Source organism: Nocardia sp. NPDC102475 (genome assembly GCF_055584605.1).
Window position 1 is genome coordinate 230686 of the sequence record NZ_JBVJLS010000007.1, and the last position, 115343, is coordinate 346028.

A 115343-nucleotide genomic window follows, 5' to 3' on the forward strand; every position below is an offset into this window, starting at 1 on the left:
GATCCGGCGACACCGCCTGCGCCTGGAACGGATCGACGACCGCCGCGACCTGCGGCTGTCCCTTCAACCCCGCCATTACCCGTTCGATCTCGGCGGTCACCTGCTGGTCGGTCACCTTGGCCATGCCGGGGGTTTCAAAAACAACCTGCATCTGCGCGCCACTGAACGCGGGCATCCGCTGCTGCAGCAATGACACGGCATCCTGCGACTCGGTGCCGGGAACGGTGAAGTTGTCGTTGGTCTTGCCACCGGCGCCGGCGGCGAAACCGATCGCACCGACCAGCACGACGATCCATAGCGCCAGCACCCACCAGCGGCGACGTACTACGACCTGGCCGAGGGCGAATAGATACCGGGACATACGGGTCCTCTCACGGAGCCACCGATTGACACATCAGCAAAGCGATCACGCACAGCACCGGTACGATAACACGACAACTGATGATTTCCTCATAAACGCAGCAATGGTCAGCAACCCGCGACCGATCTGGGCTCAGCCCATCTCTGGCACAGGTTGAACAGTTCTGTTCAACTCGATCTCGGGGACGTAGTGGGTTTGCCCACGAACACATTGCGTTCGTGGGCCTCGGCCCGCGACAGGTGTCAAAGCGCCGCGTCGTCGAGTTCCATTGCGGTGCTGTCGATATCAGAAACGACCGCCCGGTCGGCGCCGAGGCGGGGCAGGACGGTCTTGGCGAAGAACGAGGCGACGGCAACCTTGCCCTCATAGAAGCTTCGGTCGCCGGTGCCGGAGTCGAGCGTGGCGAGCGCGATTTCGGCGGCAGCCAGCAGTCGCCAGGCAACCAGCAGGTCGCCGACGGCGAGCAGGAACCGCACTGAAACCAGGCCGATCTTGTACAGCTCGCTCGGCTGCTCCTGGGCTGCCGACAAATGCTGGGTCAGCTTGCCGACCATGTCCTGTACGTCGTCCAGCGCAGAGCCGAGCAGAATCTTCTCGGCCTTTAGACGACCCGAGTCGGACGCCGCGGTTTCGCGAATCTTCCCGGCCAGATGGGCCAGCGCCACACCACGGTCGCGAGCGATCTTGCGGAAGAAGAAGTCCTGCGCCTGAATGGCGGTGGTGCCCTCGTACAGCGAGTCGATCTTGGCGTCGCGAATGTACTGCTCGATGGGATAGTCCTGAAGGAAGCCCGAACCGCCGAAGCACTGCAGTGATTCGGTGAGGTATCGGAATGCGCGTTCGGAGCCGACGCCCTTGACGATCGGCAGCAGCAGCTCGTTGACACGTTGGGCCAGATCCGCGTCCGCTCCCGAAACATGCTGGGCCGCAACAGCATCCTGATGAGCTGCGGTGTAGAGGTACACCGCACGCAGGCCCTCGGCGTATGCCTTCTGCAGCAGCAGTGAGCGGCGCACGTCGGGGTGGCGGGTGATGGCGACCTTCGGCGCGGACTTGTCGGCACTGCGCGCCAGGTCGTTGCCCTGGATGCGGGTCTTGGCGTAGTCGCGAGCATTCAGGTAGCCACTCGACAGTGTGGCGATCGCCTTGGTGCCCACCATCATTCGAGCCTCCTCGATGACGTGGAACATCTGCGCGATGCCGTCGTGCACCTCACCGAGAAGGTATCCGACGGCCGGGGTGCCGTGCCCGCCGAACGTCAGTTCGCAGGTGGCCGATGCCTTCAACCCCATCTTGTGCTCGAGGTTGGTCACATAGACCCCATTGCGGTCGCCGGGTGCACCGGTCTGCGGGTCGAAGTGAAACTTCGGCACCAGAAACAGGCTCAAGCCTTTCGTCCCCGGCGCGGCACCGACCGGGCGAGCAAGCACCTGATGCACGATGTTCTCGAACAGATCGTCGGATTCGGCCGATGTGATGAACCGCTTCACGCCCTCGATATGCCAGGTGCCGTCCGGCTGCGGGATCGCCCTGGTGCGCGCGGCCCCGACATCGGAACCGGCATCCGGCTCGGTGAGCACCATGCTGGCACCCCAATTGCGTTGCACGGCAAGCCTTCCCCAATGCCGCTGCAGGTCGGTGCCGGAGCGATGGACGTGCATGGCCATGCTCGGTCCGGTGAGGTACATCCAAACCGCCGGCTGCGCCCCCAGTGCGAATTCCTGGATCGCTCAGGACAGCATCTGCGGAGCGGGCACACCACCGACCGCCTCGGGCTTGCCCACGCGCCACCAGTCGCCGTCATACCAGTCGCGCACCGATTTCTTGAACGACTCGGGTAGCCGAACCGAATGCGAAACCGGATCGAAGACCGGCGGATTGCGATCGGCATCGGCATAGGACTCCGCAAGCGGCCCCTCGGCCATCCGGGCGGCCTCGGCCAGCATCACCCGCGCGGTCTCCCCGTCCAGATCCCCGAACTCTCCAGACCGCAGGACGACATCCAAACCGAGCACTTCGAACAGGTTGAACTCGAGATCACGCACGTTGCTCTTGTAGTGGCCCACCGGCCGTCCACCTTTCCCAACCAACCCACCGAAGCGTCAGCAGGTGACTAATTATTCGCAATTGATGATTCTGTCACAAACATCCGTCGCCAACCCGCCGTAGGCCACGGATGCCGCCGAAGCAGAATCCGCTGTCGCACGAGTTGTGCTGTGCGAGTGACGATTCAGCTGGTTGCCGACGTCTCAGCCGACCGCCACCGGCTCTTTGATCGCATTCGAAGTTTGACCAACGGTGGACCGCCGCCGCCGCCCCGGGAGCAGCACCGCGACACCGAGGGTGCCGACTGCGAGCACGATCGCCGCGATCAGGCTGGTGTGCGAAACCGCGTGGGCGAATGCGGCATCCGCGGCGGACACCAGTTGTGCGGCCTGTTCGTGCATTCCGGCCGCGTCGACGCGTTGGGCCACCATGAGGGCGCCGCCGATGGAATCCTGTGCCACCCCAGCCGCTTCCGCAGGCAGATGGCCGGTGACGGCGGGACCGATCTCGTCGCTGTACGAACTTCCCAGGAGCGAGCCGAGGATGGCGATGCCCAACGTGCCGCCCAATTCGACGGAGGTGTCGTTGACCGCACCACCCACCCCGAGCAGGCGTTCCGGGAAGGCGTCCATGATCGTGTCGGTGGCCGGTGAGACGCTCAGGCCGATCGCGAGGCCCAGCAGCACGAGCGGCCAGGCGAACGCGGCGTAGCCGGATTCGGCGTCGACCCGGGTGAGGACCACCAGGGCGAGAATGCCGAGCAGCATGCCTGTCATGACCATTGTGCGCAGCCCGAGGCGCGGAGTCAGCACACCGGTGATCGCCGAGCCGACGAAGACCGCGCCCGCCAGCGGGAGCAGCCGCACACCCGTCTCGAGTGCGTCGTATCCGAGCACGAACTGCAAATGCTGGGTGACGTAGTAGATCGAACCGAAAGCGGCCAGGAAGAACAGCAGCACAGCGAGATTCGCACCGGCGAAGGCGCGGTTGCCGAACTTGCGGATGTCGAGCATGGGGTTGGGATGACGCAATTCCCAGATGACGAACCCGGCGGCGGCAATGGTGCCCACGATGCCCGCGACCACCGCGGATGTGTGCCAGCCGTTGCGGGGACCCTCGATGATCATGTAGACGAGCGCCGCCACGGCGATCACGGACAATCCGCCGCCGGGCAGGTCCAGCCGCTGTGTCGTCTGCGCACGCGATGGCGGAACCAGCGCAAGGGCGGCGACGGCGGAAACGATCGCAATGGGAACATTGATGAGGAAGGTCGACGCCCAACCGTTGTCTTCGAGCAGCCAGCCCGCCACCAGCGGGCCGATGGCGATCGCGAGACCGGTGGTGGCCGTCCATATCGTAATCGCCGCGGCGCGTTCACGTTTCGGGAACGTCGCGACAAGCAGCGAGAGCGTGGCAGGCATGATCATCGCCGCCGCGAAGCCCATGATCGCGCGGGCGGCGATCACCCACTCGGCACTGTCGACCGCCGAGCCCAGAACCGCGCCGGCGGCGAAGATACCGAGGCCGAGCAGCAGCATGCCACGGCGGCTGTATTTGTCACCGATCGCGCCCATGAGCAGCATCAGCGCGGCATAGGGGATGGTGTAGGCGTCGATGATCCATTGCAGGTCCTGACTGGACAAGCCCAGGTCGATGGTCATATCGGGGGCGGCAACGAGCAGCGAGGTGTTGGTCATGACGCCGATCAGGACGCTGAGGCACAGCACCGCGAGCGCGGCCCATCGCCGGCCATAGACCGTGCCCGGTTCAACGGGCGTGGTGACGAGCAGAGACATTTTCGTTCCTCTCGGTAAGTTGCACACCTATGTGTAATTGCGCAGCAGTGTGCAACTTAAGGGATTTGCACAACGCCGTGCAACCGTGAGAGGCTGCAACGTGAAGGGACTCACAAGACAGCGACCGGAACCATGACTGCACCCACCGCACCGGGCACCCGGGCACAGGCCAATCGGCGGCGAATTCTCGACGCCGCGGCGGGCGAGCTGGCACGCAATCCCGCAGCCAGCATGGAAGAGATCGCCAATGCCGCGGGCGTCGTGCGCAGAACTCTCTACGGCCACTTCCCCACCCGCGACGCGCTGATCGACGGCATCCTCGACCTGACGTCGGAGGACCTCACCCGCACCCTGCGCGCACTGGATACGGACGAACCGATCGCGATCACTTTGGCCCGGTGCGCGATCGCGCTCTGGCGAGTCGGCGACAGGTACCGCCTGCTACTGAAACTCACGGATACGAACATCGGGGCACGGATCGAGCAGCGACTGGCACCCGTATACGAACACGGGACGGCAATGTTGCGCCGGGGCCAACACCTCGGCGTCTTCTCCGATCATCTTCCCCCCGAAGTACTTTCGCGCGTCCTCACCGCCCTCGTACTGACCCTGCTCGAGGCACGCAACGACCAAGCCTGGACAGCCGCCGACCCGGCAGCGGCCGCAGCGCGCACCTGCCTGATCAGCATGGGGGTGCCGGCCACCGAAGTAGATGAAATCGCCAGAGCCGCAGCAGAATTAGAGAGCGTCGACCCGGAAACGGCGCACCACGGCACGGTCCGTGGTGCACGATCGTTTCGGCCGAACTCCCAACCTGCGGCCAGGAAGTTTTTCTGAATCTTCGGGTCAGGCCAGGGCCAGGAACAACTTTTCGAGTTCGTCGACGGTCATGGGTTCCGAACCTTCGGGCGTTTCCCGGGTCAGGCATTCGCGCAGGCCGCTGGCCACTATCTTGAAGCCCGCGCGGTCGAGGGCGCGGGATACCGCGGCGAGTTGGGTGACGACATCTTTGCAGTCGCGACCCTGCTCGATCATCGAGATCACGCCCGCGAGTTGTCCGTGTGCGCGGCGCAGGCGGTTGAGCACCTGGGCGATGCTTTCCTCGTCACCAACCATGAGAAGCGTCTCCTTCGATCGAATTACCCAGCATACCCGCCGGGGTATATGCGGCTCCCGAACCCGCGTCCGAGCAGGTCAGTGGCCTTTCGGGTGACACGGCGGGCGGCGACGGCTTCAATCGAACGATCTTGACGTGTAACCTTGTCACTCGGATCAATGCAATTTGAATAGGGGCTCGCCGCCCCGCAGCCGGGTGTGCGCCGTATGCGATCACCCGACCGGGGGAACATCGGATCCGTCACTACGGAGACCTCATGAGTTCACCGAATCGATTCGACGAAGTTCAAACTCGCGTAGCAGATCTCGCTCCCGTTTTCCGCAAACCGCTGGACTCGCCGTACGAGATCTCGAACGAATTGTTCACCGCACTCCGACACGTCCTGCACGATGTGGGCGGACAGCCGGATGTGCCGGTCGAGTACCGCGAAAAAGATGAAGAACCCTGGGAGATGAATACCTACGTCACCTGCGAATGCCTCGGCTGGCGTGGCGTGTGGAATTCCGAGGAGCGCCGACGAGCCGAGAACGACCTCGGCGCGACGCTGTACTTCGGCCTGCCCTATTACGCGCGCTGGGCGACTGTCGCGGCGAAAGTTTTGATCAATAAGGGTTTGATCACCCCGGACGAACTGTCCGCGAAATTGGACGAGGTACGCGCGCGGCTGGAGGCGCGGCAATGACCAGGAAATACGAAATCGGCGATCGCGTCCGGGTTCGAAACGCGACGTCGATGTTCCACACTCGCACCCAGGCCTACACCCGTGGCCGAACGGGCGTCGTCGTCGAATACCGGCCCGAATGGGTGATTCCGGAAGACGAGGCGTGGGGACGTGAGGACGGTCGCTTCGAACCGTTCTACGTCGTGCGATTCCGCCAGACAGATCTTTGGCCTAAATACACCGGCTTCGATGTCGACACCCTGGAGACGGAGGTCTCCGAGCGCTGGCTCGAGCCCGCAGAGGAGGATGCCAAGTGAGTCGGACCCACGATCACGGGGCGCACGCGCCGATCCAGACGAGCTCGCAGATCAGCGAGTTCGAGATCCTGGAGACCGCGGTTCGCGAGCTCGCCATCGAGAAGGGCCTGTTTTCGCAAGAAGACCACCGACGGTTCTCCGAATGGGCGGAATCGGTCGGACCGCACGGCGGATCGAGACTGGTCGCGAAGGCGTGGACGGATCCCGAGTTCAAGGCGCGCCTGCTCGCCGATGGCACCGAGACGTGCAAGGAGGTCGGCATCGACTGGCGCGACCCGACCGGATCCGGGACGCCGAGCGACTACACCTATTTCTACGTGCTGGAGAACACGCCCGAGGTGCACAACGTGATCGTCTGCACACTGTGTTCGTGCTACCCGCGGCCGGTTCTCGGTATGTCGCCGGACTGGTACCGCACCCCCAATTACCGTCGGCGCCTGGTGCGTTGGCCCCGTCAGGTGCTCGCCGAATTCGGCCTGCATATCTCGCCCGAGGTCGAGGTCCGGGTGCACGATTCGAACCAGAAGTCCCGGTTCATGGTGATGCCGATGCGCCCGGCGGGTACCGAGGGCTGGACGGAGGAACAGCTGGCCGCCATCGTCACCCGGGACACGATGATCGGCGTGGCCGTGCCGCAGGTCGACTGGACCGCGCAGGCGCCGCCGGACCAGGTCGAGGCCGCCTCGGGAAGGAGCGGTCGGTGACAAGCAGCCCTTACGACGTGCTCCTGCGCACCCTGGAGCCGGAGTCGCGGCGGGAGAACGTGCTGCCCGAACTCGACCGCAAGCCCGACCCATGGGAGTCGAGCATGCAGGCGACATGCGAATGCCTGTCCTGGCGAGGCGCATTGGACAATCTGGAACGCCGCAATGCCGAGGATGCACTCGGTGAGACGATTTACCAGGACTTTCCGGTACACACCCGATCGGTCGTCGTGACGGCCCACACCCTGATGGATCGTGGACTGATCGTCCCGGACGAGTTGCGCGCCCGAATGGACGCGGTCCGGAACCGGTTCAACCGCGAGTAACTCGACGACTTCAACCCTCGGGGTAGAAGACGAACAGTGTGCAGCCGGTGCTCGACTGCGGGATGTGTGACGATCCGGCCGGAGCGTGGATGAACGATCCGGCCGGGTAGTCGCGGAATCCGTCGTTGAATGTGCCGGATACTACGAAAACCTCCTCCGGTCCGGGTTCGTGCAGATCGATACCCTCCCATGCGGTGCCCGGATCCATTTCCAGCACGTACGCTTTCGCGCCGTTCGCCCCGCGCCACAGCGCCCGCGAGCGAATGCCCGGAAACAACTCTCGCACAGGCGAATCCGCGACGGTTGTCCACTCGTATCCGGGGAACTCGGTGATCTCCATATCTCTACAACTGCTGGTTTCGGCCGCACTATTCCGCTGAGCAGACCCGGCCCCGGATTTCAGCCCGCCCGACACCGCCACAGTAGCCGCACGTTCCCACACCGGATTCGGTAGCCACGCAACAGTTTCGCCGTCGACAACGGCTCCGGACGGCGTCGCCGATCCTCAGCGATTCCAAAACCGAAGTGTGCCAACAGCTCTACATCTCCGCGGGCACGGTCAACACCCACCTCACACGAATCCGCGACAAGTACCATGCCGCCGGCCGGCCGGCGTCGACCAAGGCCGCATTGCTGGCGCGGGCACCGCAGGACGGCCATATCGGCCTGAACGAGCTCTGAGCAATTCACCAGCGAGACCGATGCAGATAGCAACTGTTGCATACTGCCCTGGTCCGGTAGTGTCTCGGACTCGTGGCATCGAGTGCGGCGGTTGGATCACCGAGGGATGTGTATCGATGGGGGACGGTCACCGGGGTCGGTGTGGTCCTGGGCTATGCGGCGGTGCTGCTGGCGAACGGGCGGCACTTCTATACCGATGACACCGAATCCCAGTACGGGCCGATGTGGGTCATGCTCGGTCGGCAGCTGCGGGAGGGGCGGTTTCCCGCGCTGGTGCCGTGGGAGTGGATGTCGGGCAACTATGCGCTGGAAGAAGCCGGAATATACAACCCGCCGCAGTTGCTGGTCGACCTGATCGCGCCGTCGGTCGACAACCTCGCGCTGTTCGTCACGGTGGTGAAGCTGGTCTTCTCGATCATCGCCGCGCTGGGCGTGTTCCGGATCTGTCTGGCATACGGCGCACGTACGCCTTGGGCGGCGGTCGCCGGGGTCGCGTTCACGCTGAGCGGGTGGTTCCTGTTTTTCGACGAGGCCAGTTGGGCGACCTCACTGACCGGCACCGCGTGGATGGTGCACGCCTGGGCCGCGGCGGTGCGTTATTCGCGTGGCCGGGGCGGCCCGATCCCGGTCTTCCTATTCCTGTATCTGGCGATCTCGGTCCAATATGTCTTTCCCGCAGTCGAATCGGCATTGATGATCGGTGCGGTCGCCGTCGGCGAATTCTTCTACCACCGCGGATGGCGACCCTCGATCCAGCTGCTGCTCGCGGCGGGATGCGCGGGTCTCGCGGGCTTGGCGACCTATCTGCCCGGCGTGCTGTCCTCGGCGGTGACCTGGCGCGGAAACGAGCGGGTGCTCAACGACCCGTTCCTGACGGTGCCGTGGTCGGAATCGCTGAATGCCAGCCTGCCAAGCACCGTGCCCGCATTCACCGGATGGTGGGGCTATATACAGCCGCTGCCCATGGTGTACATCGCGTGGTTCCTGATTCCCGCGCTGGCATTCATCGATTGGCCAGCGGCGCTGAAATCGGCGCGGGACCTCGGTTCCATCGTGATCTTCGCGGCGGGGATGTTGATGTGGACCGCGGGGCCGGGTCGTATCGGCCCGCTGCGCTGGCCCGCCAGGGTGCTGCCGATGCTCGCGCTCGGCCTACTGGTGCTGGTGTGCGTACTACTCAGTCGCCACGGCACTTTCGAGCAGTGGCGACGTCGTGGGACGGCCGCGGGGGTATTGATCGGACTGCTGTTCCTGCGGTCGTTCTCGGCGGCGCCGGCTCTGCTGGTGTGGCATCTCGTCGCGGTCGTCGCGGTGACCGCGCTCGGGGCCGCGGTGCTGTGGGTGATCCGCACCCGAGGGGTGGCGGTGGCCTGCCTGCTGACCATCGTGGCGATGTTCCCGATCGCCTACTCGCAGGTGCGCGGCGCACCGCCGACGCCGATGTCGTACAACTTTCCGGAGCGGCGCTCGCAGATGCAGGCGACCTTCCCTGATTTCCCCGGTGTCACACTGCAACTCGCCGATCGCGCACTCGTGCAGCCGAGCGATAAGAGCCTCGCGGGCGCATACGGGTCCCTCGCCTTCGGCAATTACGCCAAGAACCTGCCCTTGGACTACGTCAACGCGTACACCCCGATCGGATATGCCGCCTTCAGCGCGCTGCTGTGCATGGGTTGGGACGGCAGCACCTGTCCGGACGCGTACCGTCGCGCATTTTCGACCGAATCCTCCACTGGCAAAACGATTGTCGATCTGATGAAGGTCGATCGGGTCGTCCTGCAGCGGGCCCAATTCCCCGATGCCCGCGACCACCCGGCCCCACCGGGCTGGAAGTGGGTCGACTACCCGGGCCACGAACGCTACATCTGGGTACTCGAACGCATCGACGGCCCGCTCTCGACCCGTAACGGACTGATCGCCGATACCCAAGGCGTGGAAGCGAGTTCGGTGTCACGCGACGGCGTCACCAGCCGGATCCGGGTCACCTCACCCGGCGGCGGACGTGTCGTCTTCGCTCGCCTCGGCTGGCCGGGTTATCGAGTTACCCTCAACGGCACCGATATTCCTTTCACGACGGTGGCGGGCACCTTCATCGCTGTCGACATCCAGCCGAACACCGACAACGCGGAATTGCTCCTGTCCTGGCGGCCACCAGGGTGGAAGATCAGCAGTGCGACGGCAGTTGCCGGACTCGCCGGGCTGGCGGCCTTGCAGTGGGCTCATATCCGGCCCAGGCGTCGATTCCCGGACGATGTGCGCGATGAACCCGAGCACGAGCCGGAACTGGCTGCCGCGCGCGGCTAGCTAGAGCGGATAAGCCTGCAACCCCTTCGCGGCTCCGCACTCCTCCCCCGCGGTGGTGAACGCGGTCAGCGCTCGCACCAGCCCCTGCCGCTGAGCGGCGGGCATGGTCTGTACGACGCGGGCGATTTCGGCGCGACGGCGCGCGGTCACCTCGGCGACGACGTGGCGCCCGTGCTCGGTGAGATCGACGATCTGCTCGCGACGGGACTGCGGATTGGGTTGCCGGGTAAGCAATTCCGCGGATACCAGCCGCTCGACCATTCTGGTCGCGGTCGAAGGCTGCACATCCAGTTGCTGCGCCAAGGTGGCCAGATTGCTCGGACCTTGCGTCGCGAGGATCACCAGAGTACGGAACTGCGGCAGCGTGATCGTGTCGTCGACATGCGCGATCGAGCGGGCCGAGATGGCCATGAGCAGGCGGGACGCGGTCAGCAATGCATCGGTGACCTCGTCGACCGAGTCCGATGGTGTCGAGCGGGCTGACGTCGCCATCATCCTCCTCCGTCGGTGCGACGTTAGGACTTTACCCGCTAGCACAATCTTGCTTATGGCAACTATTGCACAGTGCCATTGCTGGAACTGGATTGGACGTACGCCCAAGGCGATTGTCCAACCGACTCGACGAAGGGGTCTTCCGGTGGTCACAGCGGCTGAGCAGGGCCGGGAAACCCGGGCCCGATCGATGGCGGCGGCCACCGAACTGATCGCCGAACACGGTTGGGCCGCGGTGACCGCGATATGTTCGATATCGACCTCGTCATCGGCGCGATACCGCCACTACCGGCGGTCGCCGCGGTAGTCGCCGCCGCGGCGCTGTCGCAACTGCCCGCGGGCCGGCTCGTGCAACGCATCGACGTCGCCCGAGTTGTCCGCGAGCGAGCACGGTAACCTGCGAGGCCGATGTTTCGATCAGCGAAGAAGATGGGCACCTCAGATGGCTGATTTCGCCGAGCGGTTGAACAAGCTATTCGAAACCGTGCATCCACCGGGCCGCCGCTCGCATACCAACGCCGAAGTCGCCGACGCGTTGACGAACTCCGGATACCCGATCTCGAAACCCTATCTGTCCCAATTGCGTTCGGGACAGCGCGCCAACCCGTCCAACGAGACCATGGCCGCCCTCGCCAAGTTCTTCAAGGTCAAACCGGACTACTTCTTCAACGACGTCTACGCCGCCAAAATCGACCACGACCTGGAACTGCTGTCTCAGCTCCAGGGCTACCACCTGCGCCGACTATCGAGCCGGGCTTTCGACCTTTCCGAGGAGTCGCAGAATCTGCTCGCCACCATGGCGGAGAAGCTGCGGGCGAGCGAAGGACTACCGGCCGCGCCGTCGGACACCGGCGACTCAGGACCCGACCAGGCATAACGCCGTGCCCGGTGATTGTCTCGACGGAAAGTCGGCGAAGGTGCAGGCGACCAGACTCGATCTCAGATACCAAGCGTCGGTGGCATTTTCGGGATCGAGTCCGGTCAATTCGGCGATTCTGATGAGGCGGCGGCGGACGGCGCTGGTCGAGACGCCGAGTCGGCGGGCGGTCGGCGCGCGTTTGCCTTGCGCGGCGAAGTAGGTGCGAAGGGTGTCGAGGAGTTCTAGCTCGGTCCGCAGTGGATCCAGGATCGCGCGCAGGTGCTGGTAGCCGGGACCCGGCTGGATCAGTTGGTACTCATGTGCCAGATCTTCGAACCGGTGCAAACCGGGTCCGCGATCCAGGCGCAGGGCGAGGTCGAGCAGTTTGTGCACGCGGTCGGCGGCGTGGGAAATCCGGCTGCGCGGCGCTGCCGTGAATGTCGCGGTTATCGGTGCGGCAGCGGCGCGGGTCAGCCGAGCGACCAGGTCGTCCAGCCGTTCTTCGACATCGGCCGCGAATTCCGTTGGGATCAGGATGGTTCCGCCGTCGACGCTGAGTATCGATAGCACCCGGCATGCACGAAGGGTCGCCAGCTCGGCTTGGACGCGCCGCAGCTTGCGGCGCGCGACCACCCGGGAATCGAGTCGACGATCGTTCTCGTCGGGATGCGCTCCAAGCGCGACCGCGACCACGAAATAGGACGGCGAAAGTTCGGTGCCGCATCGGTGCGCCATCGCCGGATCCGCTTTTCCGGCCAGCAGCGCCGATACCAGCGTCTGCGCGGCGACTCTGCGATCACCGGTCATGGCACGCACTTCGCCGACGTACCCGCGCAGTATCGCGGTCGAAAGCGCCTGTGTCGCTTGGATGAGCCGGGCGCCATCGGTGCAGAAACCCTGCCGAACCGAGCGCGGCCTATCGGATGCGACGAGTTCGAAACCGGCTTTGATACCGGCATGCATGACGTGCTGGATCAGCGAGATCGGCAACTCCCGATCCGCCATTCGGGCCGCGATGGCCTCGAGCCGGGCGACGGTTCGCTCGGATACCGGCCGGCCTGAACGAATCGCGGCGGTGAGCCCCTCCAGACCACAACGCGCGACCGTGATCAGGTCGCTCTGGACGGCGCCATCGAGCCCTTCGCCCGGTACGCTTTCGAGTCGGTTCACGATCTTGCGCGACAATGCCGAGAAATTCGGCTCGATCGGATCATTCGTGACCGTCATGGCATTTCCCCGTTCGACTACACCGTCGGTCGGTCACGCTACGACAGATTTTCGGTGTGTGATACGCACCTGGCGGTCGATGGTGAAGCGACACAAAACCTTCGGCGGATTTCGATGACGCGCACCGAGCCGACGCTCACTCGGTCAGGGCGCCACCTCGTCGGCAAAGCAAGGGAGAACGCGGGAAGCCGGACGGTCATGACAAGACGTCGACCCGCACGGCATAGTCACCGTCCGCGACCACCGCGGTAATGACCGCGGTCAGCGCCTTCGCATACCGGTCGATCGACGCGTGCGCCTGCGGGGTGTCCGGAAACATCAGGCTCAACTTGGTGACATCGTTGAACCGGTTGATCCAGAGATAGACCTCGCTCGCACTGGCCCGATTGCCGTACAGGCCGCCGTTGATCCGATCGAACATTTCCGCGCCCGCCATCCTGCGAACATCGACATACGACAGCATCGGCGCGGCCCAGCCCGGCTGCGTCCGGATACCCAGATCCGGCGTGACCAGCTCGAGCACCCGGTGCGGCGAAATATCGGTCAGCTCCTTGGCGCGCTCGGTTGCGTCCTGGACCGAGGCGACAAGCGAGGTGAAGGTGTCATCCGGCCGGATCGCCGCGGTGACCGGAATGAGGTTGGTGTACCAGCCCACCGAGGTCGCCTCACCGGGTGTGGCGCGGGTATTGGCGGGGGTGACTCCGAAATACCGATCCCGACCGGTCAATTCGAGCTCCGCCATGGCGAGCACGGTGAACAGTCCGCCGATGAATCGGCCTCCGTGGTCCTGGCAGACCTGCTCGAATCGCAATGCTTCGGCCTCGCTCATCAGCGGCAGCGTCACCTGCGCACCCCGAATGTGGCCACCGTCGGTCAGTCCGAGATCCAGTGGAAACGACGGCATATCACCGTCGTTGAGGTGCAGCAGCTCGACCCAGTGCCGGATCTGCGGTGACGCCAGCGTGAGCTGTTCATTGAGCCCGCGTTCGCGCGCACAGTATGCGAGGTGACCGTCGACCGGCGCGGAAGGCACTCGGCCGCCGGACAATTCGTTGCCGTACAGCGTCAGCAGATCCACACACGACAGCGCCTGCGCAACCCCGTCGGTATGCAGATGATCCACGGCGGCATACACCGTAAACGACTCACCGTGATCGACCACGCCGAAACTGAAGCAATCCCATTCGAACGGGCCCGGTGTTTCGGCCTGTACCCGCTCGCGAATCGCGTCGCTGCCAGTGAATTCACCGTGGTCGGTAGCGACGAATTCGATTTCCTCCGGCCGCGCCACATGCCGCACGAGCCGGCCGTCGGCGGTAAACGAAAACCAGCTCCAAAACGTGTCGTGCCTGCGCAGGAATGCGTTGCATGCGCGGGTCAGCGCATCGTGGACCGGAGCGCCGGGAATATCGAAGGCGATCATGCACAATCGCGAAGCTCGAACGCCCGCATCGGCATTGCGATACGCGGTCCGCAGATACGCCTCCTGCTGGTAGGAGGGGCCTGTCGCATGTATCGGAGCGGTCCGCACCGCCGTCCGCGAGCTCGGCGACGCCGTCCATACGGTGAGCCGGCCGCCCTCGGGATGCCATTCATCGAAGAAACCGAAATTGACCAACGGATGCCCTCAATTCGTGAAGCCAGGAGAATCTCAGTCAACGGCAGGTAATGCGCGTCGACCATGGCCGGGCTCGAACTTTGTGATGTTCCCCAGCAGCAATGGATTTCGCCGAAAGATCGTCCAAATAGCCTTATCCGCTCCGGTAATTGCCGACTATCGTGGCGACGGCATCGGTAGCGGGAAGGAAGAGTCGAGTGCGAACTGCGACAGGGCTGATGGCGCTCATCTCCGTGGTGGGTCTGGCCGCCGTGCCGGTGACCGCACGCTCGGACCCCAGCGGCCCGATCACGGTCGCCGCGGCCATCGCCGCCGCTCGCCCGGCCGCCGACAGCTCCTCCCTCGTCGGCATGGTCGAGAACCTGGATGGCATGCTCGACCTGCGCGTGCACTCGGCCGCAATGGACACCGATATCCTCGTCAAAGTGCTTCGGGCACCGGATAGTTCGCTGCCGGCACCGACCCTGTACCTGCTCAACGGCGCCAGCGGTGGCGCGGATGCCAGCAGCTGGCCCGAGCAGACGGATATCGTCGATTTCTTCCGCGGCAAACAGGTCACGGTCGTCACCCCGATGGGTGGCAATGGCAGTTACTTCACCGATTGGCGCGACGACGATCCGATCCTCGGCCGTCAACGCTGGACCACCTTCCTGACCCAGGAACTACCGCCGATCATCGACTCGGCTTTCCACGGCAGCGGCGCCGACGCGATCGCGGGGATCTCCATGGCCGCGACATCGGTATTCCAGCTCGCGCTCGCGGCACCCGGACGCTACCGAGCCATCGGCTCCTACAGCGGTTGCGTCCAGACCAGTGACCCGCTGGGCCAAGCCATGATCGATGCCGTCGTCCTGCGGTGGCGGGGCACTCCGATCAATATGTGGGGGCCGCCCAGCGATCCGGCCTGGGCCGCCAACGATCCCTATGTGCATGCCGAAATGCTGCGCGGCACAGCCGTTTACGTCTCGACCGGAACCGGCGTCCCCGGACCGCTCGACACCCTCGACGGTCACGGCATCCGAGGTAACGGAGGCAAACTCGTCGGCCAGCTCGTCAACGGCGGCGTGCTGGAGGCCATCACCAACCAGTGCGCGCACGCACTGCGCGACCGCCTCCAGCAACTGAACATCCCCGCCACCTTCGACCTGCGCCCGACCGGCACCCACTCGTGGGGCTATTGGCAGGAAGACCTGCACAAGTCGTGGCCGATGATCCGCGACGCGCTGAACGGGTAGCGCACCATCTCAATTCAGCCGACCGCCGACCCCGGCCATCGGCGGGGCCCAGCCGGGCCGCCGCGGACTGCCCTGCCTCGGCGGCGTCGGTGTGTTCGTCGCTGTTCGTTTGGCCCCGCTCAACGCTTGGTCGGTGAGAACCGTTTCGGAGATGTGGCCACGAGCCACGCGGAGCAACTCTTGGTCCGCCGGATTACGCAATACATCGTTGACGCTGCTCAAGATACGGTCCGCCTGCCTGCTTCCGATCTCCCCCAGCATGCGCTGGGCGGCGAGGGCGTCGTTTGCGAATGGAGTACCAAGCAATCGGCCCGACGTGACGGAGCCGCCACCGGCGACTGTTTGGAGATCTCGGGCCACGTTCTCCGTGGGTGTGGCCAGGTATGTAGTGACGAATTGCTCCTCGTCCGCGGTAAGGGTGACACCTGCGGGCGCCGAGCGCCGATACCGGAATGCGGCAGCCTGCAAGGTGGCAAGATCCGCCGCGACTTCGCCGGTGGAACTGCCACCGTCGATAAGTCGAAGCGACGAGTCCTGGACACGTTGGACTGCGGCCACCACGCGGCCGAGATGGTTATTGCCGAGCGTCCAGCCCTTGGCGTTGTCATCGACGATCGCCGACGAGCGAATGGCGTTGAAGATGATGTCCTCGTCGGTGAATCCGGCGGCGAGCAATGCCGCCGGCGCATCGGTGATCTTCCCGCCGATATCCACCAGACCCTGTATCGCCGCGGCCGCGCCGCGAACGGTATTGATGCCGCCATTCGGCGCGGCAAGCGCGGCCTCCCTGGCCGCCCTCCCGAATACCGGCCGGTGCACGTACGCCTGGGCGTAGTAGCCTTCGGGGCCACCCATTCCCGCCGCGCCCCAGAATCCCCATTGCCCCAATTGCGCCGCCCGCTCCGTACGCGCGAACGGCCGCAGCGGTGAACGGGTCCGTCCCCACAGCCATTCGGTCGCAGGCGAATTGCTGACCGTGCTGAACGCGGCAAGAGCAGGCAGCATTCCCATACGCATGGAATGGCCCGCGCCGGCCGCTCCCATGCCGAGGGCGGTCGCGCTGCCACCCGAACCGCGTGCGCCACCACCGCTGCCCTGCACGGCCAATGCGAACCGATTCGCGATCCACTCATTGCCGCGGTCCAGACTTTTGCTGAGGCGTTTGAGCTGAAGGATCGCCACGATTTCGAAGATCGCGCCGATGATGAACACCACCATGACCTGATCACCGGCGAGCTTGAACAGGTCCCCGAGGATCAGCACATAAACGCCGAGAAAGATGGTGTAGGCGGTCATGCGTGCCGCGGCGACGAAGCTGTCGACGACATTGCGGATCAGGAAGGTCTGCGTGGGTCCGTACACGAATCCGCCTGCGGCGAAACCGAAGATCGACATCAATCCGTGGTAGACCGTGTCGAGTGCGGCCCGGATCACCTTGATCGCGAGCACGGCCCCGAAGGCGAGCAGGATCGCCCCGGCCAGCAGCAGCAACAGGCCGGTGCCGATCTGCTCGAAATTCGGATTCTCCATCGATTCCTTGGCCGAGCTGTCCCCGCAGGCGCCGATCCCCTTTTTCACCCGGTCTTCGCTGCGCGCCGTGACAGCTGCCGACCACGCGCTACGGCACGAGGCCTGCTCGTCGACTACATGCCCGAAGTTCCAGACCTGCAGCGGACGACGAGCGAAGTTGTCGGTCAGCGTGCCCTGCATGGTCGCCACCATGTGGTGCGGATCGATATTGTTATCGCCGTTCAGCCCGGCCGCCACCGAAATGCCGAGATCGCGGCCCTTCGCGAGCAGGCCGTCCGACGACAGCACATCGGCAAGGGGCTCGGCAAGGAATATCGGTCCCAGCAATCCGACCATGATCATGGCCACCACTTGCAGGGTGGCTTTGGAGTAGAGGCCGCGTACGACGAACCACGCGACGAAGAATGCGCCGATCGTCGCGGCGGTCACCAGCATGATCGGCGTCGCGATCTGTCCGGTCAGGCTGTGCGCCACACCGAGCAGTGCTTTCGAGAAGAGGTTCAGCCACTCGAAACTCAGGGCATAGCCGATCAGCCAGATCGCCGTGATCACAATGATTTTCCAGCCCGCGAATTCCAGGCCGATCACCAGGGATATCGCGGTATTTCCCGGACTCAGTACGCCGCCGTGGTCGGTGGCGAAGATATAGCCGGCGGCCTCGACGCCCGAGGAATCGGCGACGTGAGTCCAGCCGAGTGCAGTACCTACCGACGATCCGGCGGACCGGGTACCGCTTTCGGCCGTAGCCGAGGCTGTAGCACCGAGTAGACCGGGGAAGACGACCAGAACGAAGACAGTGAGCAGGACTCCGACCGTCCAGCGCCGCCGCCGCGTTGCGCGTATCCACGCACGACACCTTCGCAGCACTGCGGGCAACCGCCATCGGTCCGGATCCCAGTAATTCGATCTCCAGTTGTTCACGACCACAACCTGATTCGTTTCCGCGCACCCCCGGATCGCAGGCACGGCATGGCAAGACGAGCATCGAAGCGGACAAACCCTCGGAGCTGCTCAACAGTCTCCGGAAACGACAACTTCAAACGCTAACCACGCGCCGTGAACGACCACCCTCCGATCAGTGAACGGAATACTGCGAAAATATCGGAGCCCGTTTGCTTTTCGTCCCCACACCGACTGCAGCTGTTCACCGTTTGTTCGCCCTGCACGGTCGCGGAACATTCGCGCTGCCCGACGCAATATCGGGCGCGGACGCCGCCGTAACATTGCCTATGGTCATGCTCGATCGAGCGCTGAGTGACCACGAAAGTGGCTGCAGCCCAGTGTTTTCCAGAGATAGCGAGCAAACCTACCGGTCTGTCTCCATGTGCGCCGCTAGCCCGATCGAGGAAGCGCGACGATTGCCCGCCCATCGCTGCGACCGCGAGTACGTGCCATCGCGAAAATTATCGGATCTCCCGATGTATACAGGTGCTCAGCGCGGATCCGGGTTGGCGTAGCGGGACTTCGGAGCCTCGATGATCACTTCCGGTTCGGCCGAGGGCCCGAGATGCGGACGCTCGGCAACTACCTCGAATTGGCCGGTGTGATGTTGGCGGATGCGAGCTATTCGCAACACTTTTCGGCGCGCGAGGAACCAGCCGCCGATCAATGCCGGCCCCAGGACGACGAGCATGGCGAGTACGGCAATGCGCTGGACCATATCGCCGGTGCAGACCATCAGGACGACCACGGTGGCCAGGAAGACCAGGGTCGCCACATCGGTGTACGGGGCGCCGGGTAGGCGGGAGGCCGGGCGCCAGGCCAATCCGCGGCGCCATTCGCGCCAGAGTCGGAGATGACACAGCACAACCGCAGTCCACGACACAATGGTGCCGAGCGCGGACACATTCAGCACGATCTCGAATGCCTTGTCCGGCACCACCGCATCGAGTCCGACGCCGACCAGGGCGATCGCGCCGGTGGCGAGAATACCGACGTAGGGTACGCCCGTCCGCGACATACGCGCCGCCACACCGGGTGCGCTGCCGTTCATCGACATCGAACGCAGAATCCGGCCGGTCGAGTACAACCCGGCATTGAGGCTGGAGAACGCGGCGGTGAGCACAACCAGGTTCATGATCGAACCGGCCGCCGGCACACCGATTTTCGCGAAGAAGGTGACGAACGGACTTTCGCCCGCCCGAAAGACCGTATAGGGCAACAGCAGTCCGAGCAGCACCAGCGAACCGACGTAGAACAGTCCGATGCGTGCGATGACGGAGTTGATCGACCGCGGCATGATCGTCTCCGGATGCTCCGCCTCACCGGCCGCGATGCCGACCAGCTCGACTGCGGCATAGGCGAATACGACACCGGTCATCACCGTGACCAGTGGCAGCACGCCGGTCGGGAACAATCCACCGTGCTGAGTGATCACCCCCACACCGGTCGGCGCGCCCTGAATCGTGAAGCGACCGGCCAGAAAAATCGTGCCGACGATCAGAAAGCCCGTCAGGGCAACGACTTTGATCAGCGCGACCCAGAACTCCAGTTCGCCGAACCAACGGACCGAGATCAGGTTGGTACTCACCACCACGATCAGGGCGACGAGCGCGATCACCCAGTGCGGGACGCCCTCGAACGCGCCCCAGTAGTGCACATAGGTGGCGATGGCGGTGATATCGACGATCCCGGTCATGCACCAGTGGAAGAAGTAGGTCCATCCGACCGCGAAAGCCAGCTTCTCCCCGTAGAACTCGCGCGCATAGGACACGAACGATCCGGCGGAGGGACGATGCAGCACTAGTTCGCCGAGTGCGCGCAAGATGAAGAAGACGAATACGCCGCACACCGCATACACCAGGAACAATCCCGGGCCAGCGCTGGCGAGCCGCCCACCGGCGCCGAGGAATAGCCCGGTGCCGATCACCCCGCCGATCGCGATCATCTGCACTTGGCGTGCGCGCAGCGATCTGCGATAGCCGACATCCTCGGCATGCAGCGCGTCTGCGAGCGCTGATAACTCAACTGGTCCCCGAACTGCGATCACGACCAGGCCTTCCAGTAAGGGAAGTCATGTCGCGGAAGAATGTACCGTTATTTAGCGGTACATTCAACGCGTTTTGTTTGAAGCTTCAATGGGTACCCTGGTTTCCCCGCAGGGCGATATCCGGTCCGGACTCCCCGCCGAGCGGCTTCGTGCAGATGCACAAGGCTCGAGGTCCAGGCTCTGCATCATGCCAATAGCCCTGCGCCGCCAATTGCGGTGAGCTGAATCCAGCAAGCCGAACCCATGATCGGCTGGTGGATCAACGGAGATTCGGAGGATGCGGTGAAGCGATCTCGGCGGCGGCTCGCGGTGCTGGTGGTGGCGGCAGGTCTGGCAATGGGTAGTGCCGGGGTGGCGATCGCCGATCCGGCCTTCCCGCCGAATTTCCCACCGGATCAGAATCAGCTGCCGCAGTTGCCGACCGAGCCGCAGATCTACGATCTGCTGCCGATCCCGTCGCCGGATCAGGACCCGTGGTACGACGATCCCACGGATCTCGCGTCGTATCAGCCGGGGCAGATCGTGCGCAGCCGCGAAGTGCAGACGCGGGTGCTCGGCATTCCCTTCCCGGTGTATACCGAGCAGCTGCTGTTCCGCTCGAACGATGTGCACGACAATCCGATCGTCACCGCGACAACCGTTGTGGTGCCCGGTATTCCGTGGCAGGGCAGCCCCCGGCCGGTGCTGTCCTTCCAGGAGGCGATCGACTCCACCGATTCGGCGTGCAATCCCTCGCACACCCTGCAGACCGGCACCATGAAGGAGTCGGCGCTGGTGATCTATTGGCTGGCACAGGGTTTCGCGATCAACGTGCCCGACTTCGACGGAAAGTTCAATACCTTCAACACCTATGCCGAGGGCAAGATGGTCCTCGACAGCCTGCGCGCGATAAAGAACGATCCCGCACTCGGCCTCACCGATTCCGGCATCGCGCTGTACGGATATTCCGGCGGCGGTTCGGGTTCCATTCGCGCGGCGGAACTGCGCGCGAGCTATGCACCCGATGTGCGGCTGCTCGGCACCACCATCGGCGGGACGCCCGGTGACCTGGTGGCAGAGGCCAGGTATGCGACCCACGCGGAACCCGGACTCACCGGCACCAGCAACTTCACCATGTGGCTCGGCTTCGCGAGTCTGGCCCGGGAATATCCGGACGTCTTCGATCCCGCCGATCTATTGACCGCCGAGGGGCAGCAGATCATCAGGGACGTCCAGAGTCGTTGCTACGCGACCATCGCGCTCACCGGCGTCTACCGGCCCATCAGCGCCTACTATCAGCCCGGCAAGTCGCTGGAGTCGTCCCCGGAGATCCTTCGGGTCCTGCAGGACAATAGCTTGGGCAAATACCTTCCGGATACGCCGATCCTGTGGTGGCACGGACTGTGGGATGAACTGATTCCGCCGTCGGTGGTGCTGCCTACCGTCCAAAGCTATTGGGAACGTGGGGCGGATCTGCGCTTCTACACCGTTCCCGTCCCCGAGCACATCGTCAATGCCGTCACCGGCTGGCCGCCCGCGGTGGCCTGGACCAGCGCGGTGTTGCGTGGTCTGCCGCCGGGGCCGAAGTTCAAGGCCGATTTCCAGCCGCTGCCCCCCGGCTTCCCCGGGAGCTGAAATCGTCTGTGTCCGAACCGGTGATCGCAAAATGTTGCCGGTAACGATCGGGCGTGGTGGCCAGCTGCCGGGAGAAGACCCGGTGCAGCGTCTCACCGTGCTTGTAACCGACCGCCTTGGCGATCGCGATCACCGTCAGATCTGTCGTTTCGAGCAGTCGCCGGGCCGCCTCAACACGTAGATTCTCGACGAAAGCCGCTGGTGTACTACCGGTTTCGGTACGGAAAGCGCGGGCGAAGGCGCGCTCGCTCAACCCCGCCCGCGCTGCCAATGCGGCCACGCTCAAGTCTTCGCCCAAATGGTCGGGCAGCCATTGCTGCACGGCCCGGATCGCCGGGGTGCGTGCGGGCTGCGCACGTAATTGGGCGCTGAATTGCGCTTGGCCACCAGGCCTTCGGGTGAAGACGACGAACCAGCGGGCGATCAACTGGGCCACCTCGGTGCCGTGATCGGCCTCGACCAAGGCGAGCGCTAGATCGATACTCGCGGTGACCCCCGCCGAGGTCCACCGGTTGCCGTCGTTGACATAGATCCGGTCCGGTTCGACCAGCACCCGCGGAAAGCGCTCGGCCATCACCGCACACGCTCCCCAATGCGTTGTCGCTCGATAACCATCGAGCAATCCGGCTCCGGCCAGCAGTAACGAACCGGCGCATACCGACGCCACCCGCCGCGATCGCCGGGCAATGGCCGGGAGCTCGCGCACCACCTCGGCGGATACCGATGAGACGAAGGCGCCGTTGCCCCCGATCACGATCATGGTGTCGATCTCGTCGTAGCCGGCGGCGATCTCCGGCAGGGAATGTTCGACATTCATCGTCAGGCCGCCGTCCACCGCGACGGTGCCCGCGCGCGGCGATGCCGTCACCAGCCGGTAGGCCGGTGCGCCGACGATGGCGTTCGCCGCACCGAAAATATCCATGGGACCGGCCAATTCGATCAGCTGGATGCCGTCGTAGACCACGAGGACAACCGTGCGAGGCGTCGACACGTTCCTATCATCACCGCACTCCCCCAGGACTGTCACGGCAATGTGCAGTCCGATCACCTCGCGTGCCGGACCGGTGCAACCACACCGGCGGTATGCCGTCCGAGGAAGGGAATGATCAATTCGGCGACACGGTCGGCGAACTGCGCATGCGGATAGTGCCCGCCGTCCTCGATGACGGCCACCTTGCCGATGCCCATCGGCATGGCCGCGACGATCGCCATGGCTTCGGCCTTCGGGTCCGGGAAATCGGGATCCTCGGCGCCCATGATCACCAGTGCCGGCCGGTGCATCTGCGACAACGCCACCTCGGCGTCGGCCGGAGTGGTCTTGCCGGTCTTCCGGAACTCGCGCCACCGGCCGGGTTCACGCAAAGCCGTGAACACGCCGTCGAGGTAGCGCGGAAAGTCCTCGGGCTTGGTCGGATACGCGATATCGAGGTACCTGCGCCACAACCGCGGCGACCCCAGCAACAGCGTGCCCATCAACCGCACCGCCCCGTGCCGGTACCGCGGCACCGTCCACAGAGCACCGAAATCCAGTCGCTGCCTCCTGGTGAACGGGTTGATCTCGACTATGGCGCTGACCAGTTCGGGCGCCTCGGCCGCTGCAATGGTCGCCGCACCGCCGGACAGGGAGTGGCCGACGATCACCGCTGGGCCGCCGAAATGCCTGATCACACTGAGCAGATCGCCTGCGACATCGGTTCGGCTGATGGCCGCCTTCCCGGTCACCGACGGCCAGCCGGGGCTGGATTCGCCGTGCCCGCGCAGGTCGGCATTCACCACCCGGTAGCCCGCGGCGGTCAGTCGCGGTACGAGATGGCGATAGTCGTGCCGGGAAGTTCCGATACCGTGCGAAAGCACAACCAGCGGTCCGTCCCCGACGACATCACAGGCGATCCGCCCCTCCTCGAATGTCACGAACTCGGTCATTTGTCTTACCTTCCAAGCGTTTTCGAAACGTCGCGTGGCGCGCGATGTGCTCGAATTGAACGCCGGGATTGCGCGGTTGTCGGTAGCCCCGACCGGATCGGTCAGATAGACAGCAGGTTTCGTCAGTCCCTGATCCAACCGGCTCCCAGCCGCCTCCGTGCGAGCTACCTTGCAGCTAGAGCGGTCAGTCCCAACTCTGCACTGCGTCGTAGCGTCGGCGCATCTGGCGGCGACGGTAGAACACCTCGTCCACCGATAGCGTCGTGGTGGTCACGGGCGCCAGGCGGATGTTCAGGCCGAGTTCCCTGATGCGGTGCTCCAGATCGATGCGGCGCTCCGGCGGCAGGTTGGACCACATCGTTTCGAAGCGGCCGCGGACCGGGGTGTCGGCGCCGGCGATCAGGTCCAGCAGCAGCGGCCAGTCGTGGGCATCGGTGGCGATGCCGGGCAATGCGGACACCATCGCATCGTTCATCTGCGCGAGCAGGGCTATTATCCGGCGCTGAATCCCGGCGTCGGCGTGTGCCAGCAGGCTGAAAAGTCCACGCCACAGCTCGGATTCGATGCGGCCCTCCAGGCTGCCGACGAGTCCGGCCAACGCCGCGTCGTTCGCGATGATCGGATTCGCGGCCAGGGCCCCCAGCGCCCACTTGCTCAGCCGTCCGATGAAGGTCAACAGCTCCGGCGCCGCACCGGCCCGGAGATAACCGGCGATGAGATTGCCGATCATTTCGGTGGAGCCGATGCTGAACAGGACATCGCCGATCGACGCGGTCAGCTCGGCCTCACAGCGCGCGAACGTCGACAGCGCGGCCAACTGCAGCCCCGTAGACCCGATGAGCACGGTATGCAGCATGCGCGGCATCCGCTGCCGCGGCCCGGCCAGCAGTTGACGAAAAATGGCGCTCACGCCCGCGACGGAATAGGCATAGGCGGCGGAGAAGATCAGACCCTCGTCATCGAGCACGCCCTGTTCGAAGGCTGCGACCAGGGTCGGTGTGGCGAAGGCGTCGAGGAACGGCCCGGCGGTGATGTAGTCCTTGCGGGCCAACATTTCGTTGAGGATGCGCACGATGGGTTCCGGCGGCGCCACCTCGGCGAGTTGGCCGACGGTGCGCGGATCCATATACGGCGCACAGTCGGCCACATACGCGGGCGCGAGCATGGCAACCGTCTCGGCCGCCTTCTTCGGGTGATCGACACCGACCGCACCCGCGGCCCGGCCCGTCATCATCGGCGGCACCAGGCGCTGCACCAGCGGCATCGAGATGCGCAGCGGAATGATCGGCACCAGTTTGCTGATCCGCTCGAACGTCTCGTTGTGCTGGTCGAAGATCAGGCCCGCCAGCCGATCCTGGAGCTCGTGCAGATTCTCACTGCCCAGCCGCTCCAGATGCGCCAGTCGCTCCACGGGAGCGTGCAAAGTCCGTGACAGCAGGACGATCTGGGCGCCGGTTACCAGATCACTCATCAGCCGAGCCGGCTCCCGAACATGATCTTCTTGGTCACCGCCCGGAACGGCCGGGGCAGCGCGCCGACCATCTCGTCGATGGCCTCGATGAGCGCCGCCGTCTCGAGTTGTTTGGCCGCGCGGAACATCTCGAGCAGTTCGGCGGCCTCCTGTTCGGTGATCAGCCCGGTTGCCGCCAGCGGCCCGCGTAGTTCGTGTTCTAGGTCGGTCCTGGCGGTCATACGGCTACCCGTTTCTTCATCTATCGCAACGTCGATTACTCGTGAAAGCCCCGAGCATAGGTGTCTCGGCGACCCGGCGGGGCAGTGCGTAAAGAATTCGTTATCCAAAGATCTTCATAACTTTTTTGAAAGGGTTTGCTTCCTTTTTATTTGCGCCGCAAGACAACTCGGGTTTTGTTCCCAGTCACGGGAAGTTGCGCGTTCGGCTGTGCGCACACATCTGTTTGTATCTGGGCATGATGGATTGGTGTCGGCGCACCCGGGTCCATTCCTGCCTCGGGAGCCACACATGCCGACGTCCGGCCTGACGCGCCGGAGGTTCCTCGGCGCGGCGGGCATCGGTACCCTCGCGCTCACCGCCGCGTGTACCGGCTTCGCCACCACGGGAAGCGGCGGCATGCTCTTTCTCTCCACGCAATTCCGCCCCGCCGACGAGGCCGAGCGTTTCCGCAGCCTGCTCGGGAAGACAGCGCCGGGCGTCAGCTATGTGACCATCGAGGAGAGCCCGTTCGCGAGTCAGGTGCGCAGCCAGGTCGGGGCGGGCTCGACGCAGGTCGGTCTGCTCGGCGGGCTGCACGGCGATATCGCACCGCTGGCCGACGGCTATCTCGAGGATCTCACCGGCCTGCTCGCCGATCTCGGCAACCGCGGCTGGCCCGCCGCCTACCTGCGACTGGCGCGGGCCGGTACCGACCGGACGTGGTATATCCCCTGGGCCACAGCGAGTTACGTGCTCGCCGCACACGCCGACGCACTGCAGCACCTGCCATCCGGCGTGGACGCCACCGCACTGACCTACGACCAATTCCTCGACTGGGCGATCGCCGCGCGCCGCGCCAACGGCAACCGACCGATGCTCGGGCTGCCCGCAGGCCCGAAAGGCCTGCTGCATCGCTTCACCCAGGGTTATCTGCTGCCGTCGTTCACGGGCGGTCAGATCACCACCTTCCGCTCGGCCGAGGCCGTGACGGCCTGGCAGTACTTCCGCGAACTGTGGGCCAACTGCGCACAGTCGAGTACGAATTTCGACTTCATGCAGGAGCCCCTAGCCAGCGGCGAGGTGCGCATGGGCTGGGATCACGTCGTCCGCCTGGTGCGCGCGCCCGAGCACGACCCGCAGGACTGGCGCATGCTGCCCGCGCCGCGCGGGAAGCACGGACTCGGCTATATGGCCGTGGTCGCCGGGCTCGCAATTCCCAAGGGCAGCACCGATGCCGAGCTCGCCCAGCGCACGATCAGCGCACTGACCAAGCCGGAAACCCAGATCGAACTGCTGCGTTCCAATGGCTTCTTCCCGTCGATCGACACCGCCGTCCCGGACGATCTGCCGCCGGCGGTCAGACTCGAGGCCGCTGCCGTGGACCGACAGCAGCAGGCACCGGGCGCGATCCTGTCGCTGCCACCGGTCGGTCTCGGCCAGCGCGAGGGTGAGGTGAGCAAGGTGTTCAAGGACAGCTTCCGCTCGATCGTGTTGGACGGAGCCGATATTCGAGCCACACTCGATCAACAGGCGCGGGTGCTGCAAGGCATTCTCGACGAGCTGAAGGTGCCGTGCTGGGCACCCGATCCCGTCGCCGACATCTGCGGGGTGGGGTAGCTATGCGCGCGCGGCTCGGTTCACCGTGGATTCTGCTGCTGCCCTCGATCGTGCTGCTGGCCGCGCTGTTCGGCTGGCCATTGGTGCGGGCGATCTTCGATGCGTTCAGCGACGATCACGGCTTCACGCTCGCGCACTGGCGGCGCTTGTTCGACGACCCGTATTTCCTTACCTCGCTGCGCAATACCCTGTTGTTGATCGTGATCGTGGTGCCTGTCCAACTGGTGCTCGCAGTCGGTATGGCGCTGCTGATGCAGGCGCGGCCGCGGTTCGCGACTGGCCACTTCTACCTGTGGTGCGTGCCGTTGGCGATCTCCGAACTGGCCGCCGGACTGGTGTGGTTGTCGATCTTCGGCAATCGCGGATACCTGAACTCACTGCTGGTCTGGCTCGGACTGTCCGAAGACGGTGTGCAGTGGTTGAACTATCAGCACACCGGCACCATGCTGCTCGCGGTGGTGATCGCCGAGATCTGGCGGGCGACCTCACTGGTCTTCGTCATCGTGGTGGCGGGCGTGCAGCTGATTCCACGGGATTACGACGAGGCCGCGCAGGTGTTCGGGGCGAACTTCTGGCAGCGGCTCCGGCATGTGACGCTGCCGCAGCTCGGGCCGAGCCTGCAGGTCGCGCTGATCCTGCGTACCATCCTCGCGCTGCAGGCCTTCGCCGTGGCACAGGCACTGACCGGTCGCGACTTTCCGCTGCTGGTCGGCGAGACCTACGAGTGGTACTCGAATCTGCAGAATCCGGCGGTGGCGAGCGCGGTTTCACTTGTGGTGCTGGCAATCTCGCTCGGTACCGCGGTGTTCTATCTGCGGACGGTCCGGGCGCCGGAGGGGTCGCGATGAGTGAGGCCACGGCGCTGCCGCCGATCGATCGCGCACCGCTGCGCCGACGTCGGTGGCGGGCCATCGGAGTGCAGGTGGCCTGTATCGCGGTGACGCTGTTCATGGCGCTGCCGATCGTGCTGATCGGACTCGCCGCGGTGTCCTCGCGCGAGGCGCTGAACGAGTTCCCGAAGCCATTGTTGCCCAGCGAATTCTCCACCGAGACGTTGCAGTCGTTCTTCCACGCGACCGGAACTGTTCCGGCACTGGGCAACTCGGCGCTCGTCGGGCTCTACACCGTGTTCTGGTCGCTGCTCATCGGCGCGCCCGCCGGATATGCGTTGGCTCGCAATACCTTCCGCGGTAAGGACAGCTACCAGGTATTCATCCTGTTCGTGCGGGCGCTGCCGATCGTGGTGCTCTCGGTGCCGCTGGCCACGATGTTCCTGCGGCTGGACGTCTACGACACCGTCTTCGCCGTGACGCTCGTACACACCACGCTCGCGCTGCCCACCACCGTGCTCATCACGGCGAGCATTTTCGTCGCGGTACCGGCCGATCTCGAGGAGGCGGCGCGCGTCTTCGGCTGCACGCGCTGGCAGGCGGCTCGCACAGTCGTTGTGCCGCTGGCACTTCCCGGTCTGGCGGCATCGTCGATCTTCACGTTCGTGCTGTCGTGGAACGAGATCCTCGGCGCGACCATCGTGACGCTCGGACATCGCACGTTGCCCGCGCAGGTGCTCACCACGCTCGGCGAGGCGTCGACGCCGTACCGGTTCGCGGGCGGGTTCGCGCTGATCATTCCGGCACTGGTCTTCATCTTCGTGATGCGGCGCTATCTGGTGAACATGTGGGGGACGACGCTGAGATGACAGAGGTGTAGGGCATATGGCCGAAGTGATTCTGCGGGATCTGGCGAAGACCTATCCCGGCGGCACGACGCGCGCCACCGACCAGGTCTCGCTCGAGATCGCCGACGGCGAATTCATGGTGCTGCTCGGGCCGTCCGGCTGCGGTAAGACGACGCTGCTGCGCATGATCGCCGGGCTGGAACTGCCAGACGCGGGGCAGATCGTGATCGGCGGCAAGGATGTCACCTACCTCGAACCGCGGCGGCGCAATCTGTCGATGGTGTTCCAGTCCTACGCCGTCTTCCCCAATAAGAAGGTCGCCGACAATATCGGCTTCGGACTGCGGGTGCACGGTGTGCCCGCCGAGGAGATCCGGCGCAAGGTCGCGTGGGCCGCGGATCTGCTGCAGCTCACGCCGTACCTGGATCGGTATCCGGCGAAGTTGTCCGGCGGCCAACGCCAGCGCGTCGCGGTGGCGCGCGCGATCGTCATGGATGCCGATGTGCTGCTCATGGACGAACCGCTGTCCAATCTGGATGCGCTGCTGCGCCTTTCGTTCCGCGCCGAGTTGAAGAAGCTGGTCGGCGAGCTCGGCACGACCACGATCTATGTCACCCATGACCAGGTCGAGGCGCTGTCGCTCGGCGATCGCGTCGCGGTCATGCGCGACGGGGTGATCGTTCAATGCGGTTCGCCGACAGCGGTATACGACGGTCCGGCGACCGAATTCGTCGGCGGCTTCCTCGGCAGCCCACCGATGAACTTCCTCACCGGGATCGTCGACATAGGCGCGGCCGGACCGCATATCGATCTCGGCGGGCAGTCGCTGCCGGTTCCCGCCGCGCTCGCATCGTTCAACGGTAGGAAGCTCAACCTCGGCATCCGGCCCGAGGCCATTGCCGTTGGCGACGAGGCGAGCACCGATTCGGTGCGCGCCCAACTCCAGGTGCTGGAGCCGCTCGGCTCGTCCACCCTGTTGACCACCGATGTCAGCGGACAGACCGTCAAGATTCAGACGCAGCCCGGCTTCCGGGCCGACCAGGGCGACGCGCTGAACCTGCATGTGCCACCGCAGGCCTGCCGCTGGTACGACCCGGAAACCGGATTATTGCTGGAGGACTCAGCGTAGATATCCAGTGGAGAGTTCTTCGTAGCCGATCAATTCGACGGCCGAATATTTTGAAGCCTCGCTGAAACCCTCCGTGGATACCAATGAGCCATCGAGAGTCAGTTTCGCCTGCTGCAATATGCGGCAGCTCGGTGAACAAATATTGTGAATGGCCATCGCACGCCGCGCCTGTCCCGGAGTCAATTCACCGGGATCGGTGAAACAGTCGCCGATATTGGAGATTATCGATCGCATTTCGACTAACCGGCTCGCACGGGCACAGCAGCTTCTTCCGCAATTCGACTGCGGCCGACGGTAAGTGACACCAAGGCAATATTGCCGATCGTGGTAATCAGCGGGCCCGCGACGGTGGCGAATTGATATCCACTCGCCAGCAGCACTCCCAGCACACCGAGAGCTCCGGCGAAGGCATTCGCGGCGAACATTTGCCAGGTCTCTTCCTGAGGCTTCGACCAGGCGTGCCGCAGCGTCGGGACGGTGGCGACGAGATTGGCGCAGATGGCCACCAGCGCACCGAACGTCTTCTCCGAAATCTCCACCGTGACCAGCACACATGCGACGGAGGAGAGCAGACACGCCCAATCGATATTGTCGCAGGGCCGCAGACTCACCCCACGCCGCAGACCGAGAACGATAACGGCGGCATTCATACTTGCCGACGCGGCATTGATACCTGCGGCGAGATATGCGCCCGCCAGATATGCGACCATCGCGAATACGGTATTGGCAGTACACCAGGCCACCCAAGAAGCCATGCGCGGTCGTGTGCCACCATCCAGAATTCCGACCAGATATGCGACGACACCATACAGTGAGATGCCGACGCTGACCAAAGCTGCCGACGTGCTCAGACTCCAGAACTCACTCACGTGCACCATTCCTCGTTTTTCGCGCAGATATGCGCGAGACAGCCACAACCGGCGATTGGACCCGCATGCGAACACACCGAAGGGAACAAATACGGTGCGACGATGGGGACCGTATCTGCCGTGGGTGAACACTTCGGGATGATTTGTTCGTTCGCGATTGAAACTATCGTTACACGGAGGTTCCGGCCTCACAAACGCAGCAGGTCGGCCGTAACGAACTTTTACGTCGGTAACTGGTGCTTAACAGGATGTGGTTACTGAGCTCACATCGCCGCAGAATCGACATTAATGAGCACCGTTTCGCGGGGCATGCACGCCACAGACACACGAAGACCCCAGCCGCAGCTGGGGTCTCCCGTGGTCACGCCGACCGTTGTGCGAGTCGAAACCTCTGCACCCCGGCCTCGATTACTGAGCCTGCCACACTTGCCGGGAATCGTCGCGCCGAGCCCGGCACCCTGCGGGACGCTGCCGCGCGCTTGCATCTGTAAGCCCGGTCGAATCGCGCTCGACCAGGCAATTTCCGACGACCAAAGCCTCTCTGAGATAACGAAACGGCAACATCGTGATCATCCCGTGTCCAAAATGTTCGACTCGGAATGTAGGGCTCATGACGAATCCCAGCGGATCTTGCAGCCGCCGTGCCGTTTTCGTGTTCGGCGACCGAGGACCGCCGGACTCGGACTACCGTGGCAGCAATGACCGATCGACCTGCTGGAGGCCCTTTGCGCAGCATCGCCCGCGTACTGCTCATCATCTCGGCGCTCGTCGGCATGGCCATGCCGACCGTTCCCGCCGCATTCGGCGCACCGATCAGCGATGACGTCACTGCCGGGAAGATCGATGAGCTGCTGGCGCTGCGGGCTGCCTCGACTGGTGCGAGCAAGGGTGAGCTGATCGATCGGTTGTCGGGACGCCTGCTCGGAACGCCGTATGGCGCGGATATGCTCATCGGCTCGGCCGACCAGCCCGAACAGCTGGTCATCGACCTGCGGCGAGTGGATTGCTTCACCTATCTCGACTACGTCGAAGCGCTCAGCAGGTCCGCAGATCGCGACCAGTTCGTCGCGAATCTGATCGCGACCCGCTACACCGACGGTCGCGTCGAGTTCCAGCAGCGCAAGCACTTCTTCAGCGATTGGTCGCATACCGCGCGCATCACGGCCACCGATATCACCGGCACGTTGAGCCCGGCCGCGGTGACCGTCACCAAGCATCTCAACGCGAAAGCCGCTGGCGGAACATATCTTCCGGGGCTGCCGGTGGTCGATCGCGATATCACCTACATCCCCGGCGCTGTGGTAGACGAGAGCGTCATCGGTGGACTCCGCACCGGTGACTACATCGGCGCGTACGCCGACCAGCCGGGACTCGATGTCACCCATGTCGGCATCTTCGTCATGACACCGAGCGGCCCGGTCTTCCGCAACGCGTCCTCACTCGCCGCCAACAACAAGGTGGTCGACTCCCCCTTCGCCGACTACGTGCGAACGACGCCGGGCATCATGGTGCTCCGCGCGCAGTAATCGAAGCGGAGCCGGCCAGCGCGACAGCAGGCGAGCGGGTTTCGGCGGCGACCGCGCGAATCCGTCGGCCGGATCACGGCGTGGTCGTCGATCGCCACACACGACTCGTGCGTTGCCCCGCATGGCACGCCGAGCCGAATCGCCCGCCCCATGATCCGTTCTCGCGGTAGGCCGTTCGTACCGCCTCGCTTCTGCCCGACCATCGGTGGCCGGCTCCCATCCCAACTGTGCTCGCGGTGGCACGGTCCTCGACAGAGCCGGGATGCCCTAGATCCAGGGACGTTTGGTCCTACCGAACACAGGTCAACCGGTCCGGGGCGTGATCAGCCCGAGGTCGGCGTCGTAGCGGCGGTACAGCAGGTTCCCGCGGCGACTGACGGGATCGATGAAGAACAGGAATGGCAGGCCGATGGCGCACAGGCGGTCGACGGCCGCGGTCTCGGACAACTCCGGAATTCTCGGATCGGCTGCTGATGGGTCGCTCGGCGAACGGAGCAGCTCGATACCAGCGGGACCGCCACGGTAGACGATCGCGTCAGCGCCGGTCTCGGCGTCGACGAACAGGTGCGCGTCGTAGTCCATCACGTCCAGCACCGCGGCCGCCGCATCCGGTGGGCCCACCAGCAGCGAACAATTCTTGCGGCGGGTGATCGTGCCATGTCCGGATGCCGCGAGTAGTCGCCGTCCCGGCTCCCGCTCCGGCACCACCCCTCGCTTTGTCGTCAACCGCTCGATCAGGCGCTCCAGCCGCTGCACGACCGGCAGCACCATGCCCGCCCCCGGAGTTGTCGTCTGCACACGCGCCGGGGTGCCGCGCACGCACAGATTCACCTGCACCAACTGCGGTCCACTCGGGCAATTCGCGACGACGACCCGCACCCGGGCACCACCGTCGATTCCATTTCGAGTAAGCAATCGCCCGACCGCGCCGGCCACGCGTTCGAGTTCCAACTCCGCGATCGGTCCACGCGGAAATACGACGATGTCGGGGAAGGCCGGGGTGGACCACTTCCCTGACGCACTCATGACGACCTCGCTATTGGATTGTTCGAGTTCCGACCCTCGGGACTCGATGGCAGCATCCGCGACGTCCACGACGCGAGGGCCGAAAGTCACTGCCACACCTGACCTTCGGCACCAAGTGCACGGCCCGGCCCGGCCGGTGACCATCGACCTTCGAGAACAGGCAAAAGGCCCATATCAACCGGCACATCGCCGGACGAGGCTCGGGTGTGTGACCGACACCCGCCTTTCCCCCGTACGTTCCGTGCCGGACCATTCGACGGTGCTGGCGGCCATGCGTTCGGCCGGCCGCGCGCCGTCGTTGCACAACACCCAACCGTGGCGCTGGGTCTTCGACGGGACCCGGCTGCATCTGTATCGCGACGACGACCGCCTGCTGACCTCGGCGGACCCGCTGGGTCGGCAACTGGTGATCAGCTGTGGCGCGATGCTGCACCACGTGCGCACCGCATTCGCCGCAAGGGGCTGGCACACCGATACCACCCGGCTCCCCGATACCGGCCGCCCCGACTATCTGGCGGTGATCGAGTTCCGGCCGTGGCCCGAGCCGCCGACCGGCGTGCTGGCCCGCGCCCACGCCATCGATAAGCGACGCACGGACCGACTGCCGCTGTACGCGCCGACCGACTTATCGCCGCTCCTGCACGCCGGTCGAATGCTGGTGACGCCCCACGACATCGAACTCGATCTCCTCGACGACAGCGCCCGCGCGAAGCTCACGGCGGCCTCCGACCACGCCACCGCGGTCCGCCGCTACGACATGGAATACCAGACCGAATTACATTGGTGGGCCGGACATTCCGGCGATACGGAAGGCGTCCCGCGCGAATCCCTGGCCTCCGATGCCGAATTCGCCCGCGTCGGCGTAGGCCGCACCTTCCCATCCGCACCGCATTCGGCCCGCCGCGACACCCTCGAGGACCACGCCTGCCTACTGGTACTCAGCTCACCGCGCGAATCCGTCACCACCTGGTTGCACACCGGCGAAGCCCTCTCCGCCGTCCTCCTGGAATGCACCACGTCCGGCCTGGCAACTTGCCCGATGACCCACATCACCGAATTGCCTTCGGCCCGAACGGCTATCGCAACCATGCTCCCCCACCCCACCATCCCCCAGGTCCTCATCCGCGTCGGCACCACCCCCGCCAACACCCCCGAACCCCCACCAACCCCCCGCCGCCCCCTCCCCGACATCCTCACAATGCGGTAACTCGAGAATCCGCTGGTGGTGGGGCCTTCTCGACATCTGTCTCCGCCTACGCATGGTGATCGACCGCCCAGATGCGCATATCGGCGGGACTACGCTGGAGGGACCCAGCGGAGGTGTTGCGATGACGAGTGTGTTCCTGGTCGATGACCATCAGATCGTGCGTCGCGGTGTGAAGGATCTGATCGATTCCGAGCCCGATCTCGAGGTCGTCGGCGAGGCGGGCACGGTTTCGCAGGCGTTGGCGCGCATTCCCGCGCTGCGCCCGCAGGTCGCGGTTCTCGACGTGCGCCTGCCCGATGGCAATGGCATCGAATTGTGTCGTGAACTGCTGAATCAGCATCCTGAGCTGCGGTGTCTGATACTCACCTCGTTCACCGACGAGCAGGCCATGCTCGATGCCATTCTGGCCGGGGCCAGCGGGTATGTGGTCAAGGACATCGACACGATGGAGCTGATCGAGGCCATTCGAGAGGTCGGCGCTGGTCGGTCGCTGCTCGACAATCGGGCGGCCGCTGCCCTGATGGCGAAGCTGCGCGAGGAGGCCGAGGCCAAGACGGGACCGCTGGCCGGCCTCACCGAACAGGAACGGACGCTGCTGAACCTCCTGGGTGAAGGGCTGACGAATCGGCAGATCGCGAGCCGGATGTTCCTTGCGGAGAAAACCGTGAAGAACTACGTATCCCGGCTGCTGACCAAACTCGGGGTCGAACGCCGCACCCAGGCAGCGGTGCTGGCCTCCAAACTCAACGCGCCCACCGAGCAGCAGGAGTGAGCGACCTGAGGTTTCGCGGTTTCGCTCGGCGTGACATGGGTAAATCACCCGGGCAGAATACAGATCATGGAAGACGAGTCGACCGTCTCCGGTCAGGCACCGGTGACGGAAACTTTGTCTCAACTGCGACTTCGTGAACTGCTCGGCGAAGTCCAGGACCGCATCGCCCAAATGGTCGGCGTCCGCGACCAGATGGACCGCCTGATCGAGGCCATGCTGGTCGTCACCGCCGGATTGGACCTGGACGATACGCTGCGCTCGATCGTGCACACCGCCATCGAGTTGGTCGACGCCGGATACGGCGCGCTCGGCGTGCGCGAAACCGATAAGACCAGCAACGAGCTCGCCGAATTCGTCTACGAGGGCATCGACGACCGAACCCGGATCATGATCGGCGATCTGCCGCGTGGTCACGGTGTCCTCGGCCTGCTCTTCGAACAACCGAAACCCATTCGGCTGCCGAATCTTTCGAAGCATCCATCATCGGTCGGCTTCCCCGACCACCACCCGCCGATGCACACCTTCCTCGGCGTACCGGTGAAGGTGCGCGACGAGATCTTCGGCAACCTGTACCTGACCGAGAAGGCCGGTGGGCAGGAATTCACCGACGACGACGAGGTGGTGGTGCGGGCGCTGGCCGCCGCCGCGGGTATCGCCATCGCCAACGCCCGCCTCTACGAACAATCCCAAATCCGCCAGCAATGGATGGAGGCCAACCGCGATGTGGCCACCGAGCTACTCGCCGGCGGCGAACCGAAGGAGGTGCTGGAGCTGGTCACCGACCGGGCGCTGCAGCTGACCCAATCGGCGTGCAGCTTCCTCTCACTGCCCGAAGATCCGGATATTCCGCCCGACGAGGTGACCGATCTGGTCGTGGTCGCCGCGGCCGGTGTCGATGCGCAAAAGCTGACCGGACAGCGCATTCCGATAAACGAATCGCACTCGGGCATCGCATTTCGGGAGAACCGGGTCCTTTCGGTCGATCGGCTCCAATACAGCCTGCGGTTCGGTGACTCGACCGAATTCGGTCCGGCGCTGGTGCTGCCACTGCGGGCCGAACAGACGGTTATCGGTGTGCTCACGATCCTGCGTTCACCAGCGGCCGGGCCGATCGACATCGCGGGACAGGCCATGATGGCGGACTTCTCCGTCCTAGCCGCGCTAGCACTGCAACTTGCCCGAAGCCAGCGCCGCAACCGCGAGCTCGACGTGCTCTCCGACCGCGACCGAATCGCGCGTGACCTGCACGACCATGTCATCCAGCGCCTGTTCGCGGTCGGTCTCTCGCTGCAGAGCACTGCCCAGCGGGCCCGCGTGCCCGAGGTCAAATCTCGGCTCACGGAGACCATCCAGGACGTCCAGTCGATCGTGCAGGAAATCCGGCATTCGATCTTCGATCTGCACGAGAGCACCACCGCGGATGCCCCGACGCTACGTAAACGGCTGCACGGCATCATCGCCGACATGATCGGCGAAAGCGGGTTGCGCACCACGATTCGCCTCGCCGGTCCGGTCTCGGTGCTGGCACCGCCGCTGTCGGAGGATGTCGAAGCGGTGCTGCGCGAGGCGGTGAGCAATGCGGTGCGGCACGCGTCGGCGACGACGGTATCGGTCCAGCTCCGGGTGCGCGACGATGTCACCATCGAGGTGACCGATGACGGTGTCGGCGTGCCCGACGACCTCGATCGGATGAGCGGATTGGCGAATCTGGCGACACGTGCCGAGCAGGCGGGCGGCAGTTTCAGCGTGATCAAGGGCGAGCACGGGGGCACGGTGTTGCGCTGGTCGGCACCGTTGCCCTGAACCGTGTCGCCCAGGCGGGTTGTCCGGGCGCTATGTCATCCGCACCGTATTGAGACATGAGCGGCCTTTGGGCCCTGCGGTTGGTGACCAATGCCAGGCGTGCGCGACGACCTCGGATTCCTAACCTACGGGTAGCTGATATCTCGGAACCCGAAGGGACATCCATGACCGACCAGCACCGCGATGAATCACACCGGCTGGCGTCGGCCGAAGTAGTGGTCGGAACCGACGGCTCCGAGGCGGCCGATCTCGCCGTCTGCTGGGCCGCCGAGACCGCCTCCCAGCGGGGCCGGCGGCTGCGCATCGTGCACGGTCTCGACCTCGCGGCGGCGGGGTCGGTCTACGGGATGTACGACGTGATCATGCCGCCGGTGATCGACGCGATCCGTCGCGAAGGCGCGGACGTGCTGCGCACAGCACGCCGACTCGCCGGTCAGGTCGATCCGGACCTGACCGTGGAAACCGAACTCTCCGAAGCCAATCCGGCACATCTGTTGATCGAGCTGTCCGAGGCGGCGCATCTGGTCGCGATCGGAACCGCGGGTTCCGACGGCACCCTGAGCTATCTCGGATCGACGCTGCTCGCGGTCGCAAGCCACGGCCGCGGTGCGATCGTGGTCGTACGTGACACCGGCACCGAACAGCAGACCCGACGCGTCGGCCCGGTTGTGCTCGGTATCGACGGCGGACCGGGGAGCACGGCCGCCGTCGGGGCCGCGTTCGCCGAAGCCAGCGAACGCAGAACCCGGCTCGTCGCCGTCCACGCATGGAGCGACCTGTATTTCGACCGCATCGCAGGGGTCCCCTACGCCGTTGATCACGACGCCGAGACCGCCGGGCAGGCGATCCTGGCCGAGCAGCTCACCGGCTGGCAGGAGAAGTACCCGGACGTGCAGGTCATCCGCAAGGTGTACCTGTCGGGTCCGCGGCAGGCACTGCGCGAATGGTCGCGGTCGGCGCAGCTGGTCGTGGTCGGCAGCCGGGGGCGCGGTGGATTCCGCGGCCTGCTGCTCGGCTCCACCAGCGACGCGCTGGTCCAGACCGCACACTGCCCGGTCATGGTCGTCCGTCCGCAGTAGCGCAGTCACGCTGACGGGCTACGAAATCCCATGTCCACCACCATAAATCCGCCGGTACTCGTCGGCTACGACGGCTCCGACGCCGCCGCTGCGGCGGTGCGCTGGGCCGCGGCCGACGCCGTGCACCACCGCGCGCCTCTGCACATCGTGTACGGCATCGGCGCCCCGATGGACTTCGGCCCCGGAATTGCCTTCGACCAAATCGATTACGACACCTATCGAGCGGACGGCGCCGCCGCCGTCACCGCTGCCAGCGCCTACGCGACCGCGGCGGCCGCACCGGTCGGCGACCTCGAAATCGCCACCTTCGTGGTCGACGCGCCGCCGATCCCGGTCCTGCTCGACCGGTCCAAGGATGCGCGCATGCTCGTCGTCGGCACCCGCGGTCTGGGCGCCTTCCGCCGTGGCCTGCTCGGCTCGGTGAGCACCGCCGTCGCAAGGCACGGGCACTGTCCGGTCGCCGTCATTCCCGGACCCGAGGACTACAAAGCCGATCGGCTGCTGGGACCGGTACTCGTCGGTGTCGACGGCTCCCCCAGCGCCACCCGCGCCATCGAGGTCGCCTTCGACCAGGCCGCCCATCGCGCGGTCGGACTGCGCGCTGTACTCACCTGGTCCGAATTCAACCGCTATGTCTCCCGCGACGATATGCGGAAAGAGGCCGAGGCGTTGCTCTCCGAGAGCTTGGCGGGCTATGCGGAGACGTATCCGGACCTGGAGGTCGAGCGCGTGGTCGTCGAGGATCGACCGGCCAGATGCCTACTCGCCGAGGCGGAATACGCGCAACTGATCGTCCTGGGCCGCCGCGGCCGCGGCGGCTTCGCGGGCATGACCCTCGGCTCGGTCAGCCAGGCCGTTCTACACGCCACCGATTGCCCCCTCATCATCGCCCGCCCCTGATATCCGGCCCGCCCGAGTGGCGCTTCAGCACCTTCCGGCACTCAACGGTCCGTAAGCGCGCGCAGCGAGTTCACCGGTTGCGTTAATCGGGGCGCACGGTGATGTTCACATCCTGTTTACGATGTCGGGATGTTGATTCAGGACGCGCAGGAGAGATCGGTTGCACCCCCGGGGGAAGTGGGGACTGCGCGTCCGTGGCGAACTCGGTTGATCTTGGGCAGTATCGCGGGCGCGGTCGTGGTGTTGATCGCGGGGCAGTTGATGGCCGTGCATATCAATGCGCTCGGGCCACTGACCAGTCTTTCTTGGGATTATGTCGGGCGGCCCAAGTCGGCGACCACGCCGTGGGCCGGGTTTCTGCTGGCGCTGATCGGCGTCTCCTGGAATGTGCGGGTGCGCGCGCTGGCGGCCGCGGTCGGCATCGATGTGGTCTTCGTGATCATTCGGGCGATCGAGGGGCGGTTGTTCACGGTCGGGAACGGTCCGACCATTGTGCTCACCGCGCTGGCGGTGATCGCCGCCGTGCGCTGGACCGGTGCGCGGCGCGAAACCGCGCTGCGCACAATCGCTCTCGGTGCGCTGCTGATTCTGGCGACGAAGGTCGGCGAGATCTGGCTGGACATCACCGCATGGGCCTGCCCGACCGTGCTCGATCCCTATGCGGAACTGGCCGATCACGCGCTCGGCAATCCGTCGTGGCTCGTCGGACAGGTACTCGACGCGGCAGGACCGGTGCCGCTGGGTGTGGTGCGGTGGGTGTATTTCGAACTGCCGGTCGCGGCCATTGTGGTCGCGGCGTGGCAACTGCGCGGCGTCACCGCGGGTATGTGGCCGCGGCACTATCTGGTGCGCACATTCCTCACGCTCGGTGTGGTCGGTCCGCTGTTCTATGTGGTCTTCCCGGTGGTCGGGCCGGTGCTCGCGTTCGGCCCGGAGGGGCAGGGTTTCGAACTCGCCGATGTCTGGCCGAATATCGTTGCGGCACTGCCGTCCTCGGTCGATTCGATGCCCTTCGACGGCATCACACCGCGTAACTGCATGCCGTCACTGCATACGGCGTGGGCGCTGTCGCTGTTCATCCACTCCCGGCGCGGGCCGCTCTGGTTGCGCTGGGGTGGCGGGTTCTGGCTGGTCTGCACCCTCGTCGCGACGCTCGGCCTCGGCGCCCACTACGGTGTCGACCTCGTCGCGGGCGCGGCACTGTGCCTGACCGTCGAATCCGTCCTGCGCGATCCGGACCGGGGTTGGGACCGCGGCCGCGCCCAGGTGGTGGCCTTCGGTATCGCGACCTTCGCCGGGGTGCTGCTGTGCGTGCGCTTCCTCGCACTGCCGATGGCGAACTACCCGTTCCCGTTCGGCGTCGCGATTCTGGGTGTCTTCGCCGCGCTGGCGTTCACCTTCTACCGGACCTGGTTCGCCGCAAATGACTCGGTGGAGAGTGACCCGCCGAGTCCTGCGCAGCGCGCCGATGATGGCCCCGTCCGGCCGTCTACCGTGCCAGACTGACGGCGTGAGTGAGCAGGACGGGACCGAGAAGATCCGCCCACAGACCCACGATCGCGGCGACGCGATCGGCGCCGGACTCATCTGGCTGGCCAAATGGTCGCTGTGCATTGTGGCGATCGCTGCGGGGGCGTGGGTGCTCGGCAACGTCGTCGCCGCGCTCTGGGTGGTACTGCTGCCGATCGCGCTGGCACTGATCGTCGCGACAATACTGTGGCCGCCGACCCGCTGGCTCACCGCGCACGGCTTTCGGCCCGGCGCCGCGGCAACGGTCACCCTGCTCGGATTCATCGGAGTCCTCGCCGGTGTCATCGCACTGATCGTCCCGTCGGTCGTGGACCAGGCCCCGGAGCTGGCCGACAAATCCACCGAGGGCGTCAACAAGGTGCGCGATTGGCTGCACGGTCCGCCGCTGCGCATACGCGACGAGCAGCTGCAAGCCGCGGTGGACGCGATTACCCAGCGGCTGAAGTCCAGTTCGGAACAGATCGCCTCCGGCGTCTTCACCGGCGTGACCACTGCGACCTCCACGCTGGTGACGCTGTTCCTGGTGCTGGTACTGGCGTTCTTCTTCGTCAAGGACGGTCCACGGCTGCTGCCGTGGCTGCATGCCGTACTCGGCAGTCGCGGCGGCAGGCACTTCGAGGAGGTGCTGAATCGGATCTGGTCCACCCTCGGCGGATTCATCCGCGTCCAGGCGCTGGTAAGTCTGATCGACGCGGTGTTCATCGGGGCCGGGCTGGTGATCCTGCACGTCCCACTGGCATTCGTGCTCGCGGTGATCACCTTCATAGGCGGTTTCGTGCCGATGGTCGGCGCATTCGTCGCCGGGGCGCTGGCGGTACTCGTGGCACTGGTCGGCAATGGCGTCACCACCGCACTGATCGTGCTCGGCATCATCATCGCCGTCCAACAGTTGGAAGGCAATGTGCTGCAACCGGTCCTGCAGGCCCGCAGTATGAAACTGCATGCCGTGGTCGTCCTGGTCTCGATCACCGCGGGCGGCTCCCTCTACGGCATCATCGGCGCCTTCCTCGCGGTACCGGTAGCGGCCGTCCTCGCCGTGGTAGCCCGCTACCTCGGCGAGCAGATCGACGTCGTCACAGCACCCCCCGACGAAGCCCCCGAACCCGAGCCCGCGCCGGAATAGAGCCATTCGAGCCTGCCGGATCCGTCCTATTCGATCCGATCGATGACGTGGTCGACCGGATCCGCCCGCTGTCCGAACCCGGGAGCGGCGTCGTTCTCGGTCTGGTGACCGAGAACGAGCGCTACCCGGCGAACGAATTCCGCGAAATGCTCACCCGCCTCGGCATCGACCTCGAAATGCATCCGGTGGTCGTGCCGTGAACTATTCGGAGTACTTGTAGAAGCCCTTCCCGGTGGCGATGCCGAGCTTGCCCTTATCGATGTAGTTGGTCTTGAGCCAGGCCGCGAGTTCCTGTCCCTCTGCACTGTTGACCAGGATGTTGTAGGGGGTGGTCAGGCCGATGACGTCGAGCATTTGGAATGGCCCGACCGGTGCGCCGGTGCCGATCCGCCAGGTCTTGTCGACCGCCTCCGGTTCGGCGAATCCGCCCGCGCCGAGCGCCATGGCCGCATTGAGCAGCGGCACGAGCAGCGAATTCAGGACGTAACCCGCCTTCTCCTTGTGCAATTCGATCGGCTCCATGCCGATCGCGGCGGCGAACTCGACGACCGTCCGAAAGACCTGCGGATCGGTCTCGGGCGTGCCCATCACCTCGGCGGTGTTGTACCGCCACACCAGATTCGCGAAGTGCAGCGCGAGGAACTTGTCGGGGCGGCCGGTGTAGTCCTTGATATCGCTGGGCAGCAGGGTGGACGAATTGGTGGCGAAGATCGTCTTCGCCGGCGCGAGTTCGCCCAGCTGCCGGTAGGTCTGCTCCTTGACGGTGAGCACCTCCGGCACCGCCTCGATCACAAGGTCTGCATCCTGCACGGCCGCGGCAAGATCGGTGGTCAGCACGATGGCCGCCTCGGTCTTCTCGGCCTTGCTATCACCGCCCGGCACTTCGATGCGATAGGTCGCCGCGAGCTTGGCGAACCGTTCGCGAGCACCGGCGATGGCCTCGTCGCTGATGTCGTAGGCGGTGACATCGAATCCATGGAATGCGGTCTGGAATGCGATCTGCGAGCCCAGTACCCCGGTTCCGAGGACGGTCACCTTGTGGATGGTCATCTGCCTCACGGTCATCGGCTCAGATTAAACGCCGACCGGGCCGCGCCGGTCATCGATGCGGGTGTCACCCGACCACCGGCACCCAAATCCGAAGTCTGGCAACCGATCTCGCAATGTGCACGGCGACGAGGAGTTTGTTCGGCGAGGTCACCCGCCGGCGGGCGCCGGATACTGTGCCGGAACCTGCATCGCCTCGGCATCATGACCACCTATCGCGTCTGCGAACAGCTCGCGCGGTAAGCGGATGGGTCCCAGCTAACTCACAGCCACGGGCTAGGGTGCACAAATCTTGCGATTCCAAGATTGTCTTGTCGGTCCGGATCGGACGGGTCGACGGTCTCGGACGGAGACCCGACAACAGGAGGAACGTGGATGAAGATCAAGTCGAAGCTGGCGAAGGGTGCGATCGCGGGCGGTGTGCTGGTCGGTCTGCTGGGCGTTGGTGCGGGTGTGGCGAGCGCCGATCCGGGGCAGGATCAGCGTCCAGGTATCGAGCAGCAACAGCAGGGTCACGATCAGCAGCGCGGGGATCAGCGGCAGGACCAGCAGCGGCATGATCAGCAGCCCCAGGGCCACGGCTTCTGGTTCTTCGGCCAGTGGATTCCGCTGCCCTGATCTCGACTCGATGCGAAAGGCCCTGTGTCCGTTGGACATGGGGCCTTCGTCGGTTTGTCCGCCCACAGCGTAATGCCCGGCCGGATCGGCAGGCACGGTCGTACGCTCTCCCTATGACCGAGCTGCACTCGATCCAGGGTGGACGCGACGACCGACCTCGCCACACCGAGGAACCGCTGTGGCGCGAGGTGCTCGGCGAACGGCTGCGCACGCTGCGGCGGGAGCAACGCGAGACCCTCGTCGAAACCGCCGGTCGCGCGGGTATTTCGCCGCAGTACCTGTCCGAGGTGGAGCGCGGCCGCAAGGAACCGTCGAGCGAGATGATCGCGGCGCTGGCGGGTGCGCTCGGCACCACCCTGTTCGGTCTCACCGAGCAGGTGGCCGACGAATTGCGCGCTCATCGTCGGCTCACCTTCGCCCGGCAGGCCGCGCCACGGGCGAGTGCTGGACCTACCCTCATGGCACTCGCCGCCTGATCAGTCGGCGCGGGCACCCAGCACGTTGTCGACCAGGCCGTAGTCGACGGCCGCCTGTGCGGTGAAGACGCGGTCTCGATCGGTGTCGTGACGTAGCCGCTCGGCCGGTTGCCCAGTATGCCGCGACAGGATCGACTCGATTTCCGCGCGCATCCGCACCAGCTCGTCGGCCTGCAGGATCAGATCGGGAATCGCGCCCTGCCCGCGGGCGGCGGGCTGATGCAGGACGACCCGGGCGTGCGGCAGCAAGGAACGGCGACCGGGTTCGCCACCGGCCAGCAGTACCGCGCCGACCGCGATGGCCTGGCCGACGCAGGTCGTCGCCACCGGTGCCTTGATGAATTGCATGGTGTCGTACACCGCGAGCATCGCGGACAGATCGCCGCCCTCGCAGTTGATGTACAGATTGATCTCCTGCTCCGGACTCTCCGACTCCAGGTGCAGCAGCTGTGCGATGAGCGCGTTGGCGACGCCGGAATCGATCGGGGTGCCGAGGTAGACGATCCGCTCGGCGAGCAGGTGGGAGTAGATATCGGTGATCCGCTCGCCGCCGCGCGGATGTTGGGCGATCACATTGGGAATGGTGTAGGTCATGCCGAAATTCCGATCCGCTGGCGCTGAGGCACGATTTCCCCGAACGAGCCGACAATGTGGTCGATGAAGCCGTACTCCTTGGCCTGCGCCGCGCTGAACCAGCGGTCGTGCAGCGAATCCTCGTAGATACGGTCGTACGGCTGGCCGGTGTCCCCCGCGATAATGCCGAGCACGGTCTCCACGGTGTAGCGCAGGTCATCGGCCTGTACCTCGACGTCGACGGCACTGCCGCCGATTCCGGCCGAGCCCTGATGCATCAGCACCCTGGCGTGCGGCAGGGCGAACCGCCGACCCGGCGTACCCGCCGACAGAAGGAATTGCCCTGCGCTGCAAGCCAATCCGAGTGCCAGGGTGGAGACCTCGCACGGCACCAGCCGCATCACATCGCGAATGGCGAGCATTGCCGGCACCGAACCACCCGGGGAATGGATCCACAATGAGATCCCGGAATCGGCATCCTCGGCCGCCAAGGTGAGCAGCTGCGTCATCAGCAGCGTCCCGTTATCGTCGTCGAGCGGTCCGTCCAGCACCAGAATCCGCCTGCTGAGCAGCTGCTCCCTGGCGCGCCAACTGAACAACGGTGTCTTGTCATCGTGAGCCATGACTCCACCCTGCCGCGCGCCTACCCGAAAAATCTCGCCACGCTGCCCACAGCAGATCTGCTCAGAGCAGCGTCAGTCGTGCGAATGCGCGTGGATGCGCGCCTGCACCTCGGGTCGCCGCAGCGGCGGCACGTTCTTGGGCGGAACCTTCCGCTCGGGCAATTGTTCGAGCAGCCGCATGGTCGCGGCCGCGATATCGGCGACCGCGGCGTCGACCGCAGGGCGCGTAGCTGCGGAAATGCTGGACAGCCCGCCGACCTTGCGGACGTACTGCAATGCCGCGGCATGCACTTCTTCCGGGGTGGCGGCGGGCTCCAGCCCACGCAGGGCAGTGATATTTCGGCACATGATTCGAGGCTAGCTCGGGTTGGCCTGGGTTTTAAGGGGCGAAGATTCCGCGCGCAGGTCGCGTCGATAGGCGAGGTTGATCCGAGCCGCACCCCAGGACAGCGACCAGATGAGAAGCAGGGAGCAGACGAGTACGACCAGCGATGCCGCATCGATCAGCCAGGAGGGCCGGTCGAATGAGCGTTCGCGTTGGAGCACAGTGATTTCGGGGACGAAGGGGCGCGTGAACTGGTCCAGTGCCGGAACTTCGGCGGCGTCGATGCCGGGGTCATGAGGCATGTAGATGGGTAGAGCGGTGAGCATTCGGCCGTCGTGCAGTCGCAGGATCGTCTTCCAATTACCATATGCAGGAACAGGTTTCGTGCTCACATAGTGGCCCTCGCCGACCCGGCGCAGCTGATCGATCACCAGTCCGCGGCCGGGGTTCGAGGAACCGATGCCGCCTTGCCAGGCCAGGATCTGCACCCACTCGGGATCAGCACCCACCAAATCCTTCGGTGCCAGTGTGATATCGGCGTTGACCATCCGGCCGCCGTTTACCGGTGCCGCATCACGCAACTGGACTGTCGCGGAGGCATTTTCGGGAACATCGACGCGCAAGCCATTCGCGGTGGCGGCCGCGGTGATCAGCACCGCCGCGATCACGATGCCACGGCGTATCGCCACATGCGGGAGCTCTTCGCCCCGCAGCACCATGCCGAGCAGCACGCCGACCGCACCGCCCGCGACACCCACCGGCACCGCCATGACCAACAGCTCCACCCACATACCGGCCGGCCAGAAATCCACGAACATCCTTGCCACCCACAGTGATTCGAGCCAGAGCCCGAGAGTGGCCGCGACCAGTCCGGTCAGCGCACCCCACCGAACGGGTCTGGACATGGGCAGCAGCGCCATCAGTTCCACGATCAGCGCGATACCGAGATACAGCGGAAATACATTGTGCGGCGCAGCGAGCAGTGGACCGACCAGGACCGCCAAAACGGTGCGGACGACGATCGCGAACACCACCGCCGCCAACGCACCACCGCGGCCGAGCGTGTAGCGCGCCGAAATCAGCGCGATCGTACTCGCGGCCACGATCAGCATCGGCTGGAAGACGAGCCGGAACTGTTCGACGCCGAAATCGAATTCGACCTGATACACCGACAGGCCGATCAGCAGACCACCGAAGGCGAAGGTGCGGACCAGCCACAACAGCGGACCGTCGGTGCGATCCGGATCGGGGCGGTCCAAGCGGCCTTCGAATTCCAGCAGCAGCACCGCGACCAGCGACAATCCCGCGCCGCCGATCAGCATCAGATGCGTGGGACCCCACAGGGTGACGTCTTGGCCGAACAGTCGGTGCCAGATGTCGTCGAGTGGGAAGCCGATGAGGGCGTACAGCCCGGCACCCGCCATCAGTACGCCCCCGACCGGGGCGTACCAGTCGCGGGTGATCCGAATCGCGGCCGGACCCGGCTTCTCGTCCAGCGGCAGGATGATGGCCAGCATTCCGGCCATGAACAGGAAGAACAGGCCGATCATGATGAAGTAGTGCGCCGGATTCGCCAGCGGCCCCTCGTCGCGGCCCTTCCCGATATGCAGGCTCACATCCCAGATGAAGCCGAACAGCGCGGTGAGAATGGTGGCGATGAACAGCGCGAGCGGTAGCGCGACCCAGCCCGGCCGGTTGATCAGCCCGCCGAGGCGATCGGCGGCGGTTTGCAGCCACGTGATGCGGCGGGTGCGGTGCAGATACCCGACCACGACCAGCACGGCCGCGATGGCGATCGCGGTGCCGGTCAGCACCGCGACCTGGTCGAGTGCGGCTCCACCGCCCTCGCCTCCGCGCGCAAGCACCGCTGCTACCCGCATCATCTGACACTTTCCGGTATTGGCGGTCGTCGCGTGGCTGGCCGTGCTCGGTCCGCGCCATTGTGGGCCTCGTCCTCATCGACGGTGCCGGGCAGCCCCGCATGTCGGTTGGACCTTCACTTTCGGAAGGTCGGCATGCGTGTCGAATACCCGCTGGCGAGATGGCCAATCCGCGGCCGGTGAGCGCCGTGGCCGGAGGGCCTGAAATCCCAGCCGACAACCATTTTCGGTGCCCGTTTGCATACGGTGATGCCGGGTAGTTGCCGAATATGGGTAGGCGCGATGGCTTGGCACCGTGGTGGATCGAGGCACCGACGGCGGCGATTACCGGTGTGGTGCGCACCGGGGTATCGACGGCCGTCGGATTGGGCGTACAACTCGTCGAAGCGCCGTTTCACGCGGCGGAAGCCGTGGCCGATGCCGCCGCCTCAGTAGTCGATACCGCCGCCGCCGGAGTCGACGAATTGGCTCCAACGCCGGAGAGCCCGCTGGGCGACGACCTGCTCGACCTGGTCGATCCGCATGAGCGGCGGGCCAACCGTCGGGTGGCCCTGCGCCAGGACAAGGCGACGATCGAGGTGCGCGGACTGAGCTCCGAGCGCGGCGCCGCCCTGGCGCGGACATTGGACGAGCGGCTCGGCAAGTTGCGTGGTGTGCGGTGGTCGCATGTCAATGCGGTGACCGGCCGGGTGGTTGCCACGCTGCGCGAAGGCGCGACCGGATTGCCGGAACTGCTCGAGGTCATCGAGGGGATCGAGGCCGACAACAATGTCGCCGAAGTGGACTGGAGTCGCACCGTCGAATATCCCGAGGACCGGGAACCGTTGCTGGCGGCGGGAATTCAGGTGGCGAGCGAGGTATTCGCCATTGCGGTCTCCACGGTCGGCGCGCGGCTACCGTTCGGTGGGCCGGCGCGCGCGGTGCGGGCGGCGGCCACTTTCTTCGACACCCAACCACGACTGCGCACAATGCTCGAATCCCGATTCGGGCGCTCCCGCACCGATATGGCCCTCACCGTCGTCACCGCGATCGGAACCGCATTCGGCGAGAATGCCGCCGACGGCCTTACGAATCTGCTGGCCGATACGGCCCAGCGCACCTTCCTGCTCGGCGAGGCCATCGCCCAGCGTCTCGAGTGGCGCAACTGGGAGTCCGACCTGGTGTGCCGCGAGCACCCCGACGTAACCGAACCCCTCCCGCCCTACACCCGCCCCATCGACCTGCCACCCGGCCCGATCGAGCGCGTCGGCGACGAAACAGCAGCCGGATCGCTGATCGGCACCGCCGCATTCGTCGGCCTCGGCCGCATAGGCGACGCCGCCGACGCCCTCGGCCTCGGCGCACCGAAGGCCGCCCGGGCCTCTCGCGAGGCATACGCCGCAAGCGTCAACATGGTCCTCGCGCGGGCGGGTGTACTGACATTGCACCGCGGTGCATGGCGACGCTTGGACCGCCTGACCACGCTGGTGATCGACGGCGAAGCACTGCTCACCTCACGACGGCTGGTACTCGACGTCGAGTCGGCCGATGACGAATGGTCTACGGGGAAGGTCTGGAGCGCAGCCCAGCGATTGCTGTGGTCGTCGGAGGGTGACGGGAAGACCGCCACCGACAGCAACGGCGCAGCCGCAACCGAAGGCGACAAGAGGGCAGCCACCGACGGCAGCGGCACGGCCGCGACCGACGGCCACAAGAAGGCCGCCACCAACGGCAACCAGACAGCCGCGACCGAAGACAACAAGGCCGGCGAGAAGGCCGTGACCGAGGACGGCAAGCAAGCCGCCACCGTGGACAACGAGGGAGCCGTAACCGACGAGGACGAGGAGACCGCAACGAAGGATGAGGCACTGCAACTGGTGCATCCGAACTCTGGGGCTCGGGACCGGGGTGCCACCATTCGGCCGGTCTGGCGCGAACTGCGAGACGGGGACCGCACGGTCGGGCGGGTGTTGCTCGGGCGGGAGCTCGATTCGAGCGCGCATGATGTGTTGACTGCGGCGCGGCGGGCTGGGTTGCGGGTGGTGCTTGTGGCGCACGAGGATGCGAACGAATTGCGGTCGCTTGCTGATGAATTCGTCTCGGCAACGTCATCGATGAGCAAGCTGGTCGAGCGACTGCAGCAGGACGGGCAGGTTGTCGCGGTGCTGAGCCCGCGCGCCCACAAGGCGTTGGCCCGAGCTGATGTGGCGCTCGGGTTGTTCACTGCCGAGCACTGCGAACCGCCGTGGGCCGCGGATGCCATCTGCCGGGATCTGGGGCAGGTGCAGCGCGTGCTCGCGACGGTCGCGCCCGCGCGGGAGGTCAGCGATCGTGGCCGCACCCTGGCCTTGTCGGCGTGTGCGCTCGGTGGGTTGCTGCTCGCCGTCACCCCGACCAGGAACGCCCGGACAACACCGATGGTCGCCGCACAGCTGACCGCCCTGATGACCGGGGCGCGCAAGGGCATTCGAGCGGCCACGTCCGCACCGCCTACCACGGTCGCACCGCTATTGCCTTGGCACGCACTCGAATCCGACGAAGTACTCGGACGCCTACCGCAACCCCCTGCGCTCGACGAGCGCGCGATTCCGGCCCGATCCGAACAGAGCTTGCTCACAAGAACTTTCGCACCGGTGACGACCTACGCCCGCCATCTGCGCCGCGAACTGGATGATCCGCTGACACCGATCCTCAGCGTCGGTGCCGTCGCCACCGCCATACTCGGCGAGCCGTCCGATGCCATACTCCTCGCCTCCGTGCTGACAGTGAACGCGGTGATATCGGCCGGTCAGCGCCAGCGTGCCGAGAGCGAACTAAAAGACCTGCTCGAAGGCGAGCAACTCACCGGTCGCCTGATCGACCGCGATGCGATCGACGAGTCCGACCCGACCGAAGGATCCGTGCCCGCGGACGCTCTCGCCATCGGCGACATCCTGGTTGTCCGCGCGGGCGATGTGGTGCCCGCCGATGCCCGATTACTGCGCGTGGACGAACTCGAAATGGACGAGTCGGGTCTGACCGGCGAATCGGTGACGGTCGAAAAGAATCTCGCCGCCACACCCGGCGTGGCACTCGGCGAACGCACCTGCATGATCTTCGCGGGCAGCACCGTAGTGAACGGGACGGGTCTGGCAGTCGTGGTCGCGGTCGGCCCCGACACCCAGGCCGGCCGCGCGGCCGCGGGCGCGGTGCCGCCGGACAAGGGCGGCGTACAGGCCCAACTGCGGCAACTCACCAATCGCGCCCTGCCGCTCACCCTTTCGGGCGGGGCCCTGGTCACCGCGCTGGGCGGCCTGCGCGGCCGGATGCTGCGCGATGCGATCTCCGACGGCGTCGCCGTCGCGGTGGCGGCGGTGCCGGAGGGATTGCCTCTGGTCGCCACCGTGGCACAGCTGGCGGCCGCGCGTCGACTGTCGCGCTACGGCGTGCTGGTACGCGCCAGCCGCACCGTCGAGGCACTCGGCCGCGTCGACACCCTGTGCTTCGACAAGACCGGCACCCTCACCGAGGGACGGCTGCGGCTCACCATGCTGGCCGACCTGGACAACAAGTGGTCACCAGACGACGAATCCGACGATGCGCGCCGACTGCTGCGCGCCGCCGCCCGCGCCTGCCCGGATCCGGACGAGGGACCGGTGCTGCACGCCACCGACCGCGCCGTACTCGATGCCGCCGAAAGCCTCGGCGACGATGCGCACCAGTGGGATCAGATCGAAGAGATCCCATTCGAATCCAATCGTGGCTACGCCGCGGTGCTCGGCCAAACGACGCGCAAGCTGCGCCTGATCGTGAAGGGCGCGCCCGAAGTTGTACTCCCGCGCTGCACCAAAGCATTTACCGCAGAACCGATCACGGAAGACGTGCACAAGCGTGCGCGGGCGGTCATCCATGATCTCGCCGAACAAGGCCTGCGCGTGCTCGCCGTCGCCCGGCGCGACCTCTCCGACGAGCCCGATGATGTCGAACGTGCCGTGGACAAACTCACGCTGCTCGGCTTCATCGGCATCGCCGACACTCCGCGGCCCCAGACGCTGCCGCTGGTAACAGCCTTGCAGGACAACGATATCGGCGTGCGCATGATCACCGGCGATCATCCGGTCACGGCGGCGGCGGTGGCCCGCCAACTCGGCATTACCGTGGATACCGTCACCACCGGTGCCGATCTGGATCGGCTCGACGATACCGAGCAGGCCGAACTCATCGAACGCAGCACCGTCTTCGCCAGGGTCGATCCGGAGCAGAAGGTGCGCATCGTGACGGCCCTGCGTCGCAATGGACATGTGGTCGGCATGACCGGCGACGGCAGCAATGACGCCGCCGCAATCCGCAGCGCGGATATCGGAATCGGTTTGGCTGCAAGGGGATCCGCGGCCGCCCGCAACGCGGCGGATCTGGTGCTCACCGATCCGGATCCGCTCGTCCTGCTGCACGCGCTGGTGGAGGGACGCGGCATGTGGCAGCGCATTACCGACGCGGTGGGCGTGCTGGTCGGCGGCAATGCCGGGGAGATCGCATTCACCATCTTCGGCAGCGTGATCGGCGGACAGGCACCACTGGGCACCAGGCAATTCCTGCTGGTGAACATGCTCACCGATATGTTCCCGGCACTGGCCCTCGCCCTTTCACCGGATCGCGACAGCCCGGACCCGCACGATGCGGAGCACGGTGCCGAACAACGCGCTCGGCAACTGGCCGAAATTCCGCCCGCCCATCTGGGTCCCGACCTCGCCCGCACGATCGCGGTACGCGGCATAGCCACGGCGGCGGGTGCCTGCACGGCGTGGACGCTCGGTCGATACACCGGAACCCGACGCCGCGCGGCCACCATCGGGCTGGTCGCACTCATCGGTACCCAACTAGGGCAGACCCTCGTCTCCGGCCACCGCAGTCCCCTGGTCTGGGTCACCACCGCGGCCAGCGGCGTGGTTCTCGGCGCGGTCGTCATGGTCCCGGGGCTGTCCGCTTATTTCGGTTGCACGCCACTGGGTCCCGTCGGCTGGACCATCGCCACAACCTCCGCCGCCGCAGCTACCGCGGGCTCAACCGTCCTTCCGCGCCTACTGCCCGGCGCTGACGAAGGCTGACCTCACCGGCACCTCCACTACAACCACCCACTGGCAACCAGTCCGGCAACGGCTGCGGTGCCGAAGACCAGCCAAGCGGCGTAGTCGCCCACATGCCCACTGTGCAGTCGGTGTAATGCAGTCACCGCCAACTCGAGCGGACGAATCGGAGGCTTTCCCCGTGCGCGCGACGTGCCGTAATACAGCGCGCCAAGGGCCGTAAGCACGGCCAGAACGGTCGACAGCAGACCGAGCACCAGCCCTCCGCCTGTCCACTCGATATGCGGGGCCGCACCTGAGTGGCCGGTTGTATCGCCGAGCAGCGCGGCAGCCCGGTAAGCCTCGGGATCGACGAATGTCGCGGCGGCGGGACCGATGGCTCTGGTGAATCCGGTTGGCAGACCCAGCAATAGCGCAACGAGCAATAAAGCCAGCACCGCCCCGATCATGGTGATCGGTGTCCGGTTGCGAGGCGTGGCGACATCGGGCACCTCATATTCCCCGGTGGTCTCCTCGGGATCCACCTTGTGCTCAGGGACCGCGCCCACACCGAAACACACCCGCAGTCCCGCACGCAACGCCGCACCGCCGGTCAACGCCGAAACGACGATTACCAGCGCCACCAGGAAAATCGACGAGTCGGATTCCTCGAGCAATGCCTTGCCGAGGCCCGCACCGAATGGCGGCAACCCGGCCAATATCAACGCCGAAAGTACAAACAGCACACCGATAGTCCGCTGACCACGCGCCCGCCCATGCAAACTGAACTCATCCACACTTCGATACCGCGACAGCAGCACACCGGTCAGCAAGAACAGCGCACCTTTCACCGCGGCATGACCACCGAGATACAGCGCCGACGCGGCCACTCCAAGCGGTGACAGCGCGGCGAGTCCGAGCATGAACAGCCCGATATGCGCGATCGTCGAATACGCCAGCAGCCGTTTGATATGCCGTTGCAGCACACACATCACCGCACCGAGCAAGGCGGTAAAGATACCCGACACCAACAGCATTCGACGCACCCCCGGAGCCGGAAGCACACCATCGAAAACCGTCCAATACACCCGTGCCAGCCCATAAACGCCCAACGGTGCCATCACACCGGAGAACAGCACACAGACCGGCGACGGTGCGACGGCATGCGCGTCGGCCAGCCAGAAATGGAACGGCACGGAGGCCGCCTTGACCAGCCACCCGGTAGCGATCAGCACGAATGCGGCCAGGACAAGAGCGTCACCCGCCCGCTCCCCGACCGCAATTCCCAACTGCGCCAACCCGAGTTGTCCGGTTCGCGCGTACAGCAGTCCGATTCCGAACAGGCAGAGATAAGCGCCGAGCGAGTTGATCACCCCGAAATTCAGTCCGGCCTGCACGGATTCGGGTTCCTCTATCTTCAGTCCGGTCAACGCATAAGCTGCCACGCCCATCAACTCGAAGAAGACGAACATGTCGAAAAGGTCACCGGTCAGTGCGAATCCGGTCATACCGGTGGCAAAGAGTAGAACAAGCGCCGGATAGTGCGCGTGCAGATTGTCGAAGTAGCGCCAGCCGAACAGAAGTGCGGTCGTGGTGAGTAGCGCGATCAGCAAAGCCATTGCGGCACCGATCCGATCGGCGACCAGCACGATCCCCACGGTCAGGCCCGGTCGCGGCTCCCAACCACCGGACCAGGACACCACTGTGCCCGCGCCGGTCCCATACAGCAGCCATCCGGCCAGGACCGTCTCGGCAAGCGCGGTTCCGGTGCCGAGCACATCGATCAGCAACCTGGGCAATATGCGCCCGACGGCGAGCAGCACACAGGAACCGGCGACCGGCAACGCGATCAGGAGTGCCGGGAGTGCCTGATCGAAGGGGACCATCAGCCACGCAGCGCGTGTAGTTCGTCGGGTTCGACCGTGCCGTGCCGCTTGGCGATCTGCACGACCAGCGCCAGCAGCAATGCGGTCACCGTCGCCGAGACGACGATGTCGGTCAGTGCCATGGCCTGCACCACCGGATCGACCACGGGCGAGCCGGGCGGGTTCGCGGATCCGAAGATCGGTGCGGACGCGCCTTTTTGGTAGCCGATGGCCAATAGCAGGACATAGGTTCCCGATTGTCCGATGGATACGCACACCACGGTGTGCACCAGATGCGTACTGCGTACCACGCCGTAGATGCCGATCAGCATGAGCCAACCGGCGATCACATAGGGGAATACGGTCATCGTGACGCCCGCCTCTCCGTAGTCAGATACTCGTCGAGAAACTGCGCGAGCAGTACGACGACACCACTGCCGACCGCGAGACCGACCGCCACGCTGAACAGCGGCAGCGTCCCGGCCGACAGCAGGCGGCCGAATTGTCCGAGCGGCAGGATATTCGCCAGATATCCTGCACCACTGAGGATTCCGGCCAGACCGAGCGCCACCACCGTGCCCATGCCCACGGCCTCGCCGAACTCGTACCAGGCCAGCGGCCGCACCCGCCGCAGCGCGCGATAGTTGCCCGCCACGTACAGCAGATGCAGTCCGGTGGCCAGCACCACACCACCCTGGAAGCCGCCGCCGGGCGTGAGATGTCCGTGCACGACCACATCCGCGCCGATCATCAGGGTCACCGGTAACAGGGCATAGCCCAGAAATCGGGTCGCCTGCACGATGCGGCCGACATCCTCCGACTGCCGTTGCGACCGATGCCCTTCCGGACGCAATAGCGTCGCCGCACCGAGCACCGCGGCCACCAGAATGGCCTCCTCGCCGAACGTATCGAGCCCACGCTGATCGAAATTGACCGAGGAAACCGCATTCGGGCTGCGCTGCTCCAGCGACGCTCGGACCGCGGCGTCCCGATACGGATGGTCGGTACCGCCGAACCCGGGCATTCGGAACAGCGCCAGGCCGAGCAATACGACAAGTCCGACCCCGCCGACGAGGAAGATCACCAGTCGAGCACTGTGCTTCACGACTTTCGCCTCCGCTGCACGGCACGCACAGCGAGCAACACCATCAGCGGCACCACCGCGGTACCCACCGCGACCTGCGACAGCACCACATCCGGCGCCCCGAGCACGAGAAATGCGGGTGCCAGCAGCGCACCGAATACCGCGAGGGATACCGCCTGCCGCTGCGGCTGAGTGGTGAATACGACAACCGTGCCCGCCACCGCGACCAGTCCGAGCGTGATCACGATCAGGGCGCTCATCGCGGAGCCTCGATCCTGCCGTCGGTGCGGGCATTGAGCCTGCCGATGGCGGCACTCAGAACCGGCGCGGTGAGTGCCAGCAGTAAGAGGGTCACCGCGACGATGGCCGTGGTCAGTCCCGGTCCCTCCGCGACCAGCACCGCCAGCACGATGAACGGTCCGGTGACCGAGCCGATAATCGACGAATAGTGCAGTCGCGCATAGACCGAACGCGGCCGCAGCGCCGCCACCGAGGCGGCCACCGCAACCAGGGTGCCGATCGCGAGCAGTGTGTCGACGAAGAAGCTAGTCATCGCGGACCCCCAGCAGGCGTGTGAAAACCAGGGTCCCCGCGAAGGACAGCAGGACGAGCACCAGCGGCACGATCAGATAATCCGGCCTGCCGAGCCCCAGACTCAGCAATATCAAGACGACGATCAACAGCGAGCTGACCAATTGCAGCCCGACCAGCCGATGCGCCGCCGTGCCGCGACTGGACAAGAGCAACGCCGGTCCGATCCCGCCGACCAGCAGCACACCCGATGCGAGCAGCCATGGCGCGGTGGACATTTCGATCAGCCCCCGAATATCCGTCGCAGCCGGGTCGCGGGCATCGCGAGTACATGCAGTAGCAGGTCGTCATCATCGGCATCGATGACCAGCGAACCTGGCGTCGCCGAGAGCACGCCGGTGATCAAAGCCGCCCGCCCCGCACGTCGCTGCGCATCGGCCTCCGCGTCGAGTTCGTCCTCCTCGAACCGCCCGACCGGCCTGCCGCGCGCGGCGATCAACAACGCGGCCCAGCTGTCGCGCACGACAGCGCCAGGCAGAGCGGCCAGCAACTGCGGAACCCTGTCCGGCAGTCGCCAATTTCCCTGCACCGCAATACGTCCCATCCGTGCCGCCCACGCGGTGGGCATAGCGAGCAGCGCTGCGGCGACCAACTCCTGAAGACTGAACGTCGTCAGCGTCGCCAGCCACAGCAACACCAGCACCACCCACCAGCCGACGACTTCGGCCGCCGCTGCGATGCGCCCGCTCATCCGTTGTCTTCTCGACGCCAGTCCCGCACCGCATCACGCGCCCGGTCGAATACCGCCAGCGGCGGACCGGCCAGCAGATTCGCCAGCGCGGATTCCCCGGTCTTCGGATGCGGCCGGGTCGGTGCGACTGCCTCGGCGGCCCGCACCGAACCCGCCATCCGCTCCAACTGATGCACCGAAAACTGTTGGCGCAACAGTGCGAATTCCTCGTTCTCCTCGCGGCTGGCATGGTCGATCACCGCATCGGCGAATTCGGCAAGCTTGCGATCGAAGTCCGGGTGGTCGACACCGAGGTCATAGAGGTCGGCGAGCGCACGCTTGGCGTGGTTCTCCTCGTCCCTGCGGTCTCCGACCATCTTGTCCGCCCCGAAACGGGCACGGGCGGCGGCGGGATGCACGGCCTCTTCTTCGGCGCTCTCGTGCACCGCGAGCAACCGGACCAGTTCCTTGAACAGCTCCGACTTATTGCCCTGCCCGGATTTCAGCTGGGCGAAAAGCTCTTTGATCTGCTTGTGCTGTGCCGTCAGCAGATCGACGACGTCCTCGGTCGATGGCAAGGTCATGACGAACTCCGATGCGGCACGAATTCCTGCGCCTTGGTCTTGACGCCCTGCCACATCAGATGCCAGCCATCCGGATCGCCGCGCATAACCGCCGCCGCGGTGTCCTTCATCTGCTCATAGGTCGCATGCGGCGGAATCGGCGGCACCTCGGGATCGCAGCGCACATCGATCAACACCGGACGATCCGCGCTCAGCGCCAGGCTCCATGCGTCGGCGAGCTGGTCCGGATCGTCGATCGCGACCGACGGCAGACCCATACAGCGCGCGAGATCGGCGTAGGAGGTCTCCGGAAGTATCTGCGACTCTTCGAATTTCGGTGCGCCGCCCATGGAACGCAGCTCCCAGGTGACCTGGTTCAGATCGTTATTGTGGAAGACGCAGACGATCAGCCGGGGATCACTCCACTGCCGGTAATAGCGTGCGATGGTGAGCAGTTCGGCCATTCCGTTCATCTGCATCGCACCGTCACCGACCAATGCGATCGCCGGTCGTTCCGGATGCGCGAACTTGGCGCCGATGGCATAGGGCACGCCGGGTCCCATGGTCGCCAGGGTGCCCGAGAGCGAGCCGCGCGTACCGATGCGGAATCGCAGGCAGCGGGCGTACCAGTTGGTGGACGAGCCGGAGTCCGCGGTGACGATCGCATTATCCGGAAGCTGTTTCGACAGCTCCCAAACCACGCGCATCGGGTTGACCGGTTTGGCCTGCAACATCGCCTGCCGCTCGACCGTCTCCCACCAGCGGACCACATCCTGCTCGATCTTCTCCCGCCAGGATCGATCCTCTTTGCGGCGCAGTAGCGGAATGAGTTCGGCCAGTGTGGCTTTCGCGTCACCGACCAGATTCACCTCGGTCGGATAGCGCATGCCGATCATGGTGCCGTCGATATCGATCTGCACGGCACGCGCCTGGCCGAATTCCGGCATGAACTGGGTATAAGGGAAATTCGACCCGACGATGACCAAAGTGTCGCAGTCGCGCATCATTTCATAGCTCGGCCTGCTGCCGAGCAATCCGATCGGCCCGGTGACGAACGGCAGATCATCCGGCAGCACATCCTTGCCGAGCAGCGCCTTCGCCACACCCGCACCGGTGAGTTCGGCGAGTTCGACCACCTCGCGCGCGGCCGAGCGTGCGCCCTGACCGACGAGCACCGCGACCTTGGATCCGGCATCGATGATCTCGGCGGCGCGTTCGATCTCGGTGTACGGCGCGATCACCGTCGCGGTCAATGCATGCGGTGCGCTGGACGGCACCTGCTTGAACTCGTGTTCGGGCGGCTCGTAGGGCTCTTCCTGCAGATCGGCGGGAATGATCACCGCGGTGGGCGCATGCCGGGTCATCGCCGTTCGGAACGCCCGGTCCAGCGCGTTGGGCAATTGGCTCGAGACATTTACCTCGACCAGATAATCGCTGGCAACATCCTTGAACAGACTCTGCAGGTCGACTTCCTGCTGATAGCTGCCGCCCATGGCGCTGCGCGCGGTCTGACCGACGATCGCCACGACCGGGACATGGTCTAGCTTGGCGTCGTAGAGGCCGTTCAGCAGATGGATCGCACCCGGTCCCGAGGTGGCCGTGCAGACGCCGACCTTCCCACTGAACTTGGCGAATCCGGTGGCTTGGAAGGCCGCCATTTCCTCATGCCTGGCCTGCACGAACTGTGGCTTGTTATGCGCCCGACCGAAAGCGGCGACCAGACCGTTGATGCCGTCGCCGGGGTATCCGAAGACTTGGTCAACGCCCCACTCGCGTAGTCGCTGCAGGACGTAATCACCAACCTGTTGCTTCATGAGGATCTCCTATTGGTATCCGGGTTGGTCAGACCGGTGATACCCAGCGAATGGGCAGGCAATCAGCGGGTGTGCCGTGCACCGGAGTGGGTAGCCGCACTGTGCCGAGACAGGAGGGATTGGGCGAATGATTGATCTCCCGCTGGCGCGACTCGCGGCCGAACTCACCGGAAAGGTGGCCGGTGAGGTGCGTTTCGATCCCGGATCCCGGGCCACATACTCCACCGATGCCTCGAACTACCGCGCGGTGCCGCTCGGCGTTGTGCTGCCACGCACACCCGAGGATGCGGCCGCCGCCATCGCGGTGTGCCGCGAACACGATATGCCCGTGCTCTCGCGCGGCGGCGGCACCAGTCTGGCCGGTCAATGCTGCAATGCGGCCGTGGTGCTGGACTGGAGCAAGTACTGCGATCGGCTGATCTCGGTCGATACGGCGGCCCGCACCGCGATCGTGGAACCGGGCATCGCGCTGGACCCGCTCAATGCGCAGTTGGCGCGCTACGACCTGATGGTCGGCCCGAAACCCGCGACCCATGTCAGCTGCACGATCGGCGGGATGATCGGCAACAACTCCTGCGGTTCCACCGCGCAGGCGTACGGGAAGATGGTCGATTCGGTGCGGCGGCTGGAAATCCTGACCTACGACGGGTTACGCGGTTGGGTCGGCACGGATTCCGAGGATGGGTTTGCGGAATTGCGGGACGGCCTGCGGCGGATCCGTGATGAGTACGCGACGGACATCCGGCAGCACTATCCCGATATTCCGCGCCGGGTCTCGGGCTACAACCTCGATTCCCTGCTGCCGGAGCACGGCTTCGATCTCGCGAAACTGCTCGTCGGCAGCGAGTCCACGCTGGTGACGGTGTTGCGTGCCGAAATCGAGCTCGTGCAACGCCCGAAAGCGGTGGCGCTGACCGTGCTCGGCTATCCCGATATCTACGACGCCGCCGATGCGGTTCCGATCGTGTTGCAGCACAACCCGATAGCGCTGGAAGGGGTGGACCACCGGCTGGTCGACCTGGAGCATCTCGAACATCTGGCCGGGGGCGCCATCGCGCAGCTGCCGGACGGAAATGGTTGGCTGATGGCGCAATTCGAGGGTGCCGACCAGGACGAAGCCGATCGCAGGGCGCAGACGATGGTCGAGGAACTGACCATGAAGACCGGTGCCACCTCGACAATGATCGACGACCCCGCGCGCGAGGCGGAGATCTGGATGGCCCGGGAAGCGGGCCTCGGTGCCACCGCCTATCCACCGGACAGTCCGGAAACCCATGAGGGTTGGGAGGATGCCGCGGTACCGCCGAACCGGCTCGGCGATTACCTTCGCGACTTCGAAAGTCTGCTGGACGATTTCGACTACCGGTCGTCCTCGCTGTACGGCCACTTCGGTCACGGCTGTGTCCACACCCGCATTCCATTCGATCTCCGTAGCGCGGAAGGCATTTCGAAGTACCGCGGCTTCGCCGAGCAGTGCGCACAGTTGGTTACGCGGTACGGCGGATCGCTGTCCGGTGAACACGGCGACGGTCAGTCGCGCGGCGAACTGCTGCCGATCATGTTCGGCGAGCGGATCGTCGAGGCATTCGGCGCGGTCAAACATCTCTTCGATCCGCGCAATCGGATGAATCCCGGCAAGGTCGTGCACCCGCGACCACTGGATCAGGACCTGCGCCAAGGTGCGAACTATCGACCGTGGGAGCCGGCGACCCACTTCGCTTTCCCGGAGGACGACCATCGGTTCAGCGTCGCCGCCGCACGCTGTGTCGGCGTCGGCAAGTGCCGCAGTCACGAGGGCGGTGTGATGTGCCCGAGCTACCGGGCGACCAGGGAGGAGGAACACTCCACCCGTGGCCGCGCCCGACTTCTGTTCGAAATGCTCCAGGGCGAGGTGATCACCGATGGCTGGCGCTCCACCGAGGTGCACGATGCCCTCGATCTGTGCCTGGCCTGCAAAGGCTGCCGTAGCGACTGCCCGGTCGATGTCGATATGGCCACCTACAAGGCCGAATTCCTCTCCCACCACTACGAACACCGCGTCCGGCCGATGGCGCACTATTCGATGGGCTGGATCCCGCTGTGGGCCCGCCTCGCCACCGCCGTGTCCGCACCGGCCAATGCGCTGGCGCAGAGCCGGGGCACGGGTGGGCTGCTCAAACGGCTCGGCGGTGTGGATCCGCGCCGCGAACTACCGCGTTTCGCCCGCGAACGCTTCACCGAGATGTTCGCCCGCCGCGCACCGGACGAGCGCGGCCACCGCGGCCGAGTGCTGCTGTGGCCCGACACCTTCACCAATAACTTCGCCCCCGAAATAGCCGAAGCCGCGGTGACCGTACTGGAGGCCGCCGGATTCGAGATCGAAATACCAAGGCGCACAGTCTGTTGCGGATTGACTTGGATTTCCACCGGCCAACTCCCCACCGCGAAACGAGTATTGCGCCGCACTTTGCGTCAGCTCGAACCCCAATTGCGCTCGAGCACCCCGATCGTCGTGCTCGAACCGAGCTGCGCCGCCGTCTTCCGCTCCGATCTCACCGAATTACTCCCCGGTGACGAAGACGCCCACCGCCTGGCGAATCAGGTCCGCACCCTCGGCGAAATCCTCACCGAACGAGCCGACGACTGGGAACCCCCGCGCATCGACGCGCACGCCATGGTCCAACCACACTGCCACCAGCACGCGATCTTGCACTACGAGGCCGACCAAAGGCTCTTGACCGCAACCGGACTCGACGTCGAAGTGCTGGATACCGGATGCTGCGGCCTGGCAGGCAACTTCGGCTTCGAACGCGGCCACTACGACGTCTCGGTAGCCTGCGCCGAAGACAAACTCATGCCGACCATCCGCAAGCGCGAGCCCGAAACCCTGGTCCTGGCAGACGGTTTCAGTTGCCGAACCCAAATCGAGCACCTGGATCCGCAAGCCCGGCCTAGGCACGCGGCACAAATCCTCGCCGAGGCGATCCGCGACAACTGAATCAGTCGGTGTCGAACAGCCGATCGGCGGGCGCGAGTTGGCCGATGGTGTTCGAGATCTGGGCGACCAGAGCCCAGGGGCGCTGGGTGTCGGTGGTGGCCTTACCGCTGGTGAGGATCGCACCGGAGAGTCCGCGGGTGGGATCGGCCCAGCCGTATTGGGTCGTCAGGCCGCTGCGGCCGAAGTGCGACTGGGTGTTGCGCCCGAACTTCGAGCGACGAGCGCCGAGTTCGAAGCCCGCGCTGCTGACTCGTCCGGCCAGGCCGGGTATGCGGCGTGCAGGGCGGATCGCTTCGCGGAGCGTGCCGGGCTCGATGATCCGGACGCCATCGAGTTCACCACCGCGAGTGAGGATTTCGTAGAAACGGGACAGCTCGTAGGCCGTCGTGACGATATTGCCCGACGGCAGTTCGGCGGTCAGGAAATCCCGATTCGCGGATCTGGCGGTCGCACCGTCCATCCGGCCGCCGAGCGCCTTGCGCGCCAGAAGCATCGACATGCGTGACGGTGGCGGGCCGGTCTTCACGCTGGGCACGACCTTGTCGACGTCCTCGGGCCGGACCCCGAAGTTGTTCCAGCGGAAGCCCAACGGTTCGAGCACCTGTTCGGTGAGATGTTCGCGCATCCGCTTCCCGGTGGCCCGCTGCACCAGCAGCCGTTGGATCAAACCGCTGGTCAATGCGTGATAGACGCGGAACCGACCCGGCGGCCAGCTCGGCACCAGATCGGCCAACCCCTGTACGGCCAACTCCTCGTCGAGCACCAGCTCGACGCCCTTGTACGGCGGCGTAATGAACGGCACACCGGCCGAATGCGACAGCACATCGCCGATGGTGATCGCATCCTTGCCGTGCGCCGCGAACTCCGGAATGTATTTGCACACCGGATCATTCAGCGCGAACGCACCCTGTTCGATCAGCATGAACATCAGCGTCGCGGCCACACCCTTGGCCGTGGAGAACCCGCAGAACAGCGTCTCCGGCGTCGCGAGCACCTGCTCCGCATCCGGACCGTCTTTCGGCGCATTCCCCCAGCCGTGCCCGATCGCCCGGTTCAGCACGATTTTCCCATTGCGCCGCAGACAGGTCTGAATCGCGGGCGTCGTCCCCATCCGGTACCACGCCTGCACCGACGCCCACAGCGCCGCGATGTCGTCGTTCGTCAACCCGGCATCGGCCGGATCGTCCTCGTGCCCGACCGTCGTCACCGCGTCCAGATCATCGGCGACGGTCACCAACGTGCCAGGAACCACCTTCACCGGGCCAGCATATCGACGCTGATCTTTCTCCCGATCGAGCCCACGCTCTGGTTTCACGAAACGAGCCGGGGTACTCGGCGGGCAGGAGGTGTGACATGCCAAAGGAATGGAGCAATAAACAGGAACGGCAGTACGAACACATCAAGGACTCGGCAGAGGACCGGGGCGCGAGCCAGAAGCGGGCGAAGGAAATCGCCGCGCGGACGGTCAATAAGAATCGCGCCCAAGCCGGGCAGTCGAAGACCGCGAGCCGTTCCTCGATAAAGGACAAGTCGCCACAGCAGCGCGGTGGGCAGCGCTCGGGCCGCAGCGGTCCGAAGGGCCCGACCCGCGACCAGCTGTACAACGAGGCCAGGCAACGCAATATCAAGGGCCGCTCCAAGATGAACAAGCGGCAGCTCGCGCGGGCCTTGGGCAAGGACTGAGGCGGATATGGCTGTGCCGGGCGCCGCGGAATTCGTGCCGCCGCACGCGAGCCTCGCCGAGTTGCGGCGGGCCTCGTGCGGCTGTCACGGATGCGATCTCTACCGGCACGCCACCCAGACGGTTTTCGGCGAGGGCCCGGAAAACGCCGACGTCGTAATGATCGGTGAGCAGCCCGGCGACCAGGAGGACGTGCGGGGACACCCGTTCGTCGGCCCCGCCGGGCGCCTGCTCGACCGTGCCATCGCCGAGGTCGGGATCGACCGCGACCGGATCTATGTGACCAATGCGGTGAAGCACTTCAAATTCGAGGAGCGCGGTAAGCGCCGCATCCACAAACAACCCGGACGCACCGAAATCGTCGCCTGTTCGGCCTGGCTCGACGCCGAGTTGCGGGCTATCGAGCCACAACTGGTGGTCTGCCTCGGCGCGATCGCGGCAAAGGCCGTGCTGGGTCCCTCGTTCAAGGTCTCCGAGCGGCGCGGCGAGCTCGTGACGATGCCGGACTACGCGGTGATCGCGACCGTGCACCCGTCGTCGGTACTGCGCGCGCCCGATCGCGACGGGGCCTACGCCGCATTCGTCGCAGATTTGAAAAGGTTGCGAACGGTGTGCGGTGGTATACGACCGATGTGACGGCCGAAAATATCACCCGGCCCCATGTACTGCGCGAATACGCATTCCTCGCGGACGGCGAGCGCGGTGTCCTGGTCGGTCCGCGCGGTGACTTCGCCTGGATGTGTGCACCACGCTGGCACAGCGACGCGGTTTTCGCCGGCTTGGTCGGCGGGGACGGCGCGTACTCGGTGACGCCGTCCGGGCGCTACGTGTGGGGCGGTTACTACCAGACAGGCACGTTGATCTGGAATTCACACTGGCTCGTCGGCTCGTCGGTGGTCGAATGCCGGGAGGCGCTGGCCTTTCCCGGTGATCCGCATCGGGTTGTGGTGCTGCGCCGGATCGTCGCGGTGCACGGCGATGCCGAGGTCGATGTGATGCTGCGGCCCGCCGGGCAGTTCGGCGAGGCGAAGACACGAGACCTGCACCGCACCGATGACGGGTTGTGGCTCGCGCGCGTCGGGGACCTCGCACTGCGTTGGACGGGCGGCGCGGCCGCGTCGGTCCGTGATGGTCGCGGCTGGACCGATCGAATAACGCTGCGACAAGGCGAGATACATGATCTCGTCCTCGAATTGTCCGATATCGCACTGCCCGACGAACCACCTGATCCGCACACCGCATGGGCGCAGACCGAATCCGCTTGGCAGCGTGGGGTTCCGAAGCTGGGCCCCTGCGCCGCTTCCCGCGATACCGCTCAGGCCTACGCGGTCATGCGCGGTATGACCGGTTCCACCAACGGCATGGTCGCCGCGGCCACCATGGGTCTGCCCGAACGCGCGGACCGCGGCGAGAACTACGACTACCGCTACGTATGGCTCCGCGACCAATGCTTCGCCGGTCAAGCCGTGGCGGCAGACGGGCCACACCCGTTGCTGGACAATGCATTACGTTTTGTGGCCGAGCGGCTGCTCGCCGAAGGGCCCGACGTATTGCCCGCTTGTACGATCACCGGCCAACCCATCCCGGAGCCCAGCAATCTGGACCTACCCGGCTATCCGGGCGGTCGTACCGTGGTCGGCAACCGGGTGCGCGACCAGTCCCAGCTCGACGTACTCGGTGAGGCACTGCTGTTGTTCGCGGCGGGCGCGCGGCACGAGCGGCTCACCGAGGACAGCCGCAAGGCGGTTTCGGTTGCGGTCGGGGCGATCGCCGAACGCTGGCGTCGACCGGATGCGGGCATCTGGGAGCTCGAGGACCGGCACTGGACGCACTCCCGGCTGGCCTGCGTCAGTGGTTTGCGCGCGGTTGCCGCCGTTGCCGAGAGCGGTGCCGACCCGGTGTTCTGTACGGCGCTCGCCGATACCGTCATGGCCGAAACCGCCCGCACCAGTGTGCATCCCAGTGGCGCGTGGCAGCAGGCGCCGGATGCTGTGGGTGTCGACGCCGCTCTGCTGCTGCCCGCCATCCGTGGCGGTGTACCTGCCGACGATCCGCGCAGCCTCGCCACCTATCGGGCGGTCGAGCGCGAATTGTGCACGGATTACTACGTTTATCGCTACCGCCACGACGAGCAGCCGCTGGAGACGAACGAGGGCGCATTTCTGTTCTGCGGATTCGCGATGGCGATCGCGGCCGCCCAACTCGGACACCAGGTTTCGGCGGCACGCTATTTCGAGCGCAATCGAGCGGCGTGCGGTACGCCGGGATTGTTCGCCGAGGAATTCGACGTCCGGCAGCGTCAGCTGCGCGGCAATATGCCGCAGGCCTTCGTGCACGCGATGTTGTTCGAATCCTCGGTCCAGCTCACCCGATTCGGCGATGAGTAAGGAGTTGTGATGAGTTTCGAACCACGAGTAGTGGTGATCACCGGGGCGAGTGCGGGCATCGGTCGCGCGGCCGCACGCGAATTCGCTTCGAGCGGTTGTAAAGTCGCGCTGCTCGCCCGCGGCGATGCCGGCCTCGCGGCCGCCGCCGATGATGTGCGCGCGGGGGGTGGTGAGCCGCTGACGATTCCGGTCGATGTCGCGGATTACCCGGCGGTCGAAGCTGCGGCGACGCGGGCCGAGGAGGTGCTCGGTCCCATAGATGTCTGGGTGAACTCGGCCTTCACCTCGGTCTTCGCACCGTTCGAGCAGATTGCCGCCGCGGAGTTCCGGCGGGTCACCGAAGTCACCTATCTCGGCACCGTGCACGGCACCATGGCCGCGCTGTCCCGGATGCGGGCACGTGACCGCGGCGCTGTCGTGCAGGTCGGCTCGGCGCTCGGCGCCCGCTCGATTCCGCTGCAGTCGGCCTATTGCGCCGCCAAGCACGCGATCAACGGATTCACCGAGTCGGTTCGGGTCGAACTGATGCACGAAGGCAGCAATGTGCATATCACGCTGGTGCAGGCACCGGCGGTCAATACGCCCCAATTCTCCTGGGTGCTGTCCCGATTGCCGAAGCGGCCACAGCCGGTGCCGCCGATCTACCAACCCGAGATCATCGCGCGCTCGATCGCTTTCGCCGCGAAACATCCTGAGCGCAAAGAATATTGGGTCGGCGCGAGCACGACCGGGACGCTGCTCGCCCAACGGCTCGCGCCCAGCCTGCTCGACCGATATCTCGCCCGCACCGGGTACGACTCGCAGCAGACCGATGCCGACGCCGACGCACGGGCCGACAATCTCTGGGAGCCGGTCGACCGGGCCGGTGGATACGACTTCGGCGCACACGGCGAGTTCGATGATCGTGCGCACCGGCGCAGTACCCAGGCGTGGTTGAGCCGGGGGCTCGAGACATTGGCCAGCGGGTTGCGTCGGCATTAGGCGATTAGCCGACCGAACCGCGGGTATGGCGCACATATGGTCCCGACGATCGACCAACTACTCCACGCGCTCACCCGGGCGGTGAACACACTGGCGGATGCCGGTATCCGCTTCGCGGTCGCGGGTGGTTGTGCGGTGTACGCGCGCGGCGGGCCCGCCTCGGAGCACGACGTCGACATCTTCATCAAACCCGCCGACCTGTCTCAGGCCCGCAGTGCGCTGGCCCGCGGCGGATTGCGAGTCGCCGATCCGCCCGAGGACTGGCTGACCAAGGTCTATGACGGCGGCGTCCTCATCGACCTGATCTATCGGCCGAACAACCGTGCCGTCACCGACGAATTGCTCGATCGCGCCGACATGATGCGTGTCGGCCCGACGATGGCGCCGGTGATCAGCGCGACCGACCTGATGATCGACAAACTACTGGTCTTCGATGCGCACCGACTGGACCTGAGCCCACTGCTGACGATCGCACGCGATCTGCGCGAACAAATGGATTGGGAGCGAGTGCGCAAGGAAACCGACATTTCGCCCTATGCCCGAGCCTTCCTCGGACTGCTGGACGACCTCGGAGTAATCGAGCCGAAGCGGGTGGTGTGAATGGATCGACCGCAATATCTGGTCGCGCACCTGCGCCGGGCACTGGCCGAGGATCCGCGCACCGCCGAACTCGGGGTCCAGGTGACGATCCGCGGCGACGTCGTCGTCCTCGGCGGCGAGGTGAGCAGTATCGAACGCAAGCTGCAGATGGAAAAGGTAGTGCGCGAACAGCTTCCGCGCGCCCACATCCACAACGACGTGCACGTCACGCCGCCCTGCGCACCGGGAGCCGCCGAGGCGCTGGCGGACTGAGACCGGAAGGAGTGTGGCATGCGGATCGCGGCAATCGGTGACATCCACCTAGGCGCCGAGTCGGGCGGCGAACTCCGCCCGGCACTCGCGGAACTGCACGACCGCGCCGATGTGCTGCTGCTGGCCGGTGATCTCACCCGGCACGGCACGGTCGAGGAAGGCCGCGTCGTCGCCGCGGAATTCGCCGATCTCGGCGTTCCGGTCGTCGCGGTGCTCGGCAATCACGACCACCACAGCGACGCGCAGCACGAGCTCACGGCCGAGCTCACCGATCACGGCATCACCGTCTTGGAAGGCACCGCAACGGAATTCGCCGTCGATGGACATACCCTCGGCATCGCGGGGACGAAGGGCTTCGGCGGTGGTTTCGCGGGCAAATGCGCGAGCGTCTTCGGCGAACGCGTGATGCGCGAATTCGCCTCGCACACCGTCGACCTCGCGGAGATGCTGCGCGACGCGCTGGCGGGCCTGCACACCGACATCACGATCGCGCTGACCCACTACTCCCCGATCAGCGACACCCTGCACGGCGAGCCACGCGAGATCTACCCGTTCCTCGGTTCCTATCTACTCGGCGAAACCATCGATGACCAGCGCGCCGACCTCGCGATCCACGGGCACGCGCACGCGGGCACCGAACGCGGCACCACCCCCGGCGGCATCCGAGTACGCAATGTGGCGCTACCGGTGGTGCGCACCGCCTACGTCGTCTACGAGCTGTCACCGGAAACAAAAGAATAATAAGGAGTACCGATGCCCTCGATCGGATCCATCGCCACGCTGGCCGCGGCGACCGCGGCGGTTGCCCTGCTCGCCGGCTGCGGCGGCAACGGCCCCCTCGACCCGGTGCCCGCCACGCCGACCTCCCATCCCGACATCACCATCACCTTCTCGTCCCCCGGCAGCTCCGCACAGGTGCCCAATCCGGACGAGATCACCCCGACGGCGGCAAAACAGCTGTGCGACATGCTCGAACCCGAGGTCGACCGTTGGCGCACCGAGGGCGCGCAGCTCGGCAAACTCGGCTTCAACGGCACAGTGCACGATTGGGCGGCCCGCAACGGCGGCCTCAACGACACCGTCCTGAAGGACCGGGCCATCGTCGATCGCATCACCACCACCCAATGTCCGGACGTCCGGCAACAGGTGCTGGACGCGCTGAATGTCAGCACGCTCGCCGACGGCCTGGTGGGATTCGGCCGCTGAGCGGTTACGAGGATCGAGTGGCGAGGATTCCAGCCAGGATGACCCGCAGGCCGCGTTCGAATTCGACATCGGTATCGGCGTCGAACAGCTCGGCCACCATCCGGGCGGTCCGCGGATAACGCTCGGCATCGACGGTGTGCGCCATCCGCGCGGGATCGTAGGGATTGCCGTCGGCGTACTCCGCGCCGGATTGCGCCTGTTCCTCTATAACGAACCCGATCGTGTAGTGCAGCAGGATCGGAAACACCCGCTCGGCATGGTCGACCGAGAAACCCGCGTCCTCGAGCGTGCGCAGGGTCAGTTCCGTGGTGCGCCACATGGCTTCATCGCTGACATAGGTTCCGGCCAGCACCTTCGCCCCGTCCCGATAGCGCAGCATCGACCGGCGCAACCGCCCGGCCACCGCCACCACCCAGTCCTGCCAGTCCTCGCCCTGCCGCGGCGCCTCGATCCCGTCGACAGCGGAGACGAATACCCGCCGTGCCATCGCATCGAGTAGTTCGCGCTTGTTCTTGACATGCCAGTACAGAGCGGGCGCCTGCACGTCCAGGGCCCCGGCCACCTTCCGCATGGTCAGGCCATCGAGACCGACCTCGTCGAGCAAACCCAGCGCTGCCTCGGCGATCACCGTCGCATCGATCTTCACTGTCACCTCCTGCTGTCCGACCCCTTGACACCTTAACAACGTTCTGGTCTCCTTAACATCGTTAAAGAGCTTAACAACGTTAAGGAGACCGACATGGAAACGACCGAGGTAGTGATCGCCGGTGCCGGACCGACCGGGCTGATGCTGGCTTACGAACTGCGCCTGGCCGGCGTGGATGTCGCGCTCGTCGATGGACTTCCGGCGCGCACCGGCGAATCGCGGGCGGGTGGGATCCACGCCCGCACCATGGAAATGCTCGATCAGCGCGGCCTGCTCGACGACCTATTCCCGCTCGGCCGAGTCATGCAGGCCGGGCACTTCGGCGGCCTGCGCCTGGACTTCAGCGACTTCAATACCCGCCACCCCTACACCCTCGCCGTCCTGCAGTCGGTGATCGAGCGCGAACTCGACCGGCGCGCAACCGAACTCGGCGCGGTCGTGCAGTGGGGTTCGCCCGTTACCGGTTTCCGGCAGGACGCGGCGGGCGTCGAGGTGGAAATCGGCGGCCCGAATCCACGCCGGATTCGCGCTGCCTACCTGGTCGGCTGCGATGGCGGCCGCAGCGCGGTACGCAAACTGGCGGGCATCGACTACGTCGGCACCGACGCGACCGCGACGGGCATGCTCGCCGATGTCGAATTGGCCGATCCGCCCGCACAGACCGTCTTCGCGCACCGCGCCGGTGCGGGCGACTTCTCGGTGGTGCAATTCGAGCCCGGCTGGTACCGACTGCTCGTGCAGCGCCACGACCTCGTCCTGGAGCGCGGCGCCGAACTGAGTTTCGAGGACTTCCGCGCCAACTTCACCGAACTCGCGGGCACCGACTTCGGGATGCACAGCCCGCGCTGGATCTCGCACTACAGCGATGCCGCCCGCCAGGCGGACCGCTACCGCGTGGGCCGCGTGTTCCTGGCCGGGGATGCCGCGCACATCCACTATCCGGCGGGCGGTCAGGGCCAGAACCTGGGGTTGCAGGACGCGATGAATCTCGGTTGGAAGCTCGCCGCCACCTTGCGCGGCAACGCATCCGACGAACTCCTCGACACCTATGAGTCCGAGCGCCACCCCATCGCCGCCCGCGTCCTGCACAACACCCGCGCCCAGACCGCGCTCGGACGTCCCGGCCCGCACACCGACGCACTGCGCGACATCATGAGCGACCTGATCGATATGGACCAGGTGCGCCACCGCCTCGGCCTGATGATCACCGCACTCGATATCCGCTACGACATCAAGGGCGAGCACCCACTCATCGGCCGTCGCGTCCCGGATGCCGATATCAGCACCGCCGACGGCGATACCCGCGTCCACGCACTGCTGCGCGCGGGCCGCCCGGTCCTGCTGGTACTCAACGGAAACGACGTGCCCGCAGTCCCGGAATGGCACGACCGGGTCGAGATCATCAGCGCCGCCAGCCGCGCCGAGCACTGGCCCATCCCCGGTTTCGGTGAGATCGCGGCCCCTGCCGCCATCCTGCTGCGCCCCGACGGTTACGTTGCATGGGCAACCGAGGAACCCACCACCGCAGGCTTGACCGAAGCACTCACCACCTGGGTCGGCGCCGCCGACCTCGACTTCACCTGAACCGCGCCACCCCGTACAGTGCGGACCGAACGGCAGCGCACCAGCTATCACGAGTTTCCAGCCGGATGCGGCATCCGGATACCGCGGCGATCGCGCAATTGGCTGTCGCGAGCCGACTCCAGCTCGACGTACCGGCGATTGCTTTAGAATCTCTTTACAAATACATTACCGAAGTTAGGCGCCGAACTCGAATAAGCCGAGCAATAGCAGCTAGCGATACGGTGACCGTTTTGTCCGATTTACCCGGCGCGAACCGAGACCTTCGGTTGATCAAGTTGTCTGCGGCATGACACTGTCCCTCGATGGACATCGTACGAAAACCCGCCCGAGAAAGATCAAAAACATTGCCTCGCAAAAGGGTTCCTAATGTGTATGCTATCGATCAATCAAGACCCCACTACGAGGTGGGATGATGACCGAGGACGGTGTCGAGGTGGATGTCAATACACTCCGAATGCGCCGTGCGACCGTCTTCGCAATAGGCGTCGGTGTACTGACTCTTGCTGCGGCCGGTCCGCTCGACGGGCTGCTGGTCGGCATGTTCATCTGCATCGGACTCGGACTCGGTTGGGTGAATGCCCAACTGACCCGATTGACGGTCAACCGCGTCGCCGACGCCGAGAAACCGAGGAAACAGGGTTTGTACCTCTCCTCGGCGACTCGACTGATCGCAATAACCGGCGGTTCGCTCGCAGTGGGTTTCCTGGCAAGGCCGCACGGCATCGGAATCTTCTTCGGCCTGGCCGCCTTTCAAGTGATTCTGGTGTTGGTCACCGTCTTGCCTGAAGTGAAGGAGCTTCGCCAGCAATCATGACGAATCAACTCGCCTTCATCGCCCAGTCGGCGCTTCCGGTGCTCGCACAGGAAGCGCCCGCCGAAGAGCCGAAAATCAAGGTCGGCGAACACGCGGTCGCGCATCTGTGGGGTATGGACTTCAATGTCGACACGATCATTTCGACCGCCCTCGCGGCGGCGATCGTGCTCGGTCTGGCGTTCTACCTTCGGGCGAAGCTGACTTCGGGCGTACCCAACGGCGTGCAGCTGTTCTTCGAGACCGTCACGGTCCAGATGCGCAACCAGGTGGAAAGCGCCATCGGCATGAAGGTCGCGCCGTTCGCGCTGCCACTGGCCGTCACCCTGTTCATCTACATCCTGTTGTCGAACTGGTTGTCCGTGCTGCCGGTGCAGTACGGACACGGCGAATTGATCGCACCGCCCGCGTCGGACGTCAATTTCGTCTACGCGCTGGCCCTGTTCGTCTTCATCATGTATCAGGGTGCGGGTGTTTATCGGCGCGGTCCCGGTGGCCACGCCAAGCAGTTGCTGAAGGGCCACACCGGATGGGGCCCTATGGTTTTCATCAATGTCATCGAGGAAGTCGCCAAACCGCTCTCGCTGTCGCTGCGATTGTTCGGCAACATGTTCGCGGGCGGCGTGATGGTCTCGGTGATCGCACTGTTTCCGTTCTGGATCAGCTGGGGGCCGAATGCCATCTGGAAACTCTTCGATCTCTTCGTCGGAGCCATCCAGGCATTCATCTTCTCGCTGTTGACCGTCCTCTACTTCAGCCAGTCGATGTCGCTGGAGGACGAGCATTAGCCCCTGCGACGCTTTCGGGTCGCTCGAAACAACTACGGATCGGCGCCGCCGATCGAGCTCAGTAAAGAACAGGAAGTGAAAAATGGCAGACGCAACAACGGCAGCCATCGTCCAGGGCGCGCTCATCGGCGGCGGCATCATTATGGGCGGTGGCGCCATCGGCGCGGGTATCGGTGACGGACTCGCCGGCGCCGCGTTGATCAACGGCGTTGCCCGTCAGCCGGAAGCCGAGGGTCGCCTCCGCGGTAACTTCTTCCTGACCGTCGGTCTGGTCGAGGCGGCGTACTTCATCAATCTAGCGTTCATGGCGCTTTTCGTATTCGCTACTCCAGGTAAGTAATTCAGTATGACTCCGCGAACGGATGTTGTTGCCGAGGGGAACTTCCTGATCCCCAACGGCACATTCTTCGCCGAGCTTTTGATCTTCCTGATCGTGCTCGGGGTCATGTGGTTCTTCGTCGTTCCGCCGATACGCAAGGTATTGGCGGAACGCGAGGCGAGAATCGCCGAAACCGCGGTCGACAACAAGGAAGCCAAATCCTTGTTCGCCGACGCCGAAGCGAAATACCAGGCGGCCGTCGCGCAGGCGCGCAGTGAAGCGGTCGAGATCAGGAACCAGGCAAGGGCCGAGGGCCGAGTTATCCTCGAGCAGTTGCGAAGCGAGGCGCAGGACGAGGCCGACAGGATCGTTGCGGAATCCGCGACGGAACTGCGGGCCCAGGCGGACCAGGTGGCCGCGGAGCTGCGTGATGCTGTCGAACCGCTCGCCGAGACATTGGCCGATCGAGTGCTCGGCATCAAGGATCGGCACGCCGGCTCCAGCGCCGGCCATCAGTCAGAACGAGCGTAGCCAATGAACCTCAACAGCAGCATCCTTGCCGAAGACTCGGGCATCTTCCACATCACCTTCGACTGGCCGATTTTCTTCAGCCAGCTCTTCGGTTTCGCGGTCATCATCTTCGTCATCGTCAAATGGGTGGCGCCGCCGGTGAAACGGCTGATGGCCAAGGCTCAGAACAATATTCAGAAACAGCTCGAGGAGAACCAGCAGGCGACCGACCGTCTCGTCGAGGCCAAACGCGCCTACGACAACGCGGTCACCGACGCCCAGGCCGAACTCGAGCACATCCGCGAGGACGCGCGCGCCGACGCCGAACGCATCATCGCCAAGATGCGCGAGTTCGCCGACGCCGAGGTCGCCCGGGTCCGCAGCCAGGGCCGCGACCAGATCGCCCAGATGCGCACCCAGCTCATCCGCGATCTGAAGGTAGAGCTCATCACCACGGTCATGGACAGCACCGAGGAAAAGGTCCGCTACGAGATCAGCTCCACGCACGTGGCGGCCGACAGTATCGACAAATTCCTCGAGGACCTCGAGGCGATGGCCAACGCCGAGCCACCGGTCCGACGCCGCGCCGAGCCCTGGGCTTTGTAAAACCGGGTGGTCGCCGGACCGCATGCCCTGGCATGCTGGCCGCGTGAGCACCGCGCAGATCACGATTGATTTCGCGCCCGAATTGCGGCTGTTCGTCGCGGCCGCACAGCGGGACGGTCGCTCGTCCGTGCGGATCGACACCGTGTCGACACTCGGACATATCGTGGAATCGCTCGGCGTGCCGCTCACCGAGGTGGGCAAGCTGCTGGTCGATGGTCGGTCCGTGGACCCGTCGTATCTGCCCACCGACGGCGAGTCGGTGTCGGTGCGCGCCGTGGTACGCCCGCAGCGATTCGACGAACCGCTGCGTTTCCTGCTGGATATTCACCTCGGCACCCTGGCGCGGCGGCTGCGCCTGCTCGGCGTCGACACCGCCTACGAAAATCCGGATATCGGCGACGCCGCACTCGCCACGCGCTCGGCGACCGAACATCGCATCCTGCTCTCCCGCGATCGCGGACTGCTGCATCGACGCGAAATCTTCGCTGGCGCATACATTTACAGCCACCGTCCCGTCGAGCAACTCGACGACGTGCTATCGCGTTTCGCACCGCACCTTGCGCCATGGACCCGCTGCACCGCCTGCAACGGCCCGCTGCGCATAACCGATAAGCAGACCCTGCGCGGCCAGCTCCCGGACGAGACCGAGCGCACCTACGACGCGTTCGCACAGTGCGTCGACTGCGGCCGAACCTATTGGAAGGGTGCACATCACGCGCGTCTCGACGCGATCGTCACCCACGCCATGCAGTTCGGCACCTGACCGCGCCGCCGCACACCTTCCCACAACGCCGCGCACCCTTCCGCGCCGCCGCACACCTTCCCACAACGCCGCACACCCTTCCCGCGCCGCCGCACACCCTTCCGCGCCGCCGCACACCCTTCCCAGGCGGTGCGCACGTTTCGCGGCAGCGCGCACGAAATCGTGGGCGAAATGGGCGTGGCGCGCGGATCGATGCGTGGGAGACATTCCCACCCAGCCGGATCAGGCGCCGAACACACCTTCGAGGCGGCTGCGGGAGCCGGGATGGACCAGGCGGGCCACGCTGACCAAAGCAGTCGCGGACCAGGTGCGGCGGCGGATCTGGAGGCAGGGTTCGGTGCGGCGGATGCGCAGTAGCCTGCAGTCCTCCTGGCTGCCCTGGACCGCCTCGACGACGTGTTCGCCGCGCACCAGCGGGGCCGCTTCACTGAGGTACCGGTTCGGGGTGATCTCGGCGAAATTCTGGTCGAGATAGCCGGGTGCGGCCGCGGGGTTGACGTAGCGGTCCTCCACCTGGATCGGCACCTCGTCGTCGAAATGCACCAGCAGCGAATGGAATACCGAATCGTTCGGCCAATCGTCGAGCAAGGGGTTGTCGGTGTCGAGGGTTTCGCTGCGCAGGAAGATGACCTCGGTGCGGTGCCGGTGACCGCGCTGCTGGATCTCGTCGGCGATATTGCGCACCTCGAACAGCGGCGAGGCCACCTTCGCGGGTGCGACGAAGGTGCCGACCCCCATCATCCGTACGACCACCCCGGCCGCGGCCAGCTCACGCAGTGCCCGGTTGACCGTCATGCGGGAGATCCCGAGCGCGTCGACCAGTTGATGCTCCGAGGGCAGCTGATCCCCCGCGACCCACCGTCCGGCGCCGATCTGGGTGCGGATCAGGGTCTTGATCCGCTCGTACGCCGGTGCCGCATCGGGTCCGGACGCCGCGAACAAGACCGCCAGGTCTGCATCGCCCACCGGGCGGGCCATCGCCACCACCTCTCACGTCGCCTGGCCGCAACCTTAGCCGTTCCGGTTGACAGTCACTTGTATATACAGGACTATGCATCTGGGCAGGCTGTCCCAGCTGCCCCCCTTCTCCTGATGGAAGGCGGATCCATGCCGCACCACGACGAAATCGACGCCGGACTGCAAATCGAGCGCCGCACCATCGAAGTAATTCCCGATGCCGAACGCCACGGCACGCCGCGCAATCAATTCACCCTCTGGTTCGGGGCGAATATGCAGATCACCGCGATCGTCGACGGTGCGTTGGCAGTGGTATTCGGCGCCGACGCGCTGTGGGCGATTATCGGATTGCTGCTCGGCAATATTCTCGGCGGCATCGTGATGGCGCTGCATTCGGCGCAGGGCCCACGGCTCGGATTGCCGCAAATGATCTCCAGCAGAGCGCAATTCGGTGTCCTCGGTGCGGTAATGCCGCTGTTGCTGGTGATCGTGATGTATCTCGGTTTCGCCGCGACCGGTACCGTGTTGGCCGGTCAGGCGGTGAACAAGATTCTGCACGTGGACAATTCGACCGTCGGCATACTCGTCTTCGGTGCGCTCACGGCATTGGTCGCGGTGACCGGCTATCGGCTGATCCATGTGATCGGGCGAATCGCCACCGTGGTCGGCATCATCGGCTTCACCTACCTGACCATCCGGCTGTTCACCGAATACGACGTCAGCGCCTATGTCGGTACCGAATCCTTCGACATCGTGACCTTCGTCCTCGCGATCTCCCTGGGTGCGGGTTGGCAACTGACCTTCGGACCGTACGTCGCGGACTATTCGCGCTATCTGCCCCGCACGACCAGTGCCCGGACCACCTTCTGGTCCACCTTCGCGGGCAGCGTGCTCGGCTCGCAGTGGGCGATGACGCTCGGCGCGCTGGTGGCCGCGGTCGCCGGAAAAGCGTTCCTGGGCAATCAAGTCGGCTTCATCGGCGACCTCGCCGGACCGTCCGCGATCGCGCTGCTGATCTACCTGGTGATCGTGGTCGGCAAGCTGACGGTGAACTGTCTCAACGCCTACGGCGGATTCATGTCCATCCTGACCTCGGTGACCGCATTCAACGGTCGGTCGCACACCACGCAGGCCGCGCGGGCGGCCTATATCGTGGGCTTCACCGTGGTGTCGATGCTGATCGCCATCGGGGCCAGCGCCGACTTCCTCAACAACTTCAAGAATTTCGTGCTCGTCCTGCTCATGGTCTTCACCCCGTGGAGCGCGATCAACCTGATCGACTACTACCTGATCTCGCGCGAGCGCATCGATATCCCGGCGCTCTACGATCCGGACGGCCGCTACGGACGCTGGAACCTCGCCGCGCTGGCCTGCTATACCCTCGGCATTCTCGCCCAGATCCCGTTCCTCGCGCAGAAGCTCTACACCGGGCCGATCACCGATCTGCTCGGCGGCGCGGATATCTCCTGGATCGTCGGCATCGTCTTCACCGCTGCCATCTACTACCCGCTGGCACGTCGCACGAGCAACCCGCCGGACCGCATGATCTACCCCGCGGACACGGTTGCGACGACCCACGTTTCAGCCGAGTAGTACGCGCCGCCCTGCCGCGAATCCACTGACGCGCAGGTCGATTCCGGCGATCTCCACCGGCTTGCCCAATCATAACTAGTTACCGGCTGGTCGGGTGTAGACCTTGGTAGAGCGATCCGCACGCACACGCCGGGAGGGGTTTTGCGCATCGATTTGGGCCGGGATCTACGGGAGCGCGCCGACAAGAACGATGACATTCCTGAATGGCGGCCAATTCATTTCGATCTGACCATCGATAGGGACCGGTCGGCATTGTCCGAACTACTGGCGACAACGGACGTGCGGGTACACGACACGCTTACCGAGCAATTGCGACAACTCGTGCTCGCACGCGAACCCGCTTGTCCCCGTGATGAGTTGGACGAACGCGTAGGGCAGCTGCACGGCACGGATCCCGCCGGATACGGCAGGTGGGTGTGGTACCCGTGGTCGGCCGATCTCGTACATGTGTTACCCGAGACGGAATTCCGGGAGGTCCGCACCGACCGCAATCGCTATCGGATCACCCGGGAAGAACAGCAGCGGCTGGCGCGGATGCGGATCGGCGTGGTCGGGCTCTCGGTCGGCAGTGCGACCGCGCTCACCCTCGCACTCGAAGGTATCGGCGGTTCGTTCAAGATCGCGGACCTCGACCGGCTCGGCCTGTCGAATCTGAATCGGATCCGCTCCCGCGTGGCCGACCTCGGCATCGAGAAGTCGGTCATCGCGGCGCGGCAAATGTTCGAGATCGATCCGTATCTCCGAATCGAGAGATGCCCGAAGGGGATTCGACCGGAGGCGATCGATGACTTCCTGCTCGGTGGCGGTGGTCTCGATCTGCTGGTCGAAGGGTGCGACGATCTGCACACCAAGGTGCGGCTCCGGGAGCGGGCGCGCGTTCACGGCATTCCCGTGCTCATGCAGACCAGCGATCGGGGCCTACTCGATATCGAGCGCTTCGATATCGAACCGGATCGGCCGATCTTCCACGGTCTGCTCGGTTCGGTACGGGCCCAGGATCTGCGCGATGTCACGACACCGGAGAAGATCCCGTACGTCCTCGAAATCCTCGACGCGGCCCGGCTCAGCACGCGCGCGGCGGCCTCGCTGCCCGAGGTCGGGCGGACGATCGGCAGCTGGCCTCAGCTCGCCTCCGGCGTGGCGCTCGGCGGCGCGATCATCGCGGATGCGGCGCGGCGACTGCTGCTCGGCGAACCGGTCGGATCCGGGCGCTACTACGTCGATCCAGGCGAGTTGATCGACGCGAAGCACTGCATCTATCGCGAACCTGCCTCGCCCGCACCATTATTCGCGATCGCCGAAGAGGCCCGAAGGGATCCGCCGCTGCCACCGCAACCATCGGAGCGCGGAACGGTATCCGACGATGCCGTGCGGTGGATAGCGGCCATGGGCACACTGGCACCCTCCGCACACAATGCACAGCCGTGGGCGCTGATCTGGCGGCGCGATAAGGCGGTCCTGGAGTGCCGTCACGACCCGAGACGTGACCTGCCCAGCCTCGACTTCGCGCACGGCGCAACGTGGGTCGCGTTCGGTGCGCTGTTGGAGAATATCGAGCTCGCAGCCGGGCAGCTCGGATTGCGCACGCAGATCCGGACGTGGCCCAGAGCCGACCTCGTCGCCACGGTCGAACTGTCCGGCGCACCGGAATCGGCGGCATCACCGCTCGTCGCGCATATCCCGACCCGAGTCACCAACCGGCGTCGTGAGTTGCGGAGACCGCTCGATGCGGAGACAGCGCAATCGCTGGTCACCGCCTGCGCCGAGTTCGGCGGACGATTGCAACTGTCGTGCGAGAGAACGGAATTGGCGGAACTCGGCGCGCTGATCGGCGCGGGCGATCGCATCGGTCTGCTGAACCGGGCGATGCACCGCGAAGCGATGAGCGGCTACCGGTGGACACCCGAAGAGGTGCGAGCCGAACCTTATGGTCTCGATATCGCCACCGCTGAACTCACCGCGGCCGAACGCGGCGCGCTGCGCCTGCTCAGCCAGTGGCGGGTCGCGGAATGTCTGGCCGAGATCGGCGGCGGCCGTGCGCTGGAAGACCTTTCCCGGCGCGCGGTGGCAGGCGCCGCCGCGGTCGGGCTGCTGACGATGCCGGGTGTATCACGCGAAAGCTATCTGCGCGGCGGGCGCGCCATGCAGCGGATGTGGCTCACCGCGACGGCGAAAGGCATTGCACTGCAACCGATGACCGCACTGCCCTACCTCTTCGCCCGCCTCGAACGGGGCGGTGGCCACGGCCTCTGTAAACGCGAGCAGGCCGAACTCCGCGAACTGCGCGTGCGCTATCAACGGGTGTTCGAGACCGACGCGGACCATGCCGAGGTGCTGCTGTTCCGACTCGCGTACACGGGACCTCCGACGGCGCGTTCGCTGCGCCGCCCGTTGGTTCAGGTCCTCGATCTCGCCTGACTCGCGAACCGCCGACTACGAGGCGTGGTGCGTCGGGTGGTAGTGCTCCCAGGCGGCGGCCAGTGCCTTGCGCACGTCCGCGGGCAGGTAGTCCCGGATCTCCGCACACAGATGGACGCTGTTCCCGCAGTCGTCGCACCAGATCCGGACCGTACGCGCGTCCTTGGCAACGGCTGCCGCGATCCAGTCGGCGCGCATATTCCCATGATCGACGGTGGCTACCCATCTGTCCCCGTAGCCATCGACATCCTGATGGATGGCATTGACCATGGTCACCGCGAACATCGGGTTGGGCTGAGCCTTGTTCTTCGTCATAGCGGGAAAACCTCCGGCCCTGTCGAGCGAAATATTCGTGCGACATCGAAGTAATACCTCCCGGCGAACGGTAGGTCCAGCAACCTGGCGGTGACCGATTGCTTCGCGACGCAGGAAGCAACCGTAACCCCGGCCGACCTGCCCGGCAAGAGATCGATTTCGGGTGGAAACCGAAGGGAATCCGCAGGTAAAGAGATCGCAAAGGCTCTAGGGCTATTGCCGGTATGGCACCGCTGCCGCTCGTGCCTGCGCGCTGATCGCCCGCATGATCTGGGCCACAGCAACCCCCTGGGCCGGAACCTGGCCTGCGCTACCGGGTTCCGGGATCGGTCAGGGGGAAGGCGTTGGGCACGAAGGGGACTCAGGATCGCGGCGGCGCGGGAGCGGGAATCGGATCGAGCGCTCGGCCGAATGCGGGCTCAGGGCCGACCGGCCGTCCCTGCGCAGGTGTATCCAGGCCGCGATCAGAACGATCAGGAATTCGATGACGTAGCCGTTGATCAAGACCTTGGTGATCGGCCACCACGGCGGCAGCAGGAACACGCCGATCGACACCCAGGTCTTGCTCCAGTGGTAGGTCCACGAGGCGGTCACCGTGAACAGCACCGCCGCCGCCACCCACCAGCGCCAGTTGTCCAGCCCCTTGTGCACGAGGAAGACGAACAGCGGCACGAACCACACCCAGTGGTGTCCCCAGGAGAACGGCGACACCGCGCAGGCGGTGAGACCGCCGAGGGTGATCGACAGCAGCCGCTCACCTCGCTGATACAGCGCCGTCGTGACCATCATGCTTGCGATCGTGACCGAGCCTGCGATGAGCAACCACAACCACACCGGCGCGGGCCCGTCGAGCAGATGCGCGATGACACCGCGGATGGACTGGTTGGACGGGTGGTTGTCCGGCGCGATCCGGTTGGATTGGAAGAACGTCGAGGTCCAGTACTGCCGGGAATCGGTGGGCAGGATGACCCAGGCGAAGGTGACCGAGGCGATGAAGACGGCGAATGCGGTGACCGCCGCGCGCCACTGCCGCAGGGCCACGAAATAGGCGACGAAGTAGATCGGGGTGAGTTTGATGCCCGCCGCGAGTCCGACGCCGACGCCACGCAGTTTGCTTCGGTCCCCGCGCAGCGCGTCCAACAGCACCAGCAGCATCAGCACCAGGTTGATCTGCCCGAAATAGAGCGTTTGGCGGACCGGCTCGATGAATACGCAGCTGGCCGCGATCAGCACGCTGACCACCACCAGCCGAGTCGTGATCCGATAGCCCAGCAGCCGCCAGCTGAGCAGCACACAGGCGATGAGTACGGAGAGGTTGACCGTCAACCAGGTGTTCGTCACGTACCCCCACGGCACCATGTAGATCGGCACGAACGCGATCGTGGAGAACGGCGTGTAGGTGTAGAGCAGGCCACGCATGGTCGGCTCGGTGTACAGCGGCAGATCGTGCACGATGCGCCACGCGCCGTCCCGATAGATGTGCACGTCGAGGCCACCGACCAGGAACCCGCCCTTGTCCAGGAACGGATCGATGGTGGTGAAGAGCAGGATCACCGACAGCAGGGCGCTCCCGGCGAGCAGGTATATCGCTGGTCCCGTACGCGGAAACTCCAGCTTCCGGGTGTCTCGCACCGATCCGCTACGACCGAGGCAACACCGTCGCAGGATTCGAAGTACAGGATCCTGTTGGGTGATAAGACCTCATCACGTCGACCGATCCATCCCTTCGTCCCGCACCTGCTGCACTACGGCGATAACCAGTTTTTAACGTACCTAATGACCCGCGCCTGCATCATGCCCCGAAGTGCTGGGGCAAGCAAGCCGCGGGATCATCGTTGCCTGCTGGCCCTGGCCCGCCTGCGTTCCGCCTGCAGTTCGGCAAGTTCTTGTTCGAGCATCTCGGCGATGCGGAACTGCCCGGTGTCGTGGATATCGGGCGTGCGAACCACCTGGAGGTGCGAATCCGGCTCGGCGGGTGCACTGCCCTTGCCGCGCGCGTTCTCGGTCGTCCTGCTGTCCTTCCTGCCCTCGAGTGAACTGGGCTTGCGCGCCGTCGCCGCGGCCGAACCGTTGCCCCTGCGCAGTGCCGACACGACCGACGGCTTGTTCTCCGCGGTGGGCTTCTCCTGCCCCACCGGGGCGGCCTTCCGCGCGGGCGCCTTCGCCGGGGGCGGCGGGGTCTCCACCTTCGCGACGGGCTTGGTCTCTGCCGTAGCGACCGGCTCGGGTGTGGCCGGTGCGAAGGGGTTGTTCTTCGCGACCACCGGCTTCACGGCCACCGGCGCGGTCGGCTCCTTGGCGACCGCGGGGCGGTTCTCGGCCTTCGCGGGAGCAGGCCGCTGCTCGACTGCCTGGGGCTCCGCATGGTCCGGCGCCTGAGCGTTGGCCGGCGCGCGACGCTTCTCGGGGGCTTCCGAACCCTCCTGCGCGGCAGGGCTTTCCCCATCCGGCGACTCCTCGACCTCGACCGCTTCGGCCTCCACGATCTCGTCGACTTCCAGCTCGGCGTCCTGTCCGGCACCTTCGGCGGCCGCCAGTGCCTCGTGTTCGACGGACTCCCGCTCCGCCCCCTGTGCTACCAGGGCCGCCTGGGTGTTCGCGCGATAGGACGCGATCGATGGCATCGTCCGCTTGAGTTGTTCGGCCGGATCGGGCAACTCGCGGACCTGCTCGGTGGCCCGGTAGATGGCCAGGCCGTAGCGTGCGCTGGCCGCGTCGTGAATGAGCAGGGCGACACCGATCATCACCGGCGCGACCGCGTGCACACCGGTCTCGTACCACTCCCCGTCACGCAGATAGGGGTAGGTGTTGAGGGTGACAGTCAGTGACAGCAGGGCGATTTCGGCCGCGGCGACCTGTCGGCGGTTGTCGATAACGCCCCATTCGGCGACCTTGTTGGTGCCGACCATGATGATGATCAAGCAGACGCTGATCATCGCCTCGATGAGGTAGCTGAACCAGTACAGCGGATCGCCCGGCCCGCCCGGCGCGATGTTGTGCTGCACATTGACCGCGGACCACAGCATGCCCGCCGCCACCACGCCGGCCAGCGCGCGCAGTGACCATCCCCGGTGCCGGTACAGCGACGCCAATTTGGCGTGCGGGCTGGACTCCCGCCGCTGCGCCGCAATTGCCTTGCGGGCTACCAATAGATCTCTGATGTCGGCCTTCTCGATCGCTTCCGTCGTCTGCCTGCCGCGGTCGGCCGCGGCGGCCGCGGCCTGAACCTGTTTCCATCGCTGTGCGCGATCCTCGCCGCGGATCTTCTCCGCGAGCTCACGTTCGGCGATCAGTTCGTCCTCGGACAGCGCCTCGGTCAGCGCGGGATCGAACTGGTAGGCCAGTCGGCCCCGTGCCCGCTCGACCCTTCGCGCGAGCTGTCCGACCTCGTCCTCGATGGGATGATGCTCGATGGTCAATTCGACTCCCAGCGGGAGAGATTCGACGGCAGACAAGTAATCACGCGTGGGAACGGCACCAGACATTCATAGTCGATTCACCGTTGCCAGCGAAACTGTCAATTTGCCGCCGGTGGGTCGTCCTGCGGCGTGCCGCGCGCGACACACGCATGCGAAGTTTCGATTTAACGACGATTCGGCACTCGCGGACGTCACCCGCCGCGCAATGAACATACGGTTCACCGGCCCGGATTCGCTGCGATGCGACTGCTTGCCACCAGCAAACAGCCAACCAGTCGGTTCATTCAAGGGGTGTCGACACATTCGGGCGTGTCGCCGCCAACTGGTCGATAGGTCAGGCGATTTCGGATCCGCTGGGCCGGTGCGCCGCGACATAGTCGTCGATCTCGCGCAGAAAGCTGTCCAGGCGGCCCGGCGTCAGCCAGGAGGCGCGGAACGAGTTCTTGGCAAGTTCGACGATACGGTCGAGATCGAGGTTCGCGTTGGCGGCGAGAGATAGATAGTTGTCGGCCGCATAGGCGCCGAAGTAGGCCGGATCGTCACTGTTGACGGTGACCGCGAGGCCGCGATCGAGCAGCGTGAGGATCTCGGTCGACTTCATCTGTTCGGTCACAAAGGAATTCGAGACCGGGCAGCAGGTGAATCCGATGCCCTTGGTCTCGGCCAGTTCGACCAGGCGCTCGTCCTCGACGATATTGGTGCCGTGGTCGATGCGGTCGACGCCGATGTCCTCCAGTGCCTGCCTGATGTGTTCGATGGAGCCTTCCTGATCGATATCGCAGTGCATGGTGAGCAGGAAGCCCTCGCGGCGGGCCCGCTCGAAGACGGCCGCGAATTTACTTGGCGGATTGCCTCGTTCGTCCGAATCCAGTCCGACGCCGATGATCCAATCCTTGTAGGGCAGCGCCTCGAGCAGTGTCGCCATCGCGAACTCGGCCGAATGGTCGCGCAGAAAACACAGGATCAGCTCGGCGGAGATGCCGAACTCCCGGCGGGCCCGTACGATCGCCGAGCGATACCCGCTGATCACGGCGCCGAACTCGACCCCGCGCCCGGTATGCGCCTGCGGGTCGAAGAACATCTCCACATGTCGGATGCCGTCGGCGTGCGCTCTTGTCAGATAGGCGAAGGCCAGATCGTCGAAGTCCTGCGACTGCTGCAGCACCCGCATGGCCGGGTAGTAAACCCGCAGGAACGAGGTCAGATCGTGGAACTTGTAGGTCTGCTTCACCTCCTCGACGGTCCGCTCGGGCAGTTCGATCCCATTGCGTTGCGCCAGCTGGAACTTCAGCTCCGGCTCCAGCGTCCCCTCCAGATGCAGATGCAATTCGGCCTTGGGCAGGCCGTGAACGAATGCGGCGAGATCCGTTGACATGCAGCCATCATCCCCCTCGACGGCCGCCATCGGGTGCGTTCAGGCCGCGTCCGACAGCGCCTCCCGCCAGTGCCAGGTATCGGTGTATTGATGCAGGGCGAACAGCTTTTCGTCGGCGATATGCCAGATGTGGGCGAATTCGGCGGCCACATGCTTGCCGGTGGCACGCGCGGTGCCGCGGTAGTGGCCGGTGACGATGACGGTGTTCGGATAGGCGTCGAACCATTCCTCGGCGAAGGGGGCGATCTCGTATTCGCGGAACACCGGCTGCCAGATACCCGCGAGCGCCGCCTCCGGGCTCTGCGCCTGTGTGACGGTCACGCTGGGCATGCCGGGAGCCACCCAGCCCTGGAAGCGCGGATGCAGCGCAGCGAGGATGCCCGCCGCGTCCCCGGATTGCGTTGCTTTGTAGAACTTTTCGACTACGTCTCGGTTGCTCATATTCTCATATTAGAGGGATCGTTCTACATCGACCAGAGGCATCAGCCGGTGATACGCAGCACAGCCGCTCGCTAACTGGTGCGGATTCGGGATCGCAGTGCGAGAACGCCCGCGGCCGAGCCGATCATCGCCATACCGACGACCCATAGTCCGGCTCGCTGCGTTCCGGTGAGGTCCTTCAGCGCGCCGGTGACATACGGTGCGACGAATCCGCTGACATTGCCGATGGAGTTGATCAGGGCGATTCCGCCCGCCGCGGCCGCACCGGACAGGAAGGTGCTCGGCAGCGCCCAGAAGGTGGGCAGCGCGGCGAGTACTCCGACGGCACAGACGGTGACCGCGACCATGGCGGCGAACGGGTTGCCCAGATACAGCGCCACCGGAATCGCGAGCCCGCCGATCAGCGCGGGCAGTGCCACATGCCAGGCCCGCTCCCCGGTTCGGTCGCCGTGCCTGCTCCACAGCACCATCACGACGGCGCCGATCACATAGGGCACCGCATTGATGAGCCCGCGCTGCACCACCGAATAGTGGGTGCCGTACTGCTGCTGGAAGCCGTTGATGATCGTGGGCAGGAAGAATCCGAGCGCATACAGGCCGTAGACGATGCCGCCGTAGATGAAGGCGAGGCCGAGCACGCGTGGATGGGTGAGCGCCTTGCGCACCGTCCAGTGTTCGACCCGCGCGGCCTGCTCTTTCTCGAGTTCCGACGTGAGCCAGTCTCTTTCGGTCTCGGTCAGCCACTTGGCCTGCGTGGGCCGGTCGGTGAGGAAGAACCAGGTGACCACTGCGAGGGCGATCGCGGGCACGCCCTCGACCAGGAACATGAATCGCCAACCGCTGAGGCCGAAGACGCCGTCGCCGTACTGGATGATCAGGCTCGATACCGTCGAACCCAAGGCGGTCGAAATCGGCACCGCCGTCATGAACAGTGCGACGATCTTCGCGCGCTGGGTCTGCGGAAACCAGTAGGTGAGATACAGCAGGATGCCGGGAAAGAATCCGGCCTCCACCACGCCGAGGGTGAATCGCAGGATATAGAGCCAGGTTTCGTTGGGTACGAATGCCATGACGGTGGCGACCACACCCCAACTCACCATGATTCTGGCAATCCAGCGGCGCGCACCGAACCGGTGCAGCGCCAGATTGCTCGGCACCTCGAGTACGAGATAGCCGATGAAGAAGATGCCGGAGGCGAAACCGAAGGCCGTCTCGGTCAGCCCCAGCTCCGTTTTCATACCGCTGGGCCCGGCGAATCCGATATTGACCCGGTCCAGGTAGTTGATGAAATACAGCAGCCCGAGATAGGGCACCAGTCGAATCGTGACCTTGCGCAACGTCGCGCGGGACACCTCGGGCGTTCCATCCATTCGCGAACTCTCGACCCGCATCCACCCAGCCGTCAAATTCCCAGACCCGGCGATACGAATGTTCGACACCGGACAGCCGACACGTCATGTGCGGGGACCCGAGCGTTCAACCCGCAACCGTACCGTTCGAGCCAGAAGCGAACGGAGATTCAAATGCTCGAGCCGCGACTTCGAACCCTATGGCTGGCGAATGTGGCCGCGGGCGCGGCCGCTGTGACCGTGCGCACCCCACTCTACGCCCGCCCCAGACCCACCCATTCCGTTCGTGTGCAACGGGATTCGATGCTGGCCACGGACCTCGAGGTCGTCACGGTAACCGACCGCTCGGTCATCCTGACCTGGACCACGTGCACCCGCGACCGCTATGGCCGCACCCGTCCGGTCCCGGCCGATACCGAGGTCCGCATCGCACCGGTCGACGGCCGGGCGGCGGCGCGACCGCGCTACCTGGACTCCTGGCCGACCGCCTACCACTATGCGGAGCTCGACGGCCTCGAACCCGGCCGGACCTACCGATTCGAGGCATATTCGGACGGCCACCGCGCCGTCCCCGCCCGGACCCTGGTGACCCGCCGCTCCGGAACACCGGAATCCACCGGCACATTCACCACCGCCGACCCGCCGCCGGGACGACTGCTGCACACCATCGCACTCGCCAATGATGTGCACTTCGGCGAGCACAGCAGCGGCCTGATCGTGGCCGGGCTGCCCACCGGCCTGCGTCACGAGACCGAGCACTATCCGGAGTTCATGCTGACCGCATTGCTCGACGACCTGCGCCGACCGGACCGCGCTGCCGATCAACTGATCGTCGCGGGCGATCTCACCGATACCGGCACCCTCGAGCAAAGCCTCGGTGTGCGAGCGCGGTTGGACGAGTGGGGCGTGCTCGGCCGCGACTACTTCGTCTGCCGCGGTAACCACGACAAACCCGACGAAAACCGTATCGACCACTGGGGCAAGGTATTTCACGCACGTCAGCGCCTAGTCGAACATCGTGTCGGCGAGCTGCGCATGATCGGCCTCGACACCACCCGGCTGCGTGGATCCGGTGGCACAATCGTCGCACCGCAAATAGCGCATCTGCGTGAACTCCTGGCGGCTGATCCGGATCGGCCCACCCTTGTATTCGGGCACCATCCGGTTACTTCCCATGCGGCGGTGAGCAATCCGGGCGGCCCGGGGTTCGTTCTCGATCGCACCAATGCCACCGCGCTCGGCGCGCTCTATCGCGATGCTCCCGGCGTATTCCTGCACCACTGCGGCCACACCCACCGCAACCGGCGCAACCGCCCGGACTCCGGTATCGATGTGGAGTTCCTGGAAGTCGCTGCCACCAAGGAATATCCGGGCGGCTACAGCCTGCTGCGCGTCTACGAGGGCGGCTACACGGTCAACTTCTACAAGACCCGCACCGAGTCGGCCCGCTGCTGGAGCACCCGCACCCGCCGCCAGTACCTCGGTCTGCATCCGGATCATGCCCTCGGCAGTTGCGCCGACCGCAACCACGTTGTCCAGCGCGATTTCTCCGGGTTGTAGTTACAGTCGGTCATGCGGACAGTGACCGTGCGGCGCACCATCGCGGCGCCGATCGAGCGGGTTTTCGATTGGATCACCGATGCGGCGAACTACCGTCAGGTGCCGGGCGTGCTCCGGGCCGAGGTGACGCGGGTCGGCATGGACGGCGTCGGCACCATGCGCGAAGTCACCACGGCCGCATTGAAACTCACCGAAGAGATCGTCGGATACGAGCGACCGGTGCGAATGGACTATCTGATCCGGTCCTCGATTCCACCGCTGCGGCACGAGAGCGGGAGCATGCGGCTGCGGGAGACCGCGGACGGTACCGAAGTCACCTGGGTCTCGACCTTCGAAGTCCGGACTCCGGTGTTGAGTGGCACATTGACCAGGACGTTCGCACCCGCGGTCGCCTTCGGTTTCCGCACGGTGCTGCGGACGGCCGAGCGCGAACTCACGGGCTGACGCGTTACTCGACCTACCGGCCGCCCGGCTACTGTCGCAGACAGGCGTGAAACTTCGGGAAGCCGAGCCGGGAGAGGTTGGTAACTGATGGGTGTTGGCGGTCTTCGATTGGCCTCGGTTGTCGCCGCTGTTGTGCTCGGATCCGTTGTGGCCGGACCTCGTTCGTACGCGGCACCGCTCGAACCGGGGTCAGTGGTGACCACGGATGGATCGAAGATTACCGGGGTTCGGGTTCGGGATGACCGGCATCTCACGTTGACGGTGTACTCGGGGGCGATGGGGCGGGAGTTATCGGTGGAGGTGCAGCGGCCCGCGGATACCGGAGTGCCGCGGCCGACGTTGTATCTGCTGGCCGGGGTGGATGGTGGGGTCGATGGGGCGACCTGGGGGTCGAAGACCGATGTCATGGGGTTTTTCGGCGATAAGAACGTCAATGTGGTGCAGCCGCTCGGTGGGGCGTACAGCTACTACGCCGATTGGCGGGCGGCGGATCCGGCGTTGGGGGTCAACAAGTGGCAGACGTATTTGACTCGGGAATTGCCGCCGCTGATCGATGCCGCATTGGGCGCCAATGGGCGCAATGCGATTGCCGGGATCTCCACCTCCGGTACGTCGGTGCTTTCGCTGGCGATTTCGAGTCCGGGGTTGTACCGGTCCGTCGGCGCATTCAGTGGGTGTGCGCAGATCAGCGATCCGGTTGGGCAGGCGTTCGTCGGGCTGTCGGTGCGCAAGGGTGGCGGCGATCCGGTGAATATGTATGGGCCGCCGCAGGATCCGATGTGGGCGGCGCATGATCCGTATGTCAACGCCGAAGGCTTGCGCGGATTGAATTTGTACCTTTCGGCGGGGAGTGGACTACCCGGGCCGTACGACAATCCCACCGATCCGCATACGCAGAGCTGGGCAGAGGGTGGCCTGCCCCTGCAGGTGACGATGGGCGGCGCGATCGAAGGATCGACCGCCTGGTGCACCCGCAACATGCAGCACCGGCTGAATCAGCTCGGCATTCCGGCCACCTACGACCTCGAACCCACCGGCACCCACTCCTGGGGTTACTGGGAACGCGCACTGAAGGAATCCTGGCCGGTTCTCGCCAATGGACTGGACGCCTGAACCCCGCCGACATCGCCGTCACTGGACGCGAGTATTTCCCGAAGCCGAAATAGTCCACGGTCACTCTCCTAGGCTTTGGTACGAGTGGAACGGCGTGTGTCTCGAGCACTCGGCGACATCTAGGAGGAATCGTGTCCGAAACCGTGCGTGGCGTGATCGCCCGTAGCAAGGGCGCACCGGTCGAACTCGTCGATATCGTGATCCCGGATCCCGGGCCGCACGATGTGGTGGTGCGCATCCAGTCCTGCGGGGTGTGCCATACCGATCTGCACTACCGCGAGGGCGGTATCAACGACGAATTCCCGTTCCTGCTCGGGCACGAGGCCGCGGGCGTCGTGGAGACCGTCGGGGACGCGGTCACCCATGTTGTCGCGGGCGATTTCGTCATCCTGAACTGGCGCGCGGTCTGCGGTGAATGTCGCGCGTGTAAGCGCGGCCGCCCGTGGTACTGCTTCGCCAGCCACAATGCGAGCACGAAGATGACTCTCACCGACGGCACCGAACTCAGCCCCGCCCTCGGCATCGGCGCATTCGCGGATAAGACGCTGGTGCACGAAGGCCAGTGCACCAAGGTCGACCCGAATGCCGATCCGGCCGTCGCCGGACTGCTCGGCTGCGGCGTGATGGCGGGTCTCGGCGCGGCGATGAATACCGGCAATGTGTCGCGTGGCGATACGGTCGCGGTCATCGGCTGCGGCGGTGTCGGCGATGCCGCCATCGCGGGTGCGCGACTGGCCGGTGCGCGGACCATTATCGCGATCGACCGCGATCCCCAGAAGCTCAGCTGGGCAACGGAATTCGGCGCAACTCACACGATCGATGCGACAAAAACCGATGTCGTCGAGCAGATCCAGGAATACACCGACGGTTTCGGCGCGGATGTGGTCATCGACGCGGTCGGGCGCCCGGAAACCTGGAAGCAGGCCTTCTACGGACGCGACCTGGCGGGCACCGTCGTGCTGGTCGGCGTCCCGACTCCGGATATGACCATCGAGATGCCGCTGATCGATCTGTTCTCCCGTGGCGGCGCACTGAAATCCTCCTGGTACGGTGACTGCCTGCCCGAACGCGATTTCCCGATACTGGTCGATCTGTATCTGCAGGGCCGACTTCCGTTGGAGCGCTTCGTCACCGAGCGCATCGCCCTGGACCAGGTCGAAAAGGCCTTCTCCGCAATGCATGCCGGTGAAGTGCTGCGTTCGGTGGTGGTCTGGTGAGCCTGCGCATCGATCGGGTCGTCACCTCCGGCACCTTTTCACTCGACGGCGGTACCTGGGATGTCGACAACAATGTGTGGTTGATCGGCGACGACGCCGAGGTGGTGATCGTCGACGCGGCGCATGATGCCGACGCGATCATCGCAGCCGTCGGCAACCGCAATGTCCGCGCGGTCGTCTGCACGCACGGTCACAATGACCACGTCACCGTCGCACCGGAACTCGCGAAACGCCTCGACGCCCCGATCCTGCTGCATCCGGGCGACGATCCGCTCTGGCGTATGACCCACCCCGACGTCGACTACGAATCACTGGCCGATACCCAGCGAATCACCGTGGCGGGCACCGATATCGAAGTCCTGCACACCCCGGGCCACTCCCCCGGCTCGGTCTCCCTGCACCTGCCCGAGGCCACCGCCCTGTTCACGGGCGACACCCTGTTCCACGGCGGCCCCGGCGCCACCGGCCGCTCGTTCTCCGACTTCGGCACAATCATCGATTCCATCCGGGACCGCCTGCTGACCCTTCCGGAGGAAACCACGGTCCACACCGGCCACGGCGACGGCACCACCATCGGCGCGGAAAAACCCGCACTATCCGACTGGATCGCCCGGGGCCACTAACAGTAGTCAAGATCAGGTGGCACTGGTGGCGGCGGCTTCTCGCCCGATGCCGCCATGGATTCCACCTGATCTTGATTACTGTTCGGCGTCGGCTTTGATGCGCTCGAGGGTTTGGCGCATGCCGTCGCGGTTGGTTTTGCCGCGGGCGCGGCCGGCTACGAGCCAGTAGAGGCGCAGCGGGAGATTGTTTTCGTTCAGCTGGAACGATTCGGTCACGTCGGTACCGCCCTCGACCGGCTCGAAACGGTAGCGCCAGGTATTGACCGCCATCCCGCGCGGTCCGAGCACGGTGAATGCGAACTCACGTCCGGGCTCGCACGCGACGATCCGGCAGACCGTCCAATACTTCAGCCCCCAGCCATTGCGGTTGACGTGGCCGCGGAATTTGACGCCCACTGCGGGAGCCGTTGCGCCACCGAGCCATTCGGTCGCGAAGGTCTCCGGCGAGTACTTCCCGGTATTCGTAATATCGCTGACCAAGGCCCAGATCTTGTCTGCGGGTGCCGCCATTCGAACCGTCACGCTATCGTGCATACCTGCACGCTAGCAGGCACCTTCTCAGACAGGTCCGCTCAGTGCGGATCGATGCCGGTCCAGAACGCGACCAGATCGGCGCACACGCGGGCCGGGCGCTCCTCGTTCGGTAGGTGGCCCACACCGTCGTAAACCGCGGTGCGCGCGCCCAATTCCTCGGCATAGCGTTCGTGGACGCTCGGCGGCCAGAGATCGCCGGAGTTGCCGTAGGCGATGAGGATCGGGAGGCCGGTGGCGCGCAGGGCGGCGGTGCAGTCGGTCGGGCCCTCCATGGCCCGCATGATGCCGATCAGATTCGCCTTCTTTGTGGTGAAGATGCGGTTGCGCAGGAATTCGAGTTTCGCGGGTGGAACCAGGGCCGCCATGGCCTGACTCATCTGCTCCCACAGTGCCCGCTGGCCACCGCTTTCGATGAGTTGGGCGACCAATTGCGGTGGTGCGAAGTTGATATCGGAGATCGAGGACGGGCCGGAGGCGAGCAGGCTGAGGCTGCGGAAGCGGTCCGGATGGGCGGCAAGCGCGGCGCGTGCGACGTAGCCGCCGAATGAGTGGCCCACCAGGTGAATCGGTGTGTCGTCCGAGATCTGATCGGCGACGAGGATCAGATCGTCGGCGAAATCGGCCATCGTGTATCCCGATGCCTCATCGGGACCGTCGGACTGCCACTGCCCGCGCTGATCGTAAGCGACACAACGGAATCCGGCTGCCGACAGAATGGGCACCATGGCCTCGAAGTCCTCTTTGGAGCCGGTGAAGCCGGGGACCAACAGCACCGTGCCGCGCATCTCGACGTCATGCGGCGGTATGGATTCCCAGGCTGCCAGCGCGCCCGCCGCGCCGCGCAGGGTGAAGGACGTGGACTGCGCGGTGGCGTGGCTCATCGGTTCCTCCATCGTGCTCGGCACTAGTGCGGCAACACCCTCCAGTCTATCCGAGCAAACATTCGGAATCGTTACTTATTCGAGATATTCAGAACAAAGTCATCGGCTCGGTGGGAATGGGATCGGGCAGCGGCTCGAGTTCGGGCAGGCGGGCGCGGACCTCGTCGTGGAAGCGGCGGGCGAGGTGCAGGGAGGAGGCGTTGTCGGGGGTATGGATGAAAACCGTTGGTGAGCGGCCCTCGCGCAGCCATGCGATGACGATGTCGAGCCACGACTGCCAGCCGGCAACTGTGCGCTCGGCCGAATCGCGGCCGTGATAGCGGACGATCGGGAATTCGGTGAGCGCTCGCGTGCGGCGCGGCACCCGCGGTTTCTTCGCCCGCGCCTCGGCCTCCGCGGCACTCTCGGCGGGTCCGTCGAAAAGCAAAGTGGTGTCGAAGGGCACCCATTCGGCACTTACGCGTGCGAGCACCTGCTCCAATTGCCGTGCGGCGCTGTCATTTTCGAAGAATGCGGGATGCCGGACCTCGACGGCGGATCGGTACGAGCCGGGCAGCGCGCGCAGGAATCCGGCCAGCGTCCCGAGATCGGCCGGACCGAACGATCCCGGCAACTGCACCCACAGCGCATGGATGCGCGGGCCGAGCGGTTCCATCGCATCCAGGAAGGTGCGCAGTTCGGCTTCGGCACCGTGCAGCCTGCGCTCGTGCGTGATCGGCTTGGGCAGTTTGACGACGAAGCGGAAGTCGGGATCGGTCTGCTTCGCCCATGACTCCACCGTGCTGCGCGTCGGCGTCGCATAGAACGTCGTATTGCCTTCCACCGCGGTGCACCACGAGGCGTAATGCCGCAACCGCTCGGCCGGAACCGGTTGATATTCCTGCCATGCCGCGTGCGTCCACATCGCACATCCCACGTGAAGCCGCATGACAGGGACGCTAACGCACGTCGCGTACGCTGACGGCTCCACCTCCAGCACCTCGGGAAAGAGATCATGACGCGGTTCGAGAATGTCAGTGTGGCCAAGAAGGCCAATGTGTACTTCGACGGCAAGTGCATCAGCCACGGCATCGAGCTGGCCGACGGCACCGCGAAGTCGGTGGGCGTCATCCTGCCGTCCACCCTGACGTTCGATACGGTCGAGCCGGAGATCATGGAGTTGATCCAGGGCGAGTGCAAGGTCACCCTCGCAGGCGAGACCGAAGCCGTGACCTACCGCGGCGGCGAATCGTTCTCGGTGCCGGGCAACAGCTCATTCGAGATCGAGGCGCTCACGACGCTGCACTACGTCTGCCACTTCGGCTGAGCCGGTCAAACGCCGAACGCGTTCGGCACCCAGTGAATCCGCCAGCGCGGTCAGCACATCCGCGCACCCGGCATCGACGGTGAGCGTGGCGAGTTCATCGCCTCGGGTCCGGCCGCGGTTCACGATGGCGACCGGCTTGCCCTGTTTCGCCGCAAATCGCACGAACCGCAGCCCGGACATCACCGTCAACGACGATCCCGCCACCAGCAGCGCGTCCGCCGCCTCGACCATTTCGAACGCGGTGGCAACGCGCTCCTTGGGGACGTTCTCCCCGAAGTACACGATGTCCGGCTTGAGCATGCCGCCGCAGCGCGCGCAGTCCACCATCCGGAAATTCGCGGTATCGGCGACCACCGCATCGGCATCGGGGGCCACCTCTACCCCGGTGGCCGTCGCCGATGCCGCGAAACCCGGATTGGCGGCCTCCAACCGCTCGGCCAAGGTCATCCGCGAAATCAGCGCCGCACAGCCGAGGCACCGCACCCGCGCATAGGTCCCGTGCAGATCGATGACTCGCCGATGACCCGCCTTCGTATGCAGCAGATCGACATTCTGCGTAATCAACCCGGTGACGACGTCCGCCCGTTCCAACCGCGCCAACGCCCGATGCGCCGCATTCGGCCGTGACCCGTCCATGGCCCGCCACCCGATGTGGTTGCGCGCCCAATACCGCTGCCGAAACGCCGCATCCCCCACGAACTGCTGATACGTCATCGGAGTTCGCACCGGCGACCCCGGCCCCCGATAATCCGGAATCCCACTGTCGGTCGACACCCCGGCCCCCGTCAGCACCGCGACCCGCCGCCCCGCCAGCAGCCCGCACAACCGCGCGACAGCGGATGCGTCGAATCTGGACATGGAATTCAGAGTAAGCGCAGCCGCCCGGTCGGTGATCCCGGGCGGCTGCGAGGGCACTACGTCGGTCCTGATCAGGCCTGCAGGCCGAGCTCGATCTCCAGGGTGAGGGTGATCTTGTCGCCGATCACCGCGCCGCCGTCGGGCAGCGGCATATCGATGGTGATGCCGAAGTCGCGACGGTTGATGACGGTCTTGGCCTCGAAACCGGCGACCGGGCCATGGCCCATACCGGGGTTGACACCGAGGAATTCGACATCGAGGGAGACCGGGCGGGTCGTGCCGCGGATGGTGAATTCACCGTCGACGACGAAATCCTCGCCATCGACGCGGAATCCGGTCGACTTGAAGGTGGCCACCGGGAAGTCGGCGGCGTGGAAGAAGTCCGCGGTGCGCAGGTGCGCGTCGCGCTGCTCGTTGTCGGTGGTCACCGACTCGACCAGGATCTCGGCCTCGGCCGAGGCGGTGCCGTCCTCATTGATGACCAGCTTGCCGGAGAAGTCGGCGAAGCGACCGCGGACCTTGCTGACCATCAGGTGACGCACGGTGAAGCCGAGGGTGGAGTGGGCGGGATCGATGACCCAGGTGCCCGCGGTCAGATCCTTGGCGGTGGTGGTCGACATTGTCGGTCTCCTCATGTGGTTGATATTTCAATTACTTGTACATCGAACGAGTATTCAGTTCTGGCATTTCAGGACCGGTGCGCCGTTGCACCGGGGGATCAGACCTCCACAGTGCTGCCCTTGGCACGAGCCGCGACCAATGACGCATGAGTCGGCGCATCCGGGACATGGGCCGGACGCAGTGCGTCGAACTCCTTGCGCAGCACCGGAACTACCTCCCCGCCGAGCAGATCGAGTTGCTCCAGCACCGTTTTCAACGGTAGACCCGCGTGGTCCATCAGGAACAGCTGTCGCTGATAGTCGCCGAAGCTTTCCCGGAACGTCATGGTCTTTTCGATCACCTGCTGTGGACTGCCGACGGTCAGCGGCGTCTGCTCGGTGAAATCCTCGAGCGACGGGCCGTGGCCGTAGACCGGCGCGTTGTCGAAGTAGGGACGGAATTCACGCACCGCGTCCTGAGAGTTCTTGCGCATGAATACTTGTCCGCCGAGGCCGACAATGGCCTGGTCGGCGGAGCCGTGGCCGTAATGCTCGAAGCGGCGCCGATACAGCTCGATCAGGCGCTGGAAGTGCTCCTTGGGCCAGAAGATATGGTTCGCGAAGAAGCCGTCGCCGTAATAGGCGGCCTGCTCGGCGATTTCGGGACTGCGGATCGACCCGTGCCAGATGAACGGCGGTACCCCGTCCAGCGGTCGCGGCGTTGCGGTGAACGCCTGCAACGGAGTACGGAATCGGCCCTCCCAGTCGACCACATGCTCGCGCCAAAGCCGGTGCAGCAGATGGTAGTTCTCGATCGCCAGCGGGATGCCTTCGCGAATATCCTTGCCGAACCACGGGTAGACCGGACCGGTATTGCCGCGGCCGAGCATCAGATCGACGCGACCGTCGGCCAGATGCTGCAGCATGGCGAAGTCCTCGGCGATCTTCACCGGATCATTGGTGGTGATGAGTGTCGTCGCCGTCGACAGCTGCAACCGCTCGGTCTGCGCGGCGATGTAGCCGAGCATCGTGGTAGGCGACGACGGTACGAACGGCGGATTGTGATGCTCGCCGGTGGCGAATACGTCCAGGCCGACCTCTTCGGCCTTGCGCGCGATCGCGACCATCGCCTTGATGCGCTCGTGCTCGGTCGGGGCCCGACCCGTCGTCGGGTCGACCGTCACATCGCCCACCGTGAAGATTCCGAACTGCACCACGCCTCCTCTCGGAAAGTCTGACACCTATTTGGTGGATATGGCAACCAACAGGGCGGTGTCGCCATCTATTCCCGAGGGGTCACTTGCGCAGCCGTGATTCCAGACCGTCCATGACGCAGAGCAGACCGAAATCGAAGGCCATCGCGCGGGCGGTCTGATAATCGGCGGGTTGCATCTTCCGGTAGTCGTCGAGCATCTCCGGATAGTCGGAGGCGAGCTCATCCATGACGTCGAGCACCATTTCCTTGTCGAAACCCTTGTCGCCGAATGCCTTCGCCGCGGTGATCTCCGGGATGACCTGCCCGAGTACATAACTCGTCACGGTGCCACTCGCGAGGTAGATATCGACGCCGGTGAATCCGGCGTCGATAAAGGTGCGGCGCAGTCGATCACTGAGTTCGAAGGCCTTCGGGCCGACGCTCGGCAGGGAGCCGATCAAGGTTGTCACCCAGGTGTGGTCGAGCATGGTGAGCCGGAAGTTGTAGGCGTAGGTCGTGACGACCTCACGCCACGAGGCCTGGTCCGGATCCGGAATTCGTATCAGACCCCAGATCTCGTCGAGGACGAGTTCGAGCAGTTCATCCTTATTCGCGACATGCCAGTAGAGGCTGGTCGCGCCCGCATCGAGCTTCGCGCCGAGCTTTCGCATGCTCAGCGCGCCGAGCCCGTCGGCATCCAATACCTCGATTGCGGCGGCGACGATCTGGTCGCGGCGCAGTCCGGCCGCCTTCGGCTGGCGCGGCTCACGGGTCCACACCGAGGAGAACTGCTGCTTTGTCACAGCTCCGCCTCGCTAGCGCTCGGCTCCGCTGCGACAAGATGTGCTGTGTCTTCGGTTCCCTCGCTGCGCTCAGTCACAGGGCCAACATAATTCTCTCGCACATTGTGCGATTCTATCGTACGGTGTTCGAGTGGAATCGAACGTTGTACGAGATCCTCGCCGTTGGTGGATTCTGGGGGTCCTCTGTCTGTCTCTGCTGGTGCTGATGATCGATGGCACTGTGCTCAATATCGCCATTCCGTCTTTGATCCGGGAACTCGACGCGACGCCGTCGGATGTCCAGTGGATCCTCGACGCCTACGTCCTCGTCTTCGCCGGCCTGTTGCTCACCGCGGGCAGCCTGTCCGACCGGTTCGGCCGGCGGCGCATGCTGGTGATCGGGTTGGCACTGTTCGGCGTGGCATCGCTTGCTGCAGTGTTGGCCACCGCGCCGTGGCAGGTGGTCGGGGCGCGCGCTCTGATGGGCGTCGGCGGATCGCTGCTCATGCCGTCGACCCTGTCCATCCTGATGACCACCTTCGCCGAGGACGAGCGGCGCAAGGCGATGGCGGCCTGGTCCACCGTGTCGATGGTCGGCATCGTGCTCGGGCCGACGCTGGGCGGCTTTCTGCTACAGCACTATTGGTGGGGTTCGGTGTTCCTGCTGAATATCCCGGTCGCGGTGCTCGCGATTGTGGCCGCGCTGGTGCTGATGCCGGAATCCACCGGTGAGCAGCGGCCGGTCGACCTGATCGGCGTGCTGCTGTCCATCGTCGCGCTCACCTCGACGGTCTACGTGATCATCGAGCGCGAGTGGAACATTCCGATGATCGGACTCGCCGTGGTCACCGGATTGGCGTTCGTGGTCTGGGAGAGCCGGTCGGCGCATCCGATGCTGCCGCTGGCGGTATTCCGCAATCGCGATTTCACCGGCACCTGCTGCACGCTGCTGCTGATGGTGTTCGGTATGGGCGCGATCATGCTGATGCTCACCCAGTACCTGCAGTTCGTACTCGGCTACGGGCCGATGAAGGCGGGACTGGCGCTGCTGCCGTATGCGGTGGCCGCCGCGGTGTGCAACGGTCTCGGCGCGACGCTGGGTAAGAAGTTGAGCAATAAGACGCTCATCGTCGCCGGTCTGCTCGTCATGGGTGGGGCGTTCGCGATCCTGGCCGTCGGTTCCGGATATTTCGCGGTACTGGCCAGCATGCTGGTCATGGGGATCGGCGGCGGTCTGGCGGGTCCGGCCGCGTATGCCGCGATCATGAGCGCCATTCCGCTCGAGCATGCGGGCGTCGGCTCGGCCATGAACGACACGCTGCAGCAGGTCGGCATGGCGATCAGCATCGCGATCCTGGGTAGCGTACTGGCCGGTGTGTTCACGTCGCATATGCCCGAAGACGTACCCGATGCCGCACGTGAATCCATCGGCGCCGCATTCCAACTCGGATATATCGAACCGGCCAAGGAAGCGTTCACCGATGCCATGTCGACCGGCGCGTGGATCAGTGCGGGCTTCAGCATCGCTGCAGCACTACTCGGTTTGCTATTGCTGCGGACACGGCCCGCGCCGCAGGTCGACACACCGGAGGAAGTAACCGTGTCATAGCTGGCATCGATTTTTCGCTCCGAATCCGGTCGCTTCGCACCGCAGGCTCGGCTAGGCTCCCCTCGACCTCCTTGCCGCGCATACGAGTACATTGCACGGGGAGTTGCTCGAGCAGGCGAGTCGAGCCTGCACGGGGCGTTGCGAAGAGCGAATCATCTGATGACTGAACGGAATACCCGAATGAAGCTTTGCGATAGCACTGCGGCGGCGATCCTTGTCATCGGTGCCGTGACCTTGGGCGCCGGAGTTTCGCATGCCGAGCCGGTCGCCGCGCCCCCGCGGCAGGACATCACTTACTCGGTCAAACTAGTCGACAAGACAGTGGTGGCCAGCGTGCGTAACGGCACCTTCACCCTGTCCAAGGCAGCGGAAAGCGAGCTCGCGGCCGGCGGCGACGGGCGGCTGGTCGACAAGGACGGCACGCTGGTCGATAAAGACGGCAAGGCCGCCGATATCGCCGATGTGATCGATGTCGTCGATCTGGCCGACACCGACGGTCACGTCGTCCTGACGCTGCCACTGCGGTTCCGGGCGGCCGATACCGACATACCGGTCAAGCCGGTGGTCGAAAAGGACGGCACGGTACTGGAACTGGCGCCGCAGAAGCCCGCCGGACTCGACATCTCGCAGCCACTGGCCGTCAAGCCGGTGGCATCGATGGCCGAGAACAACCGTGCCCGTGATGAATTCGCCATGCAGTTCGGCCTGGCCACAGCGATCGGTGGCTTCGTCGGCACCGCAATCGGCGCGGTCGTCGGATGTGTCGCCACCATTGCCGCCGGCTGCATCCTCGGCTTGACCACCGGCGCCGCCCTCGGCGGGATCATCGGCACGATCGCCATTGGCGGACCGGTCCTGATCGCCTCCGGCGTCGATTACGTCAACACGATGATGTCTCCGGACGGCACCACCCGGTTCGCGGACAAGACGACGACCCAACCCGCGCCGCCCGCACCGAAGTAGTTCCGCGGAACTGACTCCCTCACCCGCAGAAGGCGCCGTCTACCAGGCTGTCCATTGCGCCCTTGTAGCCGAAGCCGAACAGGGGTGGCACTTGGTTGAGGCTGACGGTTATCGCGCGGTTGGGGGTGTAGCCGCCGAAGACGAAGAAGCCGTCCATGGCGCCGCCGTGGCTCCAGATATCCATGCCGCAGGCGTTGGTGCGGTGGTACAGGCCGAGGCCGACATCGTCGGGGCGGGCTGGGTCGTCGCCGTGGATGGTGTGCTGCATTTCGGCGAGTTCGGTTGGGCGAAGCAGTTTTCCGGAGAGGAGGGCGGTGAAGAAGCGGTTCAGGTCGGCATCGGTGGAGACGAGCGCGCCATCGGCCAAGCCCCAGCCCGGGTCGATATCGGTGATGTCGACCTGGGCGCCGTTGAAGATCTGATATGCGCGTGGGTGTGGACCGCGAATCACGTTCTCCTGCGGGAATTCGGGCCAATAGGTGTCTCGGAGATCCAGCGGGATCAGGATCCGGGAGGTCACCTCGGCGCCAAGCGGTCGTCCCGTGACCTGCTCGATCAGCTTTCCGGCCAGCAGGTAATTGGTATTGGAGTAGCCGCAACGCGAGCCGGGCGCGAAAAGCGCGGGCATATCCAAACCGAGTCGGATCAGCTGATCCGCGGTTTGGTACCGCTGCAACGACTCGACCGACCCCCAGTCCAATCGAAGGAGATAGTCCGGGATACCGCTGGTGTGCTGCAACAGATTTCGGACGGTGATCAGATTCCCGTCACCGCCGGGGCCGCGCACCACACCGGGCAGATAACGCTCGATCGGAGCGTCGAGCTCGACTCGCCCCTCCCCCACCAACTGCAGCACCACGGTCGCCACGAAGGTCTTGGTATTGCTGGCGATCCGAATCTGTGCGTCATCCGGGAACGGAGCGCCCGTCGCGAGATCGCCGACGCCGCTATTGATCTGAGTCGCGTCGCCGTCGGCGGTCACGACCAGCTGCCCCCCTGGCACGAAAGCCGAACGGGCCAGGTCATCCAGCCTGGCTTGCAGCACCTGGGGGTGTACCGTGGCCGGCTGCGCCGAGGACGCCGCGAGATGCGGCAGCACCGAAATCATCAGTGCGGCAACCAAAGCCGTTGTTACATTGAACCGCCGCATCAATCCTCCTTCGTCGCGACCCGCTCTGCCGCGCGTCGTTGGTCGGAATGTCTCGTCGGATCAGCCGTTATAGGACACATGCGGTGTCCAGTCGTCGAGGGGACGGACGGCGGCGGCGTGCAATGCCGCGGCGACCCGCTCCCGGGTGAACGCACCTTCGCCGAGCACACCATTGATCTGCACCGCGACGGCGCGGAAACCGTCGGGTGCCAGGGTGGTGTCCAGGCTGGTGACGAGATTGCGCACCGCCGCCTTCTGCACACCGAGCGATGCCGCCTCATACCACGGCTTATCCGCCGCGGCGCTCCCCGTGACGAGCACGCGCGCACCGGGAGCGAAGAACGGCCGCGCGGCCTGCACCGCGGGCAGCAGCGCCGCGGCGCCGATCGTGAAGTCCTCGATCAACTCCGCGACCGTCAACCGCAGCGGATCCGCCTGCCGGAAGATGCTCGGGTTGAAGTGCAGCACGTCGATGCGCCCATGCCGCTCGCCCACCTCGGTCACAACTCGAGTGACATCGTCGGGATCGGCCAGATCCACACCGACACCTTCGGCATCGAAACCTTCGCCCAGCAATTCCTTCGCCAACGGCTCGGCCTCTGCGCCGAACCGGCAGGCCAGCACCACTACATACCCGTCGCGCGCGAAAAGACGGCCGACGGACAGCCCGACGCCGGGACCGGCACCGAGCACGAGCAACACGGGAGCAGCCATATATACGAGACTAGATCGTCAATCTGTGCAGGTCACAATGTCCGATTCTTGCCTGCCCCGAGCGGCGTCGGTAGCACTGGGAAGGTTGAGCGTGGTAACAAGTCGCTAGCGGGTATGACCCCGACATGCGCTGTGTCGGAACCCGAGACGAAAGCTGAGGCGGCGAGAATGACCCGGGACCTAGGCCGCCGCCATGGATGACGACACCGTCGAGCTCCCCAAAATCACCGAGGCTCGGCCCACCGGACACCGCCGAGCAGCGCACCGACGAGCGGAACCGAAACCCCATCGCGCCCGCAAAGCGGCAGAGATCGCAATGCGTGTCCTGACATCGATCGCCGCTCTCGCCGTGCTGTCCGGCACCGGATTCGCCTGGTCGGCCAAGACCGAATTCGATAACGGCTTCACCCACAGCGATGCGATCGGCAAGGATGCACCGCGCTCACTCGGCGGCGATCTGAATATCCTGCTGATCGGCCTGGATACCCGCAAGGACCTCGACGGCAACGACTTGCCGAAGGCGATCCTGGACCAGTTGCACGCCGGCGACGGCGACAACGGCGGCTACAACGCGAATTCGCTGATTCTGCTGCATATTCCCGCGGATATGCACAAGATCGTGGCGTTCTCCATTCCGCGCGACGACTATGTCGCGGTCTCCGGCATTCCGGGCTACGACCACGCCAAGATCAAGGAGGCCTACGGGCTGAAGAAGGCCGCCACCGAGACCAAACTGGAAAACTCGGGCATGAAGGACAAGGTGGCCCTGGAACGCGCGGGCCGCGAGGCGGGGCGGGCATCGATTGTGCAGACGGTGCGCAATCTGGTCGGCGTCCCCATCGACCGCTTCGCCGAAATCTCGCTCGTCGGCTTCTACGATCTGGCCGATAAGCTCGGCGGCGTCGATGTCTGCCTCAACCACGCGGTCGACGACAGCTACTACTCCGGCGCAGTCTTTCCCGCGGGTCCGCAGCATCTCGATGCCGCCAATGCGCTGTCCTTCGTGCGCCAACGCCACGGATTGGAGAACGGCGACCTCGACCGCACCCACCGCCAGCAGGCCTTCCTCACCTCGGTCGCCAAATCGCTGAAGGACGCCGGCACGCTGACCAACTTCAGCAAGCTCTCCGGTCTCATGGATGTGGCGCACCGCGATGTCGTGCTGTCCGACGGCTGGAACCTGCTCGACTTCGCCCGCGACCTCGGTTCGGCGGGCTCGATCTCGGTCGAATTCCGGACGCTGCCGGTGCTGCGCTACGACAATATCGACGGTCAGGACGTCAATATCGTCGATCCGGCGGCCATCAAGAAGGAAGTGCGCGCCGCCTTCGGCATCGAAACCACGCCGACCACCTCGACGCACACCCCGACCAGCATCGTCGATTTCCGCAATGCGAGCGGATACACCGGCCGGGCCGCCCAACTCTCCACCGCACTCACCAAGCGCGGCTATACAGCGGGCACGGTCGACAGCGGCACCACCCGCGCCACCTCCACCATCACCTACGGCACCGGCGCCGAGACCGATGCCGCGCAGCTGGGCGACATCCTCGGCCTCACCGCGACCGTATCGCCGAATGTCGAACCCGGCCACATCACCGTGGTCGTCGGCACCGATTTCACCATGCCCACCGAACTCGTGCCGACCACCAGCGCGTCCGCGACCACCACCTCCGCCACACCCGCACCCGATGCGGGCAAGCCGGTCGCGACCACGATCGGCAGCAGCGTCCCCTGCGTCAACTGACGCCGGATATCGGCGCAGGTCACACCCGCGGCGGCGAACCACGCCCGAAATGGCCGGTAAACTACGGCACGGGCCAGTACGTCGTTAGGTGCGCCGCAGGGAACGCACGGCGAAACACAGGAGAGTCATGTCGAGTCGCCGTTTCCGGTGGAGAGCAGCTGCGGGTTTTGCATTGGTGATGACGTTGCTCGTCGCCGGATGTTCATCGAAGTCGGAAGCGCCGACCACCCAGGCCGGACCGCCGCCGCCCCCGATCGTCATCACGCCGGGCGGTGGCAACAATGTCGATCCGCTCGCGCCGGTCGTGGTGACCGCGAACGACGGCATGCTCACCTCGGTGAAACTCACCAATGAGGCGGGCCGTTCGATCGAGGGCATCTACACCCCGGACAAGACGGCGTGGAAGCCCGTCGATCCACTCGGGTACGGGCACACCTACACGATCAGCGCCGAAAGCCTCACCATCACCGGCCGCGTCGGGCCGACCACCTCGACCTTCAGCACGCTGGCGCCGAACAACCAGACCAAGGTCTATATGACCACCACCGGCGGCACACCGCTGACCGACGGCGGCACCTTCGGTGTCGGCACCGTGGTGGTCGCGCATTTCGACGAGGACGTCCCGGATAAGGCCGTTGCCGAGAAGCGGCTCTCGGTGACGACCGACCCGCCGGTCGAGGGTTCCTGGTATTGGCTCGACAAGCGCAACGCGCACTGGCGGCCGCAGCACTACTACGCGCCGGGCACCAAGGTGACCGCCACGGCCAACATCTACGGCGCGGACCTCGGCGGCGGCCTCTACGGCCAGGAAGACACCAAGACCACCTTCACCATCGGCCCGTCGCATGTCTCCATTGCCGACGACAACACCAAACAGGTGCAGGTCTTCGAGAACGGCAATCTGATCCGCACCATGCCCACCTCGATGGGTAGAGGTGGCAGCGAGGTCATCGCGGGTAAGACGCTGAGCTTCTGGACCCAGCCGGGCATCTACACCGTGATGGACAAGGGCAATCCGGTGATCATGGACTCCTCCACCTACGGCCTGCCGGTCAATTCCCGGCTCGGCTACAAGGAGGCCATCGGCTGGGCCACCCGCATCAGCACCGACGGCATCTATCTGCACCAGCTCGATTCCACGGTCTGGGCGCAGGGCAGCCAGAACCTCTCGCACGGCTGTCTGAACCTGAGCCTCGCGAATGCCCAGTGGTTCTACAATTTTGCGATTCCGGGCGATGTGGTCGAGGTCCGCAATACCGGCGGCGCACCGCTAGAGGTCTGGCAGAACGGGGACTGGGGCGTGCCCTGGGACGAATGGCTCCAGGGCAGCGCGCTGCACTGAGTCTTTGTCGCCCGGAAAGAATTTCCGGGCGAAAGTTCCAGGTGTGGCAGAATCGTCGGCATTATGACCGTCTTGACCAGCGCTTCTCCGGACCGATTGCCCCGAGGGCCGCATCGCTTGACCCGGGACGAAGTCGTGACGTCACAGCGCGAGCGGCTATCTATCGCCGCACTGGAGGCGGTCGCCGAACTCGGCTACGGCCCGACCACGATCACCGATATCGTCGGTCGGGCCCGGGTGGCCCGGCGCACGTTCTATGGGCTGTTCGAGAGCAAAGAGGAATGCTTCACCGCCGCTTTCGATTTCGCGGTCGACGTCATCACCCGTGAACTCGACCGGGTGGTCACGGAATCGGGTGCGGACACCTTCGTCGAGCTGGTGCGCACTACGCTGGAAACGTATCTGGAGTTCCTGGCCGCCGAGCCCGCCGCCGCACGCGCGCTGCATATCGAAACCCTCGCCGCCGGACCGGGACTCATCGCCCGCCGGGCCCGCACGCACCGCATGTTCGGCTATCGGATGGTGGCCGCGGCGCGAATCGGTGTGCGCGCGGGCGAAGTTCGCGCCGAACCCGATCCCGGACTGATCGATGTGCTGCTCGGCGGCATCGACGATCGAGTCCGGGCCACCCTGATCGAGTCCGGGCCGCAGGAGCTACCGGCCTTGGCGCCCACACTGACTCGCGCCGCACTGGTCTTGCTCGGCTCCGGCCCGGCCTGATTCACCAGCCCGGCTCGCCGTCGACCGGAATGTTCACCCAGCTCGGCTGATTCGGGTCCAGCTCGATGTGCTGCGGCTTCAACCCGCTCTCATTCAGCAAGGGGCGCAACGGAAGACTGCTCGGGAAGTTTCCGGCGAAGATGTCGACGCGCAGCCGATGCCCCGGTTGCAGCACACCGTCGGTGGCGAACATGCCGATATCGATGATTGTCGGCTGACCGGGCACGATCGGTTCGCGGGTGTCCAGGGTCAGATAGGGGTAGGGGTCGGTGTAGTCGCCGTTGGCAGAGCGGGTGGCCTTGCTCTCGTCGACGGCGCGCAGGGATGCGGTGCGCTGGCCGTGTGTCCACTGGGTCGAACGTCCGTCCGGCGCAACGTCGTTCAGTGTCACGGTCCAGTAGCCGTCGGTGGCATCGAGGACCGTATCGAGGTGTATCGCGATCGGGCCGGAGATCTGCGTCGCTACGGCGACCGGCGCGCTCGTGAAGGTCAGGCCATTGGACTCCGCGATCCGCGAATCCTTCGTGCATATATCCGGGAGCGGCAGAATGCCCGCTGTCCCCTGTGCACCGTCGCGTGAGCAGAGCGTGGTCAGGCCGGGTCCGATCGAAACCCGCGCGGGTCCGCCCGGCTCGCCGGTGAGGCTGCCGTCGTAGGCGCTGCCGGGTGCGGTGCCCGAGGCGGCCGCGTTCAAATACATACGGCGGTAATCCATATCGGGCCGCGGGAAGGCCGAGGTATGGGTCCAGCCGCCGCCCTGCTGCCACAGGGTGACCTGGTCGTAGTCATCGATGCCGTTGTCGATTCCTTTGAGCCACTTGTCGAACCATGCGCGCTGCAATACATCCAGGGCCGCCGGTCCGTCGGTGTCACCCATGCCCGAGCCGGTGGTGATGTGATAGTTGTTGTCCATCACCAGCTTCTTCTGGCTGTCGGGCACATTGATCGCGTTGTAGACCCGCGGCGAGGAGTAGGCGAAGATGTCCTGCCAGCCGCCGTAGACGAAGGTCGGCACATCGATGCGATCGGGATGTCCGATCCAGGCCGTGCGCAACGGGCTTTGCTCGTCGAGCACCGAATACATTTCGGGCGGAATCTGATCCATGCTCTGGGTGCCCAGCGCCATGATGATCATATTGAAGAAGGTGAACGGGTCACGGACACGATCCGCCAGCCAGGTCCAGTCGAACTTGCCCGCCAGCATGGACACCACGTCGGGAATCAATTTCGTGCCGTCGACGGCGAGCAGCCATTCCGGGATGAACCCGATGCCGAGTGCGCCACCGGGTGCGGCCACGTCACGGATCAGATCGCTGCCCGGCACGATCGGGAAGATCGCCTGCAGCGCAGCGGGTCTGCGCTCCGCGGTCTGCAACTGGTTGATGGCCGAATAGGAGATGCCGCTCATGCCGATCTTGCCGTTGGACCACGGCTGCGCCGCGGCCCAGTCGACGACCTCGACGCCGTCCTGCTGCTCGCGATCACCGAACACCTGCCAGGTGCCCTCGGAGAAGCCGGTGCCGCGCACGTCGACGACCACCTGGGTGTAGCCGCTCTGCACCAGTTTGCGATCCACCGCGAAGGTGCGCGCGGTGCCGCCCGCCAATGCCTGTGCCAGATCGCTGATCCCGCTCAAGCCGTAGGCCGAGAGATCGAAGCCGTGCAGCGCCTGCATCAGCGGCTCGGCCAGGCCGGGGATGGCCAGCACGGAGTCGGCGATATTCGCCACCAGCTTGGTGTAGGGCGTGAGGTTCACGATGGTCGGCGTCGGCTCGACGATCGGCCGGCCGGAGGCGTCGGCCGGGTGGTACACATTCGCCTTCAGCACCGTGCCGTCACTCATGGTGATCGGGATGTCCCAGTCGATGTAGACGTTCGGATACTGTTGCGGCCCCGCATGAGTCGCGGTCAATTGCGCATCGAGACCGAGCGTGGCCTGGGTCGGCGCCGCGGCGACCACGACTCCGGCAAACACGGTGAAGGTGGCTATCGCAGCAGCCACTGCCTTAATCGGACGTCGACGTCGGATCATGCTTGCCCAAACCCTCCCGGCAATGAGGAACTACCCCGTTCCCATCAACGATTGGGTACAGTAACGTGCATCACCGTTGGTCCGCAACCATGACTCACTGCAACGCCCTGTACAGCACACCTTGGACCGTGGACCGCAGTTAAGTTGCCAGGCATTCTGCCCGAACCGACTGCGCGGCAATCGGACCGCTTATCAGGCCAAAGCGATATCCAATCGCTGGTAGAGCGGGACGAACACATTGGTCCGGTAGCGGCGCTTTGTGATGGTCCAGGGACGGCCGGACGCGGTCATCGCCTCCAGCACCGCGGCCAGTTGCACATGGGTCAGACTCGCGCCGAGGCAGATATGACGACCGCCGCCGAACCAGAGCTGCCGGAGTTCGTGCACCTTGCCCAGCCGCAGGTCGTAGCCGCCCGCCGCATTGTTGATCGACCAGGTCATGATCTTCACGCGGTCGCCCGCGCGTAATCGTCTGCCCGCCAACTCGATATCCGAGACGACACCGCGCCCGACGATCGGCATCGAACTGGTGACCCGCAGCGCCTCGCGCACCGCGTCCGGAATCAGGCTCCGATCCTCGATCAGTTCGTGCTGAGCCTCGCTATCGTGCAGCAAAGCGACCATCCGACCCAACGTGCTCGCCAGCGTCGCGGTTCCGGCGACGACCAGGAAGGCCGCCATGCGGCGGGTGATTTCGGGTCCGAGGCCGAGTTCGCGGCTGCGTCCGATGGTTGTGCTCGGGTCGGCGGTTTCGTAGACGGCGGGCACGGCGGCGGCGATGCGGTCGGCCACAGCGCGTCCCCTGCGGGCATTGCGTTCCGAGACCACCGTGGTGTCGTAGTTGCCCTTGCCGAGGTTGGCCATTGCCTCGACCAGGCCGAAGAGTTCCTCGTATGCGGCGGGTGAATCGTCCACCGGCAAGCCGACCAGTTCTGCCATGGTCCGTCCGGTGAACTCGCGCGAGAACTGCGCCATATCAACGGTTTTCCCGGCGGACAGATCCGCGGTGAGTTGGCGCAGCATCGGCCCCACCGACCGCTCGGTGACCACCCTGGACCGTTCGGGGGTGAACAGATCGCGAACCTGCGCCCGGAATTCGACATGCGGCTGGCCCTCGAACAGTTCGAAGACCCAATCGCCGAGCATCTGTCCCCACCAGTGCCCGGATGCGCCGACGCCGATAATGCTGAAATGCTCGGTGTCGCTGTGTATCTGGCGTGCCAGTTCCGGGTCGGCTACCAGCCAGCCGAGTTTGGGTACCCGCCGTATCGGCTTGATCAGCGATCCGGCGGCGAGTACCAGGGGCAGTGCGGGCTGGGCGAATCCGTGCAGCGCGTATTCGTGGGCGGCGGCGGTTTTCACGAGGCGACTCGCTCACTCGTGCCCAGCGACCGGAATTGGTCCAGCACGAGGTGGGTGGACATGACGGCCAGGCAACCCCATTCCGCGGCAGTGGCGGCCCAGGTACCGGTCTGATCGATCGCCGTGCGCCACATCCGTTCGGTGGCAACCGGATCGAAGATCCCGTAGCGCCGCACCGAATCGCGGGACAAATGGTCGTGCGCCAGATCAGCACCCGAACCGGTGAGATACCACGGGCCGACCGGCGTCATGAACGGCTTCTTGCGCCTGCGCACGATCTGTTTCGGCAGCACGTCCGCGGTGGCCCGCTTGAGCGCGTACTTCTCGGTTCCCCAGTGCACCAGCATTTCCGGTGACAGTTCCGCGCAGACATCGATGACATCGCGGTCGAGGTAGGGCACGCGCACCTCGATGCTATTGGCCATCCCGAGGCGGTCCGAGATCGGCAGCACCCAGTGTGGCAGCCGGGTGTAGAACTCGAAATGCAGCTGGCGGCGGAGCTTGTCATGTGGCGGTGGCGGGGCGAGCGGGGATGGTGCCGGAAGGCCCTCGGGTGCAATGGGGGCCGTGGTGTCGCCGAGGGCGCTCCACAGGTAGATCCAGGGCGGCACCTCGCCGTAGCGTGCGGTGTATTCGGCACGTCGTCCTGCCACTGAGACGATGTGGCTGTCCAAACCCGATGGCGCACCGACCCATTTGGTGGCATTGCGCCAGATTGCGGTCTGGGCCCATTTCGGCTGTTCGAACCGGGAGCTCAGCTTCATCAGGCGGTAGAAGTCATAGCCCGCCAACAGTTCGTCGGAACCGTCGCCGCTCATGGCGACCTTGAGGCCCTTGTTCCGAGCGAGCTCGGTCAGATCGAGGAACGGCGTCGCCACCGCGCCGTACCAGAACGGTGATTCGAAGTGCCACAGGCTCTTCGGCAGTAGCTCGCACGCACGAGCGCCGGTAATCTCGACCTCGTCGTTGGGCACGCCGAGGGACTGGGCGACCAGCCGCGACATCGGCGTCTCGTCGAGGACTTCGCCGGTGAGCCGGATGCTCGCGGTGGTGAGCGGGGCATCGCAGCGTCGGGCGGCCACCGCGGCAATGGCGGAGCTGTCGAGGCCGCCGCTCAGCGCGATTCCGGCCTCCACCTCGTCGGGCAGGCGTTTGCGCACCGCCGCAGTGAAGGCATCGTTGAAGCGTTCGATCGCGGTCCGGCCGGTGAGCAGCGGTGCATCGGGATCGCGGCGCAGGAACGGCGTGAAGTAGCGCTGTTCGGAAATACCGCGACGATCGATCGTGACGATGGTCGCGGGCGGCAGATCGTCGATGCCCTGCCAGAAGGTGCGCGGTGCGATGGTGTGGCCGTAGAACAGGCAGTCGCTGAGGCCCTGCGGGTCCATGGTCGCGTCGACCAGTCCGGAGGCGAAGATGCCCTTGATCTCCGAGGCGAAAACGATCCGGCTGCCGCGGTGGTGATAGAAGAGTGGTTTGACGCCGACCCGATCGCGGGTGAGCAGCAGCCGTTCTCGGCGCGAATCCCACAGGGCGATGGCGAAATCGCCGTCCAGGCGTTCGACGAAGCCCGGACCGTACTCCTCGTAGAGGTGCGGGATCACCTCGGCGTCGGAGTGGCTGCGGAACCGGTGCCCGCGCGCGGCGAGCGCATCACGCAGTTCCCGATGGTTGTAGATCTCACCGTTGAAGACGACGTGGACGGTGCCGTTCTCGTTGCGGACGGGCTGCGCGCCGTGCTCGACATCGACGATGGCGAGGCGTTGAAAGCCGAAGGCGACATTGCGGCTGTGCCAGGTGCCGAAACCGTCGGGGCCACGATGGCGTTGGATCTCGTTCATCGCCGCGATGGGGGTCGGATCGACCGGTCCGGCGAAATCGACTATTCCACTGATGCCGCACATGTCACTGTCTTCCGGTATCCCAGTCCTGCGGTCGGATGCGACGCCGGTCGAGTCGGACGCTGAACGTTCCGCCCGGCCAGGTCAGGGTGTTGGTGCCGTCCTCATCGACGAAGTAGCTGGTGCATCCGCCGGTCGACCACACCCGGGTGCCGAGCAGTTTCCGTGCGCGCGTGACCCATTCGCGCTCGGCCCGCTCGGACGGGCTGTAGCGGCGAATCCCCTTGGCCCGCATGTGCTCGATCGTCTTGGCGATCAGCTTCGTGGTGGGTTCGATGGCGAGGAACTGCGAGGTGTGCGGCAGCGCCGTATTCGGTCCAGTGACCGCAAACAGATTCGGCAGGCCCGCGAAGGCGATGCCGCGATATGCACGAAAACCATCTCGCTGGAACTTCTTTCGCGTAGAGGTCGTCGTGGTGCGGAACTCCGGGAAGTGCGCGATGGAATCCTGAACGTGGAATCCGGTGGCCCACACGATCGCGTCGACCTCGTGCAGCTCGCCGTCGGCGGTGCGGAGGCCGGTCGCGGTGATCTCGGTGATCTTCTCGGTGCTCAGCCGCACATTCGGGCGGGTGAACGAGCTGTAGTACTCGTCGGAGACCATCGGTCGCTTGCAGCCGAATGCGTAGTCGGGCGTGAGTTTGCGCCGCAACTCGGGATCGGGCACCTGCTCGGCCAGCACCTTGCGGACGACCCACTCGTATACCGAAACCAGCCGCGGATGAAATACGGCGAAGTGCATGGCCTCCAGGAACAGGAAGACGAATCCGCGTGCCGCCAACCGAATCGGCGGCACGGTGCGCAGTATCTTGCGCACCGTCGGCGGAATCGGCCGGTCCAGTCGCGGAATCACCCAGGCCGGAGTGCGCTGGAACGAGATGAGCTCACCCGCCGACTTCGCCAGCGCGGGCACGATCTGCACCGCGCTCGCCCCGGCCCCGACTACCGCAACCCGCTTGCCCGCCGGTTCGAATGACGGGTCCCATTTGCTCGAATGCATCTGCGGCCCGGCGAAATCGGAGCGACCCGGGATGTCCGGAATAGCCCCGGCGTGCAGGGAGAAGTAACCCATGACGACGGCGCGGGCCCGGACCAGTCTGCCGTCGCTCAGCCGCAGCACCCACTGTTCGGCCTCGTCGTCGAAATCGGCCTCGGCCACGTCACTGTTCAACTGCACATGCCGTCGCAGATCGAAGTTGTCGACGACCTGCTCGGTGTAGGCGCGCAGTTCGGGCTGGGTCGCGTACACGCGGGTCCAGTCCGCATTCGGCGCAAAGGAATACGAGTACAGCACCGATGGCACGTCGACCGCGCAGCCGGGATAGACGTTATCGCGCCATGTGCCGCCGATGGCATCGGCACGCTCGAGGACGACGAAGTTGTCATTGCCGAGGCGTCGCAGATTCACCGCGACGCCGAGCCCGCTGAAGCCCGAGCCGATAATCGCCACATCGTAATTCGACATTGACGTCATCCGGCGGCCGGCTGCGCGCGGTCCGGCAGGAGCAGTTCGGTGAGCTCATCGAGCGCGGCATCCATGGCCCCGGTGAGATACGACATCGGCGGCAGCTTGTCCTGGACACCGAGCACGCCGAAATGCAGCCCGCCCGAGTAGCCGATGCAGGTGAAGTTCAGCGAATTGCCGTGCATGAGCAGCGAGATCGGATAGATCGTCTCGAGCCGAGCGCCGTTCCAGTACAGCGGGTTTCGCGGGCCCGGCACATTGGAGATGCCCATCGGGTGGGAGGAGGCGGTGTTGGTGCGGCCGAAGCTGAGCCCGAGGATCCACGGCAGGGTGACCGCGAGTCCGTAGCCGATGACCTCGTTCGGGGCCATCCCACCCATATGCTGTTTCGCGGCGCGGATGTAATACTTGACCGCGCTCAACCGGTCGCGCGGATCGGCGATATCGGTGGCCAGCGCGGTGAACATCATGCCCGCGCGGGTGCCGGCGCGGGCGTCGTCCTCCTCGCGCAGATCGGTGGGCACGCCCGCGGTCAACGACTCTTCGGGCAACGTAGCGTGATCGATCAGGTAGCTGCGCAGCGCCGTGCTCACGAGGTACAGCACGATGTCGTTGATCGTGCAGTCACCCGCCTTCGCCAATCGCTTGAACAGCGCGAGGTCGTAGCGACGCCTGGACAGCTCGCGCGCGCCGGTGATGGTGCCGTTGAGAATGGTCTTCGGCTGCTGATATGCCTTCTGCGCCATCGTCTTATCGCCGCGTGCACGTCGGAAGGCATCGCGGGCGGCCGATCCGACACCGCGCAACAAGGCCAGCACGCCGGTCAATGCGGCGAGCAGGGCACGGAACGGATTCGCCGTACCGGCTTCCGCCGATTCGGCAGCCGGGCGCACCGTGAACAGGTCCGGCACATTGCGGGCGGCGGCATCCTCGGTGAACGTATCGGTGAACAACCGCATGGCCGATGCGCCGTCGAGCAGGCTGTGGTGCACCTTGAGCAGCAGCGCGAAACGATCCTGGGCCAGCCCTTCGATGACGTGCAATTCCCATGGCGGACGGCTCATATCGAGCTGCTTCCGATGGATCGACGACACGAGCTCGGTCAACTGGTCCTGGCTGCCCGGCTCCGGCAGCGTCCACTCCCGGATGTGCTCGCTCAGGTCGATATCGTCGACCTCACGCACCACGGCCGCGACACCCGGCGGCGGGAACTTCAGGGGGCGGAAGTTCCACGGTTGCGGCAGGCTCGCCGGTGCGTCCAGCCCGGCCCGCCACTGCCGCAGGAACTGGGCCGCTCCGCCCTCGGGTGCGGTGAATTCCAGCAGGAAGGCGATATGCATTGGCATATCGGGTGATTCGAGCGACAGCCAGACACCGTCGGTCGCGGTCAATCGATGCAACGACATCTACATCCTTAGAGTGTGCTCGGCGAATGGGGTCAGGCGGGCCGTCGGATCAGGTCGAGATCGAGATCGATGGGGATGACGGCGAAGTGGAAGCGATCCTTCGGCGCCTGCGCGCCCGCGGGCAGACGCACCTCGAAGTTTCGGCAGACCATGCCGGTCACGTTCTTGATCTCCAACATCGCCAACCCACGCCCCGGACAGAAGCGCGGACCGGCCCCGAACGGGGTGGAGACCTCGGGCCGGTGCGTGCCGTGCTCGGTGCGCAGCCAGCGATCCGGGTCGAAGCGCAGCGCGTCCTCGAAGTTTTTCTCCTGCAGGCTCGCATGCTGCACATTGACGATCACCCAGGTGCCCGCCGGGATGTGCACACCGTCGATCGTGGTGTCGACGGCGGCCTCCAGTCCGACGATCGGGGTCGTCGGCCGCAGCCGCATCGATTCAGCGACAACGGCTTCCAGATACGGCTGCCGGTCCAGCGCCGACGGGATTTCGGCGACCTCCTCGCGAATCCGTTCCTGCACAGCCGGATTGCCCGCGAGATGGTAGAGCAGCCAGGCCATGGCGTTGCTGGTGGTGTCCTGACCGGCGATCAGGATGGTCAGCGCCTCGGCGAACAGCTCGTCATCGGTGAAGGAGGTGCTGCCGTCCTGCGCCAGCAGGAAGGCCTCGATGAAATTCGTCGGCGCCGCAGGCAGATTCGCGCGGGCCCGACTGATGACGCCGGTGAGATCGGTGCGCAGCGCGGCCAGTGCGCGCTCGAGCGCCCGGTCGTCCGGAAGTTTGACATAACGCCAGTACGGGAGCGGGCTATTGATCCGCCGGTTGATGAGCGGGAAGATCAGCTCCAGGTGCCGCTGGATGATGTCGCCGGACTGTTCGATGGTGTTGATGTCGTAGTCGAAGGTCAGTTTGGCGGTGACGTCCACCGTGTAGCGGGTCAGGTCGGCGCGAATATCCTTGG

The 115343-nt window shown here is 65.3% G+C and carries 109 protein-coding genes and 1 pseudogene (2 of these 110 only partly in view); 56 read left to right on the forward strand and 54 right to left on the reverse strand.

Translation table 11 applies throughout. The annotated features are described in order from the left end of the window. The 3 genes and pseudogenes from ACZ60G_RS15475 to ACZ60G_RS15485 all read right to left on the reverse strand — a co-directional run. A protein-coding gene (locus tag ACZ60G_RS15475) for an MMPL family transporter (RefSeq protein WP_465810780.1) crosses the window boundary here: on the reverse strand, window positions 1–361 show its 5' end (the start). Its footprint begins 1868 nt before the window's first position; the window shows 361 of its 2229 coding nt (coding positions 1–361); its start codon is at window positions 359–361; its stop codon lies off the left edge, out of view. Between the two features lie 242 nt (window positions 362–603). After that, a pseudogene (locus tag ACZ60G_RS15480) lies at window positions 604–2427 on the reverse strand (acyl-CoA dehydrogenase). A gap of 183 nt (window positions 2428–2610) precedes the next feature. Next, window positions 2611–4203: an MFS transporter gene (locus tag ACZ60G_RS15485; protein WP_465810781.1), complete on the reverse strand. Its 1593-nt coding sequence runs from the start codon at window positions 4201–4203 to the stop codon at window positions 2611–2613. Window positions 4204–4335: 132 nt separating this feature from the next. Between ACZ60G_RS15485 and ACZ60G_RS15490 the strand changes: the two genes are divergently transcribed. Continuing rightward, window positions 4336–5040, forward strand: coding sequence for a TetR/AcrR family transcriptional regulator (locus tag ACZ60G_RS15490; RefSeq protein ID WP_465810782.1), 705 nt, complete (start codon window positions 4336–4338; stop codon window positions 5038–5040). A 9-nt stretch (window positions 5041–5049) separates the two neighbouring features. On the opposite strand, the gene ACZ60G_RS15495 is transcribed toward ACZ60G_RS15490, so the two are convergent. Next, the gene (locus ACZ60G_RS15495; protein WP_063043125.1) at window positions 5050–5319 is read right to left on the reverse strand and encodes a metal-sensitive transcriptional regulator; all 270 of its coding nucleotides are present in this window, start codon (window positions 5317–5319) and stop codon (window positions 5050–5052) included. A gap of 257 nt (window positions 5320–5576) precedes the next feature. On the opposite strand from ACZ60G_RS15495, the gene ACZ60G_RS15500 reads away from it, so the two are divergent. The 4 genes from ACZ60G_RS15500 to ACZ60G_RS15515 are packed head-to-tail and all read left to right on the forward strand — an operon-like array spanning window position 5577 to window position 7328. Continuing rightward, on the forward strand, window positions 5577–6002 hold the full coding sequence (locus tag ACZ60G_RS15500; RefSeq protein WP_040699665.1) for an SH3-like domain-containing protein: 426 nt from the start codon (window positions 5577–5579) through the stop codon (window positions 6000–6002). After that, window positions 5999–6298: an SH3-like domain-containing protein gene (locus ACZ60G_RS15505; RefSeq protein WP_327095983.1), complete on the forward strand. Its 300-nt coding sequence runs from the start codon at window positions 5999–6001 to the stop codon at window positions 6296–6298. Before ACZ60G_RS15500 ends, ACZ60G_RS15505 begins: the two co-directional genes overlap by 4 nt. Then, the gene (gene scnC / locus ACZ60G_RS15510; RefSeq protein WP_465810783.1) at window positions 6295–7002 is read left to right on the forward strand and encodes a thiocyanate hydrolase subunit gamma; all 708 of its coding nucleotides are present in this window, start codon (window positions 6295–6297) and stop codon (window positions 7000–7002) included. The genes ACZ60G_RS15505 and scnC overlap by 4 nt, the downstream gene beginning before the upstream one ends. Continuing rightward, the gene (locus ACZ60G_RS15515) at window positions 6999–7328 is read left to right on the forward strand and encodes a ScnB (protein ID WP_465810784.1); all 330 of its coding nucleotides are present in this window, start codon (window positions 6999–7001) and stop codon (window positions 7326–7328) included. The genes scnC and ACZ60G_RS15515 overlap by 4 nt, the downstream gene beginning before the upstream one ends. Window positions 7329–7338: 10 nt before the next feature. On the opposite strand, the gene ACZ60G_RS15520 is transcribed toward ACZ60G_RS15515, so the two are convergent. Further along, window positions 7339–7668, reverse strand: coding sequence for a cupin domain-containing protein (locus ACZ60G_RS15520; RefSeq protein WP_063043120.1), 330 nt, complete (start codon window positions 7666–7668; stop codon window positions 7339–7341). A gap of 185 nt (window positions 7669–7853) precedes the next feature. Here ACZ60G_RS15520 and ACZ60G_RS15525 point away from each other — a divergent pair, with 185 nt between their 5' ends. Together ACZ60G_RS15525 and ACZ60G_RS15530 are read left to right on the forward strand one after the other, a co-directional pair. Beyond that, on the forward strand, window positions 7854–8009 hold the full coding sequence (locus ACZ60G_RS15525; RefSeq protein ID WP_465810785.1) for a hypothetical protein: 156 nt from the start codon (window positions 7854–7856) through the stop codon (window positions 8007–8009). 108 nt (window positions 8010–8117) lie between these two features. Then, the gene (locus ACZ60G_RS15530) at window positions 8118–10313 is read left to right on the forward strand and encodes a hypothetical protein (protein ID WP_465810786.1); all 2196 of its coding nucleotides are present in this window, start codon (window positions 8118–8120) and stop codon (window positions 10311–10313) included. Here ACZ60G_RS15530 and ACZ60G_RS15535 read toward each other — a convergent pair whose 3' ends face one another. Continuing rightward, window positions 10314–10808 (reverse strand): MarR family winged helix-turn-helix transcriptional regulator, encoded by a 495-nt coding sequence (locus tag ACZ60G_RS15535; protein ID WP_373283277.1) that lies wholly within the window; start codon window positions 10806–10808, stop codon window positions 10314–10316. 243 nt (window positions 10809–11051) lie between these two features. Between ACZ60G_RS15535 and ACZ60G_RS15540 the strand changes: the two genes are divergently transcribed. Together ACZ60G_RS15540 and ACZ60G_RS15545 are read left to right on the forward strand one after the other, a co-directional pair. Next, window positions 11052–11201: a hypothetical protein gene (locus ACZ60G_RS15540; RefSeq protein ID WP_465810787.1), complete on the forward strand. Its 150-nt coding sequence runs from the start codon at window positions 11052–11054 to the stop codon at window positions 11199–11201. A 46-nt stretch (window positions 11202–11247) separates the two neighbouring features. Then, a complete protein-coding gene (locus ACZ60G_RS15545) occupies window positions 11248–11682 on the forward strand; it encodes a helix-turn-helix domain-containing protein (protein ID WP_465810788.1) in 435 nt (144 codons plus the stop codon). Here ACZ60G_RS15545 and ACZ60G_RS15550 read toward each other — a convergent pair. Together ACZ60G_RS15550 and ACZ60G_RS15555 are read right to left on the reverse strand one after the other, a co-directional pair. Next, the gene (locus tag ACZ60G_RS15550) at window positions 11662–12891 is read right to left on the reverse strand and encodes a PucR family transcriptional regulator (RefSeq protein WP_465810789.1); all 1230 of its coding nucleotides are present in this window, start codon (window positions 12889–12891) and stop codon (window positions 11662–11664) included. The two genes, ACZ60G_RS15545 and ACZ60G_RS15550, sit on opposite strands and share 21 nt — an antisense overlap. A 196-nt stretch (window positions 12892–13087) precedes the next feature. Beyond that, window positions 13088–14509 carry a condensation domain-containing protein gene (locus tag ACZ60G_RS15555; RefSeq protein WP_465810790.1) on the reverse strand — a complete coding sequence of 474 codons (1422 nt, stop codon included), beginning with the start codon at window positions 14507–14509 and terminating at the stop codon, window positions 13088–13090. Between the two features lie 218 nt (window positions 14510–14727). On the opposite strand from ACZ60G_RS15555, the gene ACZ60G_RS15560 reads away from it, so the two are divergent. After that, the gene (locus ACZ60G_RS15560; RefSeq protein ID WP_465810915.1) at window positions 14728–15744 is read left to right on the forward strand and encodes an alpha/beta hydrolase; all 1017 of its coding nucleotides are present in this window, start codon (window positions 14728–14730) and stop codon (window positions 15742–15744) included. A 9-nt stretch (window positions 15745–15753) separates the two neighbouring features. Here the strand turns inward: ACZ60G_RS15560 and ACZ60G_RS15565 are convergent, their stop codons facing one another. Both ACZ60G_RS15565 and ACZ60G_RS15570 read right to left on the reverse strand, forming a co-directional pair. Next, a complete protein-coding gene (locus ACZ60G_RS15565) occupies window positions 15754–18195 on the reverse strand; it encodes a hypothetical protein (protein WP_465810791.1) in 2442 nt (813 codons plus the stop codon). Between the two features lie 511 nt (window positions 18196–18706). Beyond that, window positions 18707–20263 (reverse strand): amino acid permease, encoded by a 1557-nt coding sequence (locus ACZ60G_RS15570; protein ID WP_465810792.1) that lies wholly within the window; start codon window positions 20261–20263, stop codon window positions 18707–18709. Window positions 20264–20599: 336 nt separating this feature from the next. Here ACZ60G_RS15570 and ACZ60G_RS15575 point away from each other — a divergent pair, with 336 nt between their 5' ends. Then, window positions 20600–21877 carry a lipase family protein gene (locus ACZ60G_RS15575; protein ID WP_465810916.1) on the forward strand — a complete coding sequence of 426 codons (1278 nt, stop codon included), beginning with the start codon at window positions 20600–20602 and terminating at the stop codon, window positions 21875–21877. On the opposite strand, the gene ACZ60G_RS15580 is transcribed toward ACZ60G_RS15575, so the two are convergent. The 4 genes from ACZ60G_RS15580 to ACZ60G_RS15595 form a co-directional block, all read right to left on the reverse strand. Next, a complete protein-coding gene (locus tag ACZ60G_RS15580; RefSeq protein WP_465810793.1) occupies window positions 21831–22868 on the reverse strand; it encodes a GlxA family transcriptional regulator in 1038 nt (345 codons plus the stop codon). The genes ACZ60G_RS15575 and ACZ60G_RS15580 overlap by 47 nt on opposite strands. A 53-nt stretch (window positions 22869–22921) precedes the next feature. After that, window positions 22922–23800, reverse strand: a complete 879-nt coding sequence (locus tag ACZ60G_RS15585; RefSeq protein WP_465810794.1) for an alpha/beta fold hydrolase — start codon at window positions 23798–23800, stop codon at window positions 22922–22924. A 184-nt stretch (window positions 23801–23984) separates the two neighbouring features. Continuing rightward, entirely contained in the window at window positions 23985–25271 is a 1287-nt protein-coding gene (locus tag ACZ60G_RS15590) for a hypothetical protein (RefSeq protein ID WP_465810795.1), read from the reverse strand. Further along, entirely contained in the window at window positions 25271–25492 is a 222-nt protein-coding gene (locus ACZ60G_RS15595) for a hypothetical protein (protein WP_063043105.1), read from the reverse strand. The genes ACZ60G_RS15590 and ACZ60G_RS15595 overlap by 1 nt, the downstream gene beginning before the upstream one ends. 289 nt (window positions 25493–25781) lie before the next feature. Between ACZ60G_RS15595 and ACZ60G_RS15600 the strand changes: the two genes are divergently transcribed. From ACZ60G_RS15600 to ACZ60G_RS15615, 4 genes are read left to right on the forward strand one after another with little or no spacing between them, the layout of a single operon-like run. After that, window positions 25782–27089 (forward strand): ABC transporter substrate-binding protein, encoded by a 1308-nt coding sequence (locus ACZ60G_RS15600; protein WP_465810796.1) that lies wholly within the window; start codon window positions 25782–25784, stop codon window positions 27087–27089. 2 nt (window positions 27090–27091) lie between these two features. Continuing rightward, a complete protein-coding gene (locus ACZ60G_RS15605) occupies window positions 27092–27937 on the forward strand; it encodes a carbohydrate ABC transporter permease (RefSeq protein ID WP_465810797.1) in 846 nt (281 codons plus the stop codon). Next, on the forward strand, window positions 27934–28788 hold the full coding sequence (locus tag ACZ60G_RS15610) for a carbohydrate ABC transporter permease (protein WP_465810798.1): 855 nt from the start codon (window positions 27934–27936) through the stop codon (window positions 28786–28788). Before ACZ60G_RS15605 ends, ACZ60G_RS15610 begins: the two co-directional genes overlap by 4 nt. A 16-nt stretch (window positions 28789–28804) precedes the next feature. Continuing rightward, window positions 28805–29896 (forward strand): ABC transporter ATP-binding protein, encoded by a 1092-nt coding sequence (locus tag ACZ60G_RS15615; RefSeq protein WP_465810799.1) that lies wholly within the window; start codon window positions 28805–28807, stop codon window positions 29894–29896. Window positions 29897–30135: 239 nt separating this feature from the next. Here ACZ60G_RS15615 and ACZ60G_RS15620 read toward each other — a convergent pair whose 3' ends face one another. Further along, a complete protein-coding gene (locus tag ACZ60G_RS15620; protein WP_465810800.1) occupies window positions 30136–30765 on the reverse strand; it encodes a hypothetical protein in 630 nt (209 codons plus the stop codon). Window positions 30766–31463: 698 nt separating this feature from the next. Between ACZ60G_RS15620 and ACZ60G_RS15625 the strand changes: the two genes are divergently transcribed. Then, complete coding sequence (locus ACZ60G_RS15625; protein ID WP_465810801.1) at window positions 31464–32291, forward strand: DUF1460 domain-containing protein; 828 nt, start codon at window positions 31464–31466, stop codon at window positions 32289–32291. A gap of 303 nt (window positions 32292–32594) precedes the next feature. On the opposite strand, the gene ACZ60G_RS15630 is transcribed toward ACZ60G_RS15625, so the two are convergent. Then, complete coding sequence (locus ACZ60G_RS15630) at window positions 32595–33317, reverse strand: sigma 54 modulation/S30EA ribosomal C-terminal domain-containing protein (RefSeq protein WP_465810802.1); 723 nt, start codon at window positions 33315–33317, stop codon at window positions 32595–32597. A gap of 208 nt (window positions 33318–33525) precedes the next feature. On the opposite strand from ACZ60G_RS15630, the gene ACZ60G_RS15635 reads away from it, so the two are divergent. The 8 genes from ACZ60G_RS15635 (at window position 33526) to ACZ60G_RS15670 (ending at window position 41931) form a co-directional block, all read left to right on the forward strand. Next, a complete protein-coding gene (locus ACZ60G_RS15635) occupies window positions 33526–34524 on the forward strand; it encodes an Acg family FMN-binding oxidoreductase (RefSeq protein WP_465810803.1) in 999 nt (332 codons plus the stop codon). Window positions 34525–34645: 121 nt separating this feature from the next. Then, window positions 34646–35296, forward strand: coding sequence for a response regulator (locus tag ACZ60G_RS15640; protein WP_465810804.1), 651 nt, complete (start codon window positions 34646–34648; stop codon window positions 35294–35296). Window positions 35297–35362: 66 nt separating this feature from the next. Then, complete coding sequence (locus ACZ60G_RS15645) at window positions 35363–37099, forward strand: GAF domain-containing sensor histidine kinase (RefSeq protein ID WP_465810805.1); 1737 nt, start codon at window positions 35363–35365, stop codon at window positions 37097–37099. A 164-nt stretch (window positions 37100–37263) separates the two neighbouring features. Next, window positions 37264–38178 carry a universal stress protein gene (locus tag ACZ60G_RS15650; RefSeq protein WP_465810806.1) on the forward strand — a complete coding sequence of 305 codons (915 nt, stop codon included), beginning with the start codon at window positions 37264–37266 and terminating at the stop codon, window positions 38176–38178. 30 nt (window positions 38179–38208) lie between these two features. After that, window positions 38209–39078, forward strand: coding sequence for a universal stress protein (locus ACZ60G_RS15655; RefSeq protein ID WP_465810807.1), 870 nt, complete (start codon window positions 38209–38211; stop codon window positions 39076–39078). Between the two features lie 207 nt (window positions 39079–39285). Further along, window positions 39286–40584, forward strand: coding sequence for a DUF5933 domain-containing protein (locus tag ACZ60G_RS15660; RefSeq protein WP_465810808.1), 1299 nt, complete (start codon window positions 39286–39288; stop codon window positions 40582–40584). Further along, window positions 40550–41731, forward strand: coding sequence for an AI-2E family transporter (locus ACZ60G_RS15665; RefSeq protein ID WP_465810917.1), 1182 nt, complete (start codon window positions 40550–40552; stop codon window positions 41729–41731). Before ACZ60G_RS15660 ends, ACZ60G_RS15665 begins: the two co-directional genes overlap by 35 nt. A 47-nt stretch (window positions 41732–41778) precedes the next feature. Continuing rightward, on the forward strand, window positions 41779–41931 hold the full coding sequence (locus ACZ60G_RS15670; RefSeq protein WP_465810809.1) for a hypothetical protein: 153 nt from the start codon (window positions 41779–41781) through the stop codon (window positions 41929–41931). A gap of 1 nt (window position 41932) precedes the next feature. Here the strand turns inward: ACZ60G_RS15670 and ACZ60G_RS15675 are convergent, their stop codons facing one another. Beyond that, complete coding sequence (locus ACZ60G_RS15675; RefSeq protein WP_465810810.1) at window positions 41933–42796, reverse strand: 3-hydroxyacyl-CoA dehydrogenase; 864 nt, start codon at window positions 42794–42796, stop codon at window positions 41933–41935. A 357-nt stretch (window positions 42797–43153) separates the two neighbouring features. Here ACZ60G_RS15675 and ACZ60G_RS15680 point away from each other — a divergent pair, with 357 nt between their 5' ends. Together ACZ60G_RS15680 and ACZ60G_RS15685 are read left to right on the forward strand one after the other, a co-directional pair. Further along, window positions 43154–43396 carry a hypothetical protein gene (locus tag ACZ60G_RS15680; RefSeq protein ID WP_063043078.1) on the forward strand — a complete coding sequence of 81 codons (243 nt, stop codon included), beginning with the start codon at window positions 43154–43156 and terminating at the stop codon, window positions 43394–43396. Between the two features lie 113 nt (window positions 43397–43509). Beyond that, entirely contained in the window at window positions 43510–43872 is a 363-nt protein-coding gene (locus ACZ60G_RS15685) for a helix-turn-helix domain-containing protein (protein ID WP_387292051.1), read from the forward strand. Here the strand turns inward: ACZ60G_RS15685 and ACZ60G_RS15690 are convergent, their stop codons facing one another. From ACZ60G_RS15690 to ACZ60G_RS15705, 4 genes are all read right to left on the reverse strand, one after another. Beyond that, on the reverse strand, window positions 43873–44466 hold the full coding sequence (locus tag ACZ60G_RS15690; protein WP_063043076.1) for a ClpP family protease: 594 nt from the start codon (window positions 44464–44466) through the stop codon (window positions 43873–43875). Beyond that, complete coding sequence (locus ACZ60G_RS15695) at window positions 44463–45068, reverse strand: ClpP family protease (protein WP_040687344.1); 606 nt, start codon at window positions 45066–45068, stop codon at window positions 44463–44465. Before ACZ60G_RS15695 ends, ACZ60G_RS15690 begins: the two co-directional genes overlap by 4 nt. Before the next feature lie 72 nt (window positions 45069–45140). Then, window positions 45141–45416, reverse strand: a complete 276-nt coding sequence (locus ACZ60G_RS15700) for a DUF2277 domain-containing protein (RefSeq protein ID WP_063043074.1) — start codon at window positions 45414–45416, stop codon at window positions 45141–45143. 9 nt (window positions 45417–45425) lie between these two features. Next, window positions 45426–47276, reverse strand: coding sequence for a hypothetical protein (locus ACZ60G_RS15705; protein WP_465810811.1), 1851 nt, complete (start codon window positions 47274–47276; stop codon window positions 45426–45428). A gap of 266 nt (window positions 47277–47542) precedes the next feature. Between ACZ60G_RS15705 and ACZ60G_RS15710 the strand changes: the two genes are divergently transcribed. Further along, a complete protein-coding gene (locus ACZ60G_RS15710) occupies window positions 47543–52336 on the forward strand; it encodes an HAD-IC family P-type ATPase (protein WP_465810812.1) in 4794 nt (1597 codons plus the stop codon). 17 nt (window positions 52337–52353) lie between these two features. Here ACZ60G_RS15710 and ACZ60G_RS15715 read toward each other — a convergent pair whose 3' ends face one another. The 9 genes from ACZ60G_RS15715 to ACZ60G_RS15755 are packed head-to-tail and all read right to left on the reverse strand — an operon-like array spanning window position 52354 to window position 58881. Continuing rightward, on the reverse strand, window positions 52354–54180 hold the full coding sequence (locus tag ACZ60G_RS15715; RefSeq protein ID WP_465810813.1) for a complex I subunit 5 family protein: 1827 nt from the start codon (window positions 54178–54180) through the stop codon (window positions 52354–52356). Then, window positions 54180–54527 (reverse strand): sodium:proton antiporter, encoded by a 348-nt coding sequence (locus ACZ60G_RS15720; RefSeq protein ID WP_364476955.1) that lies wholly within the window; start codon window positions 54525–54527, stop codon window positions 54180–54182. The genes ACZ60G_RS15715 and ACZ60G_RS15720 overlap by 1 nt, the downstream gene beginning before the upstream one ends. After that, a complete protein-coding gene (locus ACZ60G_RS15725; RefSeq protein ID WP_465810814.1) occupies window positions 54524–55264 on the reverse strand; it encodes an MnhB domain-containing protein in 741 nt (246 codons plus the stop codon). Before ACZ60G_RS15725 ends, ACZ60G_RS15720 begins: the two co-directional genes overlap by 4 nt. Further along, window positions 55261–55503: a Na(+)/H(+) antiporter subunit B gene (locus ACZ60G_RS15730; RefSeq protein ID WP_465810815.1), complete on the reverse strand. Its 243-nt coding sequence runs from the start codon at window positions 55501–55503 to the stop codon at window positions 55261–55263. The genes ACZ60G_RS15725 and ACZ60G_RS15730 overlap by 4 nt, the downstream gene beginning before the upstream one ends. Then, window positions 55500–55796 carry a monovalent cation/H(+) antiporter subunit G gene (locus tag ACZ60G_RS15735; RefSeq protein WP_465810816.1) on the reverse strand — a complete coding sequence of 99 codons (297 nt, stop codon included), beginning with the start codon at window positions 55794–55796 and terminating at the stop codon, window positions 55500–55502. Before ACZ60G_RS15735 ends, ACZ60G_RS15730 begins: the two co-directional genes overlap by 4 nt. Continuing rightward, on the reverse strand, window positions 55789–56052 hold the full coding sequence (locus ACZ60G_RS15740) for a monovalent cation/H+ antiporter complex subunit F (protein ID WP_327095941.1): 264 nt from the start codon (window positions 56050–56052) through the stop codon (window positions 55789–55791). The genes ACZ60G_RS15735 and ACZ60G_RS15740 overlap by 8 nt, the downstream gene beginning before the upstream one ends. A 5-nt stretch (window positions 56053–56057) precedes the next feature. Then, a complete protein-coding gene (locus tag ACZ60G_RS15745; protein ID WP_465810817.1) occupies window positions 56058–56525 on the reverse strand; it encodes a Na+/H+ antiporter subunit E in 468 nt (155 codons plus the stop codon). Further along, window positions 56522–57088 carry a hemerythrin domain-containing protein gene (locus ACZ60G_RS15750; RefSeq protein WP_465810818.1) on the reverse strand — a complete coding sequence of 189 codons (567 nt, stop codon included), beginning with the start codon at window positions 57086–57088 and terminating at the stop codon, window positions 56522–56524. The genes ACZ60G_RS15745 and ACZ60G_RS15750 overlap by 4 nt, the downstream gene beginning before the upstream one ends. Then, complete coding sequence (locus ACZ60G_RS15755) at window positions 57085–58881, reverse strand: thiamine pyrophosphate-requiring protein (RefSeq protein WP_465810819.1); 1797 nt, start codon at window positions 58879–58881, stop codon at window positions 57085–57087. Before ACZ60G_RS15755 ends, ACZ60G_RS15750 begins: the two co-directional genes overlap by 4 nt. 127 nt (window positions 58882–59008) lie before the next feature. Between ACZ60G_RS15755 and ACZ60G_RS15760 the strand changes: the two genes are divergently transcribed. Further along, complete coding sequence (locus ACZ60G_RS15760) at window positions 59009–61858, forward strand: FAD-binding and (Fe-S)-binding domain-containing protein (RefSeq protein ID WP_465810820.1); 2850 nt, start codon at window positions 59009–59011, stop codon at window positions 61856–61858. Between the two features lies 1 nt (window position 61859). Here the strand turns inward: ACZ60G_RS15760 and ACZ60G_RS15765 are convergent, their stop codons facing one another. Further along, window positions 61860–63116, reverse strand: a complete 1257-nt coding sequence (locus tag ACZ60G_RS15765) for a serine hydrolase domain-containing protein (RefSeq protein WP_465810821.1) — start codon at window positions 63114–63116, stop codon at window positions 61860–61862. 95 nt (window positions 63117–63211) lie between these two features. Between ACZ60G_RS15765 and ACZ60G_RS15770 the strand changes: the two genes are divergently transcribed. Genes ACZ60G_RS15770 through ACZ60G_RS15805 form a run of 8 tightly spaced genes read left to right on the forward strand, consistent with a single transcriptional unit; the run spans window position 63212 to window position 68965 of the window. Beyond that, window positions 63212–63541, forward strand: a complete 330-nt coding sequence (locus tag ACZ60G_RS15770; RefSeq protein ID WP_465810822.1) for a plasmid stabilization protein — start codon at window positions 63212–63214, stop codon at window positions 63539–63541. Between the two features lie 7 nt (window positions 63542–63548). After that, entirely contained in the window at window positions 63549–64175 is a 627-nt protein-coding gene (locus ACZ60G_RS15775) for a UdgX family uracil-DNA binding protein (protein ID WP_465810823.1), read from the forward strand. Continuing rightward, window positions 64172–65926, forward strand: coding sequence for a glycoside hydrolase family 15 protein (locus ACZ60G_RS15780; protein WP_465810824.1), 1755 nt, complete (start codon window positions 64172–64174; stop codon window positions 65924–65926). Before ACZ60G_RS15775 ends, ACZ60G_RS15780 begins: the two co-directional genes overlap by 4 nt. Window positions 65927–65935: 9 nt before the next feature. Next, complete coding sequence (locus ACZ60G_RS15785; RefSeq protein ID WP_465810825.1) at window positions 65936–66907, forward strand: SDR family oxidoreductase; 972 nt, start codon at window positions 65936–65938, stop codon at window positions 66905–66907. Between the two features lie 36 nt (window positions 66908–66943). Then, window positions 66944–67507, forward strand: a complete 564-nt coding sequence (locus ACZ60G_RS15790; protein WP_465810826.1) for a nucleotidyltransferase family protein — start codon at window positions 66944–66946, stop codon at window positions 67505–67507. Continuing rightward, on the forward strand, window positions 67508–67759 hold the full coding sequence (locus ACZ60G_RS15795) for a BON domain-containing protein (protein WP_063043059.1): 252 nt from the start codon (window positions 67508–67510) through the stop codon (window positions 67757–67759). It abuts the gene before it with no gap. Between the two features lie 18 nt (window positions 67760–67777). Then, window positions 67778–68500, forward strand: coding sequence for a metallophosphoesterase family protein (locus tag ACZ60G_RS15800; protein ID WP_465810827.1), 723 nt, complete (start codon window positions 67778–67780; stop codon window positions 68498–68500). 12 nt (window positions 68501–68512) lie between these two features. Next, entirely contained in the window at window positions 68513–68965 is a 453-nt protein-coding gene (locus ACZ60G_RS15805) for a hypothetical protein (RefSeq protein ID WP_465810828.1), read from the forward strand. Window positions 68966–68969: 4 nt separating this feature from the next. Here the strand turns inward: ACZ60G_RS15805 and ACZ60G_RS15810 are convergent, their stop codons facing one another. Next, window positions 68970–69611 carry a TetR/AcrR family transcriptional regulator C-terminal domain-containing protein gene (locus ACZ60G_RS15810; RefSeq protein ID WP_465810829.1) on the reverse strand — a complete coding sequence of 214 codons (642 nt, stop codon included), beginning with the start codon at window positions 69609–69611 and terminating at the stop codon, window positions 68970–68972. Between the two features lie 93 nt (window positions 69612–69704). Here ACZ60G_RS15810 and ACZ60G_RS15815 point away from each other — a divergent pair, with 93 nt between their 5' ends. The 7 genes from ACZ60G_RS15815 to ACZ60G_RS15845 all read left to right on the forward strand — a co-directional run bounded on the left by ACZ60G_RS15815 (window position 69705) and on the right by ACZ60G_RS15845 (window position 74992). Then, window positions 69705–71195, forward strand: a complete 1491-nt coding sequence (locus tag ACZ60G_RS15815; RefSeq protein ID WP_465810830.1) for an FAD-dependent monooxygenase — start codon at window positions 69705–69707, stop codon at window positions 71193–71195. Between the two features lie 412 nt (window positions 71196–71607). Further along, window positions 71608–72009, forward strand: a complete 402-nt coding sequence (locus ACZ60G_RS15820; RefSeq protein ID WP_465810831.1) for an ATP synthase subunit I — start codon at window positions 71608–71610, stop codon at window positions 72007–72009. Beyond that, entirely contained in the window at window positions 72006–72794 is a 789-nt protein-coding gene (gene atpB / locus ACZ60G_RS15825; RefSeq protein ID WP_465810832.1) for a F0F1 ATP synthase subunit A, read from the forward strand. The genes ACZ60G_RS15820 and atpB overlap by 4 nt, the downstream gene beginning before the upstream one ends. An 82-nt stretch (window positions 72795–72876) precedes the next feature. After that, entirely contained in the window at window positions 72877–73134 is a 258-nt protein-coding gene (locus tag ACZ60G_RS15830; RefSeq protein WP_040687366.1) for a F0F1 ATP synthase subunit C, read from the forward strand. Window positions 73135–73140: 6 nt separating this feature from the next. Then, a complete protein-coding gene (locus ACZ60G_RS15835) occupies window positions 73141–73644 on the forward strand; it encodes a F0F1 ATP synthase subunit B (RefSeq protein WP_465810833.1) in 504 nt (167 codons plus the stop codon). Window positions 73645–73647: 3 nt separating this feature from the next. Continuing rightward, window positions 73648–74229 carry a F0F1 ATP synthase subunit B family protein gene (locus tag ACZ60G_RS15840; RefSeq protein ID WP_465810834.1) on the forward strand — a complete coding sequence of 194 codons (582 nt, stop codon included), beginning with the start codon at window positions 73648–73650 and terminating at the stop codon, window positions 74227–74229. Window positions 74230–74272: 43 nt separating this feature from the next. Next, window positions 74273–74992, forward strand: a complete 720-nt coding sequence (locus ACZ60G_RS15845; protein ID WP_465810835.1) for a Mut7-C RNAse domain-containing protein — start codon at window positions 74273–74275, stop codon at window positions 74990–74992. Window positions 74993–75214: 222 nt separating this feature from the next. Here the strand turns inward: ACZ60G_RS15845 and hutC are convergent, their stop codons facing one another. Further along, complete coding sequence (gene hutC / locus ACZ60G_RS15850) at window positions 75215–75970, reverse strand: histidine utilization repressor (protein WP_465810836.1); 756 nt, start codon at window positions 75968–75970, stop codon at window positions 75215–75217. A gap of 129 nt (window positions 75971–76099) precedes the next feature. Between hutC and ACZ60G_RS15855 the strand changes: the two genes are divergently transcribed. Then, window positions 76100–77542 (forward strand): purine-cytosine permease family protein, encoded by a 1443-nt coding sequence (locus tag ACZ60G_RS15855; protein WP_465810837.1) that lies wholly within the window; start codon window positions 76100–76102, stop codon window positions 77540–77542. Window positions 77543–77683: 141 nt separating this feature from the next. Further along, window positions 77684–79960: an Rv1355c family protein gene (locus ACZ60G_RS15860; protein WP_465810838.1), complete on the forward strand. Its 2277-nt coding sequence runs from the start codon at window positions 77684–77686 to the stop codon at window positions 79958–79960. 15 nt (window positions 79961–79975) lie between these two features. On the opposite strand, the gene ACZ60G_RS15865 is transcribed toward ACZ60G_RS15860, so the two are convergent. The 6 genes from ACZ60G_RS15865 to ACZ60G_RS15890 form a co-directional block, all read right to left on the reverse strand. Next, entirely contained in the window at window positions 79976–80275 is a 300-nt protein-coding gene (locus tag ACZ60G_RS15865; protein ID WP_465810839.1) for a hypothetical protein, read from the reverse strand. Window positions 80276–80605: 330 nt separating this feature from the next. Next, window positions 80606–81907: a glycosyltransferase 87 family protein gene (locus tag ACZ60G_RS15870; RefSeq protein WP_465810840.1), complete on the reverse strand. Its 1302-nt coding sequence runs from the start codon at window positions 81905–81907 to the stop codon at window positions 80606–80608. A gap of 197 nt (window positions 81908–82104) precedes the next feature. Beyond that, window positions 82105–83694 carry a prolipoprotein diacylglyceryl transferase gene (locus ACZ60G_RS15875; protein WP_465810841.1) on the reverse strand — a complete coding sequence of 530 codons (1590 nt, stop codon included), beginning with the start codon at window positions 83692–83694 and terminating at the stop codon, window positions 82105–82107. A 334-nt stretch (window positions 83695–84028) separates the two neighbouring features. Beyond that, entirely contained in the window at window positions 84029–85069 is a 1041-nt protein-coding gene (gene add, locus ACZ60G_RS15880; protein WP_465810842.1) for an adenosine deaminase, read from the reverse strand. 39 nt (window positions 85070–85108) lie between these two features. Then, window positions 85109–85510 (reverse strand): nuclear transport factor 2 family protein, encoded by a 402-nt coding sequence (locus ACZ60G_RS15885; RefSeq protein ID WP_465810843.1) that lies wholly within the window; start codon window positions 85508–85510, stop codon window positions 85109–85111. Window positions 85511–85581: 71 nt separating this feature from the next. Beyond that, window positions 85582–86880 (reverse strand): MFS transporter, encoded by a 1299-nt coding sequence (locus tag ACZ60G_RS15890; RefSeq protein ID WP_465810844.1) that lies wholly within the window; start codon window positions 86878–86880, stop codon window positions 85582–85584. A gap of 153 nt (window positions 86881–87033) precedes the next feature. Between ACZ60G_RS15890 and ACZ60G_RS15895 the strand changes: the two genes are divergently transcribed. The 5 genes from ACZ60G_RS15895 (at window position 87034) to ACZ60G_RS15915 (ending at window position 91816) form a co-directional block, all read left to right on the forward strand. Continuing rightward, window positions 87034–88419, forward strand: a complete 1386-nt coding sequence (locus tag ACZ60G_RS15895; protein WP_465810845.1) for a metallophosphoesterase family protein — start codon at window positions 87034–87036, stop codon at window positions 88417–88419. Window positions 88420–88431: 12 nt separating this feature from the next. Then, window positions 88432–88863, forward strand: coding sequence for an SRPBCC family protein (locus ACZ60G_RS15900; RefSeq protein WP_465810846.1), 432 nt, complete (start codon window positions 88432–88434; stop codon window positions 88861–88863). 87 nt (window positions 88864–88950) lie between these two features. Continuing rightward, complete coding sequence (locus ACZ60G_RS15905) at window positions 88951–89976, forward strand: alpha/beta hydrolase (protein WP_465810847.1); 1026 nt, start codon at window positions 88951–88953, stop codon at window positions 89974–89976. A gap of 131 nt (window positions 89977–90107) precedes the next feature. Next, window positions 90108–91193 (forward strand): S-(hydroxymethyl)mycothiol dehydrogenase, encoded by a 1086-nt coding sequence (locus ACZ60G_RS15910; RefSeq protein WP_465810848.1) that lies wholly within the window; start codon window positions 90108–90110, stop codon window positions 91191–91193. Continuing rightward, a complete protein-coding gene (locus ACZ60G_RS15915) occupies window positions 91190–91816 on the forward strand; it encodes an MBL fold metallo-hydrolase (protein ID WP_465810849.1) in 627 nt (208 codons plus the stop codon). The genes ACZ60G_RS15910 and ACZ60G_RS15915 overlap by 4 nt, the downstream gene beginning before the upstream one ends. Window positions 91817–91891: 75 nt before the next feature. On the opposite strand, the gene ACZ60G_RS15920 is transcribed toward ACZ60G_RS15915, so the two are convergent. From ACZ60G_RS15920 to ACZ60G_RS15930, 3 genes are all read right to left on the reverse strand, one after another. Continuing rightward, a complete protein-coding gene (locus tag ACZ60G_RS15920) occupies window positions 91892–92350 on the reverse strand; it encodes an SRPBCC family protein (RefSeq protein WP_387292132.1) in 459 nt (152 codons plus the stop codon). Between the two features lie 38 nt (window positions 92351–92388). Next, window positions 92389–93231, reverse strand: coding sequence for an alpha/beta fold hydrolase (locus ACZ60G_RS15925; RefSeq protein ID WP_465810850.1), 843 nt, complete (start codon window positions 93229–93231; stop codon window positions 92389–92391). An 88-nt stretch (window positions 93232–93319) separates the two neighbouring features. Next, a complete protein-coding gene (locus ACZ60G_RS15930; protein WP_465810851.1) occupies window positions 93320–94159 on the reverse strand; it encodes a DUF72 domain-containing protein in 840 nt (279 codons plus the stop codon). A 66-nt stretch (window positions 94160–94225) separates the two neighbouring features. On the opposite strand from ACZ60G_RS15930, the gene ppnP reads away from it, so the two are divergent. Next, complete coding sequence (gene ppnP / locus ACZ60G_RS15935) at window positions 94226–94537, forward strand: pyrimidine/purine nucleoside phosphorylase (RefSeq protein ID WP_465810852.1); 312 nt, start codon at window positions 94226–94228, stop codon at window positions 94535–94537. Here ppnP and ACZ60G_RS15940 read toward each other — a convergent pair. From ACZ60G_RS15940 to ACZ60G_RS15955, 4 genes are all read right to left on the reverse strand, one after another. Next, on the reverse strand, window positions 94484–95395 hold the full coding sequence (locus ACZ60G_RS15940) for an NAD-dependent protein deacetylase (protein ID WP_465810853.1): 912 nt from the start codon (window positions 95393–95395) through the stop codon (window positions 94484–94486). The two genes, ppnP and ACZ60G_RS15940, sit on opposite strands and share 54 nt — an antisense overlap. A gap of 71 nt (window positions 95396–95466) precedes the next feature. Then, a complete protein-coding gene (locus ACZ60G_RS15945; protein ID WP_465810854.1) occupies window positions 95467–96015 on the reverse strand; it encodes a YceI family protein in 549 nt (182 codons plus the stop codon). Between the two features lie 98 nt (window positions 96016–96113). Beyond that, complete coding sequence (locus tag ACZ60G_RS15950) at window positions 96114–97208, reverse strand: LLM class flavin-dependent oxidoreductase (RefSeq protein ID WP_465810855.1); 1095 nt, start codon at window positions 97206–97208, stop codon at window positions 96114–96116. An 82-nt stretch (window positions 97209–97290) separates the two neighbouring features. Beyond that, entirely contained in the window at window positions 97291–97992 is a 702-nt protein-coding gene (locus tag ACZ60G_RS15955) for a TetR/AcrR family transcriptional regulator C-terminal domain-containing protein (protein ID WP_465810856.1), read from the reverse strand. A gap of 130 nt (window positions 97993–98122) precedes the next feature. On the opposite strand from ACZ60G_RS15955, the gene ACZ60G_RS15960 reads away from it, so the two are divergent. Together ACZ60G_RS15960 and ACZ60G_RS15965 are read left to right on the forward strand one after the other, a co-directional pair. Further along, complete coding sequence (locus tag ACZ60G_RS15960) at window positions 98123–99580, forward strand: MFS transporter (RefSeq protein WP_465810857.1); 1458 nt, start codon at window positions 98123–98125, stop codon at window positions 99578–99580. 180 nt (window positions 99581–99760) lie between these two features. Then, on the forward strand, window positions 99761–100543 hold the full coding sequence (locus tag ACZ60G_RS15965; protein WP_465810858.1) for a DUF8020 domain-containing protein: 783 nt from the start codon (window positions 99761–99763) through the stop codon (window positions 100541–100543). 19 nt (window positions 100544–100562) lie between these two features. Here ACZ60G_RS15965 and ACZ60G_RS15970 read toward each other — a convergent pair whose 3' ends face one another. Both ACZ60G_RS15970 and ACZ60G_RS15975 read right to left on the reverse strand, forming a co-directional pair. Continuing rightward, window positions 100563–101693 carry a serine hydrolase domain-containing protein gene (locus ACZ60G_RS15970; protein ID WP_465810859.1) on the reverse strand — a complete coding sequence of 377 codons (1131 nt, stop codon included), beginning with the start codon at window positions 101691–101693 and terminating at the stop codon, window positions 100563–100565. 60 nt (window positions 101694–101753) lie between these two features. Then, the gene (locus ACZ60G_RS15975; RefSeq protein WP_465810860.1) at window positions 101754–102407 is read right to left on the reverse strand and encodes an SDR family NAD(P)-dependent oxidoreductase; all 654 of its coding nucleotides are present in this window, start codon (window positions 102405–102407) and stop codon (window positions 101754–101756) included. Between the two features lie 193 nt (window positions 102408–102600). Between ACZ60G_RS15975 and ACZ60G_RS15980 the strand changes: the two genes are divergently transcribed. The 3 genes from ACZ60G_RS15980 (at window position 102601) to ACZ60G_RS15990 (ending at window position 106216) form a co-directional block, all read left to right on the forward strand. Beyond that, complete coding sequence (locus ACZ60G_RS15980) at window positions 102601–104154, forward strand: LCP family protein (protein WP_465810861.1); 1554 nt, start codon at window positions 102601–102603, stop codon at window positions 104152–104154. A 127-nt stretch (window positions 104155–104281) separates the two neighbouring features. Further along, window positions 104282–105496 carry a L,D-transpeptidase gene (locus tag ACZ60G_RS15985; protein WP_465810862.1) on the forward strand — a complete coding sequence of 405 codons (1215 nt, stop codon included), beginning with the start codon at window positions 104282–104284 and terminating at the stop codon, window positions 105494–105496. Window positions 105497–105559: 63 nt separating this feature from the next. Next, the gene (locus tag ACZ60G_RS15990; RefSeq protein WP_465810863.1) at window positions 105560–106216 is read left to right on the forward strand and encodes a TetR/AcrR family transcriptional regulator; all 657 of its coding nucleotides are present in this window, start codon (window positions 105560–105562) and stop codon (window positions 106214–106216) included. A gap of 1 nt (window position 106217) precedes the next feature. On the opposite strand, the gene ACZ60G_RS15995 is transcribed toward ACZ60G_RS15990, so the two are convergent. The 6 genes from ACZ60G_RS15995 to ACZ60G_RS16020 form a co-directional block, all read right to left on the reverse strand. Continuing rightward, complete coding sequence (locus ACZ60G_RS15995; protein ID WP_465810864.1) at window positions 106218–108248, reverse strand: CocE/NonD family hydrolase; 2031 nt, start codon at window positions 108246–108248, stop codon at window positions 106218–106220. Window positions 108249–108440: 192 nt separating this feature from the next. Continuing rightward, the gene (locus ACZ60G_RS16000; protein WP_465810865.1) at window positions 108441–109610 is read right to left on the reverse strand and encodes a cytochrome P450; all 1170 of its coding nucleotides are present in this window, start codon (window positions 109608–109610) and stop codon (window positions 108441–108443) included. Then, window positions 109607–111514, reverse strand: a complete 1908-nt coding sequence (asnB, locus tag ACZ60G_RS16005; protein WP_465810866.1) for an asparagine synthase (glutamine-hydrolyzing) — start codon at window positions 111512–111514, stop codon at window positions 109607–109609. The genes ACZ60G_RS16000 and asnB overlap by 4 nt, the downstream gene beginning before the upstream one ends. Window position 111515: 1 nt before the next feature. Further along, window positions 111516–112976 carry a flavin-containing monooxygenase gene (locus ACZ60G_RS16010; RefSeq protein WP_465810867.1) on the reverse strand — a complete coding sequence of 487 codons (1461 nt, stop codon included), beginning with the start codon at window positions 112974–112976 and terminating at the stop codon, window positions 111516–111518. Between the two features lie 5 nt (window positions 112977–112981). Next, complete coding sequence (locus ACZ60G_RS16015) at window positions 112982–114382, reverse strand: wax ester/triacylglycerol synthase family O-acyltransferase (protein WP_465810868.1); 1401 nt, start codon at window positions 114380–114382, stop codon at window positions 112982–112984. A 32-nt stretch (window positions 114383–114414) separates the two neighbouring features. Beyond that, on the reverse strand, window positions 114415–115343 hold the 3' portion of the coding sequence (locus ACZ60G_RS16020; protein WP_465810869.1) for a cytochrome P450. 427 nt of this gene lie beyond the right edge of the window; the window shows 929 of its 1356 coding nt (coding positions 428–1356); its start codon lies beyond the right edge, outside the window — the gene reads right to left on this strand; its stop codon occupies window positions 114415–114417.

Bases quoted from the DNA above. Each gene is read 5' to 3' on its own strand.
- ACZ60G_RS15795 (WP_063043059.1), top strand. From the start codon at position 67,508: ATGGATCGACCGCAATATCTGGTCGCGCACCTGCGCCGGGCACTGGCC.
- ACZ60G_RS15800 (WP_465810827.1), top strand. From the start codon at position 67,778: ATGCGGATCGCGGCAATCGGTGACATCCACCTAGGCGCCGAGTCGGGC.
- ACZ60G_RS15615 (WP_465810799.1), top strand. From the start codon at position 28,805: ATGGCCGAAGTGATTCTGCGGGATCTGGCGAAGACCTATCCCGGCGGC.
- ACZ60G_RS15920 (WP_387292132.1), bottom strand. From the start codon at position 92,350: ATGCACGATAGCGTGACGGTTCGAATGGCGGCACCCGCAGACAAGATC.
- ACZ60G_RS15745 (WP_465810817.1), bottom strand. From the start codon at position 56,525: ATGAGCGGGCGCATCGCAGCGGCGGCCGAAGTCGTCGGCTGGTGGGTG.
- ACZ60G_RS15970 (WP_465810859.1), bottom strand. From the start codon at position 101,693: ATGCGGCGGTTCAATGTAACAACGGCTTTGGTTGCCGCACTGATGATT.
- ACZ60G_RS15940 (WP_465810853.1), bottom strand. From the start codon at position 95,395: ATGTCCAGATTCGACGCATCCGCTGTCGCGCGGTTGTGCGGGCTGCTG.
- ACZ60G_RS15755 (WP_465810819.1), bottom strand. From the start codon at position 58,881: ATGAAGCAACAGGTTGGTGATTACGTCCTGCAGCGACTACGCGAGTGG.
- ACZ60G_RS15855 (WP_465810837.1), top strand. From the start codon at position 76,100: ATGCCGCACCACGACGAAATCGACGCCGGACTGCAAATCGAGCGCCGC.
- ACZ60G_RS15865 (WP_465810839.1), bottom strand. From the start codon at position 80,275: ATGACGAAGAACAAGGCTCAGCCCAACCCGATGTTCGCGGTGACCATG.
- ACZ60G_RS15550 (WP_465810789.1), bottom strand. From the start codon at position 12,891: ATGACGGTCACGAATGATCCGATCGAGCCGAATTTCTCGGCATTGTCG.
- atpB (WP_465810832.1), top strand. From the start codon at position 72,006: ATGACGAATCAACTCGCCTTCATCGCCCAGTCGGCGCTTCCGGTGCTC.
- ACZ60G_RS15770 (WP_465810822.1), top strand. From the start codon at position 63,212: ATGCCAAAGGAATGGAGCAATAAACAGGAACGGCAGTACGAACACATC.
- ACZ60G_RS15655 (WP_465810807.1), top strand. From the start codon at position 38,209: ATGTCCACCACCATAAATCCGCCGGTACTCGTCGGCTACGACGGCTCC.
- ACZ60G_RS15930 (WP_465810851.1), bottom strand. From the start codon at position 94,159: ATGCGGCTTCACGTGGGATGTGCGATGTGGACGCACGCGGCATGGCAG.
- ACZ60G_RS15610 (WP_465810798.1), top strand. From the start codon at position 27,934: ATGAGTGAGGCCACGGCGCTGCCGCCGATCGATCGCGCACCGCTGCGC.
- ACZ60G_RS15905 (WP_465810847.1), top strand. From the start codon at position 88,951: ATGGGTGTTGGCGGTCTTCGATTGGCCTCGGTTGTCGCCGCTGTTGTG.
- ACZ60G_RS15740 (WP_327095941.1), bottom strand. From the start codon at position 56,052: ATGTCCACCGCGCCATGGCTGCTCGCATCGGGTGTGCTGCTGGTCGGC.
- add (WP_465810842.1), bottom strand. From the start codon at position 85,069: ATGTCAACGGATCTCGCCGCATTCGTTCACGGCCTGCCCAAGGCCGAA.
- ACZ60G_RS15925 (WP_465810850.1), bottom strand. From the start codon at position 93,231: ATGAGCCACGCCACCGCGCAGTCCACGTCCTTCACCCTGCGCGGCGCG.
- ACZ60G_RS15685 (WP_387292051.1), top strand. From the start codon at position 43,510: ATGACCGAGCTGCACTCGATCCAGGGTGGACGCGACGACCGACCTCGC.
- ACZ60G_RS15790 (WP_465810826.1), top strand. From the start codon at position 66,944: ATGGTCCCGACGATCGACCAACTACTCCACGCGCTCACCCGGGCGGTG.
- asnB (WP_465810866.1), bottom strand. From the start codon at position 111,514: ATGTGCGGCATCAGTGGAATAGTCGATTTCGCCGGACCGGTCGATCCG.
- ACZ60G_RS15980 (WP_465810861.1), top strand. From the start codon at position 102,601: ATGGATGACGACACCGTCGAGCTCCCCAAAATCACCGAGGCTCGGCCC.
- ACZ60G_RS15650 (WP_465810806.1), top strand. From the start codon at position 37,264: ATGACCGACCAGCACCGCGATGAATCACACCGGCTGGCGTCGGCCGAA.
- ACZ60G_RS15505 (WP_327095983.1), top strand. From the start codon at position 5,999: ATGACCAGGAAATACGAAATCGGCGATCGCGTCCGGGTTCGAAACGCG.
- ACZ60G_RS15985 (WP_465810862.1), top strand. From the start codon at position 104,282: ATGTCGAGTCGCCGTTTCCGGTGGAGAGCAGCTGCGGGTTTTGCATTG.
- ACZ60G_RS15535 (WP_373283277.1), bottom strand. From the start codon at position 10,808: ATGATGGCGACGTCAGCCCGCTCGACACCATCGGACTCGGTCGACGAG.
- ACZ60G_RS15495 (WP_063043125.1), bottom strand. From the start codon at position 5,319: ATGGTTGGTGACGAGGAAAGCATCGCCCAGGTGCTCAACCGCCTGCGC.
- ACZ60G_RS15485 (WP_465810781.1), bottom strand. From the start codon at position 4,203: ATGTCTCTGCTCGTCACCACGCCCGTTGAACCGGGCACGGTCTATGGC.
- ACZ60G_RS16015 (WP_465810868.1), bottom strand. From the start codon at position 114,382: ATGTCGTTGCATCGATTGACCGCGACCGACGGTGTCTGGCTGTCGCTC.
- ACZ60G_RS15675 (WP_465810810.1), bottom strand. From the start codon at position 42,796: ATGACCGTGAGGCAGATGACCATCCACAAGGTGACCGTCCTCGGAACC.
- ACZ60G_RS15605 (WP_465810797.1), top strand. From the start codon at position 27,092: ATGCGCGCGCGGCTCGGTTCACCGTGGATTCTGCTGCTGCCCTCGATC.
- hutC (WP_465810836.1), bottom strand. From the start codon at position 75,970: ATGGCCCGCCCGGTGGGCGATGCAGACCTGGCGGTCTTGTTCGCGGCG.
- ACZ60G_RS15990 (WP_465810863.1), top strand. From the start codon at position 105,560: ATGACCGTCTTGACCAGCGCTTCTCCGGACCGATTGCCCCGAGGGCCG.
- ACZ60G_RS15785 (WP_465810825.1), top strand. From the start codon at position 65,936: ATGAGTTTCGAACCACGAGTAGTGGTGATCACCGGGGCGAGTGCGGGC.
- ACZ60G_RS15695 (WP_040687344.1), bottom strand. From the start codon at position 45,068: ATGGCTCACGATGACAAGACACCGTTGTTCAGTTGGCGCGCCAGGGAG.
- ACZ60G_RS15815 (WP_465810830.1), top strand. From the start codon at position 69,705: ATGGAAACGACCGAGGTAGTGATCGCCGGTGCCGGACCGACCGGGCTG.
- ACZ60G_RS15720 (WP_364476955.1), bottom strand. From the start codon at position 54,527: ATGACCGTATTCCCCTATGTGATCGCCGGTTGGCTCATGCTGATCGGC.
- ACZ60G_RS15560 (WP_465810915.1), top strand. From the start codon at position 14,728: ATGGCGCTCATCTCCGTGGTGGGTCTGGCCGCCGTGCCGGTGACCGCA.
- ACZ60G_RS15965 (WP_465810858.1), top strand. From the start codon at position 99,761: ATGAAGCTTTGCGATAGCACTGCGGCGGCGATCCTTGTCATCGGTGCC.
- ACZ60G_RS15705 (WP_465810811.1), bottom strand. From the start codon at position 47,276: ATGATGCGGGTAGCAGCGGTGCTTGCGCGCGGAGGCGAGGGCGGTGGA.
- ACZ60G_RS15625 (WP_465810801.1), top strand. From the start codon at position 31,464: ATGACCGATCGACCTGCTGGAGGCCCTTTGCGCAGCATCGCCCGCGTA.
- ACZ60G_RS15715 (WP_465810813.1), bottom strand. From the start codon at position 54,180: ATGGTCCCCTTCGATCAGGCACTCCCGGCACTCCTGATCGCGTTGCCG.
- ACZ60G_RS15840 (WP_465810834.1), top strand. From the start codon at position 73,648: ATGAACCTCAACAGCAGCATCCTTGCCGAAGACTCGGGCATCTTCCAC.
- ACZ60G_RS15830 (WP_040687366.1), top strand. From the start codon at position 72,877: ATGGCAGACGCAACAACGGCAGCCATCGTCCAGGGCGCGCTCATCGGC.
- ACZ60G_RS15750 (WP_465810818.1), bottom strand. From the start codon at position 57,088: ATGACCTTGCCATCGACCGAGGACGTCGTCGATCTGCTGACGGCACAG.
- ACZ60G_RS15995 (WP_465810864.1), bottom strand. From the start codon at position 108,248: ATGATCCGACGTCGACGTCCGATTAAGGCAGTGGCTGCTGCGATAGCC.
- ACZ60G_RS16010 (WP_465810867.1), bottom strand. From the start codon at position 112,976: ATGTCGAATTACGATGTGGCGATTATCGGCTCGGGCTTCAGCGGGCTC.
- ACZ60G_RS15640 (WP_465810804.1), top strand. From the start codon at position 34,646: ATGACGAGTGTGTTCCTGGTCGATGACCATCAGATCGTGCGTCGCGGT.
- ACZ60G_RS15895 (WP_465810845.1), top strand. From the start codon at position 87,034: ATGCTCGAGCCGCGACTTCGAACCCTATGGCTGGCGAATGTGGCCGCG.
- ppnP (WP_465810852.1), top strand. From the start codon at position 94,226: ATGACGCGGTTCGAGAATGTCAGTGTGGCCAAGAAGGCCAATGTGTAC.
- ACZ60G_RS15575 (WP_465810916.1), top strand. From the start codon at position 20,600: ATGGGTAGTGCCGGGGTGGCGATCGCCGATCCGGCCTTCCCGCCGAAT.
- ACZ60G_RS15775 (WP_465810823.1), top strand. From the start codon at position 63,549: ATGGCTGTGCCGGGCGCCGCGGAATTCGTGCCGCCGCACGCGAGCCTC.
- ACZ60G_RS15590 (WP_465810795.1), bottom strand. From the start codon at position 25,271: ATGAGTGATCTGGTAACCGGCGCCCAGATCGTCCTGCTGTCACGGACT.
- ACZ60G_RS15500 (WP_040699665.1), top strand. From the start codon at position 5,577: ATGAGTTCACCGAATCGATTCGACGAAGTTCAAACTCGCGTAGCAGAT.
- ACZ60G_RS15540 (WP_465810787.1), top strand. From the start codon at position 11,052: ATGTTCGATATCGACCTCGTCATCGGCGCGATACCGCCACTACCGGCG.
- ACZ60G_RS15490 (WP_465810782.1), top strand. From the start codon at position 4,336: ATGACTGCACCCACCGCACCGGGCACCCGGGCACAGGCCAATCGGCGG.
- ACZ60G_RS15730 (WP_465810815.1), bottom strand. From the start codon at position 55,503: ATGAGCGCCCTGATCGTGATCACGCTCGGACTGGTCGCGGTGGCGGGC.
- ACZ60G_RS15545 (WP_465810788.1), top strand. From the start codon at position 11,248: ATGGCTGATTTCGCCGAGCGGTTGAACAAGCTATTCGAAACCGTGCAT.
- ACZ60G_RS15890 (WP_465810844.1), bottom strand. From the start codon at position 86,880: ATGGATGGAACGCCCGAGGTGTCCCGCGCGACGTTGCGCAAGGTCACG.
- ACZ60G_RS15665 (WP_465810917.1), top strand. From the start codon at position 40,550: ATGGCCCCGTCCGGCCGTCTACCGTGCCAGACTGACGGCGTGAGTGAG.
- ACZ60G_RS15900 (WP_465810846.1), top strand. From the start codon at position 88,432: ATGCGGACAGTGACCGTGCGGCGCACCATCGCGGCGCCGATCGAGCGG.
- ACZ60G_RS15835 (WP_465810833.1), top strand. From the start codon at position 73,141: ATGACTCCGCGAACGGATGTTGTTGCCGAGGGGAACTTCCTGATCCCC.
- ACZ60G_RS15520 (WP_063043120.1), bottom strand. From the start codon at position 7,668: ATGGAGATCACCGAGTTCCCCGGATACGAGTGGACAACCGTCGCGGAT.
- ACZ60G_RS15595 (WP_063043105.1), bottom strand. From the start codon at position 25,492: ATGACCGCCAGGACCGACCTAGAACACGAACTACGCGGGCCGCTGGCG.
- ACZ60G_RS15735 (WP_465810816.1), bottom strand. From the start codon at position 55,796: ATGACTAGCTTCTTCGTCGACACACTGCTCGCGATCGGCACCCTGGTT.
- ACZ60G_RS15710 (WP_465810812.1), top strand. From the start codon at position 47,543: ATGGGTAGGCGCGATGGCTTGGCACCGTGGTGGATCGAGGCACCGACG.
- ACZ60G_RS15600 (WP_465810796.1), top strand. From the start codon at position 25,782: ATGCCGACGTCCGGCCTGACGCGCCGGAGGTTCCTCGGCGCGGCGGGC.
- ACZ60G_RS15690 (WP_063043076.1), bottom strand. From the start codon at position 44,466: ATGACCTACACCATTCCCAATGTGATCGCCCAACATCCGCGCGGCGGC.
- ACZ60G_RS15885 (WP_465810843.1), bottom strand. From the start codon at position 85,510: ATGAGCAACCGAGACGTAGTCGAAAAGTTCTACAAAGCAACGCAATCC.
- ACZ60G_RS15700 (WP_063043074.1), bottom strand. From the start codon at position 45,416: ATGTGCCGAAATATCACTGCCCTGCGTGGGCTGGAGCCCGCCGCCACC.
- ACZ60G_RS15805 (WP_465810828.1), top strand. From the start codon at position 68,513: ATGCCCTCGATCGGATCCATCGCCACGCTGGCCGCGGCGACCGCGGCG.
- ACZ60G_RS15820 (WP_465810831.1), top strand. From the start codon at position 71,608: ATGACCGAGGACGGTGTCGAGGTGGATGTCAATACACTCCGAATGCGC.
- ACZ60G_RS15975 (WP_465810860.1), bottom strand. From the start codon at position 102,407: ATGGCTGCTCCCGTGTTGCTCGTGCTCGGTGCCGGTCCCGGCGTCGGG.
- ACZ60G_RS15945 (WP_465810854.1), bottom strand. From the start codon at position 96,015: ATGTCGACCACCACCGCCAAGGATCTGACCGCGGGCACCTGGGTCATC.
- ACZ60G_RS15760 (WP_465810820.1), top strand. From the start codon at position 59,009: ATGATTGATCTCCCGCTGGCGCGACTCGCGGCCGAACTCACCGGAAAG.
- ACZ60G_RS15645 (WP_465810805.1), top strand. From the start codon at position 35,363: ATGGAAGACGAGTCGACCGTCTCCGGTCAGGCACCGGTGACGGAAACT.
- ACZ60G_RS15585 (WP_465810794.1), bottom strand. From the start codon at position 23,800: ATGACCGAGTTCGTGACATTCGAGGAGGGGCGGATCGCCTGTGATGTC.
- ACZ60G_RS15630 (WP_465810802.1), bottom strand. From the start codon at position 33,317: ATGAGTGCGTCAGGGAAGTGGTCCACCCCGGCCTTCCCCGACATCGTC.
- ACZ60G_RS15680 (WP_063043078.1), top strand. From the start codon at position 43,154: ATGAAGATCAAGTCGAAGCTGGCGAAGGGTGCGATCGCGGGCGGTGTG.